The organism is Pseudoalteromonas sp. SG41-5 (assembly GCF_014164495.1).
Classification (GTDB): Bacteria; Pseudomonadota; Gammaproteobacteria; order Enterobacterales; family Alteromonadaceae; genus Pseudoalteromonas; species Pseudoalteromonas rhizosphaerae.
In genome coordinates, this window is sequence record NZ_JACJFH010000002.1 from 57,672 (window position 1) to 142,278 (window position 84,607).

The 84,607-nt window shown below is 40.7% G+C and carries 76 protein-coding genes and 1 tRNA gene (1 of these 77 running past the window's edge); 37 read left to right on the plus strand and 40 right to left on the minus strand.

The genetic code is table 11. The features are described from left to right. The 10 genes from mdoH to sfsA all read right to left on the minus strand — a co-directional run. Positions 1 to 1,532 carry the 5' portion of a glucans biosynthesis glucosyltransferase MdoH gene (gene mdoH / locus H5232_RS00860; protein WP_182830464.1) on the minus strand. The gene continues 430 nt to the left of window position 1, outside the view, so 1,532 of the gene's 1,962 nt are visible here — the first part of the coding sequence; it begins with the start codon at positions 1,530 to 1,532; its stop codon lies off the left edge, out of view. Beyond that, positions 1,504 to 3,168, minus strand: a complete 1,665-nt coding sequence (locus tag H5232_RS00865) for a glucan biosynthesis protein (protein WP_259400096.1) — start codon at positions 3,166 to 3,168, stop codon at positions 1,504 to 1,506. The genes mdoH and H5232_RS00865 overlap by 29 nt, the downstream gene beginning before the upstream one ends. A gap of 334 nt (positions 3,169 to 3,502) precedes the next feature. After that, complete coding sequence (locus H5232_RS00870) at positions 3,503 to 3,742, minus strand: hypothetical protein (protein ID WP_182717174.1); 240 nt, start codon at positions 3,740 to 3,742, stop codon at positions 3,503 to 3,505. A 17-nt stretch (positions 3,743 to 3,759) separates the two neighbouring features. Further along, the gene (gene panC, locus H5232_RS00875) at positions 3,760 to 4,611 is read right to left on the minus strand and encodes a pantoate--beta-alanine ligase (protein ID WP_182739831.1); all 852 of its coding nucleotides are present in this window, start codon (positions 4,609 to 4,611) and stop codon (positions 3,760 to 3,762) included. Further along, entirely contained in the window at positions 4,611 to 5,405 is a 795-nt protein-coding gene (panB, locus tag H5232_RS00880) for a 3-methyl-2-oxobutanoate hydroxymethyltransferase (protein WP_145235375.1), read from the minus strand. The genes panC and panB overlap by 1 nt, the downstream gene beginning before the upstream one ends. Positions 5,406 to 5,436: 31 nt before the next feature. Further along, on the minus strand, positions 5,437 to 5,922 hold the full coding sequence (gene folK / locus H5232_RS00885; protein WP_149982114.1) for a 2-amino-4-hydroxy-6-hydroxymethyldihydropteridine diphosphokinase: 486 nt from the start codon (positions 5,920 to 5,922) through the stop codon (positions 5,437 to 5,439). Between the two features lie 2 nt (positions 5,923 to 5,924). Further along, positions 5,925 to 7,367 (minus strand): polynucleotide adenylyltransferase PcnB, encoded by a 1,443-nt coding sequence (pcnB, locus tag H5232_RS00890; RefSeq protein ID WP_220491261.1) that lies wholly within the window; start codon positions 7,365 to 7,367, stop codon positions 5,925 to 5,927. Between the two features lie 304 nt (positions 7,368 to 7,671). After that, positions 7,672 to 8,616 carry a tRNA glutamyl-Q(34) synthetase GluQRS gene (gluQRS, locus tag H5232_RS00895; RefSeq protein ID WP_182830465.1) on the minus strand — a complete coding sequence of 315 codons (945 nt, stop codon included), beginning with the start codon at positions 8,614 to 8,616 and terminating at the stop codon, positions 7,672 to 7,674. Positions 8,617 to 8,633: 17 nt separating this feature from the next. Then, positions 8,634 to 9,077: an RNA polymerase-binding protein DksA gene (gene dksA, locus H5232_RS00900; RefSeq protein ID WP_145235383.1), complete on the minus strand. Its 444-nt coding sequence runs from the start codon at positions 9,075 to 9,077 to the stop codon at positions 8,634 to 8,636. 225 nt (positions 9,078 to 9,302) lie between these two features. Continuing rightward, positions 9,303 to 10,019 carry a DNA/RNA nuclease SfsA gene (sfsA, locus tag H5232_RS00905; protein ID WP_182758180.1) on the minus strand — a complete coding sequence of 239 codons (717 nt, stop codon included), beginning with the start codon at positions 10,017 to 10,019 and terminating at the stop codon, positions 9,303 to 9,305. A gap of 90 nt (positions 10,020 to 10,109) precedes the next feature. Between sfsA and pepB the strand changes: the two genes are divergently transcribed. Together pepB and H5232_RS00915 are read left to right on the plus strand one after the other, a co-directional pair. Further along, positions 10,110 to 11,405: an aminopeptidase PepB gene (gene pepB / locus H5232_RS00910; RefSeq protein ID WP_182761369.1), complete on the plus strand. Its 1,296-nt coding sequence runs from the start codon at positions 10,110 to 10,112 to the stop codon at positions 11,403 to 11,405. A gap of 234 nt (positions 11,406 to 11,639) precedes the next feature. Then, the gene (locus H5232_RS00915) at positions 11,640 to 12,206 is read left to right on the plus strand and encodes a phosphoribosyltransferase (RefSeq protein WP_145235390.1); all 567 of its coding nucleotides are present in this window, start codon (positions 11,640 to 11,642) and stop codon (positions 12,204 to 12,206) included. A gap of 72 nt (positions 12,207 to 12,278) precedes the next feature. On the opposite strand, the gene H5232_RS00920 is transcribed toward H5232_RS00915, so the two are convergent. From H5232_RS00920 to H5232_RS00930, 3 genes are all read right to left on the minus strand, one after another. Next, entirely contained in the window at positions 12,279 to 14,435 is a 2,157-nt protein-coding gene (locus tag H5232_RS00920; protein ID WP_182830466.1) for a YjbH domain-containing protein, read from the minus strand. Positions 14,436 to 14,589: 154 nt separating this feature from the next. Further along, on the minus strand, positions 14,590 to 16,488 hold the full coding sequence (locus tag H5232_RS00925; protein WP_182739828.1) for a hypothetical protein: 1,899 nt from the start codon (positions 16,486 to 16,488) through the stop codon (positions 14,590 to 14,592). 355 nt (positions 16,489 to 16,843) lie between these two features. Then, positions 16,844 to 17,500 carry a Crp/Fnr family transcriptional regulator gene (locus H5232_RS00930; RefSeq protein WP_145235393.1) on the minus strand — a complete coding sequence of 219 codons (657 nt, stop codon included), beginning with the start codon at positions 17,498 to 17,500 and terminating at the stop codon, positions 16,844 to 16,846. Positions 17,501 to 17,768: 268 nt separating this feature from the next. Between H5232_RS00930 and H5232_RS00935 the strand changes: the two genes are divergently transcribed. Beyond that, positions 17,769 to 17,996, plus strand: coding sequence for a YgjV family protein (locus tag H5232_RS00935; protein WP_145235395.1), 228 nt, complete (start codon positions 17,769 to 17,771; stop codon positions 17,994 to 17,996). Positions 17,997 to 18,005: 9 nt separating this feature from the next. Here H5232_RS00935 and H5232_RS00940 read toward each other — a convergent pair whose 3' ends face one another. From H5232_RS00940 to H5232_RS00960, 5 genes are all read right to left on the minus strand, one after another. Next, a complete protein-coding gene (locus H5232_RS00940) occupies positions 18,006 to 19,670 on the minus strand; it encodes an amidohydrolase (RefSeq protein ID WP_182830467.1) in 1,665 nt (554 codons plus the stop codon). Positions 19,671 to 19,790: 120 nt separating this feature from the next. Beyond that, entirely contained in the window at positions 19,791 to 20,027 is a 237-nt protein-coding gene (locus H5232_RS00945; RefSeq protein WP_149982107.1) for an EF-hand domain-containing protein, read from the minus strand. A 12-nt stretch (positions 20,028 to 20,039) separates the two neighbouring features. Then, positions 20,040 to 20,276, minus strand: coding sequence for an EF-hand domain-containing protein (locus H5232_RS00950; protein ID WP_149982106.1), 237 nt, complete (start codon positions 20,274 to 20,276; stop codon positions 20,040 to 20,042). Positions 20,277 to 20,386: 110 nt separating this feature from the next. Further along, complete coding sequence (locus H5232_RS00955) at positions 20,387 to 20,614, minus strand: hypothetical protein (RefSeq protein WP_145235404.1); 228 nt, start codon at positions 20,612 to 20,614, stop codon at positions 20,387 to 20,389. Positions 20,615 to 20,636: 22 nt separating this feature from the next. Beyond that, positions 20,637 to 20,864: an EF-hand domain-containing protein gene (locus H5232_RS00960; protein WP_145235406.1), complete on the minus strand. Its 228-nt coding sequence runs from the start codon at positions 20,862 to 20,864 to the stop codon at positions 20,637 to 20,639. A gap of 315 nt (positions 20,865 to 21,179) precedes the next feature. Between H5232_RS00960 and H5232_RS00965 the strand changes: the two genes are divergently transcribed. From H5232_RS00965 to H5232_RS00980, 4 genes are read left to right on the plus strand one after another with little or no spacing between them, the layout of a single operon-like run. Continuing rightward, a complete protein-coding gene (locus H5232_RS00965) occupies positions 21,180 to 22,649 on the plus strand; it encodes a HAMP domain-containing sensor histidine kinase (protein WP_182830481.1) in 1,470 nt (489 codons plus the stop codon). A gap of 1 nt (position 22,650) precedes the next feature. After that, complete coding sequence (locus H5232_RS00970; RefSeq protein ID WP_182830468.1) at positions 22,651 to 23,193, plus strand: hypothetical protein; 543 nt, start codon at positions 22,651 to 22,653, stop codon at positions 23,191 to 23,193. A gap of 2 nt (positions 23,194 to 23,195) precedes the next feature. Next, positions 23,196 to 24,545, plus strand: a complete 1,350-nt coding sequence (locus H5232_RS00975; protein WP_145235410.1) for a sigma 54-interacting transcriptional regulator — start codon at positions 23,196 to 23,198, stop codon at positions 24,543 to 24,545. A gap of 8 nt (positions 24,546 to 24,553) precedes the next feature. Then, positions 24,554 to 25,054: a DUF1543 domain-containing protein gene (locus tag H5232_RS00980; RefSeq protein WP_182739824.1), complete on the plus strand. Its 501-nt coding sequence runs from the start codon at positions 24,554 to 24,556 to the stop codon at positions 25,052 to 25,054. A gap of 28 nt (positions 25,055 to 25,082) precedes the next feature. Here H5232_RS00980 and H5232_RS00985 read toward each other — a convergent pair whose 3' ends face one another. The 4 genes from H5232_RS00985 to pdsR all read right to left on the minus strand — a co-directional run bounded on the left by H5232_RS00985 (position 25,083) and on the right by pdsR (position 28,449). Further along, the gene (locus tag H5232_RS00985) at positions 25,083 to 25,316 is read right to left on the minus strand and encodes a hypothetical protein (RefSeq protein ID WP_145235415.1); all 234 of its coding nucleotides are present in this window, start codon (positions 25,314 to 25,316) and stop codon (positions 25,083 to 25,085) included. 50 nt (positions 25,317 to 25,366) lie between these two features. Further along, a complete protein-coding gene (locus tag H5232_RS00990; protein WP_179959192.1) occupies positions 25,367 to 25,525 on the minus strand; it encodes a hypothetical protein in 159 nt (52 codons plus the stop codon). 102 nt (positions 25,526 to 25,627) lie between these two features. Continuing rightward, positions 25,628 to 27,760, minus strand: a complete 2,133-nt coding sequence (gene pdsS / locus H5232_RS00995) for a proteobacterial dedicated sortase system histidine kinase (RefSeq protein WP_182717163.1) — start codon at positions 27,758 to 27,760, stop codon at positions 25,628 to 25,630. Continuing rightward, positions 27,760 to 28,449, minus strand: a complete 690-nt coding sequence (gene pdsR, locus H5232_RS01000) for a proteobacterial dedicated sortase system response regulator (RefSeq protein ID WP_145235419.1) — start codon at positions 28,447 to 28,449, stop codon at positions 27,760 to 27,762. The genes pdsS and pdsR overlap by 1 nt, the downstream gene beginning before the upstream one ends. A 224-nt stretch (positions 28,450 to 28,673) precedes the next feature. Between pdsR and pdsO the strand changes: the two genes are divergently transcribed. The 3 genes from pdsO to H5232_RS01015 are packed head-to-tail and all read left to right on the plus strand — an operon-like array spanning position 28,674 to position 32,065. After that, positions 28,674 to 29,411 (plus strand): sortase-associated OmpA-like protein PdsO, encoded by a 738-nt coding sequence (gene pdsO / locus H5232_RS01005; RefSeq protein ID WP_182762064.1) that lies wholly within the window; start codon positions 28,674 to 28,676, stop codon positions 29,409 to 29,411. Between the two features lie 39 nt (positions 29,412 to 29,450). Next, a complete protein-coding gene (locus H5232_RS01010) occupies positions 29,451 to 31,472 on the plus strand; it encodes a marine proteobacterial sortase target protein (protein WP_182797585.1) in 2,022 nt (673 codons plus the stop codon). Further along, a complete protein-coding gene (locus H5232_RS01015) occupies positions 31,469 to 32,065 on the plus strand; it encodes a class GN sortase (protein WP_145235426.1) in 597 nt (198 codons plus the stop codon). The genes H5232_RS01010 and H5232_RS01015 overlap by 4 nt, the downstream gene beginning before the upstream one ends. Here the strand turns inward: H5232_RS01015 and H5232_RS01020 are convergent. Then, a complete protein-coding gene (locus tag H5232_RS01020) occupies positions 31,957 to 32,919 on the minus strand; it encodes a DMT family transporter (RefSeq protein ID WP_145235428.1) in 963 nt (320 codons plus the stop codon). The genes H5232_RS01015 and H5232_RS01020 overlap by 109 nt on opposite strands. 129 nt (positions 32,920 to 33,048) lie before the next feature. Between H5232_RS01020 and proB the strand changes: the two genes are divergently transcribed. From proB to gltX, 3 genes are all read left to right on the plus strand, one after another. Further along, positions 33,049 to 34,152, plus strand: coding sequence for a glutamate 5-kinase (gene proB, locus H5232_RS01025; RefSeq protein ID WP_145235430.1), 1,104 nt, complete (start codon positions 33,049 to 33,051; stop codon positions 34,150 to 34,152). A 260-nt stretch (positions 34,153 to 34,412) separates the two neighbouring features. Beyond that, positions 34,413 to 34,772, plus strand: coding sequence for a glutathione S-transferase N-terminal domain-containing protein (locus tag H5232_RS01030; protein ID WP_182762069.1), 360 nt, complete (start codon positions 34,413 to 34,415; stop codon positions 34,770 to 34,772). A 75-nt stretch (positions 34,773 to 34,847) separates the two neighbouring features. Then, positions 34,848 to 36,332 (plus strand): glutamate--tRNA ligase, encoded by a 1,485-nt coding sequence (gltX, locus tag H5232_RS01035; protein WP_182717159.1) that lies wholly within the window; start codon positions 34,848 to 34,850, stop codon positions 36,330 to 36,332. Between the two features lie 256 nt (positions 36,333 to 36,588). On the opposite strand, the gene H5232_RS01040 is transcribed toward gltX, so the two are convergent. The 7 genes from H5232_RS01040 to lptD form a co-directional block, all read right to left on the minus strand. Next, complete coding sequence (locus tag H5232_RS01040; RefSeq protein WP_182830469.1) at positions 36,589 to 38,604, minus strand: methyl-accepting chemotaxis protein; 2,016 nt, start codon at positions 38,602 to 38,604, stop codon at positions 36,589 to 36,591. Between the two features lie 133 nt (positions 38,605 to 38,737). After that, the gene (locus H5232_RS01045) at positions 38,738 to 39,553 is read right to left on the minus strand and encodes a symmetrical bis(5'-nucleosyl)-tetraphosphatase (protein WP_182830470.1); all 816 of its coding nucleotides are present in this window, start codon (positions 39,551 to 39,553) and stop codon (positions 38,738 to 38,740) included. A gap of 203 nt (positions 39,554 to 39,756) precedes the next feature. Further along, the gene (apaG, locus tag H5232_RS01050; RefSeq protein WP_145235442.1) at positions 39,757 to 40,146 is read right to left on the minus strand and encodes a Co2+/Mg2+ efflux protein ApaG; all 390 of its coding nucleotides are present in this window, start codon (positions 40,144 to 40,146) and stop codon (positions 39,757 to 39,759) included. Beyond that, complete coding sequence (gene rsmA, locus H5232_RS01055; protein ID WP_182830471.1) at positions 40,130 to 40,939, minus strand: 16S rRNA (adenine(1518)-N(6)/adenine(1519)-N(6))-dimethyltransferase RsmA; 810 nt, start codon at positions 40,937 to 40,939, stop codon at positions 40,130 to 40,132. The genes apaG and rsmA overlap by 17 nt, the downstream gene beginning before the upstream one ends. Continuing rightward, a complete protein-coding gene (gene pdxA, locus H5232_RS01060; RefSeq protein ID WP_182717156.1) occupies positions 40,936 to 41,928 on the minus strand; it encodes a 4-hydroxythreonine-4-phosphate dehydrogenase PdxA in 993 nt (330 codons plus the stop codon). The genes rsmA and pdxA overlap by 4 nt, the downstream gene beginning before the upstream one ends. A 3-nt stretch (positions 41,929 to 41,931) precedes the next feature. Beyond that, positions 41,932 to 43,227, minus strand: a complete 1,296-nt coding sequence (gene surA / locus H5232_RS01065; protein ID WP_182830472.1) for a peptidylprolyl isomerase SurA — start codon at positions 43,225 to 43,227, stop codon at positions 41,932 to 41,934. Between the two features lie 36 nt (positions 43,228 to 43,263). Beyond that, the gene (gene lptD / locus H5232_RS01070; RefSeq protein ID WP_149982091.1) at positions 43,264 to 45,510 is read right to left on the minus strand and encodes an LPS assembly protein LptD; all 2,247 of its coding nucleotides are present in this window, start codon (positions 45,508 to 45,510) and stop codon (positions 43,264 to 43,266) included. 103 nt (positions 45,511 to 45,613) lie between these two features. Between lptD and H5232_RS01075 the strand changes: the two genes are divergently transcribed. The 3 genes from H5232_RS01075 to djlA are packed head-to-tail and all read left to right on the plus strand — an operon-like array spanning position 45,614 to position 48,189. Beyond that, a complete protein-coding gene (locus H5232_RS01075) occupies positions 45,614 to 46,618 on the plus strand; it encodes an aminoglycoside phosphotransferase family protein (protein WP_182830473.1) in 1,005 nt (334 codons plus the stop codon). Next, the gene (gene murU, locus H5232_RS01080) at positions 46,618 to 47,289 is read left to right on the plus strand and encodes an N-acetylmuramate alpha-1-phosphate uridylyltransferase MurU (RefSeq protein ID WP_182717153.1); all 672 of its coding nucleotides are present in this window, start codon (positions 46,618 to 46,620) and stop codon (positions 47,287 to 47,289) included. The genes H5232_RS01075 and murU overlap by 1 nt, the downstream gene beginning before the upstream one ends. 27 nt (positions 47,290 to 47,316) lie before the next feature. Further along, complete coding sequence (djlA, locus tag H5232_RS01085) at positions 47,317 to 48,189, plus strand: co-chaperone DjlA (RefSeq protein WP_182717152.1); 873 nt, start codon at positions 47,317 to 47,319, stop codon at positions 48,187 to 48,189. Here the strand turns inward: djlA and H5232_RS01090 are convergent. Both H5232_RS01090 and rluA read right to left on the minus strand, forming a co-directional pair. Beyond that, complete coding sequence (locus H5232_RS01090) at positions 48,172 to 49,101, minus strand: DUF3530 family protein (RefSeq protein WP_182830474.1); 930 nt, start codon at positions 49,099 to 49,101, stop codon at positions 48,172 to 48,174. The two genes, djlA and H5232_RS01090, sit on opposite strands and share 18 nt — an antisense overlap. 76 nt (positions 49,102 to 49,177) lie before the next feature. Beyond that, a complete protein-coding gene (rluA, locus tag H5232_RS01095; RefSeq protein WP_182794146.1) occupies positions 49,178 to 49,831 on the minus strand; it encodes a bifunctional tRNA pseudouridine(32) synthase/23S rRNA pseudouridine(746) synthase RluA in 654 nt (217 codons plus the stop codon). A gap of 1,515 nt (positions 49,832 to 51,346) precedes the next feature. On the opposite strand from rluA, the gene H5232_RS01100 reads away from it, so the two are divergent. Then, entirely contained in the window at positions 51,347 to 52,246 is a 900-nt protein-coding gene (locus tag H5232_RS01100; protein WP_182830475.1) for a Dyp-type peroxidase, read from the plus strand. Positions 52,247 to 52,265: 19 nt separating this feature from the next. Here H5232_RS01100 and argR read toward each other — a convergent pair whose 3' ends face one another. Further along, the gene (gene argR, locus H5232_RS01105) at positions 52,266 to 52,733 is read right to left on the minus strand and encodes a transcriptional regulator ArgR (protein WP_145235470.1); all 468 of its coding nucleotides are present in this window, start codon (positions 52,731 to 52,733) and stop codon (positions 52,266 to 52,268) included. A gap of 224 nt (positions 52,734 to 52,957) precedes the next feature. Between argR and mdh the strand changes: the two genes are divergently transcribed. Next, a complete protein-coding gene (gene mdh / locus H5232_RS01110; protein ID WP_145235472.1) occupies positions 52,958 to 53,893 on the plus strand; it encodes a malate dehydrogenase in 936 nt (311 codons plus the stop codon). Positions 53,894 to 53,973: 80 nt separating this feature from the next. On the opposite strand, the gene ispB is transcribed toward mdh, so the two are convergent. Further along, positions 53,974 to 54,945, minus strand: coding sequence for an octaprenyl diphosphate synthase (ispB, locus tag H5232_RS01115; RefSeq protein ID WP_182767239.1), 972 nt, complete (start codon positions 54,943 to 54,945; stop codon positions 53,974 to 53,976). Positions 54,946 to 55,367: 422 nt separating this feature from the next. Here ispB and rplU point away from each other — a divergent pair, with 422 nt between their 5' ends. The 7 genes from rplU to H5232_RS01150 all read left to right on the plus strand — a co-directional run bounded on the left by rplU (position 55,368) and on the right by H5232_RS01150 (position 60,455). Beyond that, complete coding sequence (gene rplU, locus H5232_RS01120; protein ID WP_006794538.1) at positions 55,368 to 55,679, plus strand: 50S ribosomal protein L21; 312 nt, start codon at positions 55,368 to 55,370, stop codon at positions 55,677 to 55,679. 16 nt (positions 55,680 to 55,695) lie between these two features. After that, the gene (gene rpmA / locus H5232_RS01125; protein WP_064665557.1) at positions 55,696 to 55,953 is read left to right on the plus strand and encodes a 50S ribosomal protein L27; all 258 of its coding nucleotides are present in this window, start codon (positions 55,696 to 55,698) and stop codon (positions 55,951 to 55,953) included. A 141-nt stretch (positions 55,954 to 56,094) separates the two neighbouring features. Next, positions 56,095 to 57,249: an Obg family GTPase CgtA gene (gene cgtA, locus H5232_RS01130; RefSeq protein ID WP_149982083.1), complete on the plus strand. Its 1,155-nt coding sequence runs from the start codon at positions 56,095 to 56,097 to the stop codon at positions 57,247 to 57,249. Between the two features lie 73 nt (positions 57,250 to 57,322). Then, complete coding sequence (gene folA / locus H5232_RS01135) at positions 57,323 to 57,814, plus strand: type 3 dihydrofolate reductase (protein ID WP_182717148.1); 492 nt, start codon at positions 57,323 to 57,325, stop codon at positions 57,812 to 57,814. Positions 57,815 to 57,893: 79 nt separating this feature from the next. Next, positions 57,894 to 58,271, plus strand: coding sequence for a DUF3718 domain-containing protein (locus H5232_RS01140; RefSeq protein WP_145235479.1), 378 nt, complete (start codon positions 57,894 to 57,896; stop codon positions 58,269 to 58,271). Positions 58,272 to 58,408: 137 nt separating this feature from the next. Then, complete coding sequence (locus H5232_RS01145) at positions 58,409 to 59,110, plus strand: DUF3581 family protein (RefSeq protein ID WP_182717147.1); 702 nt, start codon at positions 58,409 to 58,411, stop codon at positions 59,108 to 59,110. 97 nt (positions 59,111 to 59,207) lie between these two features. Then, entirely contained in the window at positions 59,208 to 60,455 is a 1,248-nt protein-coding gene (locus H5232_RS01150) for a DEAD/DEAH box helicase (protein ID WP_182794147.1), read from the plus strand. 198 nt (positions 60,456 to 60,653) lie between these two features. On the opposite strand, the gene H5232_RS01155 is transcribed toward H5232_RS01150, so the two are convergent. The 3 genes from H5232_RS01155 to H5232_RS01165 all read right to left on the minus strand — a co-directional run bounded on the left by H5232_RS01155 (position 60,654) and on the right by H5232_RS01165 (position 63,012). Beyond that, positions 60,654 to 61,322 carry a hypothetical protein gene (locus tag H5232_RS01155; protein WP_182739815.1) on the minus strand — a complete coding sequence of 223 codons (669 nt, stop codon included), beginning with the start codon at positions 61,320 to 61,322 and terminating at the stop codon, positions 60,654 to 60,656. Then, positions 61,319 to 61,816 carry a hypothetical protein gene (locus tag H5232_RS01160; protein ID WP_182767237.1) on the minus strand — a complete coding sequence of 166 codons (498 nt, stop codon included), beginning with the start codon at positions 61,814 to 61,816 and terminating at the stop codon, positions 61,319 to 61,321. The genes H5232_RS01155 and H5232_RS01160 overlap by 4 nt, the downstream gene beginning before the upstream one ends. Before the next feature lie 239 nt (positions 61,817 to 62,055). Next, positions 62,056 to 63,012 (minus strand): methylenetetrahydrofolate reductase, encoded by a 957-nt coding sequence (locus tag H5232_RS01165; protein ID WP_145235486.1) that lies wholly within the window; start codon positions 63,010 to 63,012, stop codon positions 62,056 to 62,058. A gap of 247 nt (positions 63,013 to 63,259) precedes the next feature. Here H5232_RS01165 and H5232_RS01170 point away from each other — a divergent pair, with 247 nt between their 5' ends. The 4 genes from H5232_RS01170 to H5232_RS01185 all read left to right on the plus strand — a co-directional run bounded on the left by H5232_RS01170 (position 63,260) and on the right by H5232_RS01185 (position 69,300). Next, on the plus strand, positions 63,260 to 66,145 hold the full coding sequence (locus tag H5232_RS01170; RefSeq protein WP_182830476.1) for a pitrilysin family protein: 2,886 nt from the start codon (positions 63,260 to 63,262) through the stop codon (positions 66,143 to 66,145). A 180-nt stretch (positions 66,146 to 66,325) separates the two neighbouring features. Next, positions 66,326 to 67,270, plus strand: coding sequence for a diguanylate cyclase domain-containing protein (locus H5232_RS24595; RefSeq protein WP_182767235.1), 945 nt, complete (start codon positions 66,326 to 66,328; stop codon positions 67,268 to 67,270). Between the two features lie 516 nt (positions 67,271 to 67,786). After that, positions 67,787 to 68,602, plus strand: a complete 816-nt coding sequence (cysE, locus tag H5232_RS01180; RefSeq protein WP_149982076.1) for a serine O-acetyltransferase — start codon at positions 67,787 to 67,789, stop codon at positions 68,600 to 68,602. 29 nt (positions 68,603 to 68,631) lie between these two features. Further along, the gene (locus H5232_RS01185; RefSeq protein WP_182717142.1) at positions 68,632 to 69,300 is read left to right on the plus strand and encodes a hypothetical protein; all 669 of its coding nucleotides are present in this window, start codon (positions 68,632 to 68,634) and stop codon (positions 69,298 to 69,300) included. Positions 69,301 to 69,306: 6 nt separating this feature from the next. Here H5232_RS01185 and xseA read toward each other — a convergent pair whose 3' ends face one another. Continuing rightward, positions 69,307 to 70,641 (minus strand): exodeoxyribonuclease VII large subunit, encoded by a 1,335-nt coding sequence (gene xseA / locus H5232_RS01190; RefSeq protein ID WP_182717141.1) that lies wholly within the window; start codon positions 70,639 to 70,641, stop codon positions 69,307 to 69,309. A gap of 135 nt (positions 70,642 to 70,776) precedes the next feature. On the opposite strand from xseA, the gene guaB reads away from it, so the two are divergent. Together guaB and guaA are read left to right on the plus strand one after the other, a co-directional pair. Continuing rightward, on the plus strand, positions 70,777 to 72,246 hold the full coding sequence (gene guaB / locus H5232_RS01195; RefSeq protein WP_149982073.1) for an IMP dehydrogenase: 1,470 nt from the start codon (positions 70,777 to 70,779) through the stop codon (positions 72,244 to 72,246). A 103-nt stretch (positions 72,247 to 72,349) separates the two neighbouring features. Beyond that, positions 72,350 to 73,927, plus strand: coding sequence for a glutamine-hydrolyzing GMP synthase (gene guaA / locus H5232_RS01200; protein ID WP_182739811.1), 1,578 nt, complete (start codon positions 72,350 to 72,352; stop codon positions 73,925 to 73,927). A 162-nt stretch (positions 73,928 to 74,089) separates the two neighbouring features. Here guaA and H5232_RS01205 read toward each other — a convergent pair whose 3' ends face one another. Next, positions 74,090 to 74,974, minus strand: coding sequence for a LysR family transcriptional regulator (locus H5232_RS01205; RefSeq protein ID WP_182739810.1), 885 nt, complete (start codon positions 74,972 to 74,974; stop codon positions 74,090 to 74,092). A 131-nt stretch (positions 74,975 to 75,105) separates the two neighbouring features. Here H5232_RS01205 and H5232_RS01210 point away from each other — a divergent pair, with 131 nt between their 5' ends. The 4 genes from H5232_RS01210 (at position 75,106) to rimI (ending at position 77,839) form a co-directional block, all read left to right on the plus strand. Then, a complete protein-coding gene (locus H5232_RS01210; RefSeq protein WP_182830477.1) occupies positions 75,106 to 76,461 on the plus strand; it encodes an MATE family efflux transporter in 1,356 nt (451 codons plus the stop codon). Positions 76,462 to 76,940: 479 nt separating this feature from the next. Next, positions 76,941 to 77,017: transfer RNA gene (locus H5232_RS01215), tRNA-Trp, on the plus strand. 65 nt (positions 77,018 to 77,082) lie between these two features. Next, positions 77,083 to 77,391, plus strand: coding sequence for a hypothetical protein (locus tag H5232_RS01220; protein ID WP_182739808.1), 309 nt, complete (start codon positions 77,083 to 77,085; stop codon positions 77,389 to 77,391). Continuing rightward, entirely contained in the window at positions 77,378 to 77,839 is a 462-nt protein-coding gene (gene rimI, locus H5232_RS01225; protein WP_182830478.1) for a ribosomal protein S18-alanine N-acetyltransferase, read from the plus strand. Before H5232_RS01220 ends, rimI begins: the two co-directional genes overlap by 14 nt. Here the strand turns inward: rimI and H5232_RS01230 are convergent. Continuing rightward, positions 77,825 to 80,506: a hybrid sensor histidine kinase/response regulator gene (locus tag H5232_RS01230; RefSeq protein ID WP_182717137.1), complete on the minus strand. Its 2,682-nt coding sequence runs from the start codon at positions 80,504 to 80,506 to the stop codon at positions 77,825 to 77,827. The genes rimI and H5232_RS01230 overlap by 15 nt on opposite strands. A 262-nt stretch (positions 80,507 to 80,768) precedes the next feature. Between H5232_RS01230 and prfC the strand changes: the two genes are divergently transcribed. Further along, positions 80,769 to 82,352, plus strand: a complete 1,584-nt coding sequence (gene prfC, locus H5232_RS01235) for a peptide chain release factor 3 (RefSeq protein ID WP_145235504.1) — start codon at positions 80,769 to 80,771, stop codon at positions 82,350 to 82,352. A 55-nt stretch (positions 82,353 to 82,407) separates the two neighbouring features. After that, complete coding sequence (argS, locus tag H5232_RS01240; RefSeq protein WP_182830479.1) at positions 82,408 to 84,150, plus strand: arginine--tRNA ligase; 1,743 nt, start codon at positions 82,408 to 82,410, stop codon at positions 84,148 to 84,150. Positions 84,151 to 84,607: the final 457 nt, after the last annotated feature.

Consider the following 84,607-nt stretch of genomic DNA (forward strand, 5'->3'; position numbering starts at 1 on the left):
CGGCCTGATCGAGGCTGGGCGTCCCACGTTACTTTTTTACCTAAAAATACACACACCACAAAGTAGCTATGAAAAACCATCATCAGCGGGGCGATAATAATGGCAAACACGGTTTCAATGATTGAGCCTAAAATTAATTTAAATGAGCCGCCAAATTGTTTATTACGATGGATCAGTGTGACAATAATCCCCATTAATTTCGGTAATAATAACAACACAATTGTGACAAAAAGCAACGAGTTAATTAATTCTGTTTTTGCTATTTGCCAAGTCGGAAATAATTGATACACCTGATTAAAATAGACATTACTGTTTAGTGCGCGGGTGACCGCATCTATGGTACTTAGCACTAACATTGATAACCAAATTAATGATGAAATATATGCCGTTGCACCTAATAAAAAGTGCAGCTTGCTGATTATTTTTAAACCCGACGCAGGTAACAAACCTAAATGTTGAATGTTGCCTTGCACCCAACGCCTGTCGCGAATAGCGTAATCTAAAATATTACTCGGTACTTCTTCGTAGCTACCTTGTATATCACTGAGTAATAATACATCCCAGCCAGAACGATGCAGCAACGATGCTTCGACAAAGTCATGGCTTAAAATTTCGCCGCCGAAAGGGGCATTACCTTTGAGCACCGGTAAACCGCAGCAATCAATAAACGCTTTAACCCGAATGACGGCATTGTGTCCCCAGTAATTAGCGTGATTAGTCTGCCAAAAAGCTGAACCGGTTGCTAGCATTGGACTATAAAGTACTGACGCAAACTGTAGAAAGCGACCAAAGAAGGTATCTTGCCTAACAGGGATCGGAATCGTTTGAATAAGCCCAGCTTGTGGATTGTTGATCATGCTGCTGGTGAGCTCAAGCATACACTGACCCGTCATGATGCTATCTGCATCAAGTACAATCATGTGCTCGTATTTACTGCCCCAACGCTCGCAAAAGTCAGTTAAGTTACCTACTTTACGGTGTTTGTTATCTTCACGGCGGCGGTAAAAAGTTTGTTTGGCAAAATCACCTAGGCGTTCGGTCAAGGCATGCCACGCTTTTAGCTCATTGTTAGCTATTTCTTTATCTTGTGTATCACTTAATAAGTAGAAATCAAAATGCGCAAATTGGCCTGTTTTTATCAGTGAACGTAAGCTCACTTCAAAACCTGCGATAACTCGCTGCGTATCTTCATTGTAGATAGGCATAACGACAGCAGTTCTGGTTTTACTCAATGCTTGCTGATCAATTTCGATTGCTTTTTGGCGCGTCAGTGTCAGCGGGTCAATTCTAAATAATTGTAAAATAAATCCCATACAGCCACTGCAAAATGCGGTCACAATCCAAGTGAAGGTAATTGAAAACAGCGCAAGTAATGCATACTCAAGCGGGGTCATGCCATTTGAATTTAAAATATCAAACATGATCCACATACCGTAAGCTGAGATGGCTAACACTAACAGTGAAAAAAGCCATACACGAGTCTTTTTAAAAGGCATTGTACTGTTACTCGACGTCATTTGGATACCAGACATAACTCCATACCTCGCTAACTTCTTTGTCACGTAGTGTTAATGATAAGCGCATGTCTACAGGCTTACCGCTCTCTGGCGCGACTTTAAAAGCAACACGCCATCCTTCATTATTTGGTAATTGTTGAACTGTTTTATCGCTTATTTCACCTGAATTTAGGGTCAAATTAGCAAGCAATTTTAGTTTGGCTGACAAGTTGTTAATATTGTCACCAGTGAAGTCAACCGTAAATTGGCGATGACTTTTTGGTGGTGGATTTTCTTCACCGGGTAATGCAGCACTGCCAATGCGAGTGCGTAAAACTCGGGCTTTATCTTGGCTTGCAAGCGCCGCGTTAAATGTTGACAATTTATAACTAAAACTAAGTGTTTCACCTGCTTTAAGTGGTTGCTCTGGTACCCAATAGCTAACGATATTGTCATTGGTCTCGGTATCAGTCGGTATTTCTACTAACTCAACTCGACCATTTCCCCATTGTCCTTGTGGTTCAATCCAGAGGCTTGGGCGGGCATGATAATGTGCCTCAGTATCGAGATAGTTATTAAACTCACGGTCGCGCTGTGCTAGTCCAAAACCTTTTGGATTGTCATAACCAAATGACGTTACACTAAGCTGTTTAGGGTTATTTAGCGGACGCCACACCCATTTATTGTCTTGTGATTGCATTAGTAAACCATCAGAGTCATGTACTTCTGGTCGGTAATCATCAAAGAATTTAGTGCTATTTTCGCCGTGGTAAAACATGCTTGTAAGCGGTGCTATACCTAGTTTTTTGATATCTTTGCGGGCGAATATTTGCATTTTAGTTGTTACTTCAGTTGCTGTTGATGGACTGATCTCAAAACGATATGCGCCAGTAACAGAAGGACTATCAAGTAATGCATATAACACAATGTGAGTGTCTTCAGGTTTTGGCTTAACTAACCAAAACTCTTTAAATACTGGAAACTCTTCACCAGAGCTGAGTGCTGTATCAATCGCCAGGCCGCGTGCTGAAATACCATACACTTGGTCAGGGCCCACTATGCGAAAATATGAAGCGCCTTGAAATACCGCTACCTCATCTTTGTACTCATTATTATTGAGTGGAAAATGTACTCTAAAACCAGCATGCCCTAACTGAGTGGTGCCTAAAGCTGTGGTAATTTCCTGCTCAAGTGGTGCTGCGGTGCCATCATAGCGGTAGTAATCAGTTTTAAATGGTAGATTTTTTACCTTCGCATCAGCATCAACTGTGTTAATCGCGATAGGGTTTTTATAGAGAAAACCTGGATGGAATAACTGTACCTCATATAAACTTTCATCTTTCCAGATCGCATGATCTTGACGAAAACGAATCGCTCGATAGTCCTGATAATTAATATTATTTAACGCATCAACAGCAATTACGGGAGCTGCTACGTAGTCTTTGGCAGCCAGTTGTTTGGCTCTAGCTGTTACCACCGAAAATAATTTTTCAGAAGGGATTGTAAGCAAAGTTGGCTGTGTAGTTGGTACAGCATCAGCAGTACCCGCATCAGATTTTGTTATTGGTTGTTCTGCCGCACTGACATTACATGCACACAAGGCTAATAATGCACTTAATAATGCCCTCTTTTTAAATGATGGATACAGAGCTGCCCGCGTTATCGTTTCCATGAGGTTTTTTCCTTTAGCCGTTATCTGGTTAATTTTAAAATGCTTTAGTTAGTTGAATTCAAGTTTGCAAAAAACGAACCTAAAATAAACTTATATATTTCAATGACTTTATGTTTATTAGTATCGTAGAGGGTGTACTTTCTTTGTGTAAGCTGGAAATAATTACACGCAATGTATGACTACTTCTTACTAATATAAGTAGATATTACTAAACTAAACCTTGCTCTAAGGTGAATGGCAGAAAAATCACGATGGTTGGATGTAGAAAGTTTGCCTAAAGTAGGCGCAGGGGGAGGAAACTTGCCAATCATGATAATTGGCAAGTTAATATCAGTTATTGCACATTACCTAATGCTTGGGCATTTGCTTTGCATTGGTTGTAGGCTTCAATACATTTGGTACTACATACTTTATATGCCATGCCTTCGCCGGTACTTTGCTGTTCACAGTTCACTTCACATTGATAATTCTGTTGTGCGCATTGCTGCATTTCTGGGTTTTCTATTTGGTTTTGACACCCAGCTAATATGCCTATACACAGCGAAATGCTTGATAATTTTAATAATGAATTCATGCTTATCCCAATTATTGTTATGTAATATCAACGAGCAGATTGTCTATTAGCCTTACTGGCCCTAAGAAGGCTGCCGCCAAAATCACAAGTTGACTATCATTGAGTGTAGCTTTTTTTAAGGTATCGCGCTGAGCTATTTCAAAGTAGTCAATTTTGAGCCCTGCTTGCTCTAGTTGCTGCTTTGCTTGTCGGCATATGTCGTCAAAATCACGCTGCCCCGAGTTTAACTGTTCTGCGCTCCAATTAAGGGTTTTAAATAGCACTGTCGCTGTTTCTTTTTGAGCTTCTGATAAGTAGCCATTGCGAGAGCTCATAGCCAACCCTGACACTTCACGGCTGGTTGCAACGCCAATAATTTCTACTGGAATTGACAGGTCATGAGCCATGGTTTTAATCACTTGCAACTGTTGATAGTCTTTTTCACCAAAGCACGCATAGTCAGGCTGTACTAAGTTAAATAATTTAGTAACCACCGTTGCTACACCGCGAAAATGACCTGGACGTGATCCGCCGCAATAACCCATTGATATATTTGGTACATCGACAAAGCTTTGCGCATCTAAACCGTTAGGGTAAATGGCTTCCACACTTGGGGTAAATACAATATCAGTACCAAGCTCTGCCAGTCCTTGTTTATCCGCAATGAGGGTGCGCGGGTAGTTATCAAGATCTTCGTTGACACCAAATTGCATTGGGTTTACAAAAATACTAACCACGACTTTATCAGCCATGTTTTTGGCTTTCTCAACGAGTGAAAAATGCCCTTGATGTAGATTACCCATAGTTGGCACTAGTGCTACACTAAGCCCGGCTTGGCGCCATGCTTTAATTTGACTACGTAATGATTTTATTTCAGTGATCGACTGCATTATTTAAACTCATGTTCCGTGCTTGGAAAAGCACCACTTTTAACGTCGCTACAATATTTTTTAACCGCATCCGGCATATTGCCTGTTTCGAGTAAAAAGTTTTTAGAAAATTTAGGGATATAACCTGCTGAAATGCCAACTAAGTCATGCATGACTAGAATTTGGCCATCAGTTTGATTACCTGCACCAATACCAATGGTAGGAATATTAACCGCGTCAGTAATTAATTTGGCAAGTTCAGATGGAATACATTCAAGAACCAGCATTTGTGCGCCTGCCGCGGCAAGCGCCTGAGCATCGCTAATCATTTTTTGTGCTTGTTGTTCACTACGGCCTTGGATTTTAAAACCACCAAACACATGTACTGATTGCGGTGTTAAGCCTAAATGTCCACATACCGGTATACCTTGTTGAGTCAGCGCAACAACTGAGTCATACAGCCATTCGCCCCCCTCAAGTTTGACCATGTTAGCGCCAGCTCGCATTAATTCTGCTGCATTTTTACAGCTCTCGGCTGGGTTTGAGTAGGTCATAAATGGCATATCTGCAATGACGAATAAATCACGGCTCCCGGCGCGTACGCTGCGAGTATGATAGGCAATATCTTGATTGGTGACAGCCAGGGTATCGTCGCCACCTTGTAACACCATGCCTAACGAATCACCGACTAAAATAACGTCTACGCCGTTATCATGAAATAACTTTGCAAAGCTGGCATCGTAGGCCGTTAATGCCGTGATTTTTTGTTGGTCTGCTTTCATTTTATTAAGCGTAGAAACGGTTATTTTAGACATAGTATCCTCGTAGGCAACAGCCTGAAATTAATTACAGAGGTAATTGTTGTAATTCGTTTAGTGCCAAATTAGTGCTAATACTGTGAAGTAATGTACCATTTGGCAGCGTAATATTTGGGGCTATTTCAAGTAGCGGGTAAACCACAAACTCGCGTTCAGTTAGACCATAATGTGGCACAATTAAACGCTCGCTATTAATGACTTGATCACCAAATAATAAAATATCAATATCTAAGGTGCGTGGCCCCCAGCGCTGTGCTTTTCGTACTCGGCCGTGTTCAAGTTCTATCTGTTGTGTTAAATCAAGCAACTGCTCAGGTAATAGCGTGGTTTTTAGCGCCGCAACAGCGTTAACGTAGTCAGGTTGATCTTGCGGGCCCATCGGTTTACTCGCGTAATAATGCGATACACCAATAAACTCGCAATCAGCCAATGCACGCAGTGCTGCAACAGCATGATCTAGTTGAGTACGTGGAGCGTTTAAATTAGCCCCTAAACCAAGGTAGACGGTTTCCATGATCATTCAGCCGCTGGTTTTGGGCTGCGTCGGCGAGTACGACGACGGCCTTTTGTTGCGCCTTGCGTACCTAACGCTTTAACTAGCTCTTTTTGACCATTGATGTCTTGTTTTAAATACTCAGTCCACCAGTTAACTAATTGCTGATGCTGTTTTTCACCGGCCTGTACGCGCAAGAGTAAAAAGTCATACGCAGCTTTAAAACGTGGTTGCTGTGTAAGGCGATATGCACGTTGTCCTGAGCGTTTATCTAAGCGGTGTTGAATATGCCAGATATCACGAGCGCCAAGGGTAAAGCGTTTTGGTACGGCAATATGTTGGGCATTATCACTGAGTACTTTGTTCATACCTTGAGCGAAGGCATCGTATTCAGATAGTTGCTCTTGTTCTTGCAGTGCTTTAGTGATCTGCAATAATGGGAACCATAACAATGCAGCAAAAATAAATGCTGGAGTTACTTTTTTCTCCGCATTAATACGTTCATCTGTATTACGGAACATCTGTTGAATTAAAGCGAACTCTAAGCCATCAGGATTACTATCTAAAATACTATCAAGAGCTGGAAATAATGATTTAAAAAGGCCATATTTACGTAGCATTAAAAAGTTTGCTTCGGCCTTGCCATTTAAAAACAGTTTCAGTGTTTCTTCAAATAACCGCGCTGCAGGGATATTATCTAACAGGCTTGCTAATTCATTTAATGGTTGCTCGGTTGCCGGTGCAATCGACATATCGAGTTTGGTTGCAAAGCGAACTGCGCGCAGCATACGTACAGGATCTTCGCGGTAACGGGTTGCTGGATCACCAATCATCTCGATTTGTCGAGCGTTAATAGCTGCTAAGCCATTAGCATAATCATGGATTGAAAAATCATTAATTGAATAATATAACGCATTGATTGAAAAATCGCGGCGTTCAGCATCTTCTTCAATACTACCAAAAACGTTATCGCGCAGCAGTTGTCCTTGGTCACTCGATTGGCTAATTTGGTTTTTATCTTCAGGCGCTTCGTGATGACCTCGCATGGTGGCCACTTCGATTATTTCACGACCAAAAACAATGTGTGCTAAACGAAAGCGACGGCCAATTAAGCGGCAATTACGAAATAGCTTTTTAACCTGATCAGGAGTGGCATTGGTGACCACATCAAAATCTTTTGGTTGTTGACCTAACAAAATATCACGAATGCAACCACCAACAAGGTAGGCATCAAAGCCTCCGTCTTTCAGGCGATATAATACCTTGATTGCATTTGGGCTAAATTGTTTGCGAGAAATACCATGCTCATTGCGTCCAACTATTAAAGGCTGCGCAGAGACTTGGGTATGTTCGGCTGTTACAGAGGCGGTTGGGCCAATAATTTGCCGACAAAATTGAAAAAGCTTGGAAATAATAATCTGTCTCCTACAGAATTCGGTTATTTGATGGACGCCATCAAAAATCAAACCAAGTATAGCCTCACTTTACTATTAACTGCACATGTGTTGCGTTTACTTGGTAATACCTATGGTATTAGAGTCTTGTTTATTCTAGTCAGTTAAACAGTCATTGCTAGGGTTAAAATTTTCTAGCATAACGATGCTGGAAATTATTATCCTGTTATTGGGCTACTTGACTGCTGAATCGTGTACAACCTTAACGCAATTGGTATTAATTAAATGAATTGCACATTTAAGGTGGGCTATCATATACCAGCACAGCTTAAAAATTAAGTTGAAGGCCTTAAAATTAGCCTTTTTTAGTGAATTTTTATTTGTTTAAATGCGTAAAGGCGGTTGTATGACTGTGTGGGTTTTGCGAAATTTGAATTTGTGTCATTTTAGGGACGTTTTGCAAGTTGTAATTGTCTACTGCCCAAGCTAGCATTTGCTCGATATTTAGTTCAAGTAATTCATCTTTGGGCGCCAATCCTAAAAATTCGAATGCACTCAGCAAAGCCGGTTTGGGGTTACTTTTGCTAATAGCTGGGGCATAGTTTTGTTTTGATAATTTAAACCCAGGTTTAGCGACTGCTAATGGTAAATGTGCGTAATGGGGGGCCGTGGCAGCTAATTGTTTAAATAAACTCAATTGGCGTGCGGTTGGTTCAAGCAAGTCTGCGCCGCGTACGACATGAGTGATACCTTGGGCAATATCGTCTGCGACCACCACTAGTTGATAAGCAAATAGCCCATCACTGCGCTTTATTAAGTAATCTTCGTGGGCGAGATCATGAGCTACATTTATCTCACCTTGAATGAGATCATGGTATTGGCATGTAGCATGTTGCTGAATTAACCGTAGTGCGCTGCTGTTCTGACTATGCTTTAAATGACGACAATGGCCTTGATAAATACCGCCAAGCGCTTTAATTTCTTTGCGCGAGCAGTGGCAAGCATAAATTAGGTGCTGGTTATTTAGATTATTAATGGTATGCGCATACAAGTCATGGCGTTGAGTTTGATAGACTACGTCTTCATCCCAGTACAAACCATAGGCTTCTAAGGTATTGAGAATATCCTTAGTGGCGCCGTCTACAACACGTGTGGTGTCGATATCTTCAATACGGACTAACCAAGTGCCTTGGTTGCTTTTCGCGTCAAGGTAGCTGCCCACAGCCGCCACAAGAGAACCAAAATGAAGTGGTCCAGAAGGTGACGGCGCAAAGCGACCGCGATAGTTGCGCATAGGCGCAGTAACGGCTGTGGTAGACATTGATTAATTACTAGTAACTAACCACGTCCAGATTGTTTTTCTTTGATTTCCGCAAGCGTTTTACAGTCTACGCATAAGTCAGCTGTAGGACGTGCTTCTAAACGGCGGATACCAATTTCAATCCCGCACGAATCACAAAAACCAAAATCATCTTCTTTGATTAATTGGATCGTTTTTTCAATTTTTTTGATCAGTTTACGTTCACGGTCACGAGTACGAAGTTCTAAAGAGAACTCTTCTTCTTGTGCTGCGCGGTCAACTGGATCAGGGAAGTTAGCTGCTTCGTCTTGCATATGCGATTTAGTACGGTCAACTTCATTGCGTAAATCGTTGCGCCATGCTTCCAAAATAGTTTTGAAATGAGTGCGTTGTGCATCATTCATATACTCTTCGCCCGGCTTTTCCTGGTATGGTTCTAATCCGGCCTGAGCCAATAACCCTAATTTTTTTTGGTCTGGCATAACTTTCTCCTAAATCCTTAATATAATGCCCAGCATGAGCCGGCGGCTATAAATAACAGAATCCTATGGCCTAGGCAAATTTATTTTTCATTAATTAGTCTTACTTAAACCGCATCAATAAAATTAAAAAAGGTACGATAAGTGGTTTTTACACCGATTACTTTTAAATAAGTGCTTAAAAACTTGCCTTGTTATATGGGCGAAAACCTTAAAAACAAGTCGCTTTTAATTAAAAGTAAGCTTTTCTGTTAGTGTAATTTCAGCGCTCGAAATATCGGCTTTATAAGCAACTACTTCGACACCTTTAGTTATTGCTAAATCAACTAGTTGGGCGTACTTTTCGTCAATGTGGCGTGCCGCACTAACTTGCTTAATCCCTTGATGTAATACAGCAAACAGCAGCACTGCACGGTGGCCTTGTGCAACCATTTCAATTAATTCACGAATATGTTTTTGACCGCGAAGAGTTTCGGCATCAGGGAAGTAACCTTGGCCACTTTGTGGATCATTTTGACTGAGTAAAGTGACAGATTTTACTTCTACATAGCAGTCTGGGCGTTGGGGAGCTGTCAGTAAAAAATCGATACGGCTATTTTCATCACCATATTTAACCTCTGGCTGTATTTTAGTGTAGCCGCTAAGCTCGTTGATTACCGCTGCATGAAGTGCTTCTGCAACGATTTTATTCGCGATTGCCGTATTGACACAGATCAGATGGCCAAACTGGTTTTGTGTCAATTCTAATGAATGAGGATATTTTCTTTTTTGATTGCTACTGGTGGAATAAAAGGCTGCAAAGTCAGGCTCCGCGCAACCAGTCATTTTACCTGTGTTGGCACAATGGGCGGTAAACTCTGAGCCATCGCTAAGGCGTAAATCGGCTAAAAAACGTTTGTAGCGTTTGATTAAAGTAGCGTGTTGGAGTGGCGTTGTATATTTCATTATTTTAGTTATTTGGTCTCAAGCAGTTGGGAAGTTGTTGTGGCTATAGTAAACTCATTGTCACTATTTTAGCGCAAAGAGTATTCTAACATGTCTGAAAAATTTGTTGTTCAATTAAGCGAGCAGGGTGCTGCATCGCATTGGGGCGAAACCGCCACGTTATCTTTTTATGAGCACGGTGCAACGGTTCATTTATCTGAACAAGAAACATTAGTAAATGTACAAAAAGCCGCGCGCAGTATTGCCAATCAAGGCGTTAAAAATGTCGTGCTAGCTGGTGATTGCTGGTGTACAGAAACACAGTGGGCTTTTTATCAAGGGTTTGTATCGCCTAAGTCATTACACGGTGTTGAATTTGCTGAAAATGCTAAAACAGATAGCCAAGAGCTTGCTTCATTACTTCGTTCTGCTACTTGGGCGCGTGAAATGATCAATGGCACGGCGGATGACATTTTCCCTGAAAGTTTAGCTGGTAAAGCTGCTGAATTTATTCAATCACTAGCTCCTGAACACGTGAGCTATCAAATCATCAAAGGTGATGCGCTACTTGAGCAGCAGTGGATTGGTATCCATGCTGTTGGTCGCGGTAGTGAGCGCCCGCCTGTATTACTTGCACTTGATTACAATCCAACTGGCGATGAAAATGCGCCTGTGGATGCAGCGCTTGTTGGTAAGGGGATTACTTTTGACTCTGGCGGTTATTCAATTAAAGCCAGCGAAGGTATGTTAGGTATGAAGTGCGACATGGGCGGTGCTGCAACGGTTACCGCAGGTTTGGCATTGGCTATTAGTCGCGGTATTAATAAACGTATTAAACTGTTTTTATGCTGTGCTGAGAACCTTATTTCAGGCCATGCATATAAGCTGGGTGATATCCTTACCTATAAAAACGGCACGACAGTTGAGATTGTTAACACTGACGCTGAAGGACGCTTAGTACTTGCTGATGGCTTAATGGCTGCAGCTGAAACAGGTGCTCCTTTAATTATTGATGCGGCGACACTAACAGGCGCTGCGCTAGTTGCTGTTGGTCAAGAGTACAATGCCTTATTTGGACTTGATAAAGAGTTTGTACGTGAAGTTGAAGGCTTTGCTGGACAAGAAATGGAAGGCGCGTGGCCACTACCACTTGAAAAGTGGCATCAACAAAACTGTCCTTCACCATACGCTGATACAGCTAACAGCCGTGCCCAAAAAGGCGGTGGTTATGGTGGTGCATCAAATGCTGCTGGTTTCTTGTCACGCTTTGTACCAAACGACGGCAAAGGCTGGGTGCATATGGATTTAGCGGCAGCGTTTAATATGGGTAGCACGAGTCAATGGGCTGCGGGCGCGACAACAGTCGGGATGCGCACAGTTGCACGTACTTTACTAGAAAAAGCGTAATCTTGAATATGTTTAAAAAAGCGCCGTTTTAGGCGCTTTTTTGTTGGCTATAAAAATGTAATTACAAACAGAAACAAGCTTTTTTAGTTTATTTGCGCTAAAATCTCGCCCCACTTTTGCATTTCAAGTGATAAAGGTTTGAAGTTATATTTCTTACATTAAAAGCGCTGCTTTTATTTAAGTCGTATTCATAAACTATACTTGAATGATCAACTCACACTGGGAATTCTAATTATGTCAGATAAGTGCTACATCACAGCGCAACAATTGCTTGAAGATTCATTTCGCGTTGCGGCGCAAGTATACCAAGATGGTTTTCGTCCTGATTTTATTATTGGTATTTGGCGTGGTGGTGCCCCAATTGGGATTGCAGTGCAAGAGTATTATGATTATAAGGGCATAGAGACAGATCATATCGCGGTACGAACTTCATCATATTATGGTATTAATAAGCAGTCGAAAGAAATTAAAGTACATGGCTTACACTACATTATTGAAAATGCTAACGCAGGTGACTCGTTATTGATTGTTGATGATGTATTTGATTCAGGGCGTAGTATTTTTGCACTGAAAGAAAAGCTTTCGGAACTGATGCGTTTAAACTTACCTAAAGATATCCGCATTGCATGCCCGTATTACAAACCAAAAAATTCTAAAGTTGATATGAAGCCTGACTACTACATTCATGAATCAGAAGAGTGGTTAGTATTCCCGCATGAATTATCGGGTTTAACACCTGATGAGATCATCGCTGGTAAAACAGATTTAGTAAAAATACACGATATTTTATTAGCAAAATAAATCTGTCGAGTAAAAATAAAAAGGCCTTAACTAGGCCTTTTTTTATTTATCAATTAGCTGTCTAAACCAATATTATTTATAGGTTTCAAACGCTTCTTTTAATCGTGCTAAATGAGCATATACGTAACTGCTTGACATACGATCTTGGTTTAAGAAAGTATTATCGAGGTCGATTGACGATTTGAGTATTGTCGCACTACTGGTGTTTATCAAATTTACTTTTTGATTAATTATAGTATTTACGCTATGTGTCCAGCTTTTAGTCCCTGTAACTTGCCAATTACCTGCATCCATATCTTTGCGTGGTGATAATGGAATACTAAAACCAATCCCCACTTTTTCTACGTCAGTGTCGCTATACATTACGGTTATATTTGCATCACCAAACCAGAACTTAGTTTCAAGTTTATAGCCGGTATCTTCATTCCAGAATTGTCCACCAGAGATATGGAAAGAGACATCCTTTTCAGCCCATAAATAACGGTATGAATAAACCGAGTAGTCGCGTTTATCAGTGTCATAATCTTTATACTCAAAGTAGCCTAACTTTGCTTGTATCTTGTGGCGGCCTGCGGGGCTTTGCCATGCAGTTTCGTTGGTAATACCTGTATAATCAAAGTAATCTTGGAATAAACCGACTTGAGTCTGGTTATATATGTTAAACGGTAAAGCGAATGTTTGATATACAACGGCACGTTTAATCCCCGTTTCTTGGCGTGAATTACTAAATACACTACCTTTTTCAAAGTGATCTGTATTAGCTACATTAACTTGCCCAGTAATATTTACACCTGCACCTTGCCATAATGGTACATGTAAATCGGCTTGTAGAGCTAACGAGTAATCATAAACACCTAATTCAGTTGCATATCGTGATGATAACGATGGTGAAAATGAAACTCTAGGTACAAAATAAGGGCTCGTGCTTTGGGTATTTCCGGCCCATTTTACACCCACAGCATCTTTATCACTAAATTGAGTGCTGACCATTAAATCAGGAGTGATATTTTCATCAATAAAGCGACGGTAATTATCTAAATACCCATTGACTTGTAACAGTGGGATATCTTGTTTTGCCAAGCGAACAATAAATTCATTATTGCCAGTAGCAAAGCTTTCAGTTATGCGGCCTAAAACAAGCCCCAACGCATCAATTTCATTACGATTAAATACTGAGTTTTCAAATTCAACAATGATTTGTTTGCTCTCGCTAATACCAACACGGATATTTTCAAAACCATCGTTAACTAAGCTGCTTTTTAAGCTGTGAATTTGTTGATTGTTATTTTGTGCAGTGGAAACTTGTTGATTTTGTTTGGTCGTAGTTAATACTTTTACTGGTTCCGCAGATACTACTCGACTAACAGACTCTTCCGTTTGATTTGGGGATGTAGCAAGAGTTGCTCTCGTTCGCTGATTTGAACTCTTAGATAACTTTGCCGCTGCAACTGGTTGAGGTGCTGGTTTTAGATTGTGGTAGTTATCTTGTGCTTCATCACTGAGCGGCATGCTAATATTGACACCCCAATAAGTATCATCACTAGCAAGTTCTGTATTTGAGTAAAAGCGGCTATTAAATGAAACCGTGGCAATATCATAAAGCCACTCTTTTGGAACTGTAATACGGGCGCCTAAATTAAATGCTTCTGCATCATGCTCAGCGAGTACTGAAAGCCAAGTGAAAGGTTGATATTCAATACCAGCAAATGCGCCGTCTAGTTGCCCTGTAAGCGTGTCAGATGTGCCAATACCGGCACTAAAGCGAAAATCCCACCACTGTTTAGAAGCAACAGCATAAAACGCTTCATAGTTATTCGCAGCCCCACCAACATCTTTAGCGCCAACAGCGACACTAAACCAATCTTTTGGAATGAATGGAATTTGGTATTTAGCATTAAATGATAAGTCGCGGATTTGGCCTTTATTTTCATAGCTAAATAAAATGTCATGCATCGACGATGAGGTAATCCTACCACTGACTTCTAAACCTTCAAAAAGTCCAGCTGAAAATGTAAAGTTATGACCGTCGGTGTACTTTCCTCTAATTTCTAGCTGGTTACTGTAACCTATATCAATATTACCTTTGTCGATTACAACAGCAGTAGGGGTATGGAAAATACCGGTAAATCCATTATATGCAATACCATGATTAATGTTTTGATCAGCAAAAACGGAGGTACTGGCACTGAGTGCGCAAAGTGTCGCGAGGGTTGTTTTATTATAAGTCACGTGATTAACCAATTTAGATTAGAGTTAGGTTTTAAACTTTTAAAACCCGATAATTATTTTAGCTATAAATACTATAAACCAAAAATAACTTAATAACGAGATAAACAAAAGCCGCGCAAATGCGCGGCTTTAGGAAGTACAGTTCTACCTCAGATTAAGAACCTGAACCTGAACCAGAACCAGATACTGGTACAGTATCAACTTCACACACTACTGGGATATCAAATGTAGCTGCAGTTGTGTTTGCCGCTACTGGAGTAGATGTCCACACATTAGTGTTGTAGTTAAGGTAACTAGCAGAGTAAGTGCCACCTTGCTCTAAGTTCAGGTTGAAAGTACCTTTCGAGTAAATAGTTTGCTTGAAGTTGCCATCTTTAAACAATCTGACTAGCGCAGGTGTTGCAACCGGTGGAGTACCGACTTCAAAATCTCCGGTATTGCTACACACTAGCTGTGTTGTTATTTTTTTAGTTACAATTGTTGGCGGAGCAATTGTAAGTGTTAGATCTTTATCATTTAAGTCACAGATATTGCTTACAGATAATGCCGATGCAGTGCTATCAGTGTCAGTTGACAAGCCATCTAAAACGTTAACACCATTGCGCAATACTTTAACTTTAACCGGGAAACCTGGAGGGTTGTTAAACGTTGCTGATCCATAATTACCGTTACGGCTAGTGAAAGATCTTCTATAGCCATTAATTTCAAGTAAAATAGTTGTTTCAGCTATATTAGCGTCACCATTTCTATCTAAAATATCAAATTTTACACTTGAACATTTATTGTTGTTGAAGTAATCAAGGTTCCAGTAAGATAGGTGATTTACATCTACTGATACATCAAATGTTGATGCATTACCGCTATCAGTTACTTCACCGTAGCTTTCGAATCCCCATTTACCAGCTTCTTCATCGTAACTCCAAACTGGGAAGATATCACCAACCGCAATTTTACGAGCTACAGGAGCTGCAACAGTACATACACCATTTTTGAAGCCATTCGCTTCGGCGTATGCTTTGATATCAGTAGTACCGGCAGGTAAAGTTACAGGACAAGGGTTTGAAGTCTTTTTGTCGACCTGCATTGCAACAGTGATTGAATTGCCTGCACCAAAAGATTTCACTTTATTACCAGCATCATCAACTAGCTCGATAGCAACAAAGCCACCTGAAGTAAATGAACCTTGCACTTGATCAGTACTGTTAGGATCAGAAGCTACAGATAGAGCTAAACCACCAGGGAACGCATCTAATGACGACGAGGTTGCAGCTGCAGCTTCGCCTTCTTCATCATTACGTGTTGCTTCATTCGCAAAGTAGGCAACAGTCATTTTTGGAACTGTCGTTAACGCTGCACCTTCTTTATCTAAAAATTGCGTGCCGCTTTTGATTTTAACGGTTGAACCACCAACAGCAACACCTGCTTTGTTAATTGCTTGTGGTAATGTAATCTCTGTTTTATCGCCAGAAATTGATAACCCTGATGCTGGGTCATACGACACATCTGTATTTTCGCCAGCAGGAACAAGCTCAGCTAATGTTTTCGTGTCAGCAACAATCGCTACATCAGAACCTGCTAGTGTACGTGGTGTTAAACGAATTTCTTGTGCTACAACGTTATCAGTTGTTGATAACGTTAAAGTACCAGAGTTGTTCAAATACCCAGCAGCAGAAATAACATAGTCATAGCTAACACCATCAGCAGGAATAGAGTCTACTGTGTATGCAAACGAACTAGCTGTTGATGATTTGTCGGTATCAGCTAAAGCGTTGCCTGCAGCTGTTAAAAGGCCGTCTTCAGAAGAAGTAAAGCTAATCGTTGCTGTAACCGTATCAGCTAAAGCAGCACCCTTTACATCTACGATATTAACAGTAACTGAACCTGCTTGAGCTTCAATTGCTACTGGTGGTACAGCAACATCAACGGTTGGTTCAGGTGGAACTGGTGGCTTTACATAATCATTGTTGTCGTTATCGCTAAAACAGCCACTTAAAGTTGCTGTCAGACCAAGTGCAAGAGCTAGCTTGGTGAGCTTGAATTTATTATTTCCCATAATCGTTACCTTTCTTTCCTTTCTCTTTAAAGTAAACAGACTTAATTGCAGTTCTATAAATGTACCGAAGCGCGCACCAGGTCAGGCTTGCACCTATAATACAATAATTTGTTCATCAAGGATAAGCGCACATTATATATACGTCAAGTGAACATTATATATACTTTTATTAATTAAATAAGAAAATTGTTACCCTGTTATGTAATAAATCTCTTATTTAATTTTTACGGATTTAGCGCAGCTTCGTTATTAGCTTACTATGCTAAAGTAGTAGGCTGCGGTTGTAAATGTAAATAGTTGCATTTTAGGCAGTTAAACGTTGTTTTTTTCGGCTGAATTTTAATGTGAGTCAACTTCATAGCTGCGAAAAACTATCCACGTAATCGCTAAGTTTATCTAAATCAACCGCTTTGAGTCCATCATTTGAGCGTGCAACTAAACCTCTTTCCACCAGTTCCGATACTACGCGGCGATAGGCTCGCTCTGTGGTGGCAAAACGCTCAGCTTCAGCATTTACCGTTGGGTATGCGCGCAGCAGGGTTGGGTTATTATTTTCGGCACGTAATAAGCAGTCTTTGGCGATATTGTAACCCAATGGTAACAATAGTTTATCTAAATTAATTTTTTGGTTTTCTTGAAACTTAGCGGCAATAGTTTGTGCTGTGTATAAACTCAGCTCTGGCTTTTCAAGTAACAGGGCACGCCAGTGCTTTAGTTCTATTAGGTTGTAGCTAACGTCACTGAAGCAGGTAACTGTATAAATGCAGGGGTTATTGTTTAGCGCTTCAATTTCGCCAATTAAGGTGTTGTTGCAATCAAGTTGGCCCAGCAGTAAGCGGCGGCCATTACCGACATCATAACTAAACGATACGGTGCCGCTTCTGACTAACACTAATTTTGTAAGAGGTTGATCTTGGTGGATCAGTACTTCTTTTTTAGATTGTTGATAACGGCTGCCAGCAAAGGTTAGTAGCTGGTCGACGAGATAACTAGAAAAATGATATTGAAACATCAACAATGCCCTTCGGACAATTGTCCTATTTATTACATCTTAATGACGTTAGCATTAAGATTCTAAGAATTTACGCTAACTTACTAGCTTAGTTAACTCGGTTAATTAAGCTTAATACCTGATATCCCGTGTAATGATTATTAAAGTGTGCTTTTAGCAGCTTTGGGTTTTTAGTAAGTTAGCCTTTTTATACTATTGCTATATTGTGGAATAACTTTGCCTAAACTACAACATTTGCAATGCTAACCTAAAGTACCGGAGAGAACAAATGAGTTGGGAATATTTGGGGTATTTTGCCTCAGCTTTACTTATTGCCTCTTTAACTATGAGTGATGTGAGCAAACTTCGTTGGTTTAATCTTGCCGGTTGTATTGCTTTCACTGCTTACGGTATTGCGATTGCTGCATGGCCTGTGGCTATCACCAATGGTTTGCTAACCTTCGTAAATATTTATCATTTAATTAAGCTCAAACGTCAACAACAAAAACCACAATAATAGCGTGGTTTATTGCGCCTTACTCTGTGTATCAATTTGTGCTTTTTGGTAGCGTAATTCACCGCCAATCCATGTTTGATTTACGACAATGGTAAAAATTTCTTGTACTGGCACTTTAAAATAGTCTTTGTTGATTAAAATAAAGTCAGCCCACTTTCCTTGCTCTAAACTACCTAATTTAAATTCTTGATGTGCGGCATACGCAGCACCTAACGTGAATGCTCTGAGTGCATCTTCTCTGCTCAGTGCTTCAGTGACTCGCCAGCCATTAGCGGGTAATTGATTGTGATCTTGGCGAGTAATTGCTGAATACAAACCGTCAAAGGGGTTGGCCAGTTCAACTGGATAATCTGAGCCTGCAGCTACTACTGAGCCTTGCTTTAAAAACGTTTGCCAAGCATATGCACCTTGTAATTGTGTATCGCTAAGGCGCTGCTCTGCCATATGCATATCAGAAGTTGCATGCACCGGTTGCATTGATGGAATGATTTTAAGTGCTTTGAAGCGAGGAATATCTGCTGGATCAACTATCTGTGCGTGCTCTATACGGTTACGTAGTAAAATCCCGCCGGTTTTTTTAAATACATTTTGATAGGCATCTAACACAATATGATTTGCTTTATCACCGATGGCATGGGTATTGGCGCTAAAACCATGGTTAAAGCTCAATGTGTACAGCTGCTCTAGTTTTTGTTGAGTTTCGAGCATTAAACCTTGGTGATTCTTTCTATCTGCGTAATCGGCCTGTAGTGCGGCGCCACGGCTACCTAGCGCACCATCAGCATATATTTTTACACTACGAATAGACATGAAATCGTTAAGATCTTTATAGCGACCGGCTCTGAGCATATCTTCAAGGGACGGATCTGTTGCACTTAGCATTGCAACTATGCGCAGCGGTAAGGTGCCTTGTTCAGCTCTTTGCTTGTAAACTTGCCATGTTTGTTTATCAATCCCAGCATCGTGGGTTGAGGTTATACCTAAGCTGAGCAGATGTTGGCCAGCTTGATTTAAGGCATTATTTACGTTTTGATCAGATGGCGTTGGAATATGTGCAGTAATTAAACTTTCGGCTTTATCGACAAAAATACCGCTAGGCTGACCTGCTTGGTTGCGAATAATTTCACCACCTGCTGGTGACTGTACTGTGGGTGTTAATTTGGCTAACTCCATCGCTTTGCTATTAACCCAAATCGCGTGGCTATCGACACGAGAAAGCACCACCGGAACATCTTTGACAACTTTATCTAAGTCAGCAGCAGTAGGAAATTGCTTATTAGGCCACAGTTCTTGATTCCAACCGCGGCCAATAATCCAGCCCTGGTTATTTTTAGCAAATACAGCAAGTTTTTTTTGTATTTCTGCAATCGACATACTGCCACGTAAATCGAGTTGCGCTAAATTATTACCAAGTCCTATCACATGACCGTGGGCGTCAATTAAACCAGGTAATAAGGTTTGTTGCTCGGCATCAAATACTGCAGCATTAGGGAAACTCGCTTTTAGTTTATCGTCTCCTACTTTTACTACTTTGCCATCTTTAATAACCAGTGTAGAAAATTGCTGTAATTGGCCACTGTAAGTTGGAGTGTAACCGTTAGCATTGTAGATCACCGTGGTATCAGCTAGCACAGGTAAAGATAAAGTGATTAAACAGGCGAGTAAGCATTTCATTGTTAGAATTCTTTTTCTGCTTTTGTTAGTTAAACAGTAACAGAGAATACTGAGTCTGCAAATTAAATATAATAAATTATTTATCGTTGTGCATTTCAACTATGCTGATGAATTAGCTATTCATTTATTTGCATATAGAGTAAATTCAGACAGTGATAATCTACCATCTTTATCGCTGTCATAGTTTTTAAAACGAGACCACAGGGCAGGATCTTTTGCTGACTCTGAACGCGTGATAAGACCGTCTTTATCGCGGTCTAAGTTTTTGAATTGTTCTGCTATATTATCAGTTGTTGCAAAACTGCAACAGCTACTGACAAATAACAAACTTAGTCCCAGTTGTGTACAAAATTTCATTGGGGAAACTCGTTAATCTAGATTATTAGTTAAAAAACGCTTAAATTCAGATAGGGAAATTTTATTGTCTTGGTTTTTGTCCCAACGTTTAAAGTTACTCAACAATTGTGGTTGTGGTTCAAGCTCATTATGCGTTAAATAGCCATCTTTATTGCTATCTAAATGATCAAAACGTTGTTTTACATCCAGTGCCATTGCGCTAAAACTGGTGGCTAGCGACACACTTAATATTATTAATATGCTTTTCATTATTTACATCCTACCAACAAAAAGAATAAAGCATTTGCCATAATTTAAATCCCAACATTAAATCCGTTTACACATTCCCTCCGGGATTATGGCAAATACTTTAAAGCCTTTTAAAATTTAAACTTTGCGAACTCTTGCTCAGATAACTGCTCGTCGTTATTATCATCAAGATCAGTAAACTGCTTTAATAGCGTGTTGTTTTGCTTGGCTTCAAGCAATGAAATTTGTCCGTCAGAGTCGGTATCTAATTGCGCAAACTTAACGTTTAATTGTGATGCTAAAACAGTGGCGCTAATGACTAAAAACATCAGTGAAAAAGCGGCGATAAGTTGTTTCATAGCAGTGTTTCCTTTGGGAAAATTATTGCAAAAATTGTTTAAACTCAGCAAATGAAATTTGACCATTTTGATCTTTGTCAATTTGCTCAAAACTTTCGTGTAATACCGCATCTTCAGATGCTTCTGCTTCACTCAATGTGCCATTACTGTCTTTATCAAGTTCTGCGAAGGTGGCCTCGACATCAATGGCAAAGCTGTTAAAGCTAAGCAGTAGGCTGATGCATAAGCACAGCGGTGTTAATATTTTCATATTATTTCCTTATAAACAGTCGTTGATACGGATGTTACAAGAACGATGCCAATTTTTTTATTGTAAAAATATCAGTGACTTAATGTTTTGGCATGATAATAAGTGGGAAAAAATGACTGGGCAGTGTGTCTTTTTTGCAACAACTTTTAACGGGTATTGATTAAGTTTTTAAAAAACAGTTGGTTAAGTTGTTTCAATTTAGCGTCAGTCGCTTTATATAGCGCTACACAGTTCGCCTTATTCATTATTCTTATTGATTCAGCTAGTGTATAAGTAACACCTTCCATAATCAGACATTTAACTAAAGGAGTAGCGATAATGGCCTCATTCGCTAAAAAGTACAGTGCATTACTTAGTTGGCGACCCAATTTAATAGGCCAGTTTTTGTTTAGTACTTTGTTATCGCTGCTGCCATTATCACTGGTAGTGATTGTATTTTTAAATGCGCTGAATAAACAGCTAGCAGTAACTCAACAAATCGTCAGTGAAAATTATCAAATTACCAAGTCATTTAATAATCTTAAGCAAGACCTCAATAGCTTAGAGCGTGCAACGCGACAAAACTGGGTGCTGAAAAGCGAATCACTCGATGAATTGATTGTTGATAAGTGGCAATCATCACTACAAAGCATTGATGAACTAACTTTTATAAGTTCTACGGGGGAGTATATTAAGCAATGGCAGCAACTCGCACAGGTATTGCAATTAGCGCATACTCAACTCGTTACTGAAGGACAACAAGATGCGCAATTGTTTATTCCTGTGAGTGAATTTATTGCGCGTCAAACGGTGTGGCTAAGAGATCAAAATGAGCTGCAAATAACTAAAAATCAGCAACAGTTAAAAGCTTTGCAAAGCTCATTTATCAATTGGTTAATAGCACTTATCCCATTAACTTTACTAGTAGGTGGTGGTTTTTTATGGCGTATAAGTGGTCGCTTAAAAGGATTAACGTCGGTTATTGATAAGCTTGGGCAAGGTCATTGGCAACAAAAAATAGCTGTACAAGGCTCTGCTGAGTTGGTTGAACTAGGAAATAAATTACAATGGGTGCAAGAGCAGTTGCATCAATTAGAGCAACAAAAAGATACTTTTTTACGCCATGTTACCCATGAATTGAAAACTCCATTAGCGTCAATGGTTGAGGGCACTGACTTACTTGCCGATGAAATCGTTGGGCCAATTAACAAAGAGCAGCAAGCGGTGTTGGCGTTAATTACTCAGAGCATGGTGCGTTTGCGCGCTATGATCGATAGTTTACTTAGTTACAATGCGATTCGCAGCAGCAAAGAAGACTTAAGTGAGCTGGAATTCTCGCAATTAATAACCAAGATAAACAGCCATTTTGAACATCGTTTAGTGGCGCGTAAGCAAAGCTTATGTTGGCATTGTGAGTTACCCGAGCAACCACTGGAAATTGCTGCAGAGCTTGTTGAAATGATCTTAATTCAGTTGATCTCTAATGGCTTAAAGTTTTCACCAGCAGGACAGGCGGTCAATATTGCTCTGTCATTAGCTGGTCGTACTTTGACTATGAGTGTGAGCGATCAAGGCACCGGTATTAAAGAGCAAGAGAAATCACATATATTCAGTGCCTTTTATCAAGGTAAGAATGCTAAAGATGTAACCGCTCAAGGTAGTGGCTTAGGGCTTACCATTGTAAAAGAGTCTGTTGAGCAATTGATGGGTACTTTACACGTTGAGCATAATGAACCACAAGGCTGTCGTTTTATAATTCAAATCCCAATCATCCCTCCAACCAATAAAAACCAAGGAGTTAATTAGCATGGGCGTGCGTTTAAATGCCATTTTAGTGGTTTGCATTACAACCTTAGGGCTCGCAGGGTGTGAGTTAACTGAGCAGCCAGTAAATAAAAGCAACCCTGAAGCTGAACAACCGGGTAAGGTGACTACACCACAAGGGGATAGTTTACCGAATCCGAAACCTAGGCCGAAAACCGATCCTATGTATGCACCTGCCGAAACGGTTATTGGTTGGCATGCAAAGTCGTGCGGTGGTTTTCAAGTGGCAGCGAGTAAAACGGTTTATATTGGTGCTAAAGAGCTTCAGAATTATTTTGATTTTAGTTGTAAAAATAATGTATTAGCACCGGAAAAAGTATTAACGCAGCTGCTAAAACTGGATCAAGCTTATTATTGGCCAGATGATATAAAACAGTATTTATGGCTGCAAAAACAACAAATAAAACAGCAGATCAACGCTAAAGAACAGCAGCAAGCGCTGAATAATAAAATGCAAGAAACCCTGTCATCACTGGCAGCCATCGAGCAGCAACTATTACTACGCGAAGAAACTAAGGAGCAGTAATTATGTCAACAGAGCAAAACCAAGGCGCGCGAATTTTACTGGTCGATGATGATGCAAGTTTATTAAAACTATTGGCTATTCGCATAGAATCTAAAGGCTATCAAGTGACTACCTGCGAAAGCGGTATCGCTGCGCTACAGTTATTAAAAAATAATGTGTTTGATGCTGTGGTTACAGACTTACGCATGGATGAAATGGATGGTATGGCATTACACCGTCAGTTACAAAATCGCTACCCAGCGCTGCCAGTGTTGATGATGACAGCTCATGGGTCTATTCCTGATGCTGTTGAAGCGACGAAGCAAGGTATTTTTGCCTTTATTACTAAACCGGTAGATAAAGATGAGTTATTTGATAGTTTAGCAAAAGCGATTGAAATTCATGGTCTCAGTGCCGATGAAAGTGCATCAAACAGCAATATCGTGACCCGCAGTGGTGCTATGCTGCATTTACTTGAGCAAGTTAAATTACTAGGTCCGACTCAGGTCAATGTGCTGATCTCGGGGGCCAGTGGTACAGGTAAAGAGTTACTAGCTAATGCTATTCATCAACATAGCCATGTTAGTGAAGGTCCGTTTGTCGCAATAAACTGTGGTGCGGTACCGGGTGAATTACTCGAATCAGAACTATTCGGTCACAAAAAAGGGGCTTTTACGGGCGCGATTAAAGACCACCAAGGGTTATTTCAGCAAGCGCAAGGCGGTACTTTATTTTTAGATGAAATCGGAGATATGCCACTTAATTTACAAGTTAAGTTACTGCGCGTATTACAAGAAAAAACTATTCGCCCTGTGGGCTTTGAAGAAGAAATTCCAATTGATGTGCGGATTGTATCAGCAACTCATAAAAACTTGCCTGATGCGATTGCTAATCAGCAATTTCGCGAAGATTTATACTATCGCTTAAATGTTGTGAATCTTAAATTGCCACCACTGTGTGAGCGCAGAGAAGACGTTAGTTTATTAGCGCAGTATTTTAGCGCTACCATTGCTAAACGTATGGATCAAAAAGAAAAGCGTTTCGCCAATGATGCAATGCATGCATTAGTACGTCACGATTGGCCGGGTAATATTCGCCAGTTACAAAATGTAGTAGAGCAGGTTGTCGCACTTACCCCAGGTGAAGTAATATCAGCACAGCTGGTTGAAAGTGCGCTTAATAGTAATACCAACAATGTTGAGCCGCTTTCACTTAACGATGCTAAAAAAGAATTTGAGCGTGATTATGTGATTAATGCTTTAAAGATGGCTGGCGGTAACGTGGCTGAAGGGGCAAAACTAGCTAAGCGAAATCGCTCAGATTTTTATAAATTGATTAAAAAACACAACATTGACGTTGATACTATTTGTTAGGAGAGAAAATGCAGTTATTTATGGTGTATTTAGGTGGGCGTATTCAGGGCTGCCATATTGAAATGCATGATGTTCGTTTTGTTGTTGGGGAATCGATAGAACAAACTTACTCAAAATTAAAAGCGCAGTGGGTCGGTGATAAAAGTAGCGTGCACATGGACAGCTATATGGCGGTAAATCACATTGATGGCTTTGCAGTAACCGTGGTTGATGAACCCTTGGCCCAATCGCAGCAGTTATACTTTGTAAATTTAGGAGCGTATCGTGCTGATAGGTTAGCTGAGCAGCATGACTTTGCGTTATATGTAGCTAGTAGTAGCGACGAAGCTAAACAAAGAGCAAAAGAGGATTTACTAGCAGGTTTAAGTCATATTCATAAAGATGACTTACATGATGTAGATGATTGCTTTGCAATTGACTTGCTCGACAGTCAATTACATATCAAGCTAACCCCGAGCGAGCAATCTCAAGCGATTAAGCCCGATTGGTTTGGTTACCATATATTATAAATAATCAAGAGAGTGTGTGGTACAAGCGTTAGCCGTTATCACTTTGTTCTGCACGCTCTTTGTCTTCACTGTTACTGGCAATTTTAAAAGCGATAATCACTAAGCCAAACATAGCAAAAGGTAACGCAGCAAGCATATACTCGGTAACATTGCTATCTTGGAAGCTGGCTTGTAGTAAAAAATGCCCAGCAATACACAGTAAAATAACAATCAGTAAGATCGGTAATAAAATAAGTTCTTTTTTAGCAGAATGAGTTTTCATTATTAGGCAGTACTTTTACAAGGTGCGCCATTGTAATGAGCAAACCACTTTTAGGTCAAACAACTAGGCTGATAAATTACTTTTGATTGCGTTATGTCATGTTTTTCAGTATCAGAGTTAGGTTCGCTACTGTTTAACTCATCACTATCTTCATAGCTGTATAAATCAAAAATAAAATCAATTTCTTCACGTTTCAGTATCGCTTGCATATTGCCTCCTATCTTATCAACTTAGTTAAGTAGTAAGCATATGTCTGCGCGACTGAATTGTAAGTGAACATTAACCGTACAAAATGTGTATAAATGTAATCCTTAATTATTATTAATAGGCAGTCGAACGGTAAAAGTCACACCATCAGCTTGTTGATTATTAGCCGCGCTAACTGTGCCTTTATGGTATTCACACACTAAACGTACTATATAAAGCCCTAAACCCAAGTGTGGTTGCTGCTGCAGTTGTTGACTACGTACCGACACCATTGAATCAAAAATATGCTCTGTTAATCCCTCGGGTAAAAGTGGACCTAGATTACTGACACATAACAGGGCTTCATTATCATGTTGATCAAGGCTGACACTTATAGCGCTATCTTCAACACTAAACTCTAAGGCATTATTGATTAGTTTATCTAGCAACTGAGCAATAAACTCAGGCGCGCCGTTAAGTAGTAATGGTTGCGGACAAATATTCAGGCTAAATTGCTGCTGTGCATAGGTTAGCTGGTAGCCTTGCATACAACCATTGATCACATTTCGCAAATCAAACGGTTCAGCTTCAGCGCTTTGAATACTTTGCTCAAGGCGAGTTGCTTCGCTCATGGTGGTGATTATTTTACCTAAACGCTCGACTCCTTCACTGGCACGATCAAGGTATTTTTGGCTCAGCTCACTTTGTGGCTGCATTTGTAAGTTTTCAAGGGAACTACGTACGACCGCAACGGGTGTTCTGAGTTCGTGAGATAATCGCGACGACATGGTTTCTAAATAGTTAGTGTAACCACCTAAGCGACTTACAATATTTGCAAAACTGCGAGATAAATCGCCAATTTCATCGTTTGAATCGCTGTAATTAATAGTGCCAGTTACTCGCCCTTGAGCATCAATGGCTTGCTCTGCGGTATCTCTTAAGCGACGAATACGACTGGAGATCCTTGATGCAAAAAAGAATAACGTTACTGTGCCTATTAGCATCACTGCTAAAATCACATTAAATAGTTTCTCTAACGATTTGTTGCGTAATGTGCGAACACCATTGGTAGTCTCTTCGGCCACTACAGCACCAATGACCTTATCTTGGATCCAAATAGGATATGCGGCTGATAAAATAACCGCTTTGTTATCTGGAGTGAGTCGCCAAGACGATGCTGGTGTGCCACTGAGTGCTTTACCTATATGTGTGCCTTGCATCGCTGCGACATCGTGCAAGGTATCTAAAAATTCATTTTCAGGGCGGGTAAGTACTTTATAGTAAAGTGGATGTAAGTAGTTTTTCTCAAATCGTTGCCACCAGGTTTTTGCTGGCTGGTCATTAAGTCCATCAGCCCAAACGCCGTCGGCATGATGAATTGATCCCGACTGCGCTAACACGCGGTGATGATTATCAACCACCCAAATTCGGCTGCCGCTGTGACCCATACCTTTTAATATACGATTTATTTCAGGGGAGGGCACCAGCACTGAGCCAATATCATTGGGGTTTTGTAAGTTTGAAGTCGACATAGTCTGTGGCTCAGGCTTGCCTTGATCCCAATCTTCAATTGCAAAGCCGAGCTTATTGCCAAGCATCGTTAGCGGAAACCGCAACTCTATGTTATAGCCAGTCTCTGTACTGACAAAATAGCCTTGAATTTTTGTTATTGGGGTTTTGCTTTGTGCGTCAAATGCGTTGATCCAGCCATCTTGGCGAGCGGCAACAATATAGTGCTTAAATTCTCCTTGTGGGGTTTTTAACATGATCTGTAAGTGATCATTACGGGTTAAACTTAGGGTGTTTTTAGCGCGATAAACCACCGAGTCATCGGTAACTTTAAATACTGCATATAAAAAGTTTTCATATTTACCAACCATATGCTCAAACGATAAGTCCTCAAGCTGATGGTCTGGTTTATTAGTTTGTAAATAGCGCTCGTCGTAATGCCAAAAAAGACTTTGATAAGGCTGCCAGTCCGACAGTTTGCCATCAAGTTGAATGGGGTTACTAAGGTTATAGGCGTAGAGATCACGGCCTTTTATAACCTGATCTAAAAAATTGGTTTGCGAGTCAAATAATGCTGGGCGCTCATGCAGGGCCGTGGCGAGTGCTCGGGTAGTGCCGACTAAGGTTTTTTCTTGACCTTGGCGCAGAAATTTTTCCATTTCCCACACGTATTCATAGCCAAGCCAAGGCAGTAAAAATAAAAAACACGACAGCAATATAAATTTACTGCGCAAACCAAAGCGCAGCATTACACTTGCTCCCAGCGATAACCCATACCGTACACGGTATCTATACAATCAAAGTCAGTATCTAAAGCGATAAATTTTTTGCGAATACGTTTAACATGAGAAGTGATAGTGCTGTCATCAACGTAAATCTTTGCATCACTCATTAGTTCGTTACGGCTTTTTACATGCCCAGGGCGCTGTGCCAGTGAATGCAGCATCCAAAATTCAGTTACGGTTAAATCGACTATTTGCTGCTGCCAAAATACTTGCATGCGTTTAGTATCAAGCGTGAGCGGGCCGCGATTGAGTAAAGCATTTTGATCAGCGGGTTGCTCGAGTGCTTCCATACGTCGAAACAGTGCACCAATACGAGCCGCCAAATGCGCCATGCTGATATCTTTAGTGAGATAGTCATCAGCGCCCATGCGTAGGCCACACACTGTATCTATTTCGCTGTCGCGGGCGGTTAAAAAAATAATCGGCAAGGTTTTAGAAAGCGAACGCAGAGTTTGGCATAGTAAGAAACCGCCATCAATTTCATGACCTAAACCAATATCGACAATCGCTAAGTCTGGTAGTGCGTCATTAAAAGCATGCTCTGCACTTTGACGGTTGCTATAGCCGCTGACCAGATAACCCTGCGCGCTGAGCATTTCCATGTAATTTTCGCGGATCGCGGGTTCGTCTTCAATAATTGCAATCTTCTTCATTTACAGCACCTTCTTATATTCTAGTTGCACTATACCTAATTTTTTTGCTTTCGCACTGGCGAAAAAGCAATTGCCTTTTTTTTGCCACAATTGCTCAGCAGTTTGCCTTTTTTGCTCCCCTTTGTTGCCACTTGAGCTTGCTTTAATGGCGTTATACCAAATCGGGCAGCTACCAACCCATGAGTTGCCAACTATTAAGTAATTAAGCAAAAAAGGATTACACCATGAAAAAAATGATTATCGCTTGCACTGTCGCTACTATTTTTGCAGCACCTAACTTAGCCCACGCTGACACAGTTGCAGTTAAAGCAAAAGAAACTCATAAAGAAACGGTGATAGGTTTAAGTACGGGGGCAATTGTTGGCGGTATTGTTGGCGGCCCAATTGGTGCCTTTGTTGGTGCATTTGCCGGAGGCTTGATTGGCGAGCAAGAAGTGGCAGAAGATAAAATTGCCGAGCAACAACGAGCTTTAGTTGTGCTGCAAGATAAAACCGATGATTACCAGCATGTACTTGCTCAAAATGCGCAAATGAGTGAGCAGCTCGATAAGCTTGAGAGTAATAACGAACGCCTTGCATTAGCCAAAATGCACAACCTAATGGCAATGACCATTCAATTTAAAACCGGTTCAAGTGAGATTGCCCCGCACTTTGCCAGCCAACTTGATCAACTAGTGAATTTACTACAAAGCCAGCCAGACTTGCAGCTGGATTTAAATGGCTTTGCCGATCAACGTGGTGATGAGCTCGCTAACTTAGCGCTTTCAAAACAGCGAGTCGCAAATGTACAAAGCTACTTAATAAAGCAAGGTATTAGCCATACCCGCTTAACGACTACCGCATTTGGTGAGCAACAAACTGTGGCAGATAGCGATAATTATGAAGAAAACATGTTTGACCGCCGTGTAACGTTAACAACTCGTCCAAGCACGCAGCCGTATAACCAAACCGCGAGTAACTAATCGCCATTTTGCCAAGTAGCCGCCAAGGGAGTGATTTTTATGTTGAGTAAACCAAGCAAAGTGCTGACCCGTAGCCATTTATGGTTACGGGGAAGCCTTTTTACCTTCATCGCGTTTGTTAGCTGTGCGAGTAACGCCAGCACATCGCCAGAACTAACTATGTTCGACAGCAATGGTGCAAAGGCAGCGCCTGGCGTAATCTTAAAAAGTGATGCCACCATGACAGTCACCGGATTGATAAACCATGTCGTGGTAACTCAACATTATCGCAATGAAAACCCGTTTGCTGTTAATGCACGCTATGTCTTTCCGCTGCCCGATGAAAGTGCGGTTCATGCCATGACTATGCACATTGGTGAGCGAGTGATCAAAGGTGAAATTGATAAAAAAGCACAAGCCGAGCTGCGTTTTCAACAGGCGCAACAAGCGGGTAAACAAGCCGCTTTAGTGCGCCAGCAGCGTGCAAACATGTTTGTCACTAATGTGGCAAACATCGGCCCCGGCGAAGAAGTACAAATAGAGCTGCAATATCAAGAAGTGATTGATTATCGCAGTGGTACATTTGCACTACGATTTCCAACCACGATAACGCCGCGTTACCATCCGATTAATGGGGTATTAAATGAAACAGCAGAGGATATGATTGACTCGCAGAGTAATGAGTTATCATCAGCGAGTATTGCTGCCACGGGGTGGATAGCACCGATTTACATGGCCACTAAAAATGCAGGCGCGGTTCAAGGCGAGTTTAAGCTAACGGTTAATATTGATGTTGGCCTAGAGCTGGTGGATATTCAGTCTAAATATCATCGTATTAATACCGAAAATCTGGCATTTGGTCAGTATCAAGTTACTTTAAATGAACAACGTGCCGTGAATCGTGATTTTTTACTGGAGTTTAAACCGCTGCAAAAAGAGCAAGCGCAAGCCGCATTTTTTACTGAGCAGCTCAGTAATGGTGAGCGTTATGGATTATTAATGTTGCTGCCGCCGGATGATCATTTTACGCAGACTCAGCGTCTAGCAAGAGAAATGATTTTTGTAGTCGACACTTCCGGCTCTATGCACGGACAGTCAATGGAGCAAGCCAAAAGTGCACTTCATTATGCGTTATCGTTACTTGATAGTAACGACAGCTTTAATATTGTCGGCTTTGACGATCAAATTATGCCTATGAGCGATAAACCTGTGCCGGCTAATGATTTTAATTTACGCCGTGCTGAGCGCTTTGTATATAATTTACAAGCTGATGGCGGCACTGATATTAAAGGGGCATTAGATGGTGTACTAGATGCTCGTGAGCATCTAGGGTATGTGCGTCAAGTGGTATTTTTAACCGATGGCAGTGTCAGTAATGAAGATGCATTGTTTAAACATATTAGTGCGCAACTAGGTGATAGTCGTTTGTTTACGATTGGTATCGGTAGTGCGCCTAATAGTTACTTTATGCGTCGAGCTGCAGATGTTGGGCGCGGAACGTTTACTTATATTGGCAGCAGTAGTGACGTGCAACCAAAAATGCAGCAACTATTTGATAAGTTAGCTCATCCTGCAATTACTCAACTTGCGCTTAGCAGTGATTTGGCAAATCAAGCTCTTGAATATTGGCCATCGCCGTTACCCGACCTGTATTTTTCAGAGCCGGTGATGGTTGCTATAAAGCTTGATAATAATGCCGGCGTTACTTTAGCGGGGCAAACGGCGCAAGGACCGTTGTCGATAAAGTTAAATACACAACAAGGGCGACCGGCTCATGGAATTGCAAGGTTGTGGGCACGGCAAAAAATTAAATCATTATTACTTTATAACGAGCAAGAGCAGGTTAAAGCACAGGTTGAGAGTCTAGCGCTTGAACATCAATTACTTAGTCCGTTTACCGCCTTTGTAGCGATTGAACAGACACCATCGAGCACTGTTGCTGAGCAGAATGTGCAAGTGGTTAATCAACGACCTCAGGGTCTAGCAATGAGTTTGCCACAAACTGATGGGCAAAGCAGACTACATATTTTACTCGGTTGCATGCTGTTGGCTGGATTTGCAGTGTTGAGACTGAAAAAATGAAAGCAGTGATTGGCGCTATATTGTTGATTGTTGGCTTGGCGTTGCTTGGTCATGGTAGTTATATGCAAGCTAAAGCGTGGCTGGCACAACACCTTATAGAGCAGGCTTGGCAAGTGGCACTGACAACGCCAGAGCAACAAGTTAAACCCTGGTTCTATGCTGATAGTTATGTAACTGCACAACTGAATTGGCCAAGCCAAAAGCAAACCTTAACAATATTAGCAGGAGCCAGTGGCCGTAACTTAGCGTTTGCTCCGAGTCACTTTTTAGCTAGTGCAGAGCTAGGCTCTGAGCAAGCAGGCGTGTTAATTGCTGGACATAATGACACTCACTTTGCTTTCTTACAAAAAGTGAATGTGGGTGAGCAATTTAGCTTACAAACGCAAAATGGCCAAATTGATCGCTATCGAGTGCGTGGGATTGCGGTTATTCATCAGTCCCAGTACGATTTTTTAGCGCATAAAGGCTTGTATTTATTAACCTGTTATCCGTTTGACTCTTTAGCCTCCGGGACTGAATTACGATTATTAGTCTCTGCCGATAAATTGCCATCACCTGCATCGGTGTTATCTATGTCTACTACCAATTCTTGATGACGCTGACTTATCATTACACCTACAAATACCACGCCAATGCTGAGCCATTGGCTAAGAGAAAGCACTTCTCCCAAGATAATTGCTGATAATATTAGGGTGAAAATCGGTATTAAATTTGAATAGGCTGCGGCAGTGAGCACCGATACCTTACTAATTGCGTAATTATACAAACCATAGCCGCCTAAGGTGACGCAAGAACCTAAATATAAAATACTTAATAATGCGCCAAGGTCATGTTGATTTTCACTGGGTAAATCAATAAACAGTAGAAATGGCGCAAAGAACAGACTACCGCTAAAACCTTGCAGTGCAATTAAGGTTAATGGTGAGTAGCGAGCAACTAAATGTTTAACTGAAATAGTATAAAATGCAGCGCAGACCATTGCCATTAACTCCAAAAAGTTACCCAGCAATGGATTGGGAGCCTGTTCTGAGCTTGGCGACATTAAAGTTAATAAGATACTGCCGCCAATACAAAAAGTGAAACCAATCACAATGGCCTTACTAATATACTCTTTGAGCATAAAAAACGCTAAAAGTGCTACGATAATCGGTAAGCACGATACAATAACCCCCGCTTGAGAAGCTGAAGTATATTCCATCGCATGGCCTTCAAATAAAAAATACAAACAGGGCTCAGCCAGCGACATCCCCACCAGATATTTCCAGTCACCTTGATGATATTTAAAGCGAATAACGTAACGCCATAAGCACAATGCCATGACTAAGGTGGTTAACATGCGTAAAAAAATCACCAGTGCAGGGTCATAAATGGCGATCGCGTATTTCAGCGCGATAAAAGAACTACCCCATAAAAAGGTGGCGATTATTAAACATAAACTGGCTGGCATGAAGGTCGCTTTAAAGTGAATTAAAACACGATCCTAGCACGTCAGCACCGTGATTGAATATTTTTAACTTGTTCAAAAATCGATAACTGGTATAAATAAATCCTTCAATATTTTTGTGTAGTAAAAAGCATGCAAAGGGCACAGGTAATAGTGGTTAAGCTGGGAACGAGTGTACTCACTGGTGGAACCGATAAACTCGACAAAGCACACATGGTTGAATTAGTTCGCCAATGTTGTGAATTAAAAAAGCAAGGTCATCAAGTTGTGCTGGTATCAAGTGGCGCGGTGGCTGCTGGCCGAGAGCAACTATTAAAACCCTGCGGTCGTTCTTTGATTGATAAACAGATGCTTGCCGCGATTGGTCAAGGTCAGCTTATCCACATTTGGCAAAGCTTATTTGCTTTATATGGCGTGAATGTAGGGCAAATGCTACTGACTCGCGCTGACGTTGATGACCGAGAACGCTACCTCAATGCCCGCGATACTTTAACTGCATTATTAAGTTATGACGTGGTGCCAATCATTAATGAAAATGATGCGGTCGCAACTGCTGAAATTAAAGTCGGTGATAACGACAACCTCTCAGCACTGGTCGCTATATTAGCTAATGCCGACAAATTATTATTACTAACCGACCAAGAAGGTTTATTTACCAGTGATCCACGTACTGATGTTAATGCGCAATTAATTGACGAAGTGGCACATATTGATGATGAGTTACGCCAGCTTGCTGGTGGCAGTGGAACTAGTCTAGGCACGGGTGGTATGGCAACGAAATTGCAAGCCGCTGATATCGCTCGTCGAGCCGGGGTGGAAGTGATTATAGCCAAAGGTGCTGGTAAAAATGTGATCCTTAATTGTATGAGCGAACAGTTACCAGGCACACGCTTTGTAAAGCTAACAGCGCCAAGAGATGGCCGTAAAAAATGGCTGTTAGCTGGACCTAAAAGTAGTGGCCAAATAGTGATTGATGATGGCGCAGTAAATGCTTTACAGCAACAAGGCGCTAGTTTATTAGCCAAAGGCGTACGCGGTGTGCGCGGGCAGTTTGAACGTGGCGATTTGATTGATTTAGTCACCAGCGATCAACAATTAGTGGCCCGTGGGTTAGTACGTTTTAGTAAAGCTGAAACCGATACCATTAAAGGTTGTCATTCAAGTGAAATTACAAAGTTGCTAGCTTTTGATTGCGGTAGTGAAGTGATCCATCGAGATGATTTGGTGTTGTTTTAGATTATCAAACTACTACATTGTAAACATTAAAGTCATCCCTTGAGGATATAAATGAATAGTTTAATAATACAGCAAGACTCAAGCTTTTATTCTTTGATGCAGGCCTTTTCACTGCGGTATTGAGTTTTGCTTTATATTTTTAAAATAACGTGGATTGCTTTACCTTTTAGGAGATGGATTCACGTTCTTTGATGCTATTTTAGCTTTATATTCTGTGCTAAAATCTGTGCCCTTAAATTGTTGTAAACAGGGCCCAGTTGATGAAATTAGTTCGTTGGTTATTAGGTAGTTTGATCTTATTTTTTGATTTTGTTTTTACACCACGTAGTAAAAAACGTCCTGCGGGAGAGCAAGCTCAGCTTGATCAACTCACTGCACAATTTAAACTATATCAATTCAAAGCTTGCCCATTCTGCGTAAAAGTGCGCCGTGCAATTAAACGCGAAGGGTTAAAAGTTGAAACGCGCGACGCGAAAAGTAATGAACGGTATCGTCAAGAATTGCTCGAACAAGGCGGAAAAATAAAAGTACCGTGTCTACGTATCGAAAAAGATAACCAAGTCACTTGGTTATATGAATCAAACGATATCATTGCTTACTTAAATAAAGCTGCAGCTTAATATTCATTTTTCAAGCGCATTTGCTGTGTTAGCATTTAGCGCATATTTTATTGCCCATTGAAAGAGAACATAACCATGACAATTCGTACACGTGTTGCGCCGTCACCAACCGGTGACCCGCATCTTGGTACCGCTTATATCGCCTTATTTAATTACTGTTTTGCTAAGCAGCAAGGTGGCGAATTTGTACTTCGTATTGAAGACACAGACCAAGTACGTAGCACTTCAGAATCAGAACAAGCGATTATGGATAGTCTTCGTTGGTTAGGGCTTGAATGGGATCATGGTCCTGATGTCGGTGGTGAGTTTGGTCCTTATCGTCAATCAGAGCGTAGCGATTTATATAAAAAATATGCGCATCAGTTAGTTGATGATGGCAAAGCATTTTATTGTTTTGCAACTAGCGAAGAGCTGGACCAAATGCGTGAAGAGCAAATGGCTGAAGGCCTGCGTCCTAAATACGATGGCCGTGGTTTAAACCTTACGGATGACGAAATTAAAGCCAACTTAGCTGCCGGTAAGCCTTACGTTATACGTATGAATATTCCAAGCGAAGGTACCTTTAAATTTAACGATTACTTACGTGGTGAAATTGAGATCCCGTGGGAAAACGTTGATATGCAAGTGTTACTTAAAGCCGATGGTTTCCCAACTTACTTTTTAGCTAACGTGGTTGATGACCACCATATGGAAATTAGCCATATTTTCCGTGGTGAGGAGTGGATCAACTCTGCGCCTAAGCTGCTAAAATTATATGAAGATTTTGGTTGGCAAGCGCCGGTGCTTGGTCACTTACCACTATTACGTAATCCAGATAAGTCAAAGCTATCTAAGCGTAAAAATCCAACTTCTATTAATTACTATAAAGAAATGGGTTACTTACCTGAAGCGGTACTTAACTACCTTGGACGCATGGGCTGGTCAATGCCGGATGAGCGTGAAAAGTTCACGCTTGCTGAAATGATTGAACATTTTGATATGAAGCGTGTATCACTCGGTGGCCCAGTATTTGACGTTGATAAACTAAGCTGGTTAAACGGCATGTGGATCCGCGAAAACTTCAGCAACGAAGAGCTAATTCAGCGCTTTGTAGATTGGAAGTTTAATGGGGCAATGCTTGCTAAAGTATTACCAGAGGCGAAAGCCCGCATTAATACCCTATCAGATATGGTTGATTTAGCCGGTCATTTTGTCGGTGGCATTCCAACTTACGACCCTGCGTTACTGACCGCTGGTAAAGCCGATGAAGATGTAATTCGCCAAGCTTTACAGTTCTTTATCTGGGAGCTTGAGGGCTTACGAAGCTGGGAAAAATCAGCAATATTTGCTATAGCTAAAGCGGTGTCTACTTTCCATGAGCTGAAGATTAAAGACTTTTTAGAGCCGATATTTGTCGCTATTACTGGCAAAACGTCTTCAACATCAGTACTTGATGCAATGGAAATATTAGGCTCAGATCTATCGCGCGCACGTTTACGTGTAGCACTTGCGCATTTAGGTATCTCTAAAAAGCAAGCGAAGAATATTGAGCGTGCGTATCGCGAGTATCCTGCTGCATAGGTAAAGTAATCTAGCTAAGCTTGATGATCATTAAAAGCCGAACTTTATTAACGTGGAGTTCGGCTTTTTTGTGGAAAAATAATGGAGTATTGCCAACAAGCAAAGCTAGTGTGTGGACGATGAAATTATAACAGTTGGCTGTTCTCACGCAATTTGTTAGCTCAGCAGTGAAAAGTGGGGTATCGGTGGTTTATTTTTTCGAAAAAAAAGCCGTGTTTTAAATCAACACGGCTTTGTTGTTTTAATTTGCTTTGCCCTAGACTTTGAACTCATCTACAGACAAGCGTAACTCTTCGGCAAGTTTAGCGACCTCAGAGCTTGATATATTAGTCTGATTAGCTCCTTCAGCGGTTTGTTCAGCAATGGCTACGATAGACTCAAGGCGCTCGCTGATCTCTTGTGAGACTTGTTGTTGCTCTTGTGCTGCGGTCGATATTTCTTCACTCACATCATGTGCTAAAGCAACCGCTGAGGTGATTGAATCCAGTGCTGCGTTGGCTAGGTCTGATTGTTCAACACAAGAATCAGCTTGTTGCTTGCCTTTAGACATTGCAGTTACGGCTGCTTCAGCGCCTGTTTGCAATGATTCGATCATGGCTTGAATTTCTTGAGTCGAGGCTTGTGTTTTACTAGCCAATGAACGAACCTCATCAGCAACAACGGCAAAACCACGACCTTGTTCACCGGCACGTGCTGCTTCAATAGCTGCATTAAGTGCTAGTAAGTTAGTTTGATCCGCGATACCACGAATAACATCAAGAATACTACCAATCGAGGCGCTATCTTGATGAAGCTTATTAATGACTAGTGAGGCTGATTCAACTTCACGAGCTAGCTGCTCAATGGTCGATTTATTCTGGCTAGAAATACCCTTAACTCGTTCAGCTTCTTTATCGGCATTTTTGATTTCTTTAAGTGCCTGTTGTGCGCTATTACTCACCGTTTGTGAGGTACTGCTCATTTCTGTTGTCGCTGTTGCCGCTTGTTCTACCTGTGCTTGTTGATTACGAATTGCTTGGCTTGATTCACCGGTAATAGCAGACGTTTCTTCTGAGGCCGCAGCAAGTTGTGTGGAACGAGATATAATGCCTTTGATCAAGCTGCGTAAGCTGGCGATAAGTGTATTACAACTACGCGATAGCTCACCAAATTCATCTTTAGCCGTATCATCAAGACGTTGTGTCATATCGCCACTAGCAACAATATCAAGAATGCGGTTAACTTCTGCAAGTGGTTTAGTAATGCGATTAACTGTTATATAAGCCACTATTATAGCTAGTAAGGTAGCACTTATCATACCAACCCAAGTCCATAAGTTGGCTGAGTCGACGTCGATCCTAACTTCTTTTTGTAATTCAAAAGCAACATTACTCGCTTGAGCGACTAACTCGTTGAGTTGTTTTAATGCAGTTGCCGTAGCTTGCTCTGCCTCAGTAAGTTCCGTTTCAGTCATTGCGATCACATCAATTAAACGCTTTTTATTAGCTGAAATACTATTGTTGCCGAGAATGTTATCGCGAATAGAGATAAAGTAGTTGTTTAGATCGTTGTATAAACCCGGCTCAGCGGCTTCAACAACCGGTTTGAGTAGCTTTAAACTACGCTCAATTTCTTCTAAATAATAAAGCTGCTCATTTTTGACGATATCTAAGGTATTTTGGGTTTTAACTGTCAGCATGTCAGTGCTGTTAGTCACCAAAGATAAAAAGTTATTTTCTAATTTATTAGCTGCTTGATAGGCTCTGCTATCACTGCTTTCTAAACCATCAATATCGATAATATCCAAAACCACAGAATTGGCATCTTCCGCAGCAAGCTCAATAGTTTCTAACTGTGCTCGTAATGATTTATTGAGTTCTAATTGAGTTTTTTTATCTTTTAATAAATCTTCTACTAATTTAATAAAACTTTTGTAAGTTCGTTCCACGCTTTGACTACTTTGATTTAGTTGAGCATTGTCACTGACAACTTGTCGTAATTGCGAGTAAGATTTATCAAAGCGTTGTTTTTGTTCGAACACTGATTTTTCAATTGGCGCAAGCTCTGCAGCTGAAGTGGTATAAAAGCTTGCTTGGGCAGCTTTACTCATTAAGATAAACTCAACCTGAAGTTCTGAACTTTGTTCCAGTGCAGGCAATGATAATTGATTTACTTGCTGCGCTGAATTATTAATATTTGCGATTCTGAACAGTGAATTACCCCCAATTAAAAGAAGTAATAAGGTGATACAAATAAAACCACCCCAAATACGCTGGCTGACAGTTAAGTTCATATAAAAATTCCATAAAGAGAGTAGCAATTAGACTTTATCGGCTTTATTGCGGATAAGTTAAGTAATTAAATTTAATTACTTTTAACATTTATAACTTTAAATCTAACAGAAGATGAGTTTTTTTTCAGGTTATTTAGATAGAATTAGCTGAATTAATGCTGAATAATTGTTTGTTTTTTAATTCTAGCAAGGTCATAGCTCCACCCCACACACAACCAGTGTCTAAAGCGTAGATATTTTCATGATCTGTTACACCTTCAAGAGCAGCCCAATGACCAAAAACAATATATTGTTTAAAAGTTGTAAATCTTGGGTGCTTGAACCAAGGGATCATTGCAGTAGCGTTAGCAATACCACCTTTATAGCTTAACTCTAATTGTTCATCAAGGGTTAAAAATCGCATTCGAGTAAAGTAATTTATAATATAACGAAACCGCTCAAAGTCATTGAGTTGTTCACTCCAAAGGCTAGGGTGCTGCTCATACATATGTTTGAAAAAATCGCGCGCATTCTCACCTTGATAGCAGGATTCAGCAAATTGTGCATGTTGTAGAGCCTGTTCAATTGACCATGCAGGGTTGAGGCCGGCGTGGCTAATAAATACCTGTTCTTTTTCAAGCCATAAAGCAAGTGGTTGCTGCTGTAACATGGCTATATAAGTAGGTAGCTTTGTGGAATCAAGCAGGGCGGTGAGCTTGTCTTTAGGATTAGCGGGTTTATCTAACATGTAATTGGCAATCAGGTGTAAGTCGTGATTACCCAAGGTAACGGTGATGCTATCTTGATGTGTATATATATAATCTAGGCAGGCAAGTGAGTCGGGGCCGCGGGCGACAATATCGCCCACTAAATAAAGGTGATCTTTGCTTGGGTTGAAGTCAACTTGCAGCAACAAAGCTTGAAATTCTTTATAACAACCTTGTAGATCACCTATCGCATAATTTGCCATTATTTAACCTAAATTCGGGAGAATAAATCTATCTCCTGTGGCTATTTTCAACGCTAACTGCGTTGAATCTACTTGCAATAGGCCAGCTATTGACGCGTAAATTCGCCTTGTTATCTCTGAAAATCTCCGACAGGACAGCTTAAAGGCTAGTTATACCATTAAATCAATGCGTTAATAAATATCTTAACCCGATTTCAGGTTATTTAATGTAAAATATTAGGCAGTGATAAACGAAAAACATTAATAGGTGCATCAAACTCTGTACCGAACTCATTCTTCAAGGTGTAATAACCTTGCATCGTTCCTACGGGAGTATCTAGCACTGCACCACTGGTATATTTATAGCTTTCACCAGGACCAATAGTTGGTTTTTCACCGACTACGCCTTCACCTTGTACTTCGATTTCTTTACCATTTGCATCAGTGATCAACCAATAGCGGCTAATTAACTTTGCGCTGCATAGACTGTGATTTTTAATGGTAACGGAATAAGCAAATACATATTTATCAAGTTCAGGTTGTGATTGACCCTCAACATAAAATGTTTCTACCGATACTTTGATGGGTGAGCCCAAATTACTGCTTGTTGTCATAAATCCAATTAGCTATATCAATAAATTGTTGTAACGAAAGGCTTTCAGCACGCAACGTGATATCTATACCAATGCTAGTTAATTCACCTGCGGTGAGTAAATTAGCTAAGCTGTTGCGCAGTGTTTTGCGGCGCTGATTAAAGGCCTCTAAACACACAGTGTTAAGAATTTTAGTACTTTTTGCTGTACGTTGCTCTGGCTTTTTCGGTATTAAACGAATAACGGCAGAATCAACTTTCGGTGCTGGTTTAAAACACTCTGGTGGTACTTCGATGACAGGCATTGCATTACAGTAATACTGTGTCATTACACTCAAGCGACCAAATGTTTTACTACCAGGTCCTGCTACCATGCGTTTTACCACTTCTTTTTGTAGCATAAAATGCATATGCTCAATGTTGTCGGCAAACTCGAATAAATGGAACAGTAACGGTGTTGAAATATTGTACGGTAAATTACCAAACACTTTTAGTTTGTTGCGGTCAGCTTTGATCAAACTTGAAAAATCAAATTTCATTGCATCACCTTGATGCACAGTAAGCTTAGGCCCTAAAAAAGGATGCTCAGTTAAGCGCTGGGCTAAATCTTTATCTAGCTCAACAACCGTTAAGTGGCCACTTAGCTCACTTACCGGTTCAGTGATAGCACCTAGACCAGGACCGATTTCAACTAAATTATCTTCAGGTTTAGGATCAATCGCGGTGACGATTTTATCGATGATCATCTCATCACATAAAAAGTTTTGCCCAAAACGTTTGCGGGCGCGGTGTCCTAAATGTACTTTATCTGTCATTGATTTTGTGCTTTTTCATGGGCGAGCTTAATTGCTTCGCGGATCGCTAATTCAAAACTACCAACATCAGCATCACCAGTACCGGCTAAATCGAGCGCCGTACCGTGATCAACTGAGGTGCGTATAAACGGCAAACCAAGGGTGATATTAACCGATTTGCCAAAACCTTTGTATTTTAGCACAGGTAAACCTTGATCGTGATACATTGCCAGCACAGCATCAGCTTGTGATAGATATTTGTCTTGGAACAAGGTATCAGCAGGCAATGGCCCGATTAAATTCATACCTTCACTATTTAGCTGTTCAATGGTTGGGGTGATGGTGTCAATTTCTTCACGCCCTAAATGGCCATCTTCACCCGCATGAGGGTTAAGCCCACAGACTAAAATACGTGGTTTTTCGATACCAAATTTAGTTTGTAAATCATGGTTTAAAATACCCGCAACTTTACTTAAACGCTCACTTGTAATAGCACGTGATACATAAGCTAGTGGGATGTGCGTGGTCACTAGTGCAACTCTTAAGCCTTCAGTAGCTAACAACATCACCACATCAGGGGTGTTTGATTGCTGGGCAAAGTATTCGGTATGGCCGCTAAATGAAATACCAGCTTTATTGATAATACCTTTATTAACAGGGCCAGTTACAACCGCAGCAAACGTACCATTCATATTTTTTTCGCACGCGATACGTAAAGTATCGAGTACGTATTGGCCGTTGGCATCATTTAATACACCCATTTCAACTTCGGCACCTAAATCAACTTGGTGCAGATAGACACTCCCTGCTGGAGCGATTGCTGCTGCTGCGTTTTCATCAAATGGAATTAAATTGATTGTTAAACCAAGCTGTTTGGCTCGCTGTTGTAATAACTGCTTATCAGCAATCACAACCAGCTGCGCAGGCCAATCATGCTGTGCAAGTTGCAACAGTAAATCTGGGCCGATCCCGGCAGGTTCGCCGGGAGTAATTGCAATACGTAGAATCATTGGTTATTCATCAATTGGGAAAATTTCAACATGGGCTTGCTCACGCATTTCTTGCTGCCAGTTAAAGCTTTCTTCTTTAAATTTACGATTAAAGAGCATGCCATGAGCACGGTTACGTTTAGCTAGTTCGGTTTTATCAGCAATGCGTTTGTCTAATAGCTGCACTATATGCCAACCAAATGTGGTTCTAAACGGGTCACTGGTCTCATTTTTATCAAGTGATAGTAGGGCGTCTCTAAACTGTGGCACATAGGTTGTAGGATCTGTCCAATCGTACTCTCCACCTTTAAGTGCAGAGCCTGGATCTTCTGAATACTCTTTAGCAAGCTCACCAAAATCAGCTGTACCTGCGCGTAACTCTTTGGCAAAACCATTTAGCATATTGCGGGCTTTTTCTTCACTTAAGATAATTGACGGCTTGATTAAGATATGGCGAGAACGAACTTCAGTTGTTTCAACAACCTGGCGACCACGAATATCTTGCACTTTAATGATATGAAAACCAGCGCCAGAGCGTAGCGGGCCGATAATGGCATCTTTTTTAGTGCCTTTAACTGCTTCAGCAAATAATGACGGCATTTCATTGATACTCATATAACCTAGCTGACCACCTTCAAGAGCTTTTGAACCACTTGATGATGAAATAGCGATGCGTTTGAATTCTTTACCTTCTCGTAAAAATTCGATGACTTTATCGGCACGAGTTTTTGCATCAGAAATTTCATCTGCAGTGGCATTATTTGGAATATCAATGAGGATATGACCAATGTCATACTCTTCCGTATTTTGACCTTGGCTTTCCATTATTTTTAAAAGGTTATCAACTTCTTGCGGGCTAATATAAATACGACGATCTACGTTTGCGCGCATCACTTGTTGAGTAGTAATTTCTTTACGAATTTCTTCACGATAAGACTGGAAACTCTCGCCTGACGCTTCAATCGTACGGCGCAAGTCTGCAATTGTTCCGCCTTGTTCTTTAGCCATACTAACCAAAGTTTGATCCAGTTGACTATCAGAGATTTCTAACCCCATACGCTCGGCTAATTGCATCATCAGCGCTTGATTTACTAAGCGCTCCATTGCTTGAATGCGTAGCGTATCATCCGAAGGTAATTCTTGTCCTTGCTCTTTGGCTTGGGTTTTTACACGGTTAACTATGGTGTCAACTTCACTTTGTAAAATAACCCCTTGGTTTACAATACCAACCACCTTGTCTATTTCAACAGGGGCTGCGAAAGCGCTTTGGTATAAACCAAGCGTCAAAAATGCTGATGCTAATAATTTTTTTAAATTCATACTTTTTCTAATACTCTTGCTAATAGTACGGTAATACTAGTTATTAAGAAAATACGGTCTACGATAGCCAAAAATACCTTGTTGTAATAATTTTTGTGCATCATAACGGCTTTTACTACCTAACCCTTTTAAGACAATATTAAACCCAATGCTTGAATCAAAAGTGGCTTGTTCTTGGCCTATCGCTTGATTTAAATCAGTTGCGATTTGGCGACGACCGGTAATTTGAAAGGCCCAACAGCAGGATTCATATTGCAATCCGCTGAACACCTCGACACTACGACCGCTTTCTAAATCGCGATGATAGCTACTTACAAACTGCCATTGATCACTGAGCGGAATGCTAGTAAAAAAGCCAACTTGTTCGATTGTATTGCCTGAGACATCATTTGCATAGCGATGGTTCAATTGTACCAGCTGATTATCGTCACCTTTATAATCTAAAGTCACATTTGACTGGATAATCTGCTTTCCATCGGTGTCATACTGAATTCCGCCTGATAAATACCAGCGGCGGTGCCAATGTAACATGGTTTGTGCGGCAAACAAGGCATTATAGTTGGTATCTGAGTTTAACCCTTGTGATGTTGGCTTGGCAGAGTCACTTAAATAAAATATTTGACCAGCACTAAAATTAAACAATTCTTCGCTTTTATTATTAAATAAACGCGTGGTTGCACCTAATGTAAATTGATTCGCTGCGGCTATACGATCAACGCTTGAGAAGCGACTATCACGGAATAAACCAAAAAAATCATCTTGTAGTTTTGTCGTATCGTATAAACCTATATCGGATTGATCTTTATTTGGTGTATACAAATATTGCACTTGTGGCTCTAAGGTTTGAATCCCATCATCAGCGAAGATAGTGGTATCACGCTCAAAGTTTAATTGGCTGTATAAACGCACTTTAGGCAAAGTACGTGAAACTGATTTAGCATAATCGGTATTAGCTAAATCACCTTCTTGCTTATAGTTAGTGTGCAGTACGCTAAATTCAGATAAAAACGACCAAGCATGCTCTTGATAACCATAACTTACTTTGGGTTCGATGTGCACCCGAGTGGCTTTTTCTATGATTGCCGTATCATTAGTAAAGTGGCTCAGTTCACCGTCTAGGGTCAGTTCAATATCCTGAAAACTAAATGGTGCTGTTTGTGAAAAGCTAATTTGTGGCCATGCCGCATACGATTCAAGATGATCACCGAGCACTTCAAAGTTTTGTACTTTAATATCTGTACGCCAAGTATCACCTAAGTGTGATAACGAGCCAGTACGATACAGTTGGGTGTCAGTACGTGTTGCGTAATTAGAACCCAAATCAGTGAGATAGTTATCATCGCTGACGTTGGTTATATCAACATTTGCACGCCAGTTTTCGGCAAAATAACTTTGTTGTTGCCAGTGAAATAGAAAGCGCTCTTTGAGTTCTGGTTCGGAGTCGTCTTTGTCAAGGTATTCAAGTGCTACGAGACCTTCATTGCTATCACTTAAATAACGAAACTCGGTTTGCAGCTGTAAGCCTTTTTTAGACATATAGCGAGGTGTAATCGTGGCATCAAAGTTTGGTGCAATATTCCAATAATATGGAGTAACAGTTTCTACGCCGTAGCGATCTGAACTGGAAATATTGGGTGTTAATAAGCCTGATTTTCTTCGATTATCAATTGGGAAAGTGAAATAGGGTAAATAAAGTACTGGCGTATCCATAATACGTAATACCATATCATGGGTTTCGCCCCAGCCTTCTTCACGGGATAATAAAATTTGTTCAGCTTGAATTGCCCACACGGGCGTATCGCTTGGACAGGTAGTAAAGCTTGCGTTCAGCAGATCTAAGCCAGACTTATTAATGGTGAGCTTTTCTGCACCGCCGTGTGCTTGTTGATCCGTCAGCTTATAATCGGCACCAAGTAGGCTGATTTCAGAACTATTTAAATCAGCATTAAGACCTGAGCTATTTACTTCACTGATAGTGTCACGGTAAGTAATAGGGCCAGTTGCATTAAGTAACCCACGCTGTTTGTCAATTAGCGCACTTTGTGCGGACAAACTCATAGTAAGGGTGTTAATATCAACATTACCGGTAAATTCTGCGCTTTGGGTGCCAAGCAGTTCAATATCATCTGAACGGATATCGATCATGCCTAAGTCAAGGCCAGCAAGCGGTTGCCAAGCTCTGGTTTGCATTGAATTGCCACAAAAGTTGTGTGTCAGTTCAGTTTCGGCGAACGATGGTGCGCTGATCACACTTAGCATCATCATGCCCCAGGTTTTGCTCATTTATTAACCTTAATATGCTGTCGTTGGATGTAAGAATGACATAATAAAGGAAAACAATGGCAAATACAGTAATTGACTTAGTGAAAAATAGATATCTTGTAAAATGAATCGTTATAAAAGTTTACAGCAGTTTTTAAATCCGCACTTCGAAGATGAAGTATACCAGCTAGCTGCGATCACCGGAGACGCCAGCTTTCGTCGTTATTTCCGCCTAAATCGCGGTCAAGATAGCTATATAGTTATGGACTCAGATCCAGCTAAGCTCGATAACACTCCTTATATAGAACTCAACAAAGTTTTTTCTGAGCATGGTTTCAAACTACCAAAAATATTACATGCTGATGAAAAGCAAGGGTTCTTCTTATTAAGCGATTTAGGCAACACACATCTTGCTGATATGCTGGATGATAAAGAACGTATCAATCACTATAAACACCTTATAAAACTTAGTGCACAATGGGCAAAAATGCCGCCTGTTGAGCACATGAAAGATTTTGATCGGGTATTTTTAGAATTAGAACTAAGTATTTTTTTAGAATGGTTGGTAGAGAGATTTTTAGAGCTAGAAGTTACTGCTGCAGAACGTAATTTATGGCAAACGAGCTGTGAGTTATTAATTGAAAATATACTCGCGCAACCTAGCGTCACCGTACACCGTGATTTTCATAGCCGTAATATTATGCACAGTGAACAGCAATGGGCAATTATTGACTATCAAGATGCCGTGCAAGGCCCGGTATGTTATGACCTGGTATCGTTACTGCGTGATTGTTATTTTAAACTTCCTCACGATGAACTTGAATACTTACTTGAGCATGCATTTGCTGAGTTTGAGCAACAGGGCTTGCTCAGTAACATCAGCTTTGCAACCTTTAAACAATGGTTTGATTTAACCGGTATTCAACGCCATTTAAAAGCGGCGGGTATTTTTTGCCGGTTAAATTTACGCGATGGTAAACTCGGTTATATGGATAATGTATTACCGACACTGCGCTACATTAGTGATGTGGCGCAAGATCATTCATCGTTGGTGGAGCTGGGTAAATGGATCAACAGTAAGATTATTCCTGCTACCTTAGTCGCACTTAATAAAGTGCCAACTAAATAATGAAAGCGATGATTTTAGCCGCGGGTCGCGGTCAGCGAATGATGCCACTTACCGCAGAATTACCTAAACCTATGTTAAAGGTGCAAGGAAAACCATTAATCGAGCATCATATTGAGCGACTAAAAACAGCAGGGATCACTGATTTTATTATAAACCTTGCTTGGCAAGGAGATAAGATCCGTGCTTACTTTGGCGATGGTAGCCAGCTTGGAGTACATATTGAGTATAGCCAAGAGCCTGAGCAGGGATTAGAAACTGCAGGTGGTATTATTCAAGCATTACCTTTGCTTGGTGAGCAATTTATTGTTATTAATGGCGATATATTTACCGACTATGATGTTAGTTCATTACTGCATATTCACTTAGATGCGGGCGAGGCACATATTGTGTTGGTTGAAAATCCAGCCCACAACCCAAATGGTGACTTTACGTTGCGTCATCTAAGCGCAGATAGCCCCAAGTATACATTTTCTGGTATTAGTCGCTTTCATCAGCAATTTTTTGCAGGAATTACAGCGGGTACTCATCGCTTAGGGCCATTATTAAAAAGTAAATTGGCTGAGCATGTTGTCTCTACGGAGCTGTACATAGGTAACTGGGACGATATCGGAACTCCAGAACGATTAGCTCAATTGAATGAGTTGTTGATAGAGCAACAAAAAACTCATTAAGTAATTCACATATAATAGGAGCGCCTCATGTGGGGTAAAATTTTAGGTGCCTGCTTTGGCTTTATGTTTGGGCGTATTATAGGCTTATTTATAGGCTTATACCTGGGCCATATGTTTGACAAGAGTTTAAAGCAGAACTTTGATAAAGCCGGCGGCTTTTCAAGCTTATTTAAAGGCGATGATGATATTAATCAGCGCCAAGCGTTATTTTTTACCAGCTGTTTTGGAGTAATGGGGCACATTGCTAAGTCAAATGGCCGCGTAAGCGAAACCCACATCCGTGCTGCCAGTTTATTTATGGATGAAATGGGACTCACTGGTGATGATCGCAAAGAGGCACAAGATGCGTTTAAAACGGGAAAAGACGCTGATTTTTCATTAAAAGAAACTGTTTTCGATTTTAAAGAGCGTTTTGCTCGTCGCCATGATTTATTACAACTGTTTTTAGAAATTCAAATCCAAATGGCGTTTTCTGATGGGGTGTTAGCTGCGCAAGAAAAGGAGCTACTCCAAGAGGTAAGTAAGTTATTAGGGATCTCTAAAACTCACTTTGCATTTGTACTTAAACGTTACCAAGCTGAATTTTCATTTCGTCAGCAACAACAACGCTATCAACAGCAGCAACAACGTCAACAAGGGCAAAGCAGCAGTTATCGTGAAGGCTCAGGGCATCATGTACCGCCAAATAGTGGCATGAGCCGTACTCAAGCGCTGGCCTTGCTGGGGCTAAATAATGAGGCGAGTGAACGAGAAGTAAAAGTAGCGTACCGTAAATTAATGGCGCAGCACCATCCTGATAAATTAGTTTCTCAAGGTTTACCTAAACATATGATGGAACTGGCAGTCAAGAAAAGCCAAGATATTCAAGCCGCTTACGAATATTTAAAAAAGGCGGCGTAAAAACCCGTCTACTTCTTTGGTCAAGCGCTCATGTTGCTCAGGCTCAGAGCGCAAACCAAACAGCTCACGTTGGCGGTAATCATATTTACTGTGACGTTTAACCCAGCGTTTTCTATCCGCCACACTCAGCAGTAAGTCCGGGTTATCTATGTTGTAGTAAATATCCAATAACGGCGGGCTAATAGTCGATATAATCGCGTTAAGTTGTTGGTTACGTTTACTGTTTGGTAAATAACTGCTAAGGCTGACAAATGCATCTATGTTGGTATTTGGATATTCGCCATAGTGTTCGAGCAATACTCCCGCAGAGGCACCTTGTGCAATAACAACAATTTTCCCATCTTCATCCAATGCACTTTGATACAACGCATTAAAGCGTGCAATTAAGTTGAGTTTATAATTATCTATTATCGCATTGCTTATATGAGCGATAGTATCAACATGTACAACAGGAGTGGCTGTGTCAGCTGATGGTTCGCCATTGTCTGAACTTGTAGTTTGCTTAGCCGCTGCAGGTTCAGTTGTTTCACTTTCATCCGCAGGTGGCGCTGCCTGCCAATCAATATCGGGTACCGTCATGGCAATTGTGGCATAGCCTAAATCGTTAAGTTGCGTGCGTAAAAAGTTGAGCCCGTTGTTATTGGTAGGTAAGTGTTGCCAATCAGGGATAATCAATACCACACCGCGCTGCTGGGCACTCATGTGTTGGCGATATAAACTTAAAAACTCAGTATCACCAGCGAGTAGCGGTTTTAGTTCATCTTGCGGCATTAGGCGTGATAAATCATTACTGCTGATTGTTGACCATGGTGTGGGTGCAATAAAGTCGGCTGCTTGGGCTGGCATGGCCAAGAAAGTCGCGTAAACCAAACTAATTAATTGCCATACTTTAAACTGTTTGCCGATAGCCATATAAACCACCACGATGAATCAATAAGTTGTTATCGGCGTGTACAGCAAAAAGTTTAGTGTGATTTTAAGCTCGTAATTAAAACTCTGGCTCAGCTTCAAAAGTCATAATTTGTGCTGTTCCCGGGTGAGTGAGCTGTAGCATTTGTGCATGCAATTGCAAGCGCGGGGCAGCAGCCAGGGCATCAGGGTGAGCATAGAGCCTATCGCCTAAAATAGGGTGCCCCAATGACAACATATGCACACGTAATTGATGTGAGCGTCCGGTAATAGGGGTAAGTTCCACACGAGTGGCGTGCAACTCATGCTCCAGTACAGTGTAATGAGTTAAAGAGGGCTTCCCCTTGTCATGATCAACCATTTGCTTAGGGCGGTTTGGCCAATCACAGATCAGTGGCAAATTGACTGATCCCGTTAATGGCTCTAGTTTACCGTACACTCGTGCAACATAGCGCTTTGCAGTTTGGCGTTCTTGAAACTGCATACTTAAATGACGATGAGCCGCTTTATGCATTGCTAAACAAATAATTCCAGAGGTTGCCATATCTAAGCGGTGAACTATTTTTGCCGTAGGAAAAACACGGTTAACGCGAGCTATCAAACAATCGGCGTGTTTAGGATCTTTTCCCGGCACAGTCAAAAGTTCACTGGGCTTGTTGACGATCAGTAAATCATCATCTTGAAATAAAATGGTTAAATACGGATCTAATGGAGGATTGTAGTTAATTAACACGGCCGACCTCAATGATTTATGAGCGCGCTATTTTAGAGAAGTCATCGCTTATACACAATCAATAACGTATTAGATTAGACGCGAGAGTATTAATGAGCGAGTTAATTGGCAAGTAGTCGTTAAGCTGAGGGTATTTTTGGGCAAAAGAAAAGCGCGAACTATCTCTAGTCGCGCTTGCGGAATCTTCTAATTTTTTGCATCCTGCAATTGAACTTAATCAACTCCTAAACTTTACTAATCCATGTGATCACACTGTTACTTATTCGTTCTGCGTGATATAGGCTATCCGTGCCTCTGTCCTATGTGCTTCCTTTTGATCCTTTTTGGTAATCTCTATTACCGGTCCTTTACGCATCGTCCTGATGCTATCCCTTAGTTAACAGTTCCATTGCGATACCCTTTAGGGCCTGTCCATCTGTCCGCTTTTATAACATCCTGTTTAACAACTCTCTTGCGAGCCCTGTTGTTATTCCTTTTCGCATCATCTTGACGCTGTCCGTATATTTACTATCCTTAGTGCTACTCATCCTGAGCCTGTCCGTGAATCCATTTTTTCCTAACGTAACCTTTAATTCGAGGTTTATGAGTAATCATTCCTTGTCCGTTTACTCATTTAAAATCATTCCTTGTCCGTTTACTCATTTAAGCGTCACTGCTTAACCGATGAAGTAAGTATAGAGAGTATCGGCAAACAAAATAGGCTAAAAATAGTAATGAAAATACAGTCATTATTTTGAAATTTAATAATAGTTATTATATTTCATGTGGTTAGTTTGTTTTTAGACTTTTTTTATGATGCTTTATACTCAATAGCTGTCATAACCGTGAGATATATCGCACAAGTGATTTCCATTATGGGCGTGGTTGCCTTTAATAGTGGATGTAATTGTAGTGTTGCTTAGACGATTTCTAATCGTATATGGTTTAAGTTTATTGCATATATCCCTTAAATGATTAAAAACCAATATCTATTAAGGCGCTTTGTAATTCTTTAAAATAAATGCGACTTGCCGATAAATAAGCGGCTATGAATTGTGGGGAAATTGCTCAACAAGACACGTTTGAGCCGCTATTTAGCGCTTCAAGCTCAAAGGTAGTTGCAGAATTTCTTGGTCAGGGCATATACTTAGGTGCAGATGTATTAACAGCAACTGAATATAGTAATGCTTACGGGGGCTGAGTCATTAGTTACTTATCGTCGAGTAAAGCAAGTTGGGTAACTTTATGTTCGCCCATACCATCTTGAGTTAATACCTTTTCAATCACAAGGCTGTAGTGCAAATACGGTGACTATTTTAAATCGTCGTTTTGTTGTTCTGCATTTTGTGTATAAGGTTATGCTCGATGGACAATAAATTGAAGTTGCTGCTTAGTTGGGCCACTCATTTTTAGCAAATGAACAGGTGACAATAAAAATAACACCACACACGGTTAACTTTTTCGCAGATTAAGTGTTTTAGTATTTTTAATTTCATTAAAAACGCCGTGTATGAGACTTTGAGTTAAGGAAATACCATGGCGCAAGCGCAATCTGGAATTTGTGCTGAAGCAAACTTGCACGGTTTACATTTGTTTTTTAATGTATTTGATGGCCACGATGAGTCATTACGCAAAAAATTAAAATACGTTAGCGCTATCCAAGATGAGTTTTCAGATCAGTTTTCTGAATCGATGCTCTCCAGCCTAGTTGCAGTGGGGGCACAGTACTGGCCGCACATTCTGCCTGAATTTCTGCCTAGTGAATTACAGAGCTTTCCTAATATTACTCATAATGATCATATTATGGGGGCTCAGCCTTTTGATTTATTTGTCCAAATTCGTTCCGATAGGGAAGATGTAAACCATTTATTTGCTTTGCAAATTCTCAAGTTATTTGCCCCCGATGTTGAATTGGTTGAGCAAGTGCGAAACTTTCGATTTTTAGATGGTCGCGATTTTAACGGTTTTATACTCGGTGGTGACACTCCTCATGGTCGCCAAAAGCGCATCACAGCGTTAATCAATAAACCCAACCATTTTGAAGATCAAGGCAGTTACGTACATATACAGCGCTATAAGCATGATTTAAGTGTGTGGCAAAACCTACCTCTGAGTGAGCAAGAACAAATAATGGGACGCACTCGCTTAGATAATACCTTGATTATGCCTGTGACTGAAAATAGTCATGCTGTACGCACTGAGTTAAAAGATGAGCAAGGGCAACCACTGCAATTAAATCAAAACATGCCTTATGGTGACGTTTACGAACAGGGTATATTAGCGATTAGTTATGCAGCACAGGGAAATGCATTTGAGCAAGTATTACGAAGTCGATTAGGTGATGCCGATTGCTACGATCATTGGCTTGATTTTACTCAAGCCGATATGGGTTCTGCGTTTTTTGCCCCATCAATTAACTTTTTAAAGCAGCTGTAAAAAGTTTGAATCGGTAGACTTATACCGTATCAAATAAAATACGCACGCGTTCAAGAGTTACATCAATTTCAGATACTTTAGCTGGAGCGATAAAAATAGTATCGTCACCAGCAATGGTGCCTAGTACGCCATCTGCTTTACCTAATGAATCTAATAGTCGAGCAATTAATTGTGCAGCTCCTGGGCTGGTTCGAATAATGATCATCATTTCGTTATGCATTATATCAATCACTAACTGACGTAATGGGCTTTTCGCTGTAGGTACGCCCATTTCAGCAGGCAAACAATAGACCATTTCTTGTTTGGCATTACGAGTGCGTACCGCGCCAAACTTGCTTAACATCCGCGACACCTTACTTTGACTAATATTATCAAAGCCTTGCTCTTTTAGGGCGTCAACAATCTCACCTTGTGAACCAAAGTTTTCTTCTTTTAAAAGTGCCTTAAAGGCCTTTACTAATGCTTCTTGTTTATCTTGTGGTTGCATATTATAGGTTCTTATTCATAAGTGATGCGCTAATTGTACACAATGTTGCATACTTATGCAGTAGTTGTTTGCTTTTGCGATGGATTTTAGTGCTGTAAACCAGCAAGTTTACAACTATGGTCTAAATTATATGTGAAATAAGCAGGATAAATTTGTCTTTAGTCGTTAATTTCATTATCTTTAGAGCCACAAATATTTCCTACCTCAAATTACGGAGAATTCCAATGAAAGTTGCTGTATTAGGTGCTGCTGGCGGTATCGGCCAAGCGTTGTCTTTATTATTAAAAACAGGCTTACCAGCTGGTTCTGAATTATCACTTTATGATGTTGCTCCAGTTGTTCCTGGTGTTGCTGTTGATCTTTCTCATATCCCAACTGACGTTAAAGTTGCAGGCTTTGGTGTTGATGCACTAGATCAAGCGTTAACTGGTTGTGATATCGTTCTTATCCCTGCTGGTATGCCACGTAAGCCTGGTATGGACCGCGCTGATTTATTTAATGTTAATGCTGGTATTATCAAAACATTAGCAGAAGGTATTGTTGCTAACTGTCCAAAAGCATTAGTGGGTATTATCACTAACCCAGTAAATGGCACTGTGCCAATTGTTGCGGAAGTATTCAAAAAAGCAGGTACTTACGACGCGAAACGTGTTTTCGGTATTACCACTCTTGATGTGATCCGTTCAGAAGCATTTGTAGCTGAGCTTAAAGGTGTTGACGTTGCAACTGTGAAAGTACCAGTAATTGGTGGTCACTCAGGCACAACAATCCTTCCGTTACTATCTCAAGTTGAAGGCGTTACTTTCACTGATGAAGAAGTTGCTGCACTTACTCCACGTATCCAAAATGCAGGTACTGAAGTAGTAAATGCAAAAGCGGGCGGTGGTTCTGCAACATTATCAATGGGCGCTGCTGCTGCACGTTTTTGTATGTCTTTAGTTAAAGGCTTACAAGGTGAAGACGTTGTAGATTACGCTTACGTTGCTGTTGAAAATGGCGATGCTGCATACTTTGCACACCCAGTACGTTTAGGTAAAAACGGCGTAGAAGAAATTCTTTCTTACGGTGAACTAAGCGCATTTGAAGAGCAAGCTAAAAACGACATGCTTGATACGCTGAAAAAAGACATCCAAGAAGGTGTTGATTTCATCAACGCTTAATTGCTAAGTCGATTGATACAAAAAAGCCTGCATTTGCAGGCTTTTTTATGCTCGAAGGATTTTTATACATTAGGTGTTTATTAGTGATTACGATCAACGGCAATACGAGCCAAGCTAACGAGTGCTTCTTTATACGGTGATTCATCTAATACAGATAAACACGCAATCGCTTTATCAGCTTCTTCGTTGGCTTTATTCATCGTAAACTCAAGTGCTTTGGTTTCATTGAGGGCACTTAGAATAGCTTCTAAGTGGTCCATACCATTACTGTGCTCAATGGCATCACGGATCAACTGTACTTGCCCAGCATTACCGTGGCGCATAGCATAAAGTAGTGGCAGGGTAGGTTTGCCTTCGGCCAGATCATCACCGATGTTTTTACCTAACTGCTCAGCATCAGCATTGTAATCAAGTACGTCATCCACCAATTGAAAAGCGGTTCCTAAATGCATACCATAAAGATTAAGCGCTTGCAGCGTAGAGTCGTCTTTTTCGGTAATAATCGCAGCAAGGCCTGTTGCAGCTTCAAATAATTTAGCTGTTTTAGAATAAATTACCTGCATGTAGCTATCTTCGGTGGTATCAGGGTCGTTACAGTTCATTAATTGCAGCACTTCACCTTCCGCAATCACGTTGGTTGCATCAGCGAGTATTTGCATAACTTGCATTTTACCAATACCAACCATCAGCTGAAATGAGCGGGTGTAGATAAAGTCACCAACAAGTACGCTGGCTGCATTACCAAACTCAGCATTTGCTGTCGGTGTTCCTCTGCGTAAATTTGATTCATCAACGACATCATCATGCAGTAATGTAGCTGTGTGAATAAATTCAACAATAGTTGCTAAAGTAACATGATCTTTGCCTTCATAGCCAAGTGCTTTAGCCGCTAAAATAGCCAACATAGGGCGAACACGCTTGCCGCCGCTGTTTACTATATATAAGCCTAGTTGATTGACTAATGCTACATCAGAGCGCATTTGCGCGTAAATTAGTTGATTGACGTCATTCATATCGTTTTCGATTAACGCCTGGATAGCTTTTATATCCATTGATCTCCGAGCCAATTTTAATGGGTATACGGGGCTGATTGTACAACAAAAAACAGCTTTGCTCGACAGTTTGTGACGATTCGCTGAAAAAACACGGTTAAGCAGCTTAATTTAGCCTTAATTTGGAAAGATAACTTTTTTATTTGAGAAAATTTACGTTAATTCAACATGGTTGTTTTTTATTCTTAGTGCGTGTTTGTTCGTGGTGTAATTTATTTGTCATGAAACGCTAAAAAGGCTTGGCATAATGCCAATTTAATATAAAATAGGTGAAAATATTGAATCGCCTTCAATGCAGCTATTTTTTATTCATTTAATTAATAAAACAGGCTTGCTAGTTTTTGCACATTAGCGTAAACTTCGCGCCCTATTGAATAATATTTTAGTTGCGTCGATTTGAGGGCGCACAGACGGAGTTAATTATGTACGCGGTTTTCCAAAGTGGTGGTAAACAGCACCGTGTGACTGAAGGTCAAACAATTCGTCTTGAGAAATTAGACGTTGAGACTGGTGCAGCAGTTGAATTTGATTCAGTACTTTTAGTTGCTGATGGTGAGAAAATCGAGATCGGTGTACCGTTCGTAAACGGTGGTAAAATAACAGCTGAGGTTGTTTCACATGGTCGCGGTGAGAAGATTAAGGTTGTTAAATTTAGACGCCGTAAGCATTCTCGTAAGCAAATGGGCCATCGTCAATGGTTCACAGAAGTTAAAATCACTGGCATTAGCGCTTAATTAGAGGTACTTAGAAATGGCACATAAAAAAGCAGCTGGTAGTACTCGTAACGGTCGCGATTCAGAAAGCAAACGCCTTGGTGTTAAGCGTTTTGGTGGCGAATCAGTTCTAGCGGGTAGCATCATTGTTCGTCAACGTGGAACTAAATTCCATGCTGGCACAAACGTAGGTATCGGTAAAGACCACACTATCTTCGCAAAAGCAGATGGTAAAGTTCAGTTTGAACAAAAAGGTCCTTTAAACCGTAAATACGTAAGCATCGTATCTGAGTAATCAGAATCGGTTCTTAAAAAACCCCGCCTTTGCGGGGTTTTTTGTTTTGAAAATAAATATATACCTAAGCCAAGCCTGCAATCAGCTTGGCTTAGGTATATAATAGTGAAATTAACAAGCCAATCCCTAAAGTGAGTAATCATGAAGTTTGTAGATGAAGTAGAAATTCGCGCAGAAGCTGGAGACGGTGGCAGCGGCATCGTATCTTTCCGTCGTGAAAAATATGTCCCAGATGGTGGACCAGACGGCGGTGACGGTGGAGATGGTGGTAGTGTTTATCTACAAGCTGATGAAAACTTAAATACCCTTATCGATTATCAGTTTGAGCGTTTTCATAGAGCTGAACGTGGTACTAATGGCCGCAGTCGTAACTGTACCGGTAAAAAGGCTGATGACTTATATGTGATGGTGCCTGTAGGTACTCGGATCATGGATGTTGATACCCAAGAAGGTCTTGGTGATTTAACTCAACATGGTCAAAGAATTTTGGTTGCAAAAGGCGGTTTCCACGGCTTGGGGAATGCGCGTTTTAAATCAAGTACTAACCGAGCGCCTCGTCAAAAAACATTGGGCACACCAGGTGAAGTACGTAACCTTAAACTAGAGCTATTATTATTAGCTGATGTTGGTTTATTAGGTTTGCCAAATGCAGGTAAGTCTACTTTTATTCGTAGTGTATCGGCAGCGAAACCAAAAGTAGCTGATTACCCATTTACTACGCTGATTCCAAATTTAGGTGTGGTACGTCCAGAAGCAAATAAATCATTTGTTATTGCAGATATCCCAGGGTTAATCGAAGGTGCCTCTGATGGCGCTGGCTTGGGTATTCGCTTCTTGAAACATTTAGAGCGTTGCCGTGTATTACTGCATATTATCGATGTAATGCCTGTCGATGGTTCAAACCCAGTAGACAATGCATTTGCAATCATCAATGAGTTGCACCAGTACAGTCCTAAGCTGGCTGAAAAACCACGTTGGTTAGTATTTAATAAAATAGACTTATTACCTGAAGATGAAGCACAGGCGCTATGTGAGCAAATTGCTGAAGAGTTAGGCGAGACTGAAAATATTTATCATATTTCTGCAATTAATAAGCTAAATACTCAACCATTAATTCATAACATCATGACGCTACTCGATAGCATGCCAAAAGAAAAATTTGTGCCAATTGAAGATGAAGAAGTTGAATTCAAATGGGATACTTATCATAAAGATGCCACTAAGAAGAATGATGACGACGACTGGGATAGTTGGGATGATGACGATTATGACGTTGAAGTTGTCTATGAGCGTTAGACTAAAGTAAATTATTTTAAAAGGAGCTGGTGCTCCTTTTTTCTTGTTTAATAAAAAAGTATTAGGTTTTAATGTGAAGATTTCAATGATTGCAGCTATGGCTAAAAATAGAGTGATTGGCCAAGATAATAATATGCCATGGCATTTACCTGCTGATTTACAGCATTTTAAAGCGGTTACTATGAATAAACCAGTAATTATGGGGCGCAAAACATTTGAGTCAATTGGTCGCCCTTTACCTGGTCGACGCAACATTGTTATTAGCCGAAACACTGACTACACTGCAGCTGGAATTGATGTTGTAGCATCCCCAGAGGCCGCTATTTCATTGGTGTGTGAGTCTGATGAAGTAATGGTGATTGGTGGCGGGAATATATATCAACAATTTTTAAAAAGTGCCGATACACTTTATTTAACGTTTATTGATCTTGATGTTGCAGGAGATACACAGTTTCCTGATTACGAACAATCAGCAAACTGGCAAGTTGTAGAAGAGCTGTATAATCAACCGGATGATAACAATATTTATGGTTATAAATTTGTCACATTGGATAAAGTTAAGTAACATTATTGCGGTTAGGCTTATAGGTTGATACAATATTAAACAACTAGGGTAGTTATAAAGTATTACACAAGGGTCTACAATGATAAAATTATCAACACTCGTTATTGCTGCAGCTGTTATTTCTGGTTCTGTTGCTTTTAGCGCGCCAGTAAAAGCGGATGATCAGTTAGCTGTTTCAATCTGTGAATACATAGCTGCGGACGATAAAAACCGTTTACGTGATAAGTTAAAAAGCTCACGTGTAAAAATTCGTAATATTTATGATGCAGTACAATGTAATGGTCTTAACTTGCTACGTCATGCAGTTGCCAGTAATGCCGTAGATACCGGTGAATATATTGTGAAAAACTTATCTAAAAGCTCTTTAGAAGATGGAGCAGATATAGCATGGGCCGAAGCAAATGGTCATGGCGGTTCTGCATTAATACCAGCAATTAAAGAACGTGCTGGTTTATAAGTTATAATAAATCATTAAAAAAGTCGCGATATCGCGGCTTTTTTGTATCTGAAACAAAAGTTTAACAGATTCGACCTCTATTGTAATTTTATCTGGTAGAATAGGCAGGTTATAAGCAGTTTAAGCAGTGAACAACTATGTTAAGTCCTTTTTATCAGCAACATGCTGATTATGTCTCTATTTCTCGTGAACAAGGGTGTCGTTTCGCAAAGTGCGTTGCTGATGATTACAATCCACTTCATGATAAAGATGCAAAACGTTTTTGTGTGCCTGGAGATTTATTATTTTCATTGGTATTAAGTCGTTATGGCATCAGTGAAAAAATGGAATTTACCTTTGCCGGCATGGTTGATGAGAATACCAAACTCAACTTCCCTGAGGGCGCAGATGAGTTTGATATTACCAGTGGCGATAAAGTCATGCTGAAGGTTAAGCGCGAAGGTATAACTAGCCAGTGCCAAACACTCACCGATAGTCTAATAAAAAATTACGTTGAGTTTTCAGGTACAACTTTTCCGCATGTTATTATTCCACTTATGGGCAATCAAGATGTCATGATCAACCCAGCTCGCCCTATGATTATCTATGAGTCAATGTTGATTAATCTCGATACATTAGAGATCCATGCACCGACGTTAGAATACGCAGAGCCGAGTTTTGAATATACAGGCAAGCGTGGGAAAATCACTTTGCGCTTTAACTTGTTAGAAAATGGTGTAAAAGTCGGCTGTGGTGAAAAGCACATGTTGGTATCAGGTATTCAACAATATTGCCAAGATACGGTGGATGATCTAATTACCTTCTATAACCAACGAAAAGAAACCCTCAAACCAGCTTGAACATTTAGCAAGCTTAGAAAGGCGCTGCAAAGCGCCTTTTTTGTTATTCGCTTTGGGCGTACAATAGCGCCATTATTTGTTACACAAAGCTAAACTTATGTCTGCGACTACTTTCTCTGAGTTAAAACTCGATCCTGTACTGCTTAATGCACTTGAACAAAATCAATATCATACCCCTACGGCGATACAGCTAAAAACTATTCCGCTGATTTTAGCTGGTCATGATGTTATGGGGAGTGCACAAACAGGAACAGGTAAAACAGCTGCTTTTGTATTACCTCTGTTACATAAATTACTTAATACACCAAGTAAAGATGAGCCAGGTACTGCTCGAGTACTTATTTTGACACCAACTCGAGAGCTTGCTCAGCAAGTCTTTGCTAGCTTTGAAAAATACGCGCAAGGTACTGATATTAAAGGCGCGCTTGCTTATGGTGGTGCCAGTATTGGCCCGCAAATTAAAGCCATGAAAGATGCACAAGTTGTAGTGGCAACGCCAGGGCGATTGCTGGATCACATAATCAAAGGCAGCATTAAACTATCTAGTGTTGATTCACTGGTGTTTGATGAAGCAGACCGTATGCTTGATATGGGCTTTATTGACGAAATTAAACGTATATTGCGCCATGTTCCCAGTGATCGTCAGACCTTACTATTTTCAGCGACCTTTGACGATAGTGTATTTGAGCTCAGTAAAAAGTTATTAAAAGATCCAAAACTTGTTGAAGTCAATAAACGTAATTCTGCGGCTGTAGAAGTTGAGCAAATCATTTACGCGGTTGATGAAGACCGTAAACGTGAGCTTGTCTCGCACATGATTGGCATGAAAAACTGGCGCCAAGTACTGATCTTTACTCGCACAAAGCAAATGGCCGATCAACTCGCCAAAGAAATGTGTAAAGATGGCTTAAAAACACAGTCAATTCATGGTGATAAATCTCAAGGTGCACGTGATAGAGCACTGCAAGATTTTAAAGAAGGTACCACTCGTGTACTCGTGGCAACCGATGTTGCAGCTCGGGGTCTAGACATAGCGTCGTTAAAGTATGTGATTAATTTTGAATTACCCTATATAGCTGAAGATTATGTCCACCGTATTGGCCGCACTGGGCGCGCTGGCGAGCAAGGCTTAGCGATGTCATTAGTCAGCCTTGACGAGCAGTGGTTACTTGAAGAAATTGAAGTGTTGCTTGATACTCGTCTAACGCCGCAGTGGTTAGCGGGCTATGAACCGGATCCAAATAAAAAGCCCAAAGATAATCGCAAAAACTCTAATAAGTCGCGAAAAGATCGAGATAAAAAACGTATTACAGGGCAAAGAGCACCTAGTAGACGCCGTAAATAAAAGCTTTCAGTTTTTAGTTATCAGCTGTCAGTAAAGCTCTAGCACGGCGCTAAAACGAGCGCCGTAGCTTTATTGTTTTATATGCTAAATTCAGTAGTCAATAGTATTAATAATAAAGCGCGATATAACTTTACTAAGCTAGAGTGCCCTCTAAAAAGATAAATTTTTAAATTAAAATCGCAGCTAAAGGTTCTTACTTCAATTTAGTGTAGTTATTTCATATGGTTTATCTGCGGATTTTTTCGTAACCATAATAAGCTTAAACCCTTTACCAAATGCATCAATTACCTGCCAGTCAATACGAACTAATGCGTCTTGAACTTTATCAGCATTGAAATCGCCTGTGGCAACAACGTAGTAAAACATCTGATCTGTTTCTGTCTCAACCTTTATTGCTCCACTAATGTCCAATGATGTATTAAACTTTTTATGGTATTCACTTAGTGTTTTACCTCGCCTTTGGCTTTTATCATGTTTATTAACATAAGGGTAAGCTGTAGCAGGAAGATTGCTAATATCCTTTTTATCAAGAATTTCCTGTAAATAACTGACGTTTGAACTTTTAGCTTGGGAGTACTGTTTTAATGCGGCACAGTTCGCTTTCAACATCTGTAACAAATGAAATTCGCTCACTGTTATATCATCAGAAGCGGTTTCTTCTACTTGTTTACAGGTAGAAAAGTGTACATTCTTCTCTGAACGTAAAGTTAAATCATAATTTAATTTAATGCTCTGGTAATCCATCACAATTTCAGATTCTAAACCTGTAAAATAATTAGTAAATAATTTAGGTTTTATTTCATTAGCAGATAATTTTGAGCAGCTAACACAGATAAATATCGATAATACTAATGATAAGTTTTTCACGGTGTCGTTACCTTTATGCTGTTAGCCGCAGATAGCTTTGCTCTTACGTAGTTATTTCTTTCTGCGCTGAGTTGAGGACGATAGCTTTCTTTAGCTGCTTTAATCCAATCTCCAGTTTTGATTGCTTTATCAAACTCAGTAAACTTCGTGACAATTTTTACTGCACCTAAGTTAAAAATCATATCAAATAATGCGACTTGTATATTTTTGTATAATTTATCAAAATCATCATAATAACCATTAGACTTTTTATATAGAGTAGAAAGCTCTCTGTAAAAAGAATCCATATGTTTGTCTAGTTGGCGTGTAATTTCTACATCTTTAATTATGAGTGTAGTAAATTGCTTATACCATTCAGCTTTATAATTTCTTTTTTGTTTAGCTATTGTTTCAAATTCTTTTTGCTTTTCTAGAGGAGTTGCAGGAGGACCCGGTTGATTGTTAACTACTTTATTCATTGGGAGCAGGGTTGCAGCTTGTTTGTTTTTTATCATATGACCTACGTCTGTGGTTACATAGCCCTGAGAGTCTAGATAAAAGTGATTAATTTTTTCTCATATTTTATAATGTTTTTAATTACTTCTTATTTCACCTGTGGATTTAATGGCATTTAAAATTCCTTTTAATAGTATTACCTAATTAGCATACAAGAATACTTAAAATTACCTAAAAAAACAACAATCATGAACACTAGTTCACTTAAAAATAATGGGCAGGCTCAAGTTTAACTCTATTAAGCAATCTGTTTTTCAGCAAGATTTAATTCCATTGTCGCTTTTAATAAGCGGTAAAGATTAATTGATGCATCAATTTCTTCTTTACGGTTGGTTAAACTTTCAATATTTAACCCCAGTGGCACGTCTAAATGCGCGCAACTTCTTAGTATTAAATCTAAGTTTTCACGGCAAATACGTACAGATTCACTCAGTGGGTTTTGCGAATCAAGCATCCGCCATTTAGTTGCATCAGGTACGGAAATTCCTAACCATTGCATAAACTCTAAGGTTTTTTCACTGCCACAGGGCGTAAAGGTTAGAATAATACGTTTAGGTTCGATACCTTGAGCTTTACAGCTGCGCGCATAACTGGTGATCAAATCCACGGTTGCTTGCGCGTTATACACAGCTTGTGAGATAAAAAATTTACAGCCTTGCGTGGTTTTTTCAAGTAAGCGTTCATGTTCATTACGTTTACTTGCGTGGCGCTCGGCAATGGTAACGCCTCCTAAAAAGAAGTCTTGAGGCTGTTCGCTTAAGACTTTATAAGCATCAGGCAGGCTTAATTTAATATCCCCGTCAGATGATGGACTACCGACTAATACTAGGTTTTTTAAATTAAACTGGTTTTTAGTTTCGCTTAACCACTGTTTAAATTCGGCCACACCGCGCTGTGCAACACTTTTATAAGTGATCACTTCTTGATGCGATAAATTACGTAGTAAGTTACTGTATTCTCGAGGATCTACCGTTTGCTTGAACGGAAAAGGGCGAGGCATCTCAGTGCGACTACTTTCATCTTGAATGTCATAAATAATCACGCCATCGTATTCAATTTCATGCAAACGAGCTAAGAGCTTTTGGGCGATAATTTCAAGCTGCGCTTTATCAGTACCAATACGTGGTGGGGTGGTACCAATTAAGTACACACCCTGATTGGTGTCTTCAATTTTCTCTTGTAGTGATAAAGCCATAATCCTCATTCCAGCTAAGTTAGTATCTATGGCAAATAATATAGCAGCCATTTAGACGTCTAGATAGATTTTTTTAGTGAAACTTTTTCAACGAAGATGAGTTTTATTCATGTTGCTCTGAATGAAGAGTTCTGTGTTACACAACTGTTTACATAATTTATTGCCTCAGGGGTCTTATATTGACTTGCTTTGTTGCATAATCGGATGACTAAAAACAAGAAATTTATTCAACTAACAAGGGATAGCAATGAAATTTAAATTATTAGCAACGAGCCTTGCGGTAACGCTTGCACTGGGCGGTTGTGCAAGTAACAGCGGCTCAAACATGGTCAAAGAGGTTGAGATTGAGCAGTCAACGGTTGCCAGTAGTAATGATCGGGTGTTCTCACAAGATTATTTATTAGAAGAGCTTGATAACGGTTTACGCGTTATGGTGGTGAAAACTGATTACCCTGATGTGGTATCACTACAAATTCCAGTCTCTGTCGGTTCTCGTAATGAAGTCGAAGCAGGTAAAACCGGTTTTGCACACTTTTTTGAACATATGATGTTTAAAGGCTCTGAAAAATATCCGCAAGATGTGTATTCTGATATTCTAAAAAATTCAGGGGTTGATAATCGCGCTTATACAACCAATGATTACACTAACTATCACTTAAACTTTTCAAAGCAACATCTTGATAAAGTACTTGAAATTGAAGCGGATATTTTTCAAAACCTGACTTATTCAGAAGAGCAATTTCGTACCGAAGCATTAACAGTTAAAGGCGAATACCTTAAAAATAATGCCAGCCCGGTTCGTAAGTTACTTTCTGCAGTACGTAATGAAGCATTCGAAAAACATACTTATAAACATACCACCATGGGCTTTTTTGCAGATATTGAAGCCATGCCGGATCAAATTGCATACGGTAAAGAGTTTTTTGCTAAGTTTTATAAACCTGAATATGTGTCATTAGTGATTGTAGGCGATGTTGATCCAGCTGAAACTATGGCTATGGTTAAAAAACACTGGGGCCAATGGCAAAAAGGCAATTTCGTTGCTGATATACCAACCGAACCAAAACAGCAAGCGGCGAAATATATACATGAACAAAACGAAGGCTTACCAGGGCATTGGTTATTAGTATCGTATAAAGGCACAGCCTGGCAGCCAAAGCAAAAAGACAGAGCCGCGCTTGATTTACTGTCACAGCTTTATTTTTCAACCAACTCAGAGCTTTACCAAGAGTTAGTGGTTGATAAACAAATTGCTAGCCAAATGTTTAGCTATAACCCTGATACCAAAGATCCCGGCTTATTACATGTTTTTGTGAAAGTTGAAAATGAGGCTGATTTAGCGGTTGCTCGTGATGCAATTAATAGCACCTACGCAAAAGCTCGCACTGAGTTGGTTGATAGCCAAAAGTTAGCTGATTTAAAATCCAATCTTAAATACAGCTTTATTAACGGCCTAGACTCCTCACAAGCTATAGGTTCAACTCTTGCCAGTTATATGCATTTTGAACGCGACCCAGAAGTCGTCAATCAATTATATGCAACGGCTGACAGCATCAGCGCACAAGATATTCAAGATATTGCTAATAAATACTTTGTCGATAGTAGCCGTACTACCGTGACTATGTCAGCGCTTGACAAAGTGGCAGACTTTGAGCAAGAAGTGGATTTAAATAGCCTTGTTGCTAGCAAGCACACAGTGCAACAGCGTCATTTTAAAGTGCTAGATAAAACCAATAGTTCGCCATTGATTGATATTAACTGGTTATTCCATACCGGTGCTGCGGCTGATCCTAAAGGTCAAAAAGGCGTAGCTGCACTCACTGCGGCCATGCTTGCTCAAGGTGGTTCACAGGCGAAGAGCTACAACGACATTAAACAGGCACTTTATCCATTGGCAGGTAGCTTTGGTTATCAGATAGATAAAGAAATGATTTCGCTACAAGGGCGTGTCCATAAAGATAACGCTGCACAATGGTATGCACTGGTTAGTGAGCAGTTACTAAATCCTGGCTTTAGAGAAGATGACTTTAAACGCCTTAAGAAAGAGCTCATCGACGGCATAAAATCTGGCCTAAAAGCCTCAAATGACGAAGAGCTAGGTAAAGAAGTGCTTTATCATAAGCTGTATCAAGGTCACCCATATGAGAGCTATAACTACGGTGATCTATCTGATTTAGAAGCATTAACACTTGATGACGTGAAAGCGTTTTATGCGAAAGAATTTACTCAAGCTAAACTAACTGTCGGTTTAATTGGCGCAGTACCTGAATCACTTAAAGCAACCATGTTTAGCGATTTAAGTGCTTTGCCTAAAGGTCAGCAAAGTCGTTTATCGATTCCTGATGCACCAGCGCTAAAAGGTCATCACGCTACAATTGTAGAAAAATCAGCGCAATCGACTGCGGTATCGTTTGGCTTCCCAATTGATACCATTCGTAGCGGTGAAGACTGGACGGCACTGTGGTTAGTTCGCTCATACTTTGGTGAGCACCGCAGTTCAAACTCATATCTTTATGAGCGCATTCGTCAAACCCGCGGTATGAACTACGGCGATTACGCGTATATTGAGTATTTCCCACGAGGTATGTTCCAGACTAAGCCTGATGCAAACTTAGGCCGCTCTGAGCAAATATTTCAAGTATGGCTTCGCCCGCTGCGCTCGAACAATGACGCTCATTTTGCAACGCGTACCGCTTTATTTGAACTTGATAAGCTAATCAAAAATGGCATGACAGAAAAAGACTTTGACGCAACGCGTAACTTCTTAATTAACTTTGTGCCGCAAATGGTAGCAAGCCAAAACCGTCAATTAGGGTATGCGCTAGATAGTGAGTTTTACAACACCGATACTTTCGTAAAGTATGTAACGAGCAAGCTTGAAAAACTGACAGTAGCTGATGTAAATCGTGTCATAAAAGAGAACTTACAAACGGATGATATTCAGTATGTGTTTATCACCGGCGACGGAAAAGATATGCAAAAGCGCCTAGCGTCAGAGCAAACATCCCCTATGGTATATAATGCAGAGAAACCAGCTGAATTAGTTGCTGAGGATAAAGTAATCGCTAATTACAAACTGGCAATACCAGCGAAAAATATTGAAGTACTTGCTGTAGATAAAATATTTCAATAAATAATTAGTCTAAAGGTTCAAAGCCCGCATATTATTAATATGCGGGCTTTTTTATGTTGTTAGTAAATAGTAACTTTATTGTTGCTTAGTATAACTTAGCTGTTTAAGTAGCTGGGGATAGAGAGAAATGCTACATTCTATCGCTGGGCAAGTAATTGCTAATATAATCTTGGAGTTAATGTGTTTGAAACTAAAGAGTTTCTAAAGCTGATACTGGACACTGTTTCAGAACATATTGTTGTGATAAATGAGTCCGGAGATATTCAGTACATTAATCAAAGCTGGCGAGCGTTTGGAAATCAAAATAACGGCTCATGCAACTTAGATTGGTATAGCCAAAATTATCTTCGGGTTTGTGAACTTGCAGCCAAAGATGATGAATATGCATATACCGCACTAAAAGGGATTAAAAGTGTTATCGTAAAACAGCAAGATGAATTTTATTTGGAGTATCCATGTAACAGTGATACTGAGCCTCGCTGGTTTATGATGCGCGTTGTGCCATTGCAAATCAAAGAGCAACGCTTCATTGTGATCAGTCATTTAAATATTACCGAACGCATATTGGCTGAGCAGCAAGTACATAAGTTAGCTCGTATTGATGGTTTAACACAAATAGCGAATAGACGTTGTTTAGATGACTTCTTACTCGAAGAGTGGAATCGATGTCAGCGACTCTCTTTGCCATTGTCATTTGCAATGATAGATCTTGATCACTTTAAAATGCTTAATGATAGCGCAGGGCATCTAGTCGGGGACGAGTGTTTACAGCAAGTTGCAAAGTTGCTGAACTCATTTTCACGCAGAACCAGCGATTTATGTGCACGTTTTGGTGGTGAAGAGTTTGCACTGGTGCTTGGTAATATTAAATTCGATGAAGCCACCGTGCTGCTGAAGCGTTTTAAAAGTGAATTAGCCCACTTAAAAATTAGTAATAATGGCGCAAATGCGAAAAATATTTTAACTGTTAGTATTGGCTTAGTCACACTGATACCTACAGCTAATAGCAGCCCAACAAAATTAATTGAAAAGGCTGACTCCTTACTTTATGAAGTGAAATATTCTGGCCGCGATGGCATGTTGGCGGTAGATGAAAGTTGTACTAGCGATAACCAAGTTCATTAATTATCGGTAGTGGTTACTTTGTTCATACTGGTAGTCGATTAATAGTTGAAGTTATTTTACAAAAACCAATGCACAGAATAAAAAACGAACATGTAAGTCTACATTTCAGTATATTTCTCATTGTAAATTCAACGATGTAAGTATTTACTGCAAACTAAAATATATGCTCACTTTGTACTTTACTACTACGGTTTTTACTTACCAACTCATCATTTATATAGACTTATTCTTCACTGGTGAAGTAGCTGCCAAGGGAGGCTATTTTGTCATATGACAGGATAACTTTCATTGATGTTTAGTTATTGAGTTTTAAAATTTATATTTTTTATAGCGACGGGTTAATTTTATCTACTGTCGTAACTCATTGTGTAAAACTATAATGAGATTATTAAAGAATGATTTTGAAATTTAGTTATATCTAATAACCATAACAAATAATCGCAGCGTTAACACATCTGACTTGAAATCCGTTAAACTGCATAAAAGCTTATCTTCGTATTAATTTAAGGCCGTCCTATGCGTCATGAAATTTGGCAACAGCTCCGCACCGAAGCAAATGAAGTCGTTACCCGTGAACCTCTGTTAGCAAGTCATGTGTATTCATGCATTTTAAATCATGAGTGCTTAGGGTCTGCGTTGAGCTTTATTGTTGCTAATAAGCTGGCAGACGCAGTGGTATCTGCATTTACTATCCGGGAGTTATTTGATCAGGCTTTTGTTGAATGTGATCGAATGCTTACTCATGTTGCCCATGATATAAAAGCCGTTAAAGATCGTGATCCCGCTGCCGATACATATTTAACTGTGATATTAAATTTAAAAGGTTTCCATGCAATTCAAGCACATCGACTCGCCCATTGCTTATGGTTACAAAACCGTAAAGAGCTCGCTCGCTTTATTCAAAGCCGTACCTCAGAAGTATTTGGCGTTGATATCCATCCTGCTTGTAAAGTCGGCCATGGTATTATGTTTGACCATGCAACTGGTATAGTGATTGGTGAAACAGCTGTTATTGAAGATAACGTCTCTATTTTACAATCAGTTACTCTAGGTGGTACTGGTAATGAAAAAGGCGATCGTCATCCGAAAATTCGCGCCGGTGTTTTAATTGGTGCTGGGGCTAAAGTGCTCGGCAATATTGAGGTCGGCGAGGGCGCCCGAATTGGCGCAGGCTCAGTGGTATTGAGCGCCGTACCACCTCACACCACGGTAGTTGGCGTGCCAGCTAAAATTGTTGGTAAACCAAATTGTCCCTGTCCAGCGCAAAGCATGAATCAAAACTTTTTAGAAGTTGAAGCTGAAAACGAATCGCACACCAGCGCAATGCTATAAATCAAAATTAACCATAAATGGAATTATAAATGAGTAATAATGGTTTGTTTTCTCGTGTGCTGGCGTTTGCTGCTGGCGTGGTTTTAACTTGGGGTTACTTTCAGTTGACCTCAAGCAAGACAACACCTGTTCATACACTGCTAACACACGAGGTTGAGCAGCAACGCAATATAATGGCGACGGACGAAACAGCTGTTGCTAATCAAGCTGCAAATTTTGCACAAGCGATTGATAGCAAAAAAATGGCCATTGCACCACAACAGCAAATGGCAGAAGAGCAACCGCTTGAGCAACAAGTGCAACAGCTCAAGCGTGAGTTACTGCAACAGCAAAAATTAGTAAAAGCTTACGAACAACAATTGCAAGCACCGTCCGATTTTGAACAAGCTTTGCTAGACAAGTTTACTGAGCAAAGTCGCAATGAAGAGTGGGCTTATCGTACCGAGACTGCCATGAAAGACTTTTTACAGATTGCTGATCTTGGCATCACCCCTGAATTGGTTAGTGCGCAGTGTAAAAGTTCGGTATGTAAATTTGAACTTGCAGCGCCAAAGGATGTAGATGATTTTGATCATACCCAATGGCGCGAACTCAACGATAAGTTGGTACAACAAGACTTTTGGCAGCAATTTAAAGTCAGTACTTCAAAATCAAGCGATCGCGATTTTTCATTATTATTAAGTACTGAGTCAGAATAACGAGCCTCAGCTGACACGAGCTTGAATTACGCCATCAGCAAGCTCGGTTACAATTAAATCACCTTGAGTTACTTGCTTAATAGACTTAATCACTTGCCCTTGCTCATTTTTAGTGATGCTATAACCACGAGCGAGTACATTGAGCGGACTTACAGATTCTAATCGGCTAGCCTGCATTGCGAGGGTATTTTGGGCACTGTGTAATTGTTGCTGCATGGTTTGTGTTAAACGCCCTTGCAGTTGCTGTAATTGATGACTTGCCTGAGTAATTTTGCGATCTGGTGAGCGCTGCATTAGTCGCGGCGTTAGATTATTTAAGCGGCGCTCATATTGATAGAGCCGATGTTGTATCGCCTGCTGTAATGCTACTGTCAATTCATCTAAACGTTGCGCTTGTTGATTTAACTGATTACGCGGGTGACATAATGTTAAACGGTGCTCAAGTGCTGTTGCAACGCTTTGCTTTGCAGATAACTGATGTTTAAACGCATTGGCTAAGCGATTTAATTGTTGTTGGATTTGATTATAAAGTTCGCTGCTATTGGGGCTAACAAGCTCTGCAGCCGCGCTTGGCGTTGCGGCGCGCACATCGGCAACATAATCGCTAATGGTGGTATCAATTTCATGACCGACAGCACTGATAATTGGTAGGTTACTGGCAAAAATAGCGCGTGCCAGTAGCTCATGGTTAAAGCACCATAAATCTTCTAGTGATCCACCACCGCGGCCTAAAATAATTACATCAACTTCATTGCGGGCATTAGCAATATTGATTTTATCAATTAATTGTAGGTGCGCGTCTTTACCTTGCACCATAGCAGGGTAGATCACGACTTCAAGTTGTGGCGCTCGACGCTTAAGTACCGTTAAAATATCTTTGATAGCCGCCCCTGTGGCTGATGTAATAACACCAACACGATGCACAACCCCAGGCAATGGTTGTTTATGGGCGGAGCTAAATAAACCTTCGGCGGCTAAGCGCATTTTTAATTCATCAAACTGTTGCTTTAGTTGCCCTTCGCCAGCAGCTTCCATGTGTTCAACAATCAGCTGATAGTCACCACGCGGTTCATACAGCGATACTCGGGCTCGAACTGTCACTTGTGCGCCATTTTCAGGGCGATAGCGTTGGCCTCGATTGTTGCCTCGCCACATCGCCGCTTTTACTTGAGCGCGATCATCTTTGAGCGTGAAATACCAATGACCAGAGGCTGGTGTAATGAAATTTGATATTTCGCCGGTTAAATTTAACGATGCGAATCCTTGTTCGAGTACGGTTCTTATTTCTCTATTTAACCTAGAAACGGTATAAATCGTTTGCTGCTGGGATGTTACGGCCATAAAGCGACTCTAAAAAGCGATGATGGGGGTATTTTATCATAAATAATTGTGAAATCTTATTTACTCGTGCCCACAACGCTGATAAAATTTGGCCGCAATTCCTTAAACAAGATCCACATGTGAGAAGTTGCCAAAATGCTTAGAATTGCTAAAGAAGCTCTTACCTTTGATGACGTACTTTTAGTACCCGGTCATTCTACTGTTTTGCCACACACGGCAAACATTTCAACTCGCTTAACGCGTGGTATCAAACTTAACTTGCCGCTAGTTTCAGCATCTATGGATACTGTTACCGAAGCACGCTTAGCGATTGCGCTAGCGCAAGAGGGCGGTTTAGGTTTTATCCACAAAAACATGACAATTGAAGAACAAGCCAAAAACGTACGTAAAGTTAAAACGTATGAAGCGGGTATTGTTTCTTTCCCTGTTACTGTGACAGCGGATTTAACCATTGCAGATGCAATTGTACTTGCTGAAGAAAAAGGCTTTTCAGGTTTTCCGGTAACGGACGCTGAAAACGGCCTTGTTGGTATTGTTACCAGCCGCGATATGCGTTTCGAAACCAAGCTTGAGCAACCGGTTTCAACAGTGATGACTAAAAAAGAAAAGTTAGTCACTGTAAAAGAAGGTGCTGCGCGTGATGAAATCTTAGGATTAATGCACGAACACCGTATCGAAAAAATCCTTGTTGTTGATGATGCGTTTAAATTAAAAGGCATGATCACAGTAAAAGATTATCAAAAAGCACAAGACAAACCACATGCATGTAAAGATGAACAAGGTCGTTTACGTGTAGGTGCTGCTGTTGGTGTAGGCCCAGGTACTGATGAGCGTATTGCTGCATTAGTCGAAGCGGGCGTTGATGTATTACTAATTGATACCTCACATGGTCATTCTCAAGGTGTTATCGACCGTGTTGCACAAACTCGTCAAACTTACCCTGAACTACAAATTGTAGCAGGCAATGTGGCAACAGCTGAAGGTGCGATTGCGCTTGCCGACGCCGGTGTTGATGCAGTTAAAGTAGGAATTGGCCCAGGTTCAATCTGTACTACGCGTATTGTTACCGGTTGTGGTGTACCACAAATCACAGCTATCTCTGATGCTGTTGATGGCCTAAAAGGTCGTGACATTCCAGTGATTGCTGATGGTGGTATTCGTTTCTCAGGTGATATTGTAAAAGCACTTGTTGCTGGTGCATCATGTGTGATGGTTGGCTCAATGCTAGCGGGTACTGAAGAAGCGCCTGGTGAAGTCGAGCTTTACCAAGGCCGTTACTACAAGTCATACCGTGGTATGGGCTCGCTTGGTGCGATGAACCAAAAAGAAGGTTCATCAGATCGCTATTTCCAAAAATCAAATCAAGCAGACAAGCTTGTGCCAGAAGGTATTGAAGGTCGTGTGGCTTATAAAGGTCCAATCGCGACAATCATTCACCAACAAGTTGGCGGCCTGCGCAGCGCAATGGGTTTAACCGGTTGTGCAACGATTGAAGAATTAAACACTAAACCTCAGTTTGTACGTGTTACTTCAGCAGGTATGGGTGAGTCACATGTTCATGATGTGCAAATCACCAAAGAAGCACCTAACTACCGCTTAGGTTAATAGCTTCAAATCTATTAAAATTACTGGGCTAGCTTCGCTAGCCCTTATTTATTATAGTCATTCAGGTAACCTGAGTGCTAGTTCTTGACTAACGAGACCCTCAATGAGCAAAGACATTCACGATTCACGAATTCTTATTTTAGACTTTGGTTCGCAATACACGCAATTGATCGCCCGCCGTGTGCGAGAAATTGGTGTTTACTGTGAACTGTGGGCATGGGACGTAACGGAAGAGCAGATCCGTGAGTTCAATCCACAAGGTATCATTCTATCTGGTGGCCCTGAGTCAACAACCTTAGAAAACAGCCCGCGTGCCCCTGAGTATGTATTCAATGCAGGCGTACCTGTACTTGGTATTTGTTACGGCATGCAAACAATGGCTACTCAGCTTGGCGGTAGCGTTCATAGCTCTGATAAGAAAGAGTTTGGTTACGCGCAAGTTGAAAAAGTCGGTAACTGTGCATTATTTGACGCTATTGAAGATCATATTACTGATGGTGGCAATGGCATTTTAGACGTGTGGATGAGCCATGGTGATAAAGTAATGGAAATTCCAGATACTTTCAAAACCACAGCTAAAACATCTACTTGCCCACATGCGGCAATGTCTAACGAAGAAAAACGTTTTTACGGCGTACAATTCCACCCAGAAGTAACCCACACTCATCAAGGCCAACGTTTGCTAGAACGCTTTGCGATTGATATTTGTGGTTGTGAAAAACTGTGGACTGCTGCAAAAATCATTGATGACGCCATAGAGCGCATTAAAGATACTGTGGGTGATGACGAAGTAATCTTAGGTTTATCTGGTGGTGTTGATTCATCAGTGGTGGCTATGCTTATTCACCGCGCGATTGGCGACCGTTTAACCTGTGTATTTGTTGATAACGGTTTACTGCGTTTAAACGAAGGTCAGCAAGTAATGGATATGTTTGGCAATAAGTTTGGCCTAAACATTATCAAAGTGGATGCCGAAGAATTATTCTTAGCGGATCTTGCTGGTAAATCAGACCCAGAAGACAAGCGTAAAGCGATTGGCCATACATTTATTAAGGTATTTGATAGCGAATCTAAAAAGCTTAAAAATGCAAAATGGTTAGGTCAAGGTACTATCTATCCAGATGTTATCGAGTCAGCAGCGTCTGCAACTGGTAAAGCGCATGTGATCAAGTCTCACCATAATGTGGGCGGCTTACCAGATGACATGGAAATGGGCTTAGTTGAGCCACTGCGTGAATTATTTAAAGATGAAGTACGTAAAATTGGTTTAGAGCTCGGTTTACCGTACGACATGCTTTATCGTCACCCGTTCCCTGGGCCTGGTCTAGGTGTGCGTGTACTTGGCGAAATCAAAAAAGAGTACTGTGACTTATTACGCCGTGCTGACGCTATCTTCATCGAAGAACTACACAAAGCCGAGCTTTACCATAAAGTAAGCCAAGCATTCACGGTATTCTTACCTGTGAAGTCTGTAGGCGTTATGGGTGATGCACGTAAGTATGATTGGGTTGTAAGTCTTCGTTGTGTAGAAACTATCGACTTTATGACTGCACGTTGGTCACATTTACCGTATGAGTTCTTAGGTCTGGTTTCAAACCGCATCATTAATGAAATCGACGGTATCTCACGCGTTGTTTACGATATTTCAGGAAAACCACCTGCGACAATCGAGTGGGAATAATTTTTAGGCCTGAAACGTCTGGCACTAACAGGCATTAAATCTTAATTAAGTCCGCGTAATTGCGGACTTTTTTTATTCGGAACATCACTGAAAAAATGCTGTGACACTTTGTTCTATAAGTCAAAATATAAGATCAGAGCCTTTCGATTGCGCAGGAAGATTTTATATAGCGTGATTGTTCATTAAGTGGCGCATTTGCTCAGTAATCCAATCTGTTAATTTATTGCTTGGGCTATCGAGTCGTTTTACTATGCCTATTTCAATTAATTGATCCGTTAAGAAGTCGGCTTGAGCTATTTTTATTTGTTCAAAAAACCAATGCGCCTTGGCGATATGCTCAGGCACGATGGCCCAGCCTTGATTCTGCGTTACCAATTCACAAATCAAATAATAACTGTCTAAATCCCAATGATCTGGGCTTAGGGCATTTTCGCGGTTTTCTCCTGAGCGGTTGCAGAGTACGAACTGACGATATTGTTGAAGTTGCGCAAGGGTCAATACATCTTCTTTAGCGAGAACGTGCTTGTTACCGACAATCAGGATTTTTCTAAAATACCCCAGAGACTGTAAGGTTAACTTGGGTGGCAAAGCACTGTTGCTAATCATAAAACCAATGTCGGCCTTTTGATTAGCAATGGCATTGGCAATGTCGTCTTGTGAGCCATTGGTAATAACCAAATGAGTGTTAGGAAACAAATCGCCTACTTGAGAAAAAATAGAATGGATGGTTTCCAGTGGTAAGGCTTCATCCAGGGCGATTCGTAACGAAATGGGCTCTTTGTTCGCAGCTGTAAGTGCTCTTGAATCTAATCGAAGGCATTGGTTAAGCACGGCTCGCGCTTCGGGAAGCATCTCTTTCCCCAGAGGCGTTAATACGGGGTATTTAGAGCTGCGATCAAATAACTCAAACCCTAAATCCAATTCTAAATTGGCTATGGCGCTACTAATTCGTGATTGTGCCTTTTGTAATTGCCTTGCTGCTGCAGAAAAAGAACCCTGCTCAGCGGCGGTAACAAAAGCCAGTAATTGATCCAATGTCCAATTCATTCCTATCTCCTAAACGGCCATTTAGCGGCTAGTTAAGCTTTTTAATCCATCCTTTAAGCGGATGGTAACTGACTTTCTTATATCTCAATTAAATATATTATGCCCGCATTATTACCTTCTGGATATTTAAGATGCAAGCTGCCCCACAAGTTCAACCGTCACAATCCGTCGCAGGCACGTTTTGGCGTTTTGCCATTCCTTCCATCGTCGCTATGTTAGTCAGTGGTCTATATCAGATCATTGATGGTTTCTTCGTTGGTCACTATGTTGGGGCAAACGGACTTGCAGGTATCAACATGGCAATTCCATTGCTTGGTTTAATCATGGGCTTTGGTTTGCTTGTTGGTATGGGAGGCGGCAGCGTGTTGTCTAAATATCGTGGCGAGAATAACCTCGTAGCCACTCAAGCAACACTCATCACAGCGCTTTTCTTGATTATTTTGATCGGCTTATTGGCCACAGTTGTGTTTATCGTTTTTGGTCAGAACCTGCTCAATATTCAAGGCGCGACCGGCGTCACCTTAGAGATGAGTTGGGGTTATGTGCAGATCATGTCGTTTGGGGCGCTTATTTCGGTTGGTGCCAGTGCCATGCCGATGTTAGTTCGAAATGACGATAGTCCAAACCTTGCGACGATCTTCATCATTGTTGGTGCTTTGACCAACATTGTCTTGGACTATGCTTTATTAGGCTATCTTGATATGGGGTTAAAAGGTGCAGCCATTGCTACCTTAATTGCTCAATTAGCCACGTGTATATTATGTTTACGTTACTTTATGTCGTCAAAAGCTAAAACCAAGCTATCGGTTAAACAACTTGATAAGACCATCGCCATTCATATCGTGCAATTAGGAGCGTCAAGCTTAGTGATGTTTATCTATTTCAGCTTCGTCATGGCGTTCCATAACATGCAATTTATGGCCTACGGAGACACCACGCAGTTAGCCGCATTTGCGATTGTTGGCTACTTAGCGAGCTGTTACTACTTCTTCGCTGAAGGCTTAGTCAGCGGATTGCAGCCACCAGTGAGTTACTACTTAGGCGCCAAGCAATACAAACGCATTAGCGAAACCGTAAAACTGGCTTTTTCTGTTACCGTTGGGTCCGGTATTGCTTTAGTAATATTGTTTAATATTTTTCCAGAAATCTTTATCAGCATTTTTACCACAGGCAATGATGCATTACTTGAAGCAAGCAAAAACGGTATTCGTTTACACTTAATGGCATTGTTTTTAGATGGCTTCTTATTCTTGGCGTCCATCTACTTCGTCGCCGTTGGTAAAAGCGGACAAGCCCTGTTTGTTTCCGTCGGCAATATGTTGATACAGTTTCCTTTCCTATTCATCTTGCCGAAATACCTAGGTATCGATGGTGTTTGGTTAGCCGTCCCTTTATCTAACATTGCCTTCGCATTGATCGTACTGCCGATGCTATTAAGCAACCTGAAAGGTTTTATGTACATGCATAAACAACAAAGTTTCGTTTAAAAAACAATAAGAAAAGAATAGTAAGGATATTTTTATATCGACGAGCGTTAAATAACTTTGGGGCAAAAGCGAGTTATGAATTTTAACAACAAGAGTCTGCATCACTTAGTATGACTTGATATGTAGCTGGTTGCTCATGTTTTGATACGCTTTAAAAGTGGACAACAAGTTGAGTATAAAAAGTGAATAGAATTGAATCTAACCGCGCTTACTACTGAAAAGAAGCATGGGCTTCGTTGTGATATGGCCGAATCATCAGTCTGGGCCAAAGCTGAACTAAAACGTCTGCGAGTAGCAAAAAGTAAAAAATGCTGAGCATGGATATATATGAAGGCTTATCCTAGTTTAGGTAAGTAATTATAAAAACGGCGAATTAGTTGGCTAATTCGCCGTTTTGTTTATTTAAAAAGCAGTTAAACTAAAAGAGTGATTTTTTTCTTTACCTTTAGCGAAACTTCTCTATAATTCGTCGTCATTGCAGGGGCGTAGTTCCAATTGGTAGAACAGCGGTCTCCAAAACCGATGGTTGGGAGTTCGAGTCTCTCCGCCCCTGCCACTTCTTCTTTACATAGCCTTGATTACTTCTTATATTGTTCCAGTTTTTAAATCTACTGAGTTTATATGCATCCACGATACGCAGCTATTTTTGGTATAGAAAACCTCGAACTAAATCAGCATTTCCGATTACAGTCTGTCGCTGAACAACGTTCTGATGCACCAAGTGCAGCGCCGCAGGTAAATATAGAGCTAAGTACAACGCTATTGGCTGATTTAAATCGCGCTATTGCGCCATTAAAAATTAGCCAAGTAGTGCAAAGCGATAAGCTTGCATGGCATGATGGTCAATTGAGCTTACCAACCCAGCAGCTTAATGCTGATAATAAACGCGCGCTATGGGCGCTGATGAGCACACACCTTGATAACCTTTGAATCTGTTACTGAATTATCCATTGATGCGTTGATGCGTGTTGAGAACGCATGTCACACTCATCCGTGGACAGTAAACACTATGCAATCATGTCTCGCTGGACGTTACTTTAATTTAGCTGCGTTTAATGAGCAGCAAATTATTGGTTTTTATATCGGTGAAAAAGCAGGGCCTGATTTTACTTTAATGGATATCTGCGTGGCACCTGATTTTCAGGGGCTGGGGATTGCCAAACAATTGCTTGCAGCGTTTATTGAATACGGCGAAAAGCATCACGCTGAAAACTTATTTTTAGAAGTACGTGAAACCAATACTCGTGCCATCGCCTTATATGAGCAGGCAGGCTTTAGTGAAATGTCGGTACGTAAAAATTACTACCCAAGTAGTGACCCATCAAAAAATGGCCATGAAGATGCTATCTTAATGGGAATGACATTACTTTTTGGTTAATGACTGTTCTTGTTGCAAGGTATATTTTATCGCTTCAATTAAGCTCAGTGCTAAATAATCACGGCGGTTGTGATCACGGCCACGTAAATTATCTTCAAGTGTGGCCGCCGCATGGTGAATATTACTAAAACCAAAACAACCAGCACTGCCTTTTAAACTATGGGCCAGCGCTCTGAGCTGTTCCCACTCACCATTATTGTATAGCTGCGTAACGTCGGTTAAATAACCTGGCAGTTTCAAGCGATAGTTGTCGTTGATCTGTTGAAATTTTTCGCTGTTTAGCAAGCTATCCCATTTATTCTGGCTGTCTTTTTCAATATTTAAATAGCTAACAAGCACACTTTCTAAGGCATCTTTATCGATAGGCTTAGCCAGTGCTTCGTCGCAACCGGCTTGCAAATAGGTGTTTACGTCATCTTTCATTACATTTGCGGTAAGTGCAATGATCGGCCCATCATAGGCTGCATGGCGGAGCATTTGTGTGGCTTCTAAGCCGCCCATTACCGGCATTTGCATGTCCATAATGATTAATTGATAGTCATTCACCAGCGCCATTTCAACAGCTTCTGCACCATTATTGGCTATATCAGGCTCAAGCCCCCATGTTTGCAGTAATAACTTGATTAGTACTTGGTTGTCAGGGTTATCCTCGGCGACTAATATATTGGCATCAAAGCTATTTTCTGCGAATGAAAGCTGTAAGTCCTTAGCGGGAGTTAATTGGCTTAACTCAGTCAGCATTGGCACTGTTTGTTGTTTATCAGCAGGTAAGTTACAGGCAATTTGCACGCAGAAACAGCTTCCTTGGCCTGGCGTGCTTGTTACATAAACATCACCACCGAGCAATTGTGCTAAATTTTTAGAAATACATAAGCCTAAGCCAGTGCCGCCAAAGCGTCGTGTTGTTGTTGTATCCGCTTGTTCAAAAGGTTTGAATACCCGTTCAACTTCTCGCTCTGACATGCCAATACCGCTATCTTTAATGGCAAATTCTATGAGTTGTAAATCACTGTTATAGGTAATATCTAATTCAATTAAACCTTGCTCGGTAAACTTCACTGCATTGCTGGCAATATTAATGAGAATTTGCTTTAAACGAGTGCTATCACTATTAATTATACGCGGTAATGGTAAGTGAAAATTGATATTGCAGTTAAGTTTTTTCTCTTGTGATAAAGGACGAATAATCGAATCAATATCATGAACTAACTGCACAATATCTAGCGGTTCTTTTTCAACTGCTAATTTTTCGGCTTCGATTTTAGACAAGTCTAAAATATTATTGATGAGTTCAAGTAAGTGTTTAGAGTTACGTAATATAGTATTTAGGTGCCAAGCGTCGCCGGTTGTATTTTGGCTGTGTAATAGCTGCTCAGTAAAGCCCATGATGGCGGTTAGTGGTGTACGTATTTCATGACTCATATTGGCTAAAAAGCGGCTTTTTAATTGGTTCGCTTGTTCCGCTTGGGCAATGGCTACCTCGAGTTGACTATTCATGGTTTCAAGTGCCTTGGTACGGCTTTCGACTTTATCTTCTAGGTGATGTTTATATTCTTCAAGTTCGTCTTGATAATGACGAATTTGGTTCACCATGTGATTAAAATCATTAAATAATACCCCCACCTCATCATTATTATGGGCAGGCAAATATACCGACAAATCGCCGTCACCTACTCGATGGCTGGCTGCCCCAAGTAACTCAATTGGGTTAAGTAGTAAATTACGTACCACAATAAAAATCAGCATCGGCAGGGTGATCACTGAAATAATCACGATCAAGGCGGTGATCAAACTGATCGCTTTGCCGGATTGATAAAGCAAGGCTTTGGGAATGGTAGAGACATAATAATAACCGCCGCTCATTTGGATGGCGTAAATCATCCGTTCAACCTTATCAATACTCGATAACTCTATGGTTGAGAGCTTACCTAGATCGGCTAAGTCGTGAATTTGTTGCAGCTCATATTCGCTAATATATTGACCGCGCTTATTGTAGTCTGAGCTAAATAATATTTTGCCATTGCTGGTCAGTAATAAATTTAAGGTATTGTTATAGGGCGCTTCTAAAATGCTGGTATTTAAAATCGATGGCTCAACATGCAACACAATAAACCCTAGTTGTTGCGGGCGTTTAAGGTAGTAATCAGCACTGTAAATACGTTGAATAAAATATAAGCTGGTAGTGCCATCTTGTTTTTGCACCATAAACTGTTGTTGGCGTAAGTTACTTTGTAAAACTTGTGAGAAAAATGGATAGCTGGTTGGAGCGGTATTTAAATTACTGGAGTAATAGGCGTCGCTTTGACCATCCGGAGAGACTAAATTTACGCTAACAATATCGGGGTAAGCTTCTGAATAGCTTGCAAATACATCCATTAGTGCGCCTAGGCGACGGGTGTAATTGCCGTTATCGCGTAAGTCATCTGCTAAAAAGTCACTTAGTACAGGGGAGGCCGAGAGTAACTTTGTAGTAGAGTGAAATGAATCGATGTAATTGAACATTTTTTGTTGTTGCTGTTCAACAAAACGGCTAACAATGAGCTCGGCTTGTTTTTGTGTGGAGCTGGTAACGTTGGTGAGAGTAAAGCCACCTAAAAACAATAACGGTAAAATCACCAAAGGCGTGATATACCATAATAATCTTATACTTAACTTACTTGTTCTCATACCCAAACAAAATATCCTCCATGTAATCTATCAATAGTATGCGTTAGCGTAAAATTACACAAGTTTAGTGCGTTCGCTGCAGCAAACGGGTTGAGCTGATTTTAAACCAAGTTATCGGCTAATTACTTGCAATCGTTGCTTTTTTGGCTAAGACAAACAAGGTATAATGTGACTAATTCTATTTTATATTTACAGTGCGTAGCGAAGACCTGTGCTTAGGTTTGTTTTTGGTTGCGCCTTGTTATGACTTAAAGCGGCTTACATGTCTAATTTATTAAACGAAATCAATACGCGACGCACGTTCGCGATCATCTCGCATCCGGATGCTGGTAAAACTACCATCACCGAAAAAGTACTGTTGTTCGGACAAGCTATTCAAAAAGCGGGTACCGTTAAAGGCCGTGGCTCTAATCAACATGCCAAGTCTGACTGGATGGAAATGGAAAAAGAGCGTGGTATCTCGGTCACGACCTCTGTTATGCAATTCCCATATAATAAAGCGCTAGTAAACCTACTTGATACCCCAGGACATGAAGATTTCTCTGAAGATACTTATCGTACCTTAACTGCGGTCGATTCATGTTTGATGGTGATCGATGCGGCTAAAGGTGTTGAAGATCGTACTCGTAAATTAATGGAAGTAACGCGCCTACGTACCACGCCAATTGTCACATTTATGAATAAATGTGACCGCGATATTCGTGATCCGATGGAGTTGTTAGACGAAGTTGAAACAGAGCTAAATATAGCTTGTGCACCGATCACATGGCCAATTGGCTGTGGTAAAGAGTTTAAAGGTGTTTATCATATTCACCGCGGCGAGACCTTGTTATACAAAACCGGCCAAGGTCATACTATTCAAGAAGTACGCAGCATTAAAGGGCTTGATAATCCTGAGCTTGATGCAGCGATTGGCGATGAGCTTGCTGGGCAACTGCGTGAAGAGTTAGAACTTGTTATTGGTGCATCGCACGAATTTGATTTAGAGCTATTTTTAGCGGGTGAGTTATCACCAGTGTACTTTGGTACTGCGCTTGGTAACTTTGGTGTTGATCATGTGCTTGATGGCCTAACTGAGTGGGCACCAACGCCATTACCGCGTGAAACAGAAGACCGTACTGTTGTTGCAACAGAAGAGAACTTCACTGGTTTCGTATTTAAAATTCAAGCGAATATGGACCCTAAGCACCGTGACCGTATTGCGTTTATGCGTATTGTGTCGGGTAAATACAGCCAAGGCATGAAAATGAACCATGTGCGTATAGGTAAACAAGTCAGTATTTCTGATGCGGTAACCTTTATGGCGGGTGATCGTGAGCGTGCAGGTGATGCTTTTGCAGGTGATATTATTGGTTTACATAACCACGGTACGATCCAGATAGGTGATACCTTCACACAAGGTGAAAAGCTTAAATTTACTGGTATTCCAAACTTTGCGCCGGAATTATTCCGCCGCATTCGTCTGCGTGATCCACTTAAACAAAAGCAATTATTAAAAGGCTTGGTGCAGCTATCTGAAGAAGGTGCAGTACAAGTATTTAGACCGCTTATTAATAACGACTTAATTGTAGGCGCGGTTGGTATATTGCAGTTTGATGTGGTTGTAGCGCGTTTGAAAGCAGAATATAACGTAGATGCTTTATACGAAAGCGTAAATGTAAATACCGCACGTTGGGTAAGTTCGACTGACGTTAAAAAGTTTGAAGATTTTAAACGTAAATGCGAAAGCAACTTAGCGCTTGATGGCGGCGATAATTTAACTTACATCGCGCCGAGTCGTGTAAATCTTAACTTATCAATTGAGCGCTATCCAGAAGTGACATTTAACCACACGCGTGAAAATTAGACTCAAATTTTAATTTAAAGCCCGCTAACGCGGGCTGGTAAAGGTAATAAATTACATGAATATTCGTACCCTACTAATTGAAAGAGCCATCGCAGCCATGACTGGCGCTGGCTTACCAGCAGATACTAACCCTGCGGTAACACAGAGTACCCGCCCACAATTTGGTGACTACCAAATTAATGGTGCAATGGGCGCTGCTAAAAAAATGAAAAGCAACCCGCGAGAGCTTGCACAACAAATTATTGATCACTTAGATGTAAGTGATATCGCAGATAAAACAGAAATTGCCGGCCCTGGTTTTATCAATATTCACCTAAAACCTGAGTTTTTAGCGCAAAGCTTAAAAGCGGCAAACCAAGATGCAAAGCTGGCTGTTGCTGAGCATGCACAACCGCAAAAAGTAGTGGTTGATTACTCATCACCTAATCTTGCTAAAGAAATGCACGTTGGGCATTTACGTTCAACGATCATTGGCGATGCAGTAGTACGCGCACTGGAGTTTCGTGGCGACACAGTTATTCGTCAAAACCATATGGGCGATTGGGGCACGCAATTTGGTATGCTGATTGCGCATCTGGAAGATCAAATCAGCCAAGGTGTTGATTTAGATTCTGTGGCACTTGCTGATCTAGAAACCTTCTACCGCGACGCTAAAAAGCGTTTTGATGATGAAGACGGTTTTGCAGATAAAGCGCGTGATTACGTAGTAAAACTACAAGGTGGCGACGCGCATTGTGAAAAACTATGGAAGTTGTTTATCGCAACCTCGGTAAAGCATTCTGAAGAAGTATACAAACGCTTAAATGTAACGCTTACACCAGACGACATCATGGCTGAAAGTGCTTATAACAGTGAACTGAACAATATCATTAAGTTATTACAAGATAAGAATATTGCTGTTGAGTCACAAGGCGCACAGGTGGTATTTTTAGATGAGCTGGCAAATAAAGATGGTGAGCCATCAGTGTTTATCGTGCAAAAATCAGGTGGCGGTTTCTTATACGCAACCACCGATTTAGCCGCCTGTGATTACCGTTCAAACAAGTTAGGCGCAGCCCGCATTTTAATTTTTGTTGATGCGCGTCAAAGCCTACACTTCAATCAAGTAGAGCTTACTGCACGTAAAGCCGGTTTACTACGCGATGAAACTAGCTACGAATTTTGCCCATTTGGCACCATGATGGGTGAAGACGGCAAACCATTTAAAACGCGTACAGGTGGCACGGTAAAACTTGCTGATTTACTTGAAGAGTCAATCACTCGAGCTGCTGCTAAGCTTGCTGAACGTGAGTCTGACTTAACTGATGAAGAGCGCAGTGAAATTGCCCGTAAAGTAGGTATTGGCGCAGTTAAATATGCAGACCTTTCTAAGCACCGAACCAGTGATTACATTTTCAACTGGGACAGTATGCTTAGCTTTGAAGGGGCAACAGCACCTTACTTACAATATGCTTATACTCGTATACGCAGTATTTTCCGTAAATCAGGCGAAGACGCAGCAAGCTTAAACGCAGATGTCGCTATTGTTGAACCGCAAGAAAAAACCCTTGCACTTAAACTACTGCAATTAGAAGAAGTACTTGATCAAATGATCAGTGAGGCAACACCGCACGTATTATGTAGTTACCTATACGAGCTTGCCAGCCTATACATGACCTTCTACGAAGCTTGCCCAGTACTTAAAGAAGGCGTAGAGCCAAGTGTACGCGATAGCCGTTTAGTGCTGTGTAATTTGGTAGCGGATACGCTGAAAACGGGCCTAGATCTTTTAGGCATCGAAGTCATGGAGCAAATGTAATCACCGTCGTATTTTAATCTAATACTGCGTTGTCCACTCGACTGACCCTAATCACATACAAATACGTATGCTCATAGGGATAAGTCGAGTGTCCGCCTTATCTTAGACTAAACTACTTAGGTGAACGTCTGCTGCGTGTAGTTCGCTTTAGCTGCGTTAATGAGTTTATTTAGCCTAAGTCACATACAAAATACGTATGCTCCTTGGCATAAATAAACTCACTGCCTTGCTAGCGCTCCTACACTTGCAGATGTGTAGTTTGGCACTTAGTTACTGACCCTAATCACATACAAGAGCGTATGCTCATAGGGATAAGTCGAGTGTCCGCCTTATCTTAGACTAAACTACTTAGGTGAACGTCTGCTGTGTGTAGTTCGCTTTAGCTGCGTTAATGAGTTTATTTAGCCTAAGTCACATACAAAAGTGACAAGGTACTAGGAAGAAATAGGCCCTAGGC

What these genes read in the sequence shown, in the direction of transcription:
- H5232_RS00865 (WP_259400096.1), bottom strand. Translation starts at nt 3,168, where the DNA reads ATGGAAACGATAACGCGGGCAGCTCTGTATCCATCATTTAAAAAGAGG.
- H5232_RS00870 (WP_182717174.1), bottom strand. Translation starts at nt 3,742, where the DNA reads ATGAATTCATTATTAAAATTATCAAGCATTTCGCTGTGTATAGGCATA.
- panC (WP_182739831.1), bottom strand. Translation starts at nt 4,611, where the DNA reads ATGCAGTCGATCACTGAAATAAAATCATTACGTAGTCAAATTAAAGCA.
- panB (WP_145235375.1), bottom strand. Translation starts at nt 5,405, where the DNA reads ATGTCTAAAATAACCGTTTCTACGCTTAATAAAATGAAAGCAGACCAA.
- folK (WP_149982114.1), bottom strand. Translation starts at nt 5,922, where the DNA reads ATGGAAACCGTCTACCTTGGTTTAGGGGCTAATTTAAACGCTCCACGT.
- gluQRS (WP_182830465.1), bottom strand. Translation starts at nt 8,616, where the DNA reads ATGTCTACCACAGCCGTTACTGCGCCTATGCGCAACTATCGCGGTCGC.
- dksA (WP_145235383.1), bottom strand. Translation starts at nt 9,077, where the DNA reads ATGCCAGACCAAAAAAAATTAGGGTTATTGGCTCAGGCCGGATTAGAA.
- sfsA (WP_182758180.1), bottom strand. Translation starts at nt 10,019, where the DNA reads ATGAAATATACAACGCCACTCCAACACGCTACTTTAATCAAACGCTAC.
- pepB (WP_182761369.1), top strand. Translation starts at nt 10,110, where the DNA reads ATGTCTGAAAAATTTGTTGTTCAATTAAGCGAGCAGGGTGCTGCATCG.
- H5232_RS00915 (WP_145235390.1), top strand. Translation starts at nt 11,640, where the DNA reads ATGTCAGATAAGTGCTACATCACAGCGCAACAATTGCTTGAAGATTCA.
- H5232_RS00925 (WP_182739828.1), bottom strand. Translation starts at nt 16,488, where the DNA reads ATGGGAAATAATAAATTCAAGCTCACCAAGCTAGCTCTTGCACTTGGT.
- H5232_RS00930 (WP_145235393.1), bottom strand. Translation starts at nt 17,500, where the DNA reads ATGTTTCAATATCATTTTTCTAGTTATCTCGTCGACCAGCTACTAACC.
- H5232_RS00935 (WP_145235395.1), top strand. Translation starts at nt 17,769, where the DNA reads ATGAGTTGGGAATATTTGGGGTATTTTGCCTCAGCTTTACTTATTGCC.
- H5232_RS00940 (WP_182830467.1), bottom strand. Translation starts at nt 19,670, where the DNA reads ATGAAATGCTTACTCGCCTGTTTAATCACTTTATCTTTACCTGTGCTA.
- H5232_RS00945 (WP_149982107.1), bottom strand. Translation starts at nt 20,027, where the DNA reads ATGAAATTTTGTACACAACTGGGACTAAGTTTGTTATTTGTCAGTAGC.
- H5232_RS00950 (WP_149982106.1), bottom strand. Translation starts at nt 20,276, where the DNA reads ATGAAAAGCATATTAATAATATTAAGTGTGTCGCTAGCCACCAGTTTT.
- H5232_RS00955 (WP_145235404.1), bottom strand. Translation starts at nt 20,614, where the DNA reads ATGAAACAACTTATCGCCGCTTTTTCACTGATGTTTTTAGTCATTAGC.
- H5232_RS00960 (WP_145235406.1), bottom strand. Translation starts at nt 20,864, where the DNA reads ATGAAAATATTAACACCGCTGTGCTTATGCATCAGCCTACTGCTTAGC.
- H5232_RS00970 (WP_182830468.1), top strand. Translation starts at nt 22,651, where the DNA reads ATGGGCGTGCGTTTAAATGCCATTTTAGTGGTTTGCATTACAACCTTA.
- H5232_RS00975 (WP_145235410.1), top strand. Translation starts at nt 23,196, where the DNA reads ATGTCAACAGAGCAAAACCAAGGCGCGCGAATTTTACTGGTCGATGAT.
- H5232_RS00980 (WP_182739824.1), top strand. Translation starts at nt 24,554, where the DNA reads ATGCAGTTATTTATGGTGTATTTAGGTGGGCGTATTCAGGGCTGCCAT.
- H5232_RS00985 (WP_145235415.1), bottom strand. Translation starts at nt 25,316, where the DNA reads ATGAAAACTCATTCTGCTAAAAAAGAACTTATTTTATTACCGATCTTA.
- H5232_RS00990 (WP_179959192.1), bottom strand. Translation starts at nt 25,525, where the DNA reads ATGCAAGCGATACTGAAACGTGAAGAAATTGATTTTATTTTTGATTTA.
- pdsS (WP_182717163.1), bottom strand. Translation starts at nt 27,760, where the DNA reads ATGCTGCGCTTTGGTTTGCGCAGTAAATTTATATTGCTGTCGTGTTTT.
- pdsR (WP_145235419.1), bottom strand. Translation starts at nt 28,449, where the DNA reads ATGAAGAAGATTGCAATTATTGAAGACGAACCCGCGATCCGCGAAAAT.
- pdsO (WP_182762064.1), top strand. Translation starts at nt 28,674, where the DNA reads ATGAAAAAAATGATTATCGCTTGCACTGTCGCTACTATTTTTGCAGCA.
- H5232_RS01010 (WP_182797585.1), top strand. Translation starts at nt 29,451, where the DNA reads ATGTTGAGTAAACCAAGCAAAGTGCTGACCCGTAGCCATTTATGGTTA.
- H5232_RS01015 (WP_145235426.1), top strand. Translation starts at nt 31,469, where the DNA reads ATGAAAGCAGTGATTGGCGCTATATTGTTGATTGTTGGCTTGGCGTTG.
- H5232_RS01020 (WP_145235428.1), bottom strand. Translation starts at nt 32,919, where the DNA reads ATGCCAGCCAGTTTATGTTTAATAATCGCCACCTTTTTATGGGGTAGT.
- proB (WP_145235430.1), top strand. Translation starts at nt 33,049, where the DNA reads ATGCAAAGGGCACAGGTAATAGTGGTTAAGCTGGGAACGAGTGTACTC.
- H5232_RS01030 (WP_182762069.1), top strand. Translation starts at nt 34,413, where the DNA reads ATGAAATTAGTTCGTTGGTTATTAGGTAGTTTGATCTTATTTTTTGAT.
- gltX (WP_182717159.1), top strand. Translation starts at nt 34,848, where the DNA reads ATGACAATTCGTACACGTGTTGCGCCGTCACCAACCGGTGACCCGCAT.
- H5232_RS01040 (WP_182830469.1), bottom strand. Translation starts at nt 38,604, where the DNA reads ATGAACTTAACTGTCAGCCAGCGTATTTGGGGTGGTTTTATTTGTATC.
- H5232_RS01045 (WP_182830470.1), bottom strand. Translation starts at nt 39,553, where the DNA reads ATGGCAAATTATGCGATAGGTGATCTACAAGGTTGTTATAAAGAATTT.
- apaG (WP_145235442.1), bottom strand. Translation starts at nt 40,146, where the DNA reads ATGACAACAAGCAGTAATTTGGGCTCACCCATCAAAGTATCGGTAGAA.
- rsmA (WP_182830471.1), bottom strand. Translation starts at nt 40,939, where the DNA reads ATGACAGATAAAGTACATTTAGGACACCGCGCCCGCAAACGTTTTGGG.
- pdxA (WP_182717156.1), bottom strand. Translation starts at nt 41,928, where the DNA reads ATGATTCTACGTATTGCAATTACTCCCGGCGAACCTGCCGGGATCGGC.
- surA (WP_182830472.1), bottom strand. Translation starts at nt 43,227, where the DNA reads ATGAATTTAAAAAAATTATTAGCATCAGCATTTTTGACGCTTGGTTTA.
- lptD (WP_149982091.1), bottom strand. Translation starts at nt 45,510, where the DNA reads ATGAGCAAAACCTGGGGCATGATGATGCTAAGTGTGATCAGCGCACCA.
- H5232_RS01075 (WP_182830473.1), top strand. Translation starts at nt 45,614, where the DNA reads ATGAATCGTTATAAAAGTTTACAGCAGTTTTTAAATCCGCACTTCGAA.
- murU (WP_182717153.1), top strand. Translation starts at nt 46,618, where the DNA reads ATGAAAGCGATGATTTTAGCCGCGGGTCGCGGTCAGCGAATGATGCCA.
- djlA (WP_182717152.1), top strand. Translation starts at nt 47,317, where the DNA reads ATGTGGGGTAAAATTTTAGGTGCCTGCTTTGGCTTTATGTTTGGGCGT.
- H5232_RS01090 (WP_182830474.1), bottom strand. Translation starts at nt 49,101, where the DNA reads ATGGCTATCGGCAAACAGTTTAAAGTATGGCAATTAATTAGTTTGGTT.
- H5232_RS01100 (WP_182830475.1), top strand. Translation starts at nt 51,347, where the DNA reads ATGGCGCAAGCGCAATCTGGAATTTGTGCTGAAGCAAACTTGCACGGT.
- argR (WP_145235470.1), bottom strand. Translation starts at nt 52,733, where the DNA reads ATGCAACCACAAGATAAACAAGAAGCATTAGTAAAGGCCTTTAAGGCA.
- mdh (WP_145235472.1), top strand. Translation starts at nt 52,958, where the DNA reads ATGAAAGTTGCTGTATTAGGTGCTGCTGGCGGTATCGGCCAAGCGTTG.
- ispB (WP_182767239.1), bottom strand. Translation starts at nt 54,945, where the DNA reads ATGGATATAAAAGCTATCCAGGCGTTAATCGAAAACGATATGAATGAC.
- rplU (WP_006794538.1), top strand. Translation starts at nt 55,368, where the DNA reads ATGTACGCGGTTTTCCAAAGTGGTGGTAAACAGCACCGTGTGACTGAA.
- rpmA (WP_064665557.1), top strand. Translation starts at nt 55,696, where the DNA reads ATGGCACATAAAAAAGCAGCTGGTAGTACTCGTAACGGTCGCGATTCA.
- cgtA (WP_149982083.1), top strand. Translation starts at nt 56,095, where the DNA reads ATGAAGTTTGTAGATGAAGTAGAAATTCGCGCAGAAGCTGGAGACGGT.
- H5232_RS01140 (WP_145235479.1), top strand. Translation starts at nt 57,894, where the DNA reads ATGATAAAATTATCAACACTCGTTATTGCTGCAGCTGTTATTTCTGGT.
- H5232_RS01145 (WP_182717147.1), top strand. Translation starts at nt 58,409, where the DNA reads ATGTTAAGTCCTTTTTATCAGCAACATGCTGATTATGTCTCTATTTCT.
- H5232_RS01150 (WP_182794147.1), top strand. Translation starts at nt 59,208, where the DNA reads ATGTCTGCGACTACTTTCTCTGAGTTAAAACTCGATCCTGTACTGCTT.
- H5232_RS01160 (WP_182767237.1), bottom strand. Translation starts at nt 61,816, where the DNA reads ATGATAAAAAACAAACAAGCTGCAACCCTGCTCCCAATGAATAAAGTA.
- H5232_RS01165 (WP_145235486.1), bottom strand. Translation starts at nt 63,012, where the DNA reads ATGGCTTTATCACTACAAGAGAAAATTGAAGACACCAATCAGGGTGTG.
- H5232_RS01170 (WP_182830476.1), top strand. Translation starts at nt 63,260, where the DNA reads ATGAAATTTAAATTATTAGCAACGAGCCTTGCGGTAACGCTTGCACTG.
- cysE (WP_149982076.1), top strand. Translation starts at nt 67,787, where the DNA reads ATGCGTCATGAAATTTGGCAACAGCTCCGCACCGAAGCAAATGAAGTC.
- H5232_RS01185 (WP_182717142.1), top strand. Translation starts at nt 68,632, where the DNA reads ATGAGTAATAATGGTTTGTTTTCTCGTGTGCTGGCGTTTGCTGCTGGC.
- xseA (WP_182717141.1), bottom strand. Translation starts at nt 70,641, where the DNA reads ATGGCCGTAACATCCCAGCAGCAAACGATTTATACCGTTTCTAGGTTA.
- guaB (WP_149982073.1), top strand. Translation starts at nt 70,777, where the DNA reads ATGCTTAGAATTGCTAAAGAAGCTCTTACCTTTGATGACGTACTTTTA.
- guaA (WP_182739811.1), top strand. Translation starts at nt 72,350, where the DNA reads ATGAGCAAAGACATTCACGATTCACGAATTCTTATTTTAGACTTTGGT.
- H5232_RS01205 (WP_182739810.1), bottom strand. Translation starts at nt 74,974, where the DNA reads ATGAATTGGACATTGGATCAATTACTGGCTTTTGTTACCGCCGCTGAG.
- H5232_RS01210 (WP_182830477.1), top strand. Translation starts at nt 75,106, where the DNA reads ATGCAAGCTGCCCCACAAGTTCAACCGTCACAATCCGTCGCAGGCACG.
- H5232_RS01220 (WP_182739808.1), top strand. Translation starts at nt 77,083, where the DNA reads ATGCATCCACGATACGCAGCTATTTTTGGTATAGAAAACCTCGAACTA.
- H5232_RS01230 (WP_182717137.1), bottom strand. Translation starts at nt 80,506, where the DNA reads ATGAGAACAAGTAAGTTAAGTATAAGATTATTATGGTATATCACGCCT.
- prfC (WP_145235504.1), top strand. Translation starts at nt 80,769, where the DNA reads ATGTCTAATTTATTAAACGAAATCAATACGCGACGCACGTTCGCGATC.
- argS (WP_182830479.1), top strand. Translation starts at nt 82,408, where the DNA reads ATGAATATTCGTACCCTACTAATTGAAAGAGCCATCGCAGCCATGACT.